At 64.6% G+C, this 99,913-nt stretch carries 89 protein-coding genes and 2 pseudogenes; 21 read left to right on the plus strand and 70 right to left on the minus strand.

Going from position 1 to position 99,913, the window contains the following annotated elements; translation table 11 throughout:
• Window positions 1–113: 113 nt before the first annotated feature.
• From LDO29_RS23635 to LDO29_RS23670, 8 genes and pseudogenes are all read right to left on the minus strand, one after another.
• Window positions 114–683, minus strand: a pseudogene (locus tag LDO29_RS23635) (type VI secretion system baseplate subunit TssF); the annotation flags it as partial.
• Between the two features lie 23 nt (window positions 684–706).
• Window positions 707–2,287 (minus strand): type VI secretion system protein TssA, encoded by a 1,581-nt coding sequence (tssA, locus tag LDO29_RS23640; protein ID WP_224082170.1) that lies wholly within the window; start codon window positions 2,285–2,287, stop codon window positions 707–709.
• Window positions 2,277–5,945 carry an ImcF-related family protein gene (locus LDO29_RS23645; RefSeq protein ID WP_224082171.1) on the minus strand — a complete coding sequence of 1,223 codons (3,669 nt, stop codon included), beginning with the start codon at window positions 5,943–5,945 and terminating at the stop codon, window positions 2,277–2,279. The genes tssA and LDO29_RS23645 overlap by 11 nt, the downstream gene beginning before the upstream one ends.
• A complete protein-coding gene (locus LDO29_RS23650; protein ID WP_224082172.1) occupies window positions 5,926–7,215 on the minus strand; it encodes a hypothetical protein in 1,290 nt (429 codons plus the stop codon). The genes LDO29_RS23645 and LDO29_RS23650 overlap by 20 nt, the downstream gene beginning before the upstream one ends.
• Window positions 7,216–7,217: 2 nt before the next feature.
• Entirely contained in the window at window positions 7,218–7,478 is a 261-nt protein-coding gene (locus tag LDO29_RS23655) for a PAAR domain-containing protein (RefSeq protein ID WP_224082173.1), read from the minus strand.
• Between the two features lie 13 nt (window positions 7,479–7,491).
• On the minus strand, window positions 7,492–7,890 hold the full coding sequence (locus tag LDO29_RS23660) for a hypothetical protein (protein ID WP_224082174.1): 399 nt from the start codon (window positions 7,888–7,890) through the stop codon (window positions 7,492–7,494).
• A gap of 266 nt (window positions 7,891–8,156) precedes the next feature.
• Window positions 8,157–8,447, minus strand: a complete 291-nt coding sequence (locus tag LDO29_RS23665; protein ID WP_224082175.1) for a PAAR domain-containing protein — start codon at window positions 8,445–8,447, stop codon at window positions 8,157–8,159.
• A 2-nt stretch (window positions 8,448–8,449) separates the two neighbouring features.
• Window positions 8,450–8,917, minus strand: coding sequence for an XAC2610-related protein (locus LDO29_RS23670; RefSeq protein WP_224082176.1), 468 nt, complete (start codon window positions 8,915–8,917; stop codon window positions 8,450–8,452).
• 243 nt (window positions 8,918–9,160) lie between these two features.
• Between LDO29_RS23670 and LDO29_RS23675 the strand changes: the two genes are divergently transcribed.
• A protein-coding gene (locus LDO29_RS23675; RefSeq protein ID WP_224082177.1) for an IS630 family transposase occupies window positions 9,161–10,155 on the plus strand; the annotation gives its coding sequence in 2 pieces (ribosomal slippage) (window positions 9,161–9,626 and window positions 9,626–10,155; 996 coding nt in all).
• 20 nt (window positions 10,156–10,175) lie between these two features.
• On the opposite strand, the gene LDO29_RS23680 is transcribed toward LDO29_RS23675, so the two are convergent.
• Genes LDO29_RS23680 through LDO29_RS23695 form a run of 4 tightly spaced genes read right to left on the minus strand, consistent with a single transcriptional unit; the run spans window position 10,176 to window position 15,426 of the window.
• Window positions 10,176–10,283, minus strand: a complete 108-nt coding sequence (locus tag LDO29_RS23680) for a PAAR domain-containing protein (protein WP_224082178.1) — start codon at window positions 10,281–10,283, stop codon at window positions 10,176–10,178.
• A gap of 13 nt (window positions 10,284–10,296) precedes the next feature.
• Complete coding sequence (locus LDO29_RS23685) at window positions 10,297–10,722, minus strand: hypothetical protein (RefSeq protein WP_224082179.1); 426 nt, start codon at window positions 10,720–10,722, stop codon at window positions 10,297–10,299.
• Between the two features lie 6 nt (window positions 10,723–10,728).
• Window positions 10,729–13,095 (minus strand): lysozyme family protein, encoded by a 2,367-nt coding sequence (locus tag LDO29_RS23690; RefSeq protein ID WP_224082180.1) that lies wholly within the window; start codon window positions 13,093–13,095, stop codon window positions 10,729–10,731.
• Between the two features lie 3 nt (window positions 13,096–13,098).
• The gene (locus tag LDO29_RS23695) at window positions 13,099–15,426 is read right to left on the minus strand and encodes a type VI secretion system Vgr family protein (RefSeq protein WP_224082181.1); all 2,328 of its coding nucleotides are present in this window, start codon (window positions 15,424–15,426) and stop codon (window positions 13,099–13,101) included.
• A 280-nt stretch (window positions 15,427–15,706) separates the two neighbouring features.
• On the opposite strand from LDO29_RS23695, the gene tssB reads away from it, so the two are divergent.
• The 8 genes from tssB (at window position 15,707) to tssE (ending at window position 25,377) form a co-directional block, all read left to right on the plus strand.
• Window positions 15,707–16,222 (plus strand): type VI secretion system contractile sheath small subunit, encoded by a 516-nt coding sequence (tssB, locus tag LDO29_RS23700; RefSeq protein WP_224082182.1) that lies wholly within the window; start codon window positions 15,707–15,709, stop codon window positions 16,220–16,222.
• Between the two features lie 22 nt (window positions 16,223–16,244).
• Window positions 16,245–17,792: a type VI secretion system contractile sheath large subunit gene (gene tssC, locus LDO29_RS23705; protein ID WP_224082183.1), complete on the plus strand. Its 1,548-nt coding sequence runs from the start codon at window positions 16,245–16,247 to the stop codon at window positions 17,790–17,792.
• A gap of 119 nt (window positions 17,793–17,911) precedes the next feature.
• Window positions 17,912–19,258, plus strand: coding sequence for a type VI secretion system baseplate subunit TssK (tssK, locus tag LDO29_RS23710; RefSeq protein WP_224082184.1), 1,347 nt, complete (start codon window positions 17,912–17,914; stop codon window positions 19,256–19,258).
• An 11-nt stretch (window positions 19,259–19,269) separates the two neighbouring features.
• Window positions 19,270–19,905 (plus strand): DotU family type IV/VI secretion system protein, encoded by a 636-nt coding sequence (locus LDO29_RS23715; RefSeq protein ID WP_224082185.1) that lies wholly within the window; start codon window positions 19,270–19,272, stop codon window positions 19,903–19,905.
• A gap of 10 nt (window positions 19,906–19,915) precedes the next feature.
• Window positions 19,916–21,649, plus strand: a complete 1,734-nt coding sequence (locus LDO29_RS23720; RefSeq protein WP_224082186.1) for an OmpA family protein — start codon at window positions 19,916–19,918, stop codon at window positions 21,647–21,649.
• A gap of 6 nt (window positions 21,650–21,655) precedes the next feature.
• Window positions 21,656–22,141: an Hcp family type VI secretion system effector gene (locus tag LDO29_RS23725; protein WP_224082187.1), complete on the plus strand. Its 486-nt coding sequence runs from the start codon at window positions 21,656–21,658 to the stop codon at window positions 22,139–22,141.
• A gap of 99 nt (window positions 22,142–22,240) precedes the next feature.
• Window positions 22,241–24,946 carry a type VI secretion system ATPase TssH gene (gene tssH, locus LDO29_RS23730; RefSeq protein WP_224082188.1) on the plus strand — a complete coding sequence of 902 codons (2,706 nt, stop codon included), beginning with the start codon at window positions 22,241–22,243 and terminating at the stop codon, window positions 24,944–24,946.
• Window positions 24,946–25,377, plus strand: coding sequence for a type VI secretion system baseplate subunit TssE (tssE, locus tag LDO29_RS23735; RefSeq protein ID WP_224082189.1), 432 nt, complete (start codon window positions 24,946–24,948; stop codon window positions 25,375–25,377). The genes tssH and tssE overlap by 1 nt, the downstream gene beginning before the upstream one ends.
• 56 nt (window positions 25,378–25,433) lie before the next feature.
• Here the strand turns inward: tssE and LDO29_RS23740 are convergent, their stop codons facing one another.
• The 10 genes from LDO29_RS23740 to LDO29_RS23785 form a co-directional block, all read right to left on the minus strand.
• Window positions 25,434–26,516 carry a M14 family metallopeptidase gene (locus LDO29_RS23740; protein ID WP_224082190.1) on the minus strand — a complete coding sequence of 361 codons (1,083 nt, stop codon included), beginning with the start codon at window positions 26,514–26,516 and terminating at the stop codon, window positions 25,434–25,436.
• A 73-nt stretch (window positions 26,517–26,589) separates the two neighbouring features.
• Complete coding sequence (locus LDO29_RS23745; RefSeq protein ID WP_224082191.1) at window positions 26,590–27,348, minus strand: hypothetical protein; 759 nt, start codon at window positions 27,346–27,348, stop codon at window positions 26,590–26,592.
• A gap of 109 nt (window positions 27,349–27,457) precedes the next feature.
• Entirely contained in the window at window positions 27,458–28,276 is an 819-nt protein-coding gene (locus LDO29_RS23750; protein WP_224082192.1) for a M55 family metallopeptidase, read from the minus strand.
• Window positions 28,273–29,307 (minus strand): DmpA family aminopeptidase, encoded by a 1,035-nt coding sequence (locus LDO29_RS23755; protein ID WP_224082193.1) that lies wholly within the window; start codon window positions 29,305–29,307, stop codon window positions 28,273–28,275. Before LDO29_RS23755 ends, LDO29_RS23750 begins: the two co-directional genes overlap by 4 nt.
• 12 nt (window positions 29,308–29,319) lie before the next feature.
• The gene (gsiD, locus tag LDO29_RS23760; protein ID WP_224082194.1) at window positions 29,320–30,231 is read right to left on the minus strand and encodes a glutathione ABC transporter permease GsiD; all 912 of its coding nucleotides are present in this window, start codon (window positions 30,229–30,231) and stop codon (window positions 29,320–29,322) included.
• Window positions 30,232–30,244: 13 nt separating this feature from the next.
• Window positions 30,245–31,165, minus strand: a complete 921-nt coding sequence (gene gsiC / locus LDO29_RS23765) for a glutathione ABC transporter permease GsiC (protein ID WP_224082195.1) — start codon at window positions 31,163–31,165, stop codon at window positions 30,245–30,247.
• A 231-nt stretch (window positions 31,166–31,396) separates the two neighbouring features.
• Window positions 31,397–32,944, minus strand: coding sequence for a glutathione ABC transporter substrate-binding protein GsiB (gene gsiB, locus LDO29_RS23770; RefSeq protein WP_224082196.1), 1,548 nt, complete (start codon window positions 32,942–32,944; stop codon window positions 31,397–31,399).
• A gap of 27 nt (window positions 32,945–32,971) precedes the next feature.
• Window positions 32,972–34,861: a dipeptide ABC transporter ATP-binding protein gene (locus tag LDO29_RS23775; RefSeq protein ID WP_224082197.1), complete on the minus strand. Its 1,890-nt coding sequence runs from the start codon at window positions 34,859–34,861 to the stop codon at window positions 32,972–32,974.
• Window positions 34,862–34,909: 48 nt separating this feature from the next.
• Complete coding sequence (locus tag LDO29_RS23780) at window positions 34,910–35,884, minus strand: isoaspartyl peptidase/L-asparaginase family protein (protein WP_224082198.1); 975 nt, start codon at window positions 35,882–35,884, stop codon at window positions 34,910–34,912.
• A 4-nt stretch (window positions 35,885–35,888) separates the two neighbouring features.
• On the minus strand, window positions 35,889–36,866 hold the full coding sequence (locus LDO29_RS23785; protein WP_224082199.1) for a MurR/RpiR family transcriptional regulator: 978 nt from the start codon (window positions 36,864–36,866) through the stop codon (window positions 35,889–35,891).
• A gap of 263 nt (window positions 36,867–37,129) precedes the next feature.
• Here LDO29_RS23785 and LDO29_RS23790 point away from each other — a divergent pair, with 263 nt between their 5' ends.
• Window positions 37,130–39,061, plus strand: coding sequence for an ATP-binding cassette domain-containing protein (locus tag LDO29_RS23790; protein WP_224082200.1), 1,932 nt, complete (start codon window positions 37,130–37,132; stop codon window positions 39,059–39,061).
• Between the two features lie 92 nt (window positions 39,062–39,153).
• On the opposite strand, the gene LDO29_RS23795 is transcribed toward LDO29_RS23790, so the two are convergent.
• From LDO29_RS23795 to alr, 3 genes are all read right to left on the minus strand, one after another.
• Window positions 39,154–39,639 carry a disulfide bond formation protein B gene (locus LDO29_RS23795; protein ID WP_224082201.1) on the minus strand — a complete coding sequence of 162 codons (486 nt, stop codon included), beginning with the start codon at window positions 39,637–39,639 and terminating at the stop codon, window positions 39,154–39,156.
• A 302-nt stretch (window positions 39,640–39,941) separates the two neighbouring features.
• Entirely contained in the window at window positions 39,942–41,306 is a 1,365-nt protein-coding gene (gene radA, locus LDO29_RS23800; protein ID WP_224082202.1) for a DNA repair protein RadA, read from the minus strand.
• Window positions 41,307–41,406: 100 nt separating this feature from the next.
• Window positions 41,407–42,528 carry an alanine racemase gene (alr, locus tag LDO29_RS23805; protein ID WP_224082203.1) on the minus strand — a complete coding sequence of 374 codons (1,122 nt, stop codon included), beginning with the start codon at window positions 42,526–42,528 and terminating at the stop codon, window positions 41,407–41,409.
• Window positions 42,529–42,983: 455 nt separating this feature from the next.
• Here alr and lplT point away from each other — a divergent pair, with 455 nt between their 5' ends.
• Window positions 42,984–44,303 (plus strand): lysophospholipid transporter LplT, encoded by a 1,320-nt coding sequence (lplT, locus tag LDO29_RS23810; protein ID WP_224082204.1) that lies wholly within the window; start codon window positions 42,984–42,986, stop codon window positions 44,301–44,303.
• Here the strand turns inward: lplT and LDO29_RS23815 are convergent.
• Genes LDO29_RS23815 through tsaB form a run of 4 tightly spaced genes read right to left on the minus strand, consistent with a single transcriptional unit; the run spans window position 44,300 to window position 47,553 of the window.
• Window positions 44,300–45,418 (minus strand): DUF1853 family protein, encoded by a 1,119-nt coding sequence (locus tag LDO29_RS23815; RefSeq protein ID WP_224082205.1) that lies wholly within the window; start codon window positions 45,416–45,418, stop codon window positions 44,300–44,302. The genes lplT and LDO29_RS23815 overlap by 4 nt on opposite strands.
• Window positions 45,399–46,250, minus strand: coding sequence for a uracil-DNA glycosylase (locus tag LDO29_RS23820; RefSeq protein WP_224082206.1), 852 nt, complete (start codon window positions 46,248–46,250; stop codon window positions 45,399–45,401). Before LDO29_RS23820 ends, LDO29_RS23815 begins: the two co-directional genes overlap by 20 nt.
• The gene (gene rimI, locus LDO29_RS23825; RefSeq protein ID WP_224082207.1) at window positions 46,247–46,792 is read right to left on the minus strand and encodes a ribosomal protein S18-alanine N-acetyltransferase; all 546 of its coding nucleotides are present in this window, start codon (window positions 46,790–46,792) and stop codon (window positions 46,247–46,249) included. Before rimI ends, LDO29_RS23820 begins: the two co-directional genes overlap by 4 nt.
• Complete coding sequence (gene tsaB / locus LDO29_RS23830; protein WP_224082208.1) at window positions 46,789–47,553, minus strand: tRNA (adenosine(37)-N6)-threonylcarbamoyltransferase complex dimerization subunit type 1 TsaB; 765 nt, start codon at window positions 47,551–47,553, stop codon at window positions 46,789–46,791. Before tsaB ends, rimI begins: the two co-directional genes overlap by 4 nt.
• A 122-nt stretch (window positions 47,554–47,675) precedes the next feature.
• Between tsaB and LDO29_RS23835 the strand changes: the two genes are divergently transcribed.
• Window positions 47,676–47,945, plus strand: a complete 270-nt coding sequence (locus tag LDO29_RS23835) for an acyl-CoA-binding protein (protein WP_224082209.1) — start codon at window positions 47,676–47,678, stop codon at window positions 47,943–47,945.
• Window positions 47,946–47,963: 18 nt separating this feature from the next.
• Here LDO29_RS23835 and LDO29_RS23840 read toward each other — a convergent pair whose 3' ends face one another.
• A complete protein-coding gene (locus tag LDO29_RS23840) occupies window positions 47,964–49,445 on the minus strand; it encodes a DHA2 family efflux MFS transporter permease subunit (RefSeq protein ID WP_224082210.1) in 1,482 nt (493 codons plus the stop codon).
• Entirely contained in the window at window positions 49,442–49,912 is a 471-nt protein-coding gene (locus tag LDO29_RS23845) for an SRPBCC family protein (protein WP_224082211.1), read from the minus strand. Before LDO29_RS23845 ends, LDO29_RS23840 begins: the two co-directional genes overlap by 4 nt.
• 301 nt (window positions 49,913–50,213) lie before the next feature.
• Here LDO29_RS23845 and LDO29_RS23850 point away from each other — a divergent pair, with 301 nt between their 5' ends.
• The 5 genes from LDO29_RS23850 to LDO29_RS23870 all read left to right on the plus strand — a co-directional run bounded on the left by LDO29_RS23850 (window position 50,214) and on the right by LDO29_RS23870 (window position 53,817).
• Window positions 50,214–50,621 carry a VOC family protein gene (locus LDO29_RS23850; protein ID WP_224082212.1) on the plus strand — a complete coding sequence of 136 codons (408 nt, stop codon included), beginning with the start codon at window positions 50,214–50,216 and terminating at the stop codon, window positions 50,619–50,621.
• 195 nt (window positions 50,622–50,816) lie between these two features.
• A complete protein-coding gene (locus tag LDO29_RS23855; protein ID WP_224082213.1) occupies window positions 50,817–51,065 on the plus strand; it encodes an AbrB/MazE/SpoVT family DNA-binding domain-containing protein in 249 nt (82 codons plus the stop codon).
• Entirely contained in the window at window positions 51,059–51,379 is a 321-nt protein-coding gene (locus tag LDO29_RS23860) for a type II toxin-antitoxin system PemK/MazF family toxin (protein WP_224082214.1), read from the plus strand. The genes LDO29_RS23855 and LDO29_RS23860 overlap by 7 nt, the downstream gene beginning before the upstream one ends.
• Before the next feature lie 215 nt (window positions 51,380–51,594).
• Window positions 51,595–52,410, plus strand: coding sequence for a MetQ/NlpA family ABC transporter substrate-binding protein (locus LDO29_RS23865; protein ID WP_224082215.1), 816 nt, complete (start codon window positions 51,595–51,597; stop codon window positions 52,408–52,410).
• Between the two features lie 510 nt (window positions 52,411–52,920).
• Window positions 52,921–53,817: a lysophospholipid acyltransferase family protein gene (locus LDO29_RS23870; protein ID WP_224082216.1), complete on the plus strand. Its 897-nt coding sequence runs from the start codon at window positions 52,921–52,923 to the stop codon at window positions 53,815–53,817.
• A gap of 27 nt (window positions 53,818–53,844) precedes the next feature.
• Here LDO29_RS23870 and LDO29_RS23875 read toward each other — a convergent pair whose 3' ends face one another.
• Both LDO29_RS23875 and LDO29_RS23880 read right to left on the minus strand, forming a co-directional pair.
• The gene (locus LDO29_RS23875; RefSeq protein WP_224082217.1) at window positions 53,845–54,291 is read right to left on the minus strand and encodes a PaaI family thioesterase; all 447 of its coding nucleotides are present in this window, start codon (window positions 54,289–54,291) and stop codon (window positions 53,845–53,847) included.
• Window positions 54,292–54,703: 412 nt separating this feature from the next.
• Entirely contained in the window at window positions 54,704–55,354 is a 651-nt protein-coding gene (locus LDO29_RS23880) for a DsbA family oxidoreductase (protein ID WP_224082218.1), read from the minus strand.
• 224 nt (window positions 55,355–55,578) lie between these two features.
• Between LDO29_RS23880 and LDO29_RS23885 the strand changes: the two genes are divergently transcribed.
• Window positions 55,579–56,121 carry a flavin reductase family protein gene (locus tag LDO29_RS23885; protein ID WP_224082219.1) on the plus strand — a complete coding sequence of 181 codons (543 nt, stop codon included), beginning with the start codon at window positions 55,579–55,581 and terminating at the stop codon, window positions 56,119–56,121.
• A gap of 98 nt (window positions 56,122–56,219) precedes the next feature.
• Here LDO29_RS23885 and fabI read toward each other — a convergent pair whose 3' ends face one another.
• The 12 genes and pseudogenes from fabI to LDO29_RS23945 all read right to left on the minus strand — a co-directional run bounded on the left by fabI (window position 56,220) and on the right by LDO29_RS23945 (window position 69,233).
• Window positions 56,220–57,002 carry an enoyl-ACP reductase FabI gene (gene fabI, locus LDO29_RS23890; protein WP_224082220.1) on the minus strand — a complete coding sequence of 261 codons (783 nt, stop codon included), beginning with the start codon at window positions 57,000–57,002 and terminating at the stop codon, window positions 56,220–56,222.
• A 115-nt stretch (window positions 57,003–57,117) separates the two neighbouring features.
• A complete protein-coding gene (locus LDO29_RS23895; RefSeq protein WP_224082221.1) occupies window positions 57,118–58,308 on the minus strand; it encodes an acetate/propionate family kinase in 1,191 nt (396 codons plus the stop codon).
• Window positions 58,309–58,312: 4 nt separating this feature from the next.
• Window positions 58,313–59,251, minus strand: coding sequence for a phosphate acetyltransferase (locus LDO29_RS23900; RefSeq protein ID WP_224082222.1), 939 nt, complete (start codon window positions 59,249–59,251; stop codon window positions 58,313–58,315).
• A gap of 59 nt (window positions 59,252–59,310) precedes the next feature.
• A complete protein-coding gene (locus LDO29_RS23905) occupies window positions 59,311–61,629 on the minus strand; it encodes a DUF3141 domain-containing protein (protein WP_224082223.1) in 2,319 nt (772 codons plus the stop codon).
• A 148-nt stretch (window positions 61,630–61,777) separates the two neighbouring features.
• Window positions 61,778–62,032: an RNA-binding protein gene (locus LDO29_RS23910; protein ID WP_224082224.1), complete on the minus strand. Its 255-nt coding sequence runs from the start codon at window positions 62,030–62,032 to the stop codon at window positions 61,778–61,780.
• 547 nt (window positions 62,033–62,579) lie between these two features.
• A complete protein-coding gene (locus LDO29_RS28240) occupies window positions 62,580–62,819 on the minus strand; it encodes a DUF1254 domain-containing protein (protein ID WP_318035529.1) in 240 nt (79 codons plus the stop codon).
• A 112-nt stretch (window positions 62,820–62,931) separates the two neighbouring features.
• Window positions 62,932–63,024, minus strand: a pseudogene (locus LDO29_RS28245) (hypothetical protein); the annotation flags it as partial.
• 23 nt (window positions 63,025–63,047) lie between these two features.
• Window positions 63,048–63,809, minus strand: coding sequence for a glucose 1-dehydrogenase (locus LDO29_RS23925; protein ID WP_224082226.1), 762 nt, complete (start codon window positions 63,807–63,809; stop codon window positions 63,048–63,050).
• 136 nt (window positions 63,810–63,945) lie between these two features.
• Window positions 63,946–65,052: a saccharopine dehydrogenase family protein gene (locus LDO29_RS23930; protein ID WP_224082227.1), complete on the minus strand. Its 1,107-nt coding sequence runs from the start codon at window positions 65,050–65,052 to the stop codon at window positions 63,946–63,948.
• Between the two features lie 63 nt (window positions 65,053–65,115).
• A complete protein-coding gene (locus tag LDO29_RS23935; protein ID WP_224082228.1) occupies window positions 65,116–66,729 on the minus strand; it encodes an AMP-binding protein in 1,614 nt (537 codons plus the stop codon).
• Between the two features lie 4 nt (window positions 66,730–66,733).
• A complete protein-coding gene (locus tag LDO29_RS23940) occupies window positions 66,734–67,972 on the minus strand; it encodes a thiolase family protein (RefSeq protein WP_224082229.1) in 1,239 nt (412 codons plus the stop codon).
• Window positions 67,973–67,985: 13 nt separating this feature from the next.
• Entirely contained in the window at window positions 67,986–69,233 is a 1,248-nt protein-coding gene (locus LDO29_RS23945) for an acyl-CoA dehydrogenase family protein (RefSeq protein WP_224082230.1), read from the minus strand.
• Window positions 69,234–69,525: 292 nt separating this feature from the next.
• Between LDO29_RS23945 and LDO29_RS23950 the strand changes: the two genes are divergently transcribed.
• Window positions 69,526–72,180 (plus strand): helix-turn-helix transcriptional regulator, encoded by a 2,655-nt coding sequence (locus LDO29_RS23950; protein WP_224082231.1) that lies wholly within the window; start codon window positions 69,526–69,528, stop codon window positions 72,178–72,180.
• Window positions 72,181–72,324: 144 nt separating this feature from the next.
• Here LDO29_RS23950 and aceB read toward each other — a convergent pair whose 3' ends face one another.
• Window positions 72,325–73,911 (minus strand): malate synthase A, encoded by a 1,587-nt coding sequence (gene aceB, locus LDO29_RS23955; RefSeq protein ID WP_224082232.1) that lies wholly within the window; start codon window positions 73,909–73,911, stop codon window positions 72,325–72,327.
• A gap of 54 nt (window positions 73,912–73,965) precedes the next feature.
• Entirely contained in the window at window positions 73,966–74,667 is a 702-nt protein-coding gene (locus tag LDO29_RS23960) for a haloacid dehalogenase type II (protein ID WP_224082233.1), read from the minus strand.
• A gap of 252 nt (window positions 74,668–74,919) precedes the next feature.
• Between LDO29_RS23960 and LDO29_RS23965 the strand changes: the two genes are divergently transcribed.
• Together LDO29_RS23965 and LDO29_RS23970 are read left to right on the plus strand one after the other, a co-directional pair.
• Complete coding sequence (locus LDO29_RS23965) at window positions 74,920–75,870, plus strand: LysR family transcriptional regulator (RefSeq protein ID WP_224082234.1); 951 nt, start codon at window positions 74,920–74,922, stop codon at window positions 75,868–75,870.
• Window positions 75,871–76,056: 186 nt separating this feature from the next.
• Window positions 76,057–76,491: a universal stress protein gene (locus LDO29_RS23970; protein WP_224082235.1), complete on the plus strand. Its 435-nt coding sequence runs from the start codon at window positions 76,057–76,059 to the stop codon at window positions 76,489–76,491.
• 75 nt (window positions 76,492–76,566) lie between these two features.
• On the opposite strand, the gene loiP is transcribed toward LDO29_RS23970, so the two are convergent.
• The 23 genes from loiP to LDO29_RS24085 form a co-directional block, all read right to left on the minus strand.
• Window positions 76,567–77,319, minus strand: coding sequence for a metalloprotease LoiP (gene loiP, locus LDO29_RS23975; RefSeq protein WP_224082236.1), 753 nt, complete (start codon window positions 77,317–77,319; stop codon window positions 76,567–76,569).
• Between the two features lie 343 nt (window positions 77,320–77,662).
• Window positions 77,663–78,955 (minus strand): isocitrate lyase, encoded by a 1,293-nt coding sequence (gene aceA, locus LDO29_RS23980; protein ID WP_224082237.1) that lies wholly within the window; start codon window positions 78,953–78,955, stop codon window positions 77,663–77,665.
• A gap of 468 nt (window positions 78,956–79,423) precedes the next feature.
• Window positions 79,424–80,044, minus strand: a complete 621-nt coding sequence (locus LDO29_RS23985; RefSeq protein ID WP_224082238.1) for an RES domain-containing protein — start codon at window positions 80,042–80,044, stop codon at window positions 79,424–79,426.
• 89 nt (window positions 80,045–80,133) lie between these two features.
• Window positions 80,134–80,754, minus strand: a complete 621-nt coding sequence (locus LDO29_RS23990) for a hypothetical protein (protein WP_224082239.1) — start codon at window positions 80,752–80,754, stop codon at window positions 80,134–80,136.
• Window positions 80,755–81,163: 409 nt separating this feature from the next.
• A complete protein-coding gene (locus LDO29_RS23995; protein WP_224082240.1) occupies window positions 81,164–81,583 on the minus strand; it encodes a gamma-glutamylcyclotransferase family protein in 420 nt (139 codons plus the stop codon).
• A gap of 1 nt (window position 81,584) precedes the next feature.
• On the minus strand, window positions 81,585–82,082 hold the full coding sequence (rraA, locus tag LDO29_RS24000; protein WP_224082241.1) for a ribonuclease E activity regulator RraA: 498 nt from the start codon (window positions 82,080–82,082) through the stop codon (window positions 81,585–81,587).
• Between the two features lie 52 nt (window positions 82,083–82,134).
• A complete protein-coding gene (locus LDO29_RS24005) occupies window positions 82,135–83,865 on the minus strand; it encodes a thiamine pyrophosphate-binding protein (protein ID WP_224082242.1) in 1,731 nt (576 codons plus the stop codon).
• Window positions 83,866–83,933: 68 nt separating this feature from the next.
• The gene (locus tag LDO29_RS24010; RefSeq protein ID WP_224082243.1) at window positions 83,934–85,196 is read right to left on the minus strand and encodes an MFS transporter; all 1,263 of its coding nucleotides are present in this window, start codon (window positions 85,194–85,196) and stop codon (window positions 83,934–83,936) included.
• Between the two features lie 156 nt (window positions 85,197–85,352).
• Window positions 85,353–86,174, minus strand: a complete 822-nt coding sequence (locus LDO29_RS24015) for a LytR/AlgR family response regulator transcription factor (protein WP_224082244.1) — start codon at window positions 86,172–86,174, stop codon at window positions 85,353–85,355.
• 67 nt (window positions 86,175–86,241) lie between these two features.
• On the minus strand, window positions 86,242–87,414 hold the full coding sequence (locus LDO29_RS24020) for a sensor histidine kinase (protein WP_224082245.1): 1,173 nt from the start codon (window positions 87,412–87,414) through the stop codon (window positions 86,242–86,244).
• Window positions 87,415–87,736: 322 nt separating this feature from the next.
• On the minus strand, window positions 87,737–88,684 hold the full coding sequence (locus LDO29_RS24025) for a CysB family HTH-type transcriptional regulator (protein ID WP_224082246.1): 948 nt from the start codon (window positions 88,682–88,684) through the stop codon (window positions 87,737–87,739).
• The gene (locus tag LDO29_RS24030) at window positions 88,681–89,820 is read right to left on the minus strand and encodes a sulfate/molybdate ABC transporter ATP-binding protein (RefSeq protein WP_224082247.1); all 1,140 of its coding nucleotides are present in this window, start codon (window positions 89,818–89,820) and stop codon (window positions 88,681–88,683) included. The genes LDO29_RS24025 and LDO29_RS24030 overlap by 4 nt, the downstream gene beginning before the upstream one ends.
• Window positions 89,817–90,740, minus strand: coding sequence for a sulfate ABC transporter permease subunit CysW (gene cysW / locus LDO29_RS24035; RefSeq protein ID WP_224082248.1), 924 nt, complete (start codon window positions 90,738–90,740; stop codon window positions 89,817–89,819). The genes LDO29_RS24030 and cysW overlap by 4 nt, the downstream gene beginning before the upstream one ends.
• Window position 90,741: 1 nt before the next feature.
• Window positions 90,742–91,707, minus strand: a complete 966-nt coding sequence (cysT, locus tag LDO29_RS24040; protein WP_224082249.1) for a sulfate ABC transporter permease subunit CysT — start codon at window positions 91,705–91,707, stop codon at window positions 90,742–90,744.
• Window positions 91,708–91,842: 135 nt separating this feature from the next.
• Window positions 91,843–92,502, minus strand: a complete 660-nt coding sequence (locus LDO29_RS24045) for an RBBP9/YdeN family alpha/beta hydrolase (protein WP_224082250.1) — start codon at window positions 92,500–92,502, stop codon at window positions 91,843–91,845.
• Window positions 92,499–93,341, minus strand: coding sequence for an EAL domain-containing protein (locus LDO29_RS24050; RefSeq protein ID WP_224082251.1), 843 nt, complete (start codon window positions 93,339–93,341; stop codon window positions 92,499–92,501). The genes LDO29_RS24045 and LDO29_RS24050 overlap by 4 nt, the downstream gene beginning before the upstream one ends.
• An 86-nt stretch (window positions 93,342–93,427) precedes the next feature.
• Window positions 93,428–93,643, minus strand: a complete 216-nt coding sequence (locus LDO29_RS24055) for a TOBE domain-containing protein (RefSeq protein ID WP_011298135.1) — start codon at window positions 93,641–93,643, stop codon at window positions 93,428–93,430.
• A gap of 66 nt (window positions 93,644–93,709) precedes the next feature.
• The gene (locus LDO29_RS24060; RefSeq protein WP_224082252.1) at window positions 93,710–94,609 is read right to left on the minus strand and encodes an ATP-binding cassette domain-containing protein; all 900 of its coding nucleotides are present in this window, start codon (window positions 94,607–94,609) and stop codon (window positions 93,710–93,712) included.
• 12 nt (window positions 94,610–94,621) lie between these two features.
• The gene (gene ssuC / locus LDO29_RS24065; RefSeq protein ID WP_224082253.1) at window positions 94,622–95,422 is read right to left on the minus strand and encodes an aliphatic sulfonate ABC transporter permease SsuC; all 801 of its coding nucleotides are present in this window, start codon (window positions 95,420–95,422) and stop codon (window positions 94,622–94,624) included.
• Between the two features lie 10 nt (window positions 95,423–95,432).
• A complete protein-coding gene (ssuD, locus tag LDO29_RS24070; RefSeq protein WP_224082254.1) occupies window positions 95,433–96,596 on the minus strand; it encodes an FMNH2-dependent alkanesulfonate monooxygenase in 1,164 nt (387 codons plus the stop codon).
• A 34-nt stretch (window positions 96,597–96,630) separates the two neighbouring features.
• Window positions 96,631–97,701 carry a sulfonate ABC transporter substrate-binding protein gene (locus tag LDO29_RS24075; RefSeq protein WP_224082255.1) on the minus strand — a complete coding sequence of 357 codons (1,071 nt, stop codon included), beginning with the start codon at window positions 97,699–97,701 and terminating at the stop codon, window positions 96,631–96,633.
• Window positions 97,702–97,894: 193 nt separating this feature from the next.
• Complete coding sequence (gene ssuE / locus LDO29_RS24080; protein WP_224082256.1) at window positions 97,895–98,506, minus strand: NADPH-dependent FMN reductase; 612 nt, start codon at window positions 98,504–98,506, stop codon at window positions 97,895–97,897.
• 83 nt (window positions 98,507–98,589) lie between these two features.
• Window positions 98,590–99,594: a sulfate ABC transporter substrate-binding protein gene (locus tag LDO29_RS24085; protein ID WP_224082257.1), complete on the minus strand. Its 1,005-nt coding sequence runs from the start codon at window positions 99,592–99,594 to the stop codon at window positions 98,590–98,592.
• Window positions 99,595–99,913 lie beyond the last annotated feature (319 nt).

The following is a 99,913-nucleotide window of genomic DNA, read 5'->3' on the forward strand; positions in this document are numbered from 1 at the left end:
GCATGATCTGCGCGTCTGCAATTTCGAGCTTGCGCATGGCTGCCTCTCCGAAAGAGTAACCACGCAATCATACATTGATACATGCTGCAATACTTATGTCGCTATGTTTAGAAGCGCAGACGTGGCACCGCCAACCGCTCTCGGCGCCCCTGTATTTGAAACGCGAGCCGCAGCCGGATCACCGAGCGTCCGTCCTCGCGGGCGTAGGCATTGGCCTCGGTCAGCCGCAGCGGGTACAGGTCAACCGGTTGCGTGGTCCGGTAGATGCACTCCACACTATCGCCACCGCCGGCCGGCTGGGTACCCAACGCAATGGGATCGGAAGTGACTTCCAGCCCGGCCGGCAGCGTCTCGTGCCGCTGTAGCGAACCGATGTTCGGAGTCAATTCCAGGATCGACAGCGACGGAATCATGCGCAGGTAGTGCGGCCATAGCATGCTGACCAACCCTTCGGTCAGTTCCGGCAGTTCGTCGTCGAGCTTATGGCGCAGCCGCCCCATCAGAAAGGCGAAGCCCTCGAACAGTCGTTCAACGTGGGGATCGCGCTCACCGATGCGGTCGATGTTGAGCATCCGGGCGCGGTCCGGAAAGGCCTGGGCGAACTCCTTGCCGGCCTCGCGCAGGTAGCGCATTTCTGCCTCGTAGTAGCGCAGGATCTCGTTGTCTTGGGTGGGATGGTTCATGAGACAGATAGTTGGCTCGCCATCTAGACGAGCGCCACGGCGCGGGCCGGGTCGATGGCGGTCAGCTCGCCCAATAGCGCCTCGATGCGATGGGCCAGTGCTGCCTTGTCCGCATCCTTGCGGGTCATGCGGGCCTTCAGCAATCGCAGCAGTTGCTGCTTGGCTTCGAACGCGAGCGAGGGCTCCCAGGCGGCCAGATGAAAACGCTGGGCGGATTGATCGAGGGCGGACAGCAGGTGCAGGGCCGTATCGGCCCGGTCAGACCGCTCGGCGACACGCGCCATCACCAGTTGCCGCACGAAGCGGTCGCGCTCGCCATCCTGAACCGGCAAGACTTGCAGCCACGCGAAGGCAGCATCGAGGCTCTGCTGAGCGACGAGATCCGTTGCCTGGGCTTCGGTTTCCGCCCAGTCCGTGCTGGCGGACGCAACCGACACCGGCGCTACTGCCTCGCCGCGTTCAATATCGCGCACGGTGGCATAACGCGCGATCCACTCCAGCGTGGTGTCGTCCGCGAACGGTGTTCCGTCCGTGAACGCCAATTGTTCAAGGCCGGGCAGGCGCTCGAGCATCAGCGCACAGTCGGTCGCCAGCAGGTCACGCACGCGGGTGTACTCGCCGCCTGCCTGGTCCTGGCCGGTGAAGGCGTAGTACTGCAAGTCCAGCCAGAAGTGGTTAGCCCCTTCGGCGAAGGCCTGTTCGACGCGGTCGAGCAGTTCCGGCCATTGCCTTTGCAGCAGGCGCTTTAGCTGTGCGCGCAACTCGGTGCGCGGCGCCACCAGGCGCGTCTTGCCGCTCGCCTCATGCGGCGGCACATCGGTCAGGGTATCCCAGCGCACGCAGCGCATCAGGCGGTAGGCAGACAGATAGCCCTGAGGCTGCTCGCGCAGGAAAAGCGCCATCTGGCGCGCCCGGTCGAGCAGGTCACGCGTAGAGGCCACCTCGCTGGCAGCCGGCAGTGCCGAACTGGCCGAGGATTGAGAGGGCCTTGATAGTTCGACCATGCCCGTACTCACCGTGGCCGATGGGGACTCGACCCGGGCCTCGAAGCGGCGGAAGAGCCCATCCAGTGCCGGGCGTGCCGCCTCCGGCCACTGCGCGGTGCGCTCCAGGATCAGCGCTAGCGCCGACAAGGTGCGTTCGAGCGACGCATCGGAGAGGCCTTGCACCCGATCAAGCCGTTCGGTGAAGGTCGCCCCGGCCAGCCACTCGAGGGCGGCCTTGCGGCTCTCGGCACGAGCGGGCAGCAACTGCGCGCCAAAGCGGTCGATCAGTGCCGACAGCAGTTCGAAACCGTCGCCGATCCCTTCTGCACCGTCGCACCGCATGCGGCCATAGACATAGTAGACGGCCAGCCGCATGTCCTTCGCGGTCGCCTTGAGCAGCCGCTCGGCGGACTCCACGATCAAGGTGTCGTTGACATCCGAGAGCCTGGCGACTTCCTCCTTGATGGCGAGGAAGTCGTCGTCGTAGCCGGGATCGTCGCCGACCGGAGCATCGGGGCGGATCGGTTGCAGCCACGCCTCCCAGCGGGCTTGCGTGGAGCGGGCCAGATCCGCGGGCGCGCGGGACCCAAAGAGCGCATTGAGGAGGTTATTGAACATGCTGCTCCTGCCCGTACTTGCGAGCGGTCGCCGCGGCACGCGCCAAGGCCTGCGGCTCCCGGCCCACGAAGATGCGCGACGGCAGCACGAAGCCCCGCAGCGCCAACATCTCCAGCGGCCCCTGGCCGACTTCGGTGCGCATCAGGTAACTCAGTGGATAGACCACGTCCGCCGGTGGCGGCAGCTTTGGAGCCCGGACGGTCAGGTTGTCGGGATCGATGCGGTCCTGCTCATGCCCCTCGGCCGGGCCATCGTTGCTGCCGGCCGTCGGCCCCCTGGTGTCCGCACGCGTGTCCGGCATCGCCTGCCAGGTCAACTGGTAGGTGGCGCTGTCCAGCGGCTCGACCCGCGCTCGCTCCAGCATGCGCACCATTCCCCAGCGGCCGCCGAACTCGTAGCTCTTGTTCGTGCCGGCCTTCTCGGTCTGCCATTGCAGGCGGGTGCCCAAGTCCTGGGTATTGCTGGCTGGCCACGTCATCATCTGCCAGGTCTCGCGCTGGTTGTAGTAGTGCAGCTTCTGGCCATCGAGGGTCAGCAGCGTGTCCGTCAGGCCCGGCGTGGGAATTGGCTTGAGCTCGAAGCGGTACTGCGGCTCGCCTTGCGCCAGCATGTGGGCGGCGATGCGCTGCAGGGCGTTGACCGCCTTCAGGAAGGCCGGATCAAAGGCCAGTGCCTGGCCGCCGGTAGCCGCCGGCACCCATTGATCGCCCTGCAACTCCAGCACGCCGGCCAGTTGCGTGCCAAGGAACGCGCCGATCAGGCCGGTCTGCGGCCGCAGGAAGCGCGCCAACTCCGGCAGCGAGGCATCATTGGCCGTGTCGGCAAACGGATAGCGCCCGGCGAACGCACGGCCCCACGCCATCACGATACCCTGCCGCCAGGCGTCGTTCAGGCTCGCCTCTGCGGGTTGCAACACGGTCTGCGTAGCCTGGGCGATCGGTCGCACGAACAGCGTCTCGCCCATGCCCGCCCATTGGCTGCCGAGGCTCGCGGCCATCAGCTGGGCATAAGATTGGGAATCGGCCAACTCCGAGCCCTTGCCCTGGAACAGCGCCTGCGCCATCTGCCGCGCCTGCGCGTCGGCATCGGCGCTGTTGCTGACCTGCTGCAAGCGCAGGCGCAGCGCCGTGGCACGGTCGAGGAAGCGTTGCAGGCTAAGGTCCCCATTGGCGCCCGGATGGATGCTGGCGCTCTGGCCGTGCCCCACCAGCCGCATCACCGGGCCGAAGGCGGCGCCGAGCGGCCCCGCCATATCCGGCTTGATCGCCTCGGGACCCGCCGCCTTCCTGCCAAGCAGATCCTGCGCCTTGGCCACCAGGGTGTCGGACAGGGAGTCCTTGCGGGCACCGGCGCCGCCCTGGTATTCGAGCGATTTCATCAGCGCGATCACCGGCGACTGGCGCGTGTCGGCCATCAGCTTGAGCTGGTCGATCGCGGCCGGCAGCGTCGGCGCCGGCTCCCATTGCAGGCTGTTCATGAAGGCCTGCCAGCGATCTGCGTAGTCGGCAAAGTACTGTTCGGTGAGCGCGGCCTGGAGGACTTCGGCCGAGCGGTTGGCCGTCTGCTGAGCGCCCTGCGGCTTGCCGTCGGTCAGCACCCAGTCATTGGCGATTTCCGTCCGCTTTGCCGCCGCCTCGATCGCGGGCGCGACATAGCCCTCGTAGGCCTGGCGGGTGAAGACGCCGGGCACGGTCGCCGCAGTACGCACTAGCCCACGGGGATCGGTGCCGGCCGTGAGCGATACTAGGTTCTGGTCCGGGTACTTGTTGCTGCCTGTGTCGCCGAAGGCGTTGAGGACGCCCTGATAGATCGTATCCTCGGCGTTGCGCTCCCCGATCACCGCCAGCAAGGTCTGGCGCGCGCCGGCCACTAGTTCGGGCCGGGGCTCGATGCGCCAGTCCGGACTAGTCTTCAAGTGCTGCGCGTAGAACTTGAGCAAGCGTTCGGCCAGATCCTGCTGCTCGCCCGGCGTGATCCGCGCGTCGGTGGACCAGTGCTGTACCAACTGCGGGGTCAGGAAGGCGGAGTCGGCGCGCTCGGGGTGGGCCAGCATCAAATACGTCTTGAGTTTCTGGTGACCGCCCAGCGCCCAGCGGCTGGCTTGCTCGTCCAGCGAGTCGGTCCGCATTTGTGCGAGATCCACGAGGGATGCTTCCAGGTCCTGCTGCACGGGCGTGATGAGCAGTTGGCGGCTGGCCTGGGCGTATGGCTTCCACAAGGCGTCGAGGATGGCAGGATCTTGATTCAGCCCGAAGCGAGTCGTCAGCGGTGCGTGGTGCTCGGTGCGGTACGCGAAGCGCTCGAGCTGCTGCTGGAGGGCGAGCAGAGCGCGCAGGCGGGCGGCCGCATTGTGGGCTGACTGGATGTCGGTCACGGCCTGTTGCGCGGCGTGCACGTCCCGGCCATTCAGGATTCCGGATACCAGCATTCCGGCACTCCACAGGCCTATAACCGTCAGCGCCACAACGGAGAACACCGTGACCGGGTGCCAGCCGATACGGCGGCCGCAATAGCCTTTGGCGCGCTTGCCAATCTCGCGCCAGGTAGGCAGCAGCGTGGCCGGATGATGCCGATGCGCTGCTGGCACGCCGATGGCGGCGGTCAGCCAGGCCACTTCATCGGCGGCGTCCTTGACGGGGACCGGAACCGGCATCGCGGATGTGGCGAACACGGGGGCGAACATGACGCCGGCCAGCGGGGCACGCCGCCAGGCCGATGCCTGCCACGCCGCCCACCGTTTCAAGATGCTCGCGCGATGCTCGCCGATGTAGGCGGAAATTTTTCCGACGAAGGGCATCGGCTCGGGCTCTGTACAGTGTTCCACACCCAAGACGGCAGTGCGGGCCTCAAGCGATACCAGCCCGTCCTGCAAGGCGTCAGCCGTGGCGCCCCATTTCCGATTGGAGTCTGCCAGGAAAGCGCCAATGACCGCAAATTCGTCCGGGTGAGCGCCGCTCAGTCTGACGGGGTGGAGAAATGTCACCGGCGCAGCCCAGCCCAGTTCGGCCTGGATCGCTGCCAGTTCACGCAACCGCTCGGTATCCGGCGCAGCCGCCAGGCCTGCCGGGACGACTTGCACCATGGCATCGACCGGACGGCTGCGCAGCTTCCGGAGTTGCTTGCGCCAAGTGGCCGCCTCGATGCCATCGGGCGAGGCATGGACGAGGACGGCTGCGTCCGAGCGCCATACGCCAGCCTGCTTTAGGCCGGGAGCCACCTCGTTGATCCAGGCCTCATCGCCGCACAGCAGCAGCCACGGCATGCGATAGCGCCAGCGCCAGCCCAGCAGGCGACGCAGCTCACAGCATAAATCTTCCAACCGTGCGTCGCGCTTGCGCTTCGTGGCCGAGGGGGCGCGTGTCTCGCCGGTCTCGCGGGCAAATAGCCGGGCAATGGCTTTGCCGGCGCCGAGCAGTATGGCGACCAGGTACACGAGGATGGCAAGGACGACCACAAGGGGAATCCAGAGCAGGACGGAAAACTTGACATCGGGCGATATCAACCCAAAGGTCTCCCCATCGAACCAAACCACGAGGGCGGTCGTCGCACCCACGATAGTCAGGGCCAAGGGGCCGCCCCACAGTGCTAATGCGCCAGGAGGCTTCGACAGGGAGGCCTCTGACGCCAGTGCCTTCAGGTTATTGCTCGGATTCGTCATGCGGTGGTGGGAAGACGTGAAGGACCGCAACCTGGTCACGGTCAAGGATGAGATGGGAACCGGTTTCGCGGGATGTGATGGCCGCCGCAACTGACAGCCACGGGTTGATCACACCGGCATCGCCAATGATGCGATCTGGACGGCATTGCTTGTCCATTTCGCCGAGGTGCGGGAGCGAGGCTGCTTTGAGCGCGGCGAGCAGCCCCATGTCCTGCCCGCTATCGAGGCCGGTGATCCATGCTCGCTGCACGGCTGCGGGCTCGGTCTTTCCCCATTGGATCGCGTTGGCGAGCAGCGCGCTCAATGCGCCGGTGTCGCCGGCAAGCGGGCGATGAAGGACGCCCAGGGCCTGTACCGATTCGGGCAACTGAAAGCAGCCGGGGTTGAGCAGCACGGCGACGCACCCCTCGGCGCTGTTGACCGGAGGGGTTGCCTCGTGCCATTCGGCGGCCAGCACCAGTAGCGGTCGCCATTCGCGCAAGTCCAGCCAGGTATCGGCGAGCGTCAGCGCCTCGGACGCGGGGAGGGCCTGGCAATCGAGGAAGGGCAATCCGACGCGGCGCAGTGCCTCCTGAGCCTGGGCCAGACGGACAGTCGTCAGCTCGGGCCGGGCCAGCACGCGCACGGCCGGGGCATGAGTCTGCTCATACTGCGACAGCGCTCGCAGGCTGGGGGCCAACGGATGCAGTGCCTCGACCATTTTCAGGACCAGCGTGGACACTGTCTCCGTTTCCTGCTCTGGCTGCACCGGTGCATCCGGGGCTTCCTCGGCCGGTGCTGTGCCTGCCAGCGGGACGACCGATAGCGACTCGTCATCGAACCGGCTATGCACGACCAGTCCTGCGCCATTCCTCGGCGCTCGCTCCTCAACCAGCGGCTTGAGTGTTTGCAGGGCGCTGGCCAGATCTCCGTGTCCTTGAAGGGGCAGGCAATAGCCAATCCCCAGCACCTGCAGTGGGCGCTGCGCTTCGCGCACGCGTGTGTCGATCCACTGCTGCCGGTGCGTATTCCGGTGATGGGCGTGATACCACTGCACTTCATAGCCGACACGCGCGATGCCAAGCAGAATCAGGAAGAAGCCATTCGGAATGCCGACCGCGCGCCACCAGAACAGGCCTCCGCCTGCCGGCACGCCTTTTGGCCACAGCAGCACAGCGAGGGCGGCGCCCACGACGGTGCACACGATCCAGATGCCGAGCCAAGGCAGAAAGCGCGGGCCGTGCGCCGGATATGGGCTCGCCTCGCCAGCCGGGGACAAATCAATCGGCATGCTCAGGCGATATGGACGTTCTGGAGCGATGAAATCAAACGGCAGCCGCACGCGCAGCGGTGGTGGTGCATCGCAACGGGGCTTCCGCCCTGATCACGAAATCCTTCGTTGCCTTCGGCAATCGTGGTTGGGCCATGGCGGGCGCACAGGGCGGCGTCTCCCTTACGGGCGAGCGGGCGGCCCATGAAGGTCATGGTCGGTGAGGCAGTGGTGACTTGCCCGCCGTTTTCCAGGGCATCACCGAGGCGGATGGGTGATTTCATGGTTCGTCCTTATTTATTTCCGCACGCACTCTTGCTTTTCAAAATCTGGCTCCGATAACAAATTAAATGATTTCACCATTTTTGTTTTATTGTTTATAAGATCCAAATCAAACCGTCCATTGACTAATACAAAATCGTGATTTTGACTGATCGAAACCTCAAACACTCCACCTCCGTACGTCCTGCTCATTATTTTCCTTGGAGAGCGGTTCAAGGCGTATATTGACAGGCGCATCGCCTGTGGATTCGCCAGATCTACTGCATCGGGCAGACCGTATATAACAAATAACGAATTATTAAGATCAAATACTCCGCCAATGATGTTGTGGTTGATTTTTGTTTTCCACATCCCCCTATTGTTCTTTTTTACACTTAATATCCATTGCTTGATAATTTCGGCTGCAAAAACCACGTCGCAGGAGTTAATCGATTCGGCTTTTGTGACAACTGACCAAAAAAGAAATCCTATAAAAATTAGATAGCACTTCAAATCGTGCCCCCCTAAGGTTTTGTATGCGCATTGGGTTTCCCGCCAACGACCAGAACAGGCTCCCGCGTGCCGGCACGCCTTTGGGCCACAGCAGCACAGCGCGGGCAGCGCCCAAGACAGCGCACACGATCCAGATGCCGAGCCAAGGCAGAAAGCGCGGGCCGTGCGCCGGATATGGGCCCGCCTTCTCAGCCGGGGGACAAATCGATCGGCATGCTCAGGCGATATGGACGTTCTAGAGTGATGAAATTAAACGACAGCAGCACGCGCAGCGGTGGGGGTGTATCGCAACGGGGGCGTCTGCCCTGATCACGAGATCCTTCGGCGCCCTCAGCGAGGGTGGTGGGGCCATGCTTCTCGCAGAGGGCAGCATCGTCCTTGCGAGCGAGGGGGCGGCACATGAAGGTCATGGTCGGTGAGGCAGTGGTGACTTGCCCACCTTCTTCCAATGCCTCACCGAGGCGGATGGGAGATTTCATGCTTACGGATTTTTCGGTAAGTGTGAAACACATTGTTTCGCCACATTTTCATCGAAATATGTGCTTATCAAGGACCTCCTGTTTTTATCGATTTTCAGGTTAATAAATTCACTACCACACCTAGGGAAATACTCTTTAAATCTCATGGTTTTTGTAGAATACAGGAATACTCGGTGAATTGTGTAAGTACCCTTCCCCTCATCCAAATACTCCACTGAAAAATCGGCCGCACCATCAAAATTATAATCTTCGATCGCCACACTCACAGAGTCGGTGTTATCCACATCAAGCTCCATGGCATCGTGATTGCACATTTTTGCACTACACGCACCAATTAAAATGGATTTATCGTGAATTCTGATGGCTGCACTGACCCCCTTGATCGGGACAAACCCAATTGATCCGCTTACTTGTGCGTTGCAGGAGCAAATTACCAGAGCCAGTGCCAAGAACGAGAGTATTTTTTGCATACTTCAGCTCGCTTTTTCCATGTTAGGCGCGACCCCACCCTAGGTGCGGGTGATTCAATTGTCTTAGAATATTTTCCGCTCGCGTCATGAGTTAATCGCTACAATACAAGCGCACTGTATTACCTGATTTCGCAATACCCCCATCCTGACCAATCGATTGACTATTGAGATTTACAAAAAACATGACAACGGATTCAAGGCTGACGCGTTTTATCTCTAACGGGTTGAATGGAGATGCGCGCCGTGCCGAAGAAGCCGTTAGACGAAGCAACGAAGAAGCGCTTGCGAGCTGGTCGGATGCTGTTAGCTGGCAAGCGACCAGCCGAGGTAGCATTGGCCATGGGGGTAGCTCGACAAACGGTGTACACGTGGAAGGCTCTGCTCGATGAAGGCGGAATTGATGCGCTACGGGCTGTGCCAGGTCGAGGCCGCCCAGCCAAGCTTGAGCCGGAGCAATTGGCCGAATTGCGCGGGGCGTTGCTGCAAAGCCTGACTGCACATGGCTTTGGTACCGAGCTATGGACACTCAAGCGCGTCGGTTCGCTCATCAAGCGCACGTATGGCGTCGAGTTCAGCCAAACGCAGATCTGGCGCATTCTTGGGGCGTTGGGTTTCAGCGCGCAGAAGCCAGATCGTCGCGCGATCGAGCGAGACGAAGACGCGGTACGCCACTGGAAGCGCCACACCTGGCCTGCGCTTAAAAAAAAGCCCAACGTGACGGCCGATTGATTGTCTTTATCGACGAGACCGGCATCAGCGAGCGCCCCACACGTGTGCGTACCTGGGCGCCCAAGGGGCAAACACCGATCATCCAGTTTCATTTCAACTGGAACCATGTGTCGGCAATTGCCGGCCTCAGTCGCACGAACTACCTGTTTCGGCTGTACGAAGGCAGCGTCAAGAAAGAACAGGTGGTCGAGTTTCTCAAGGCGCTCAAAGCGCATCTGAAGCAGCCGTTGCTGATCATCTGGGATGGTGCCAGGCCCCATCGCGCGACGATGGTCCGCGAATATCTGGATTCTCTCGATGGACATATTCATATGACCTTCCTGCCACCGTACTGCCCCGATCTCAATCCCGTCGAGTACCTGTGGGCATGGCTCAAGCGTCATGCGATTGCGAACTTCTGCCCCGACAACCTCAATGAGTTGCATACCGTCACCCGCAACAAGCTCAAAAGCGCTCAACACCGGCCTTCGATCATCGCCGCGTGCTGGGTTCAGGCAACGTTGTGGTGATGTCATGATTTACGGAAAGATCAATAATCCGATGCGGAAGAGTGGCCCATGAAGTTCATGGTCGGTGAGCCAGCGGTGATCTTCCCGCCATTTTTTGGAGTGTCACCGAGGAAGATGAGCCATTTCATGAAATTTACGTTTTTACCATTGACAACCAGATTCTGGCGATGAGCTGATATTTGGATCAAAAATAAATCCAGTTTTTTTGTGATTCTTACTGCTTGTGTAAGTCATTGAATATATATTTGCACCTTGACTCATCATTTCATATTCCCCAGCAATTTTTCCCCCATAAACCTCAAGCCAAGTCCGCGTTTGTTGGTATGGTGCATAATCACTTAGTTTCTCGATCTCATTTTCCTTCAAGACTAGCGTTATCGGAATTTTTGAGCCCCGATATTTAACCACCCCACCCTCCCATTTTACGCCATAATCATAATACATACGGAGCTCAAAATCCCTTGAGATGCTAGCAGTAGATCTAAAGCAATAAATATCAGTTTTGACTTGACAAAAAACTGGCGACGACAGCGAAAGAATAATAATTGAAATAGAAATTTTCTTCATATTTACTCACGGCCTCTGCCTATCAAGCGACACATTAATATGGTGTGTCGCGATATAGAATTTCTTCTTTTGACGTGGTGGATTCCCAGTCAGCACAGGATGACCCTGAGCATCCAGTACTGGCTCCTTTTGACTATTTCTACGCCAATCAAAGGTTATTGAGACACTCCCTCCATCAAAAATCTCATCAAGAAGTATGCTTCTCAGGTAGATCACTGACTGCAGTCGAAGGTCAAGACCATTGAGATTTTCTATAGAAACATATCCATTCACATCTTTGCTCACCGTTATGGCATCCTGCTGACTGGTTCCGGAATCGAGGTGGGAAAGCATATTATTTTTCTTTGCAACATAGAATCCAGCACTGTCTACGCAATTGACATAGCTGTGATGCCCATCATTATCCTTCGCAATAATTTCGTTAGGGTCCCAACCAAGCTCTTGGAAAGCAGCAGCGGGATTGCTGCTCGATAATCGCCTAAAATCTCCATATTTCTTGTAATTTTCAAGGTGAGTGAGTTGAATGAGGCCTCTCCCATAGTAGGGGCTGTAGCTTCTATCTTCACCGCCAACTTCCTTAACGAGGCTGAGATTTCCGGTTTCCGGAATTACGTGTGAGAAGAAATGAAGTAAGCGTTGTTTTTGGTTTGATAGACCATATTTTCTTGCTCCTTCATTGAAGGATCTTGCCCAATTTTTAGAGCGTGAGGCTGCAATAGCCCACGACGTTCCGGATGGCTGGAATTGTGTGAGCTTTAAATGAAGAAGTTTCCTCGGAAAACATTGTGCCATTTCATCTGAGTGGAGCCATCCGCACTTTCTGAAATGCCGAATAAACGCGAGTGGATGAAAAAACCAGAACTTCTTGCCGCCGCCGAGCGTGGTCTGTTCCAGAAACTGGAGTTGCGTGTGGAACTTGAGGAAATTGTCATACCCATTTGGATCGGTTTCCTTGCGTTTGCCGAAGAATCCATCCGGGTCATTCAGACGCTTGAAGCGCGCCTCGTTGCCGCTTGCATCCCATTCGCTCGGGGCATGGCAGATGAAGCCCTTTAGCCTCTCCCGCACCTCGGCGTGGGTCTGGATATAGTCAGCGAGCTTGTCTTCCTGCTCCCATTCCGAACGCAGGCGCTCGGCTGGCGTTTCCAGGTCCTCGACGACCTTGACAAGGTTGCGCAGCGCATCGTAGTCGCACAGGCCGTCCTGGCTGAGCGGCGTGTTGCCTTCCTCGATTTTTTGCCAGCCGCAAAAATGCGGAAAGTCTGCGTCGGACAGCTTCTGGATCGTGCTTTGGCTGATGTCGATGTACCCCTGCTTGCCCGCCTCGAAGGTCACCGCCACCCACGTCTTTTGGGCTGCCGCTGACAGCGTAGGGGTGTCATTCAGGATGCGGCCAAACCGGAGCATCTCGTAACCGTCGCTGGGGCATTGCGGGTACAGCGCAGTGGCGCGTGCGTACAAGTCGTACTCGTAATCCTTGCAGATGTCCCGCTCAGGCTTGGAGTTCAAGGGTGTCGCGGCTCCGCTTTTTTCGATCCAGGAATGCGTATAGCGTTGGCCCTTATGAAAATACGCTTCCACGTATAGCTTGCTGTCCTTATCAAGCGTGCCGGCCTGGAGCGCGGGGAAGTAATTGGCTGTGGGACCGATGGCCTCGGGCGGCGCGCTAACAAATGCCTGACCGCCGGGGATCACGAAATAGCTGTGCCCCCAGTAGTCCTTGGACGCCGGTGTGGTGGGAGTCTTGTTGCCAAGCTGGACCGCGTGACCGGCCTGCTCGAACCAGGCCGCGAAGTCACCCTCGGTCATGAAAATCTCGAAATGCAGATGCTGCTGGCCGTGGCATTTCCCAGGATAGCCGAGGATGTCCTTACGATAGACCTTCAGGTTCTTGGGTGCTTGCACGCCGTCAGTCGGATAGGCGAGCCATTTTGGCAGCGCGGTCGATGATCCGACCTCCGGCGGATTGCTCGGCAACGGACCGATCCTCTCTCGAATGCTGTTGAGATCCAACAGGTGCATATACAGCGAGTAGAAGGTGATGGTACGGCCATCTCCCGTGTCAGTCATGTGCTTGAGCAGCACAAAGCCGGTATTCGAGTTCAGGGCATCGGTGCCATTGTGTCCATCGGTGATGGCCTTCTGAGCCACGCGATAGGCCACGACTTCACCATCCGCGATGGCGCGCACGGCATCGTTCTGGTGCTTGGGTTGCAGATGCGCGCCGCAATGCCAGCGGCGATCAAACGCGATGGGATAGACACCGTGGTGGGGCAGTTCGAACTTGTCAACGGCATCCATCATTGGATCGATGCAGGCCGGATCGCTGGAGGTCAAGCCGTTGGAAGGCAGGAAAGGCGGACTGATGATCATGATTCAGTGGGAAGATGGGTATTGCTCGCTGAATTGCAGGCGGCTTGTCGGCAGGGTTGGCAAGGCATAGGTCTGCCCATCCGGCCCTTCGAAGGTAAAGGACGCGGCCTTGACCTTGAAAGCCCCTGGGCAATGGAAGGTGGCGCCGTGATTGTCGAAGACGAGATAGGCGCCGCTGCCGCCGATGACGGCCTTCTTGGCGGCATTGATCAGCACGTCCTCGCTGGCGCTGGCGATCTGTACCTGCTTGTCGGCAAACATATCCAGCGCGTCGCTTTGCGCCTGGATTTCGACCTTGCCTTTGGCCGCGAACAGCTTGATGCCAAGTCTTGAGGCGAACAGCGATAGTGCGTCGCCGGCGGCGATGGCGATTTTCGCCAGGGCGCTGACGTTGCACCCTGCCTTCGTGGCAACATTGACATCCCGCCCGGCTGCGACCGACACGCGATCCGGCGTGGTGATGGCGATGCCATGGGGAGCGACCAGCGCGATGACCGCCTGCTTGAGTTCATTCAGATTACTGCGCAGCCATTCATTCTCGGCCTTGAGGTCCGCGATTTCCGCCTTCGATTGACCGGCCGCGTTCGTCAATCCCTGTGCCTGGGCCAGGATCGAGCGCATTTCATTCATGGCCGCAGTCATGTCAAGCTGCTGGCCGTTAGCCTGGGCTTGCGTCCATGCCGTGAGCAGCAGGCCCGCGCCGCCACGCATGGTGCCCTTGAGATCGGTGCGCAGCTCGAACCCTTCGCCGCGTGGCTTCTTCTGGTGGTCAACCAAATAGCCCAGGTTGAGTTGGGTCTTGCCCCCATACTCCGTGGACAGCTTGATCCCCTCCTGCCCCTCCCAATCCTCAAACCGCAGCTTGTTATTGCTCTGTGTGCGAATGACATTGCGCGACAGCCACCGGTCCTGATTCGTGATCAGGTCCGAGTGCTGGCTGTTGTGCTGCACGCTTGCGATATACGGCTTGTTGGGATTGCCATCGCGAAAGGCCACATCCACGTAAGTACCGTCGATCAGCGGGAAGTGGAAGCCCGTCTGCAACGCCCCCGCAAACGGCTTGGCCAGCGCCAGCGGCACGCTCTCGCCGCCGTTGGGCCATTCGTCGAAATCCACATCGAAGCGGACCGTGTAGTGCCCGTGCTGCGTCAGGTAGGCGTACTTGTACTGGCCCGGTGAGGTGACCCGGGCACTCAGCGTGCCGTGGATCCTCGGCCAGTTGTCTTCGTCCATCGGCAGCCGGTAGCGCCGGTCCGAGGGAATGGCCTTGAAGGTATTCCGGTAGGCCGCATCGCGCGCGCCGCTGTGAGTGACCTCGGTAATCACCTGCCCGTTTGGCGCGTCGGGCAGCGCCATGTCCACGCGCAGGATGCGTGCCGGGCGCAGTTCCAGCACATTGCTCTCGCCAGCAAAGATCAACTGGTCAGCAAACTTGGCCTCATGGCGCAGTTGCGCCTCCCACCTGGCTCCATCGAAGTCCAGGTGATGCGTGCCGTAGACATAGGACTGCCCGTAGGTGGTCTTCTCCTTGCGCGCGACATTTGCCTCGCCGGTGGGACGCTCCCAGGCCAGGTCAGGATTGAAGTCCGCGACCCGGAACGATTCCGGCACGGTCCTGGCGTGAGTCTCGAGCGAGAACACGGCTTCCTGGCCGGATTCCAGCCCGGCTGTCTCCCGGTATGGCACCCGCAGTTCCGGCTGGTAGACGTAGTGGTCGATGTCGTCGCCGAACACCACCATCTCGCCGAATTTTCCGGGCATGAAATAGCAGTACAAGCCCTCCTGCTCCATCAGCAAGCGGATATATGACCAATCAGACAACTGATGCTGAAGCCGGAACTTGTGCTGTGGATATGTTCGGCGAAGTCTGAAGGCGAACTGGTGTCCCTGCAGGCCATGACGGCGCAGGATTGCTTCAATGATCTGCGGGCCGGTCTGCTGCTGGTAGACGCGGCTGGCACGCGTGAGCTGCAGCCGCGCCACGAGCGGCTGCACCACGATCTCATAGCCGCAAAAATCGTGAGTCCGCCTGGTTTTGCTGAAGCGCGTGATGCAGCCAGCGAACTTGCGCGGCTCCGTGCCGTCGGAGGTGTCAATCAGGAAGGTGGCTGCCTTGCCCAGAAAGTCGGCACGATCCAGCTCGAACGGATCCGTCAGCTGGATGGTAACGGTGTAGGGCTCACCCATGCGCTCCACGGCTTCGAACGAAACCACCGACAGCGCCGCCGCACTCGCGGTGCCAGGCACCTCCAGGAAATATGCCTGCTGACCGGTCAGTCCCTTGAGCAGCGTGCCGCCGTAAGTCTTCAACCCCTCCACCAGATCCACCATCCTAAGGACTCCGTCTTCAGCGCAATCAAACCTGCGGCAGTGAAAATGCATGGCTCGATGTATCGCCATGCGCGTCGCACGGTAAGCAATTTCGCTTACGGCGGGAACCCCTTGGGATCCGCATTCATACAATTTAACGATCTATGACAACACTCGGTGCGAATTCGAAATCGTCCTATTTTTTCTCCATGGACGCCGTGTTACTAATCAAGAACAAGCACCGCACCGATCGTTGTTGAAGAATTAACAATCGTTAGATTCACGAATAAAGGATTCGAGAATGGCTGAGAGTTTCCAGAACGAAGTGCCCAAGACACGCGTCAATATCAAGCTTGACCTGCATACCGGCGGCGCCCAGAAGAAGGTCGAGCTGCCGCTCAAGTTGCTGGTGATGGGCGACTACAGCAATGGTCAGGAGACGCGGGCTCTCGCCGAGCGCGAGAAGGTGTCGATCAACAAGAACAACTTCAATTCCGTGCTCGCCGACTTCAACCCGAAGGCGAAGATCGCAGTGGAGAACACCCTCGTTGGTAATGGCACAGAACTGCCGGTCGATCTCGACTTCAAGTCGATGGACGACTTCAAGCCCGAAGTCGTGGCCGGCAAGGTGCCCGAACTGCGCGCACTGATGGCGGCGCGCAATCTGCTGCGCGACCTGAAGTCGAACCTGCTCGACAACGCGATGTTCCGCCGCGAACTCGAAAAGATCCTCAAGGACCCGGGCCTGTCAGAACAGCTTCGCGCTGATCTGCAGAAGATCGGCGAGGCCGCCCCGGCATCTCCGTCCGCCCAGTAATCCCCCTTGAGGAGAGAACTCCATGTCCAAACATGAAATCGCCGCTCGCACGCTTAGCGAAACCGACACCGTTGCCCTGGACGCGCCAGGCAAGAGTGTCTATGAATCTCTGTGCGAAAAAATCAACCTGACGCCGGTCAGGACGACTCGACCAGTCGAGTCGTTCCAGAGCGCCGACGCGCTGTCCGAATCGTCGCTGGATGAGCGAGTCGCCCAGGCGATGAACGTCTTCCTGAAAATGATCCAGGATTCATCGCAGCAGGTGGACCGCCTCGACAAGAGCTTGCTCGACTTTCATATCGAACACCTCGATCAGCAGATCAGTCGCCAGTTGGATGCGATCATGCACAACGAGACGTTCCAGCAGATCGAATCGGCCTGGCGCGGCCTCAAGTTCCTCGTCGATCGCACCGATTTCCGCAAGAACGTCAAGATCGAAGTGTTGGATGTGTCGAAGGATGCCCTGCGCCAGGACTTCGAGGACACACCCGAGGTCATCCAGAGCGGCCTCTACCTGCATACCTATATCCAGGAATACGACACGCCGGGTGGCGAGCCGATCGGCTCGATCATCTCGAATTACGCCTTTGACCGCAGCCCCCAGGACATTGCCCTGCTGCGCAACATTTCCAAGGTGTCAGCGGCCGCGCACATGCCGTTTATTGGCTCCGTCTCGCCAGCATTCTTTGGCAAGGACTCGATGGAGGAAGTCGCCAGCATTCGCGACATCGGCAATTACTTCGATCGCGCCGAGTACCTGAAGTGGAAGAGCTTCCGCGATTCGGACGACGCGCGATATATTGGCCTGACGCTGCCCAGCTTCCTGGCGCGCCTGCCTTATGGCCCGGATACCGTTCCGGTGCGCGCTTTCAACTACACCGAAGCCGTCAAGGGCCCGGATCACAACCGCTATCTGTGGGCCAATGCCTCGTTCGCGTTCGCCGCGAACATGGTGCGAAGCTTTATCAAGAACGGCTGGTGCGTACAGATTCGCGGCCCGCAGGCAGGCGGTCTGGTCGAGGACCTGCCGATCCACCTGTACGACCTCGGCACTGGCAACCAGGCCAAGATTCCGACCGAGGTGTTGATCCCGGAAACGCGTGAATTCGAATTCGCCAATCTCGGCTTCATCCCGTTGTCGTACTACAAGAACCACGACTTCGCGTGCTTCTTCTCCGCGCATTCGGCCCAGAAGCCGGCACTGTATGACACTAGGGAAGCCACCGCCAACAGCCGCGTCAATGCGCGCCTGCCGTACATCTTCCTGCTGTCGCGGATTGCTCACTACCTGAAGCTCATTCAGCGCGAGAACATTGGCACCACCAAGGATCGTCGCTTGCTGGAACTGGAGCTCAATACGTGGATCAAGACACTCGTCACCGAGATGACTGATCCGGGCGACGAACTGCAGTCCTCCCATCCGTTGCGCGAGGCCAAGGTGCTTGTTGAAGATATCGAGGACAACCCCGGCTTCTTCCGCATCAAGCTTTTTATCGTGCCGCACTTCCAGATCGAAGGCATGGACATCAATCTGTCGCTTGTGTCGCAGATGCCCAAGGCGAAGAATTGAACGACTATGGCCGTTCCTGACACGTTGACCCGAGACTATTCCGCCGCATGCTGGCATGCACAGCCATCGTGCGGCGTCTCCCATGCGGAAACACGTTTTCCGCGTATTAGCCGAGCACGATGAAGATAAAAAGACCGCTGTGGGCGCAGGGTATTTTCATGACCCCGCAGCATTTTCAGCAACAGACGTTGTGGGATCGGTATGCCGACGAGCATGTCGCGCGCATGGCAAGTCCCGCCCCGTGGGGAGTGGTGCGCGTCGGGCTCGACCAGCAAGCCCTGTCCATCTCCCGGCTGGCTGTGAACGCGCTGGCCGTGCGGCTGCCTGATGGCACCGTCGTTGATACTGAAACGGCTGACTTGACGCCGCCCGCCCGCGATCTGCGCGACGTGCCGGCCCAGCAAGAGACTGTCGTCGTGCTGATCGGTCTGGCCCTCGTTGACGCTCAGGGCGGCAATTGCGTCGAGGCCGGCGAGCGGCCAGCGCGGCCGCGGCGGTTCGTGCGGGAATACCTGGAGGTCGCCGACCTGCATGGGGAAGGCAAGGAAGAGATCAGCGTCGAGCGGCACGCACTGGCGCTCCTGTTCGACTTCGAGGCACATGGCGACTACGTGACCTGCCCCATTGCCCGGCTGGTACGCAGCCCCCAGGGACGGTTCGAGCTTGACCCTGCCTTTGTGCCGCCCTGCCTCTTCCTGTCGGCGAACGTGCGGCTCACCGAGCGTATGAACCGGCTGTCGGAGATCCTCGCCGCCAAGAGCGCGAGTCTGGCTGTGCGTCGGCGAGAGCGCTCCGACCAGATCGCCGACTACGCGGTGGCCGATGTGGCGCTGTTCTGGCTGCTGCACAGCGTGAACAGCAGCTGGCCGGAACTGGCGCGTCTGTGCGCCGCACCGCAGCAGCATCCCGAACGGCTCTATGCCGTGCTGGCCCGGCTGGCCGGCTCGCTCCTGACCTTCTCCACCACGGATACGCTGCAGGCCATTCCAGCCTATGACCACCTTGCACCCGAACCCGTGTTCGCGGAGCTGGAGTCGCTGATCCGCACCCTGCTCGACACGGTGATCCCTTCGCGCGTGGTCCCGGTGGCGCTGGAGCGCACCCGGCCTACGGCATGGGTCGGCAAAATTCTCGACGAGCGCCTGGTCGAAGGGGCCGATTACTACTTGTCGGTGCAGGCAGGACTGCCCGCCCATGTACTGCTCGAGCAGTTGCCACGCCTGTGCAAGGCGGGGGCGCCGGATGAGGTGGAACAGATTGTCAACTCCGCCCTGCCCGGTATTCCGCTGCGCACCATGTCGCGCCTGCCTGCCGCCATCCCTGTGCGGATCGAGAATCAATATTTTGCGCTCGACAGCGCCCACCCGGCCTTTCAGCGCATGCTGAAGGCGCGGGCCTGTCAGTTCTACGTCCCGGCCTCGCTGCCGGACGTGTCGCTCGAACTTTTCGCGGTATTGCCAGCATGAGACGCTCCGCCATGATGCTCCCACTGGCCCTGCGCGATACGGCCCTGACTGTCACGGAACTCGCCGACGCTGCCAGGCCAGCCCTTGGCTTCGAGGCATTCCGAGCCAGGTGCCTCAAACAAGTGGCTCGCCTGCGTGAAGAACTCACGGCGCTCGGCCAGCCGGCCGATGTGGTCGAGGATGCCGCCTATGCCCAATGCGCCTTGCTCGATGAAGTTGCACTGGGTCAGCTGCAGGGAGCTGATCGCAATGCCTGGGAACGCGAGCCCCTGCAGGTGGCACAGTTCCAGAGCCATAACGCCGGGGACGCGCTGATCGCACGCATCGAGCGCCGCCTGGCTGAGCCGCAACCGGTGCTGCCGCTGCTTGCCGTCTTCCACGCCATCCTCGGGCTGGGCTTTCAGGGCCGTTATGCCCTCGCGGGCGCTGCAGCGCGCACGGCGCTCATGCAAGCGATTGATGAACGCCTGGATCGCGCCGGCTGGCGCGAGTCCTCCGGCCCAGTGCTGGTGACAGGAGGCAAGATGCCCCGCTGGCGCGATCTGTCGCCGCTTGCCTGGGTGGCAATCGCCTGCATTGGCGCAGGCCTCTTCTACTTCGCGCTGGATCGATGGCTGTCGGCTTCGATCGCCAAGCTCGCGGGCTGAGAGGCGTTTCGTGACCGACTACCCCTACCGCATGCTCGTTGGTTGGATCGCGGCACTCACCTTGGCCTGGCTGGCATTCAGCTCGCCCTGGCAGGCAACGTGGAACCTGCTGCTTGCCGCCTTCTCGATCGCATTGACGCTGATAGCGATCCTTATGATCACCCGATTGCTGCGCACACGTCGGCGTGCCGCGCAACCGGTACTGCAGGCCATCAAGGCAACGCTCGATGCGCTGCCGGGCGATATCCGACGCAATACGCCATTGGTGCTAGCTGTGGGCGATGCGGTCGGCGCCCCGGCGAAGGCATTCGGCGAAGCGCTGGTCCGGATCACCGACACCGCGATTTGGGTCCGGGTCGACGACCCGACCCGGCTGGCAAACGTGGCAGACGCGCTCAAGCGCTGGCGCGAGGGTCAGGGCCCTGATGCCGTCGCCTGTCTGGTCGGCGCCGATGAGGTCAACGATGCCGGTATGCTGAATGCCGGTCTCCGGCGCTGGCGCTCGGCCATCGGCGAGGCCAGCCGCGCGCTGGGTTACGCCTTGCCGGTTTGCATCGCCGTGTATGCGGAGGAAGCCAACGGAGCACCGGACGACTGCCCATGGTTTGGCGCCTCTGGCACCGATAGCCTGCTCGGCGATGCACAGGCCTCGCTGGTCGCCTCACGTGCCCTGCAATACGCCCACGCTGCCGTGCCCGCCGACCGCCAGCTCCGAGCGCACCGTGCCGCCCGCCTCGACGCGCTGGCGCAGTGGGCAACTGGCGCGGTGCTGCCTCCCCTCCTCGATGACCACCGCGATGGCTTCCGGTATAGCCGTCCGGTGCATATGGCGGCCTTCGGTGTCACCCTTATCGCGGGTATGCCCGCTGCGGATTCGCTGCTCGCGCGCTTCACTGAGCAGGCCACCGCGCTGACCCGAATCGCCAGGGGTAGCCGTCGTGCTCTTGCCCTCTACCCACTGCCAGATCCGCTGGTCCGGGGCGTCGCACTGCAGCCCGTGCGGCGCGTATTCCCGCGTGCATTGGCACACGCCTTTGCCTGGCTGGCGCTGGCATTTTGTGCAGCCTGCGCGGCATCCGCCTGGCAGAACCGCGCGCTCGTGACCCGCATCCTCCACGACATGGCGCGCTATCGCGCCATCGGTCCGGAGCATGACGCCGCCCGGATCGATGCGCTGCAGGCCATCAAGCGCGATCGCGACGAACTCAATCGATATGCCAGCGCCGGCGTACCGCCGCGTCTCGGGCTGGGCCTCTATCGCGGAGCCCCGTTGCTCGCTCCGCTCAATGCGCTGATCGCAGCGTATCAGCCCCCGGCACCGCCGCCCTCGACCATCGAGCTCGATAGCCTGTCTCTCTTCCGAAGCGGCAGCGCCGCCCTGAATCCCGGCTCGAATCGGGTCTTGATCGGCGCGCTTGACATGATCAAGGCGCATCCGGACAAGCGCGTGCTGGTGGCCGGCCACACCGACACCACTGGCGACCCGGGTGGCAACCTCAGACTCTCCGAGGCCCGAGCGGCGTCGGTCCGTGACTGGCTGGCCGATGCCGCAGGTCTGCCGCTGACTCACTTTGCCATTCAAGGCTACGGCGACACCCGTCCCAAGGCTGCCAACGACACGGAAGTGGGACGCGCCGCGAACCGCCGTGTCGAGATCACGCTCGTCCCCGATTGTCGCGATGATCATCGTGAAGATCGGAAAACCTCGGGCTATTCGGCCTGTTCATTCCAGCAGAAGGAGTAAGAAGAAATGGCAATTCCCGCATACATGTGGATCAAGGACGATGGCGGTGCCGATATCAAGGGCTCGGTCACCGTATCCGGCCGCGAAGGCAGCGTCGAGGTAGTCGCCTTCGATCATGCCGTCAACATCCCGACCGACTCCAACACCGGCAAGCTGACCGGTACGCGCGTGCACAAGCCGATCGTGTTTTGCAAGGAAACCGACGCCTCCACCCCATACCTGTATAAGGCGGTTACCAGCGGCCAGACCCTGAAGTCGGTCGAGATCAAGTGGTACAAGATCGATGACGCCGGCAAGGAGAAGGAGTACTTCAACACCAAGCTCGAGAACGTGAAGGTGGTTGGCGTCACGCCCAAGATGCTGGACATCAAGAACCCGGCCTACGAGAAGCACAACCACCTCGAGGACATCGAGCTGCGCTACGAGAAAATCACCTGGTCGTACAAGGACGGCAACATCATCCACGCCGACAGCTGGAACGAGCGCTCGTAATACGCGCCCGGCCGGTCCCTGGTGCCGGCCTGTCAACCGCACGGACGTTTGTGATGGTCCGCGCGCTTCTTTTTTCCGCGTACCACTTGCCTCTTTGCCATGACAGCCCGTGATCTCTCCCCATTCCTGCGTCGTCTGAACGACCACTGCGCCCAGGCCCTCGCCGACGCCGCCAGCCTCTGCGAGACGCGCGCCCATCGGGACATCGAGGTCGAGCACTGGCTGATCAAGCTGCTGGAACTCGGCGACGGCGACCTGCTGGCGATTCTGCGTCGCTATGCGCTGGACGTGGATGGCATCTGGAACGGGCTGCTGGCCGCGATCGACCGGCTCCCGCACGACCTGCGTGGCAAACCTGGGCTGTCGCAGCGCGTCGGCCAGTGGCTCGAAGCCGCGTGGATGCAGGCGTCCCTCGAAGCCACGGCGCCCGGAGAGTCCAAGTCGATCCGCTCCGCACACCTGCTGGCAGCCCTGGCCGAATCGCCGCACTTGCTGCGGGCGCCCGATGCCTGGCCGCTCCTCTCCATGTCGGCCACGCAGATCGAGCGCCTGATGCACGAACTGGACAAGATTTCGGTCGAAGCGGCCACCCCCATTGCGGGCGATGTCAATGCACCGACTCCTGTTCCGCAATCGTCGCCGCCCACATCTCCCGCCGCAAGGCCTGTGCCGGGCCAAGCGGACGCGTCCGCGCTGGCACGCTTTACTACGGACATCACCCAAAAGGCGCGCGATGGCAAAATCGATCCCGTCTTTGGCCGCGACATCGAGATTCGGCAGATGGTCGACATCCTGGCGCGCCGCCGCAAGAACAATCCGATCCTAGTCGGCGAGCCCGGGGTAGGGAAGACCGCACTGGTCGAGGGACTGGCGCTCAAGATCGCCGAAGGAGATGTCCCCGCGATCATCCGGGATGTCAGCGTGCTGACGCTGGACCTGGGCCTCTTGCAGGCCGGTGCCGGCGTCAAGGGAGAATTCGAGCAGCGCCTTAAGCATGTCATCGAGGCTGTGCAGTTGTCCCCGACGCCGATTCTGCTCTTCATCGATGAGGCCCATACCCTGATCGGTGCGGGCAACACTGCCGGCGGCACCGACGCGGCCAACCTGCTCAAGCCAGCACTGGCGCGAGGCGAGCTACGCACGATCGCGGCAACAACCTGGTCTGAATACAAGCAGTACTTCGAGCGCGACGCCGCGCTGGAGCGCCGCTTTCAGATGGTGAAGGTCGACGAGCCCGATGATGACAACGCCTGCCTGATGCTGCGGGGCTTGAAGGAGCGCTACGCGCAGCACCACGGCGTGCACATTACCGATGTTGCCGTGGGCGCCGCCGTGCGGCTGTCACGGCGATATCTGACCGGGCGCCAGCTGCCGGACAAGGCGGTCGACCTGCTCGATACCGCCGCCGCCCGCGTGCGCATGAGTCTGGAGGCCACGCCCGTCGCTATCGCCGTTCGTGCGGCGGAACGTGCGGCGCTGGAGGTCGAACGCACGGCCTTGCTGCAGGACCAGGGGGCCACGGGCGCCAACGCCGGCGAACGGCTGGAGGCCATCGATACCCGGCTGGCCGCGCTCGCCAGCGAACTCGAACAGTTCGAGCATGCTTTCACCGAACAGAAGGATGCCGCCGAGAAGCTGATCGCGCTGCGCGCGCAATGGCACGCTGCGGCCGAAAAATCGGTGCGCCGCGATTTGCAACTGTCAATCCAGGCGACCCACGAGGCATTGATGAGGCGTGGCCAGGCCGCGCTGCTCCACGTGGAGGTGGACGAAGCAACCATTGCCCAGGTCATCGCTGATTGGACGGGTGTGCCGGTCGACAGCCTGCTTTCCAGCGAACTGGCCAATTTGCTGGAGCTGGAGGCCCGTCTGGGTAAGATCGTGGTCGGCCAGGACGAAGCGCTGGCTGCGCTCGGCAAGAGCTTGCGAGCCGCCAAGGCAGGCCTCAAATCCGAGGATGCGCCGCTGGGGGTATTCCTCCTCGTCGGGCCTTCCGGGGTTGGCAAGACGGAAACGGCACGCGCGCTGGCCAACCTGATGTTCGGCGGCGAACGCTCGCTCATCACCATCAACCTGTCGGAATACCAGGAAGCCCACACCGTCTCGCAACTGAAGGGATCGCCACCGGGGTATGTCGGTTACGGGGAAGGTGGCGTGCTGACCGAAGCCGTGCGCCAGCGCCCTTACAGCATTGTCCTCCTCGATGAAGTCGAGAAGGCCCATCGCGACGTGCTGAACCTGTTCTACCAGGTGTTCGATCGCGGCATCATGCGGGATGGCGAAGGCCGGGTAATCGACTTCCGCAATACCGTGATCCTGATGACTTCGAATCTCGGAAGCGAGCAACTTCTCGCGGCAACCGACGCCGCGGCGGAGGCCGGCATCGAACTTGCGAGCGGCTCCCTGATGGAAGCGATCCGTCCGCTGCTGGTCGATCATTTCCAGCCGGCACTGCTGGCGCGCTTCCAGACCGTCGTGTACCGCCCGCTGTCGGGCGAAGCCATGGCCATGATTGTGCGAATCAAGTTGGCCAAGGTGGCCGACCGGATCGCGCGCCGCTTCGGTGTGCCACTGCGGTGCGACGATACATTGGTGGGCGAGCTGGTGCGCGCCTGCCTGCTGCCTGATTCCGGTGCCCGCAATATCGACAGCCTGCTCGACCAGCAGATCCTGCCCGTGCTGTCACGCGAGTTGTTGGTGCGCATGACCGACAAGCAGACGCCGAAGTCGATCCATCTGTCATTCTCCGAGGCCGACGGCATCGGGCTGGGCTTCGAAGAGTCAGCGGCAACCGAGGGCGCGTGATGCGTGGCGGGCCGGGACTCTTTGAGGCGGTGACGGGATTCTTTGCGAATGGCGTCGCAATCGACGAATTCGACACGGCGACGCAGACCTTCCTGTCGGTACAGGACAATATCCAGCGCATTCTCAACAGCCGCCGCGGCAGCCACGCGCATCTGCCGGACTATGGACTCGGCGATCTATCCCGGATCTACCGGCATTTGCCCGCCTCTGCGCATACCCTTCAGCGAGAGATAGAAGCCACGCTGCTGCGCTATGAGCCGAGGCTGAAGGCGATCGACCTGACGATCGAAGAGACCGAGCCCGGCATGCTTCTCAGTTTCACCATGGCCTGTCACCTGCATCAGGCCGGGCTGGTGCGGTTCGGCACACACTTCACGCCCGACGGACAGACGCGCCTCAAGCTGCTGAGGGCAACGCATGACCTCGACTGAGGCAGCCCCTGCCAAGGCGACAATCCAGTCACCACCACTCCGCGCCCGACGCCACCCTACCGCCCGCGCATAGCCTTCCGGACAGCCGCCGTCACCTGCTCGACCACGCCATCACGCCAGTCGTCGGCATCGCCATAGAAAGCCTGCCGCATGGCCTGCCTGACCAAAGTGCGCTGGTTCTCGTCGGCCTCCGGATGCAGGTAAAGCCAGTGGTCGCCGCGCAGCGCATCAAGGACTTCCGCAACTGGCAGCGTGCCGAACTCCAGAGCGATCCCCGCATAGTCGACATCGGGCAGCGTGCCCGGCACCGCCTGCCAGGCGAGCCCGGTCAGCCGGGCGGAACAGGACGAACCGTCATAAATCGACGTCACCTCGTTGCCCCAGATGGCGCGGGTCCGCCTGAGCTGCGCGTCGTCGTCGGGTCCCATGCAGATCGGCTCGCCATAGCCCCATGGCCCCAGACCGGTGTGGATATCGATCCAGCGCAGACTGCTGCGTCCGCTGCCAAAGCGCGCCAGCACGCGCCGCAGCGTGTAGTTGCTCCAAGTTTCCTTGTTGCCGCCATAGAACAGCCCGCACGGATCCTGGTATTGGCCACCGCTGACCGCGGTCTGATACCAGTCCATGCCTTTTTCCGCCACAGCCTTCATGAACTGTGCCTGCTCCGCGCCGGATGGCGGCCAGTGCGCCGGCATCAGCATCGGCGCGATCTCCGCGTACGGGACGTTGTCCGGCAGCGATTGCGCAAAATCCATGAAATTGCGGTTCAGGTCGACGTTGTCCTCATTGACCCGGCGCAGATGGGAAAATCCATAGGGATTGACGGCGTGCACGAGCAGCAGGCCCACGCGCGCCTCGGCGCAGTCGGCCAGCAGTACCGCATCGGCCAGCAGGGCCACCTGCGCGCCGGAGCCGCAGAAGCCTTCCACGCCATGCACCCCGGAACTCACCATCAGCACGCGGCGAGCGTCGGCGGGTCCGACCCACGCGACATCCATGGCAAGGTCCTCGCCGGCGCTGCCGCGCCGGGTCGGATGCGGAAACTCGGCTAGTGTTGCGCCGGCGGCACGCGCGGCGGCCAGGAACTTCTGCCGCGCCTCGGCATAACTGGTGGCAAAGCAACCCGAAACCTGACCCATGGCGACTGCCCCTCGCGGACGGAGATGCTGGCATTAGACGCCAAATCGTCCAGCCTTGCCAACGTGCAATGCGTCAGAAAAGCTGCCCGCTCTCGCCGGGGCGCGTGTCGTCCGCCCCCCAGATCCCGGGTGAACTGAACGCCTGCGGATGCATTTCAATGCCCGCGGCGGCAATCTGCGCGGCCGACAGCACGAGCTGCCGCGCCAGCCAGTCGTGCAGGCCGCGCAGGAAGCGGATGTTGTCGAGCCGGTTGGAAGCCGCGATCAGCCGTTCCAGCTTGACGTGCGCGGTATAGACATCCAGCAGGTTGATTGCCTTGAGGCGGGGCGGCGTGGTCGGGCTTTTCTCGATGGCGAGAATGCGGGTCACCTGCGCCCGGCTCAGGTCTCCGGTGCGCTGGAAGTGCTCATAGACGTCCTGCAGTGGCGCAAAGCGCACTGTGGGCTGGACGCGCGGCACGGCCGCGACCTTTTCCATGCGCAGCACCAGGTAGCGAATGGCGGCCGCGCATTGTTCGGCCTCGCGCTGCGCCGCGCTCGGCCGGCGGCGCGAAGCCATGGCGATGGCCGCATCGAACGCCTCGGCCTGGCGCACCACGTCGCGCTCGGTGTAGTCCGGCACCTGTGCGAGGTGGTCGGGATGGAGCACGGCGGTCCGGGCGCAGGCTTCACCGAATGGGTACTCATGGCCCTGCGCATCACGCAGGATGTACGCCCTGCCATCGGGAAAGCCATGGTGCCGCCCGGTGGCGCCGCGCGCGTGGCAGCGCGTGTCGAGGTCAACGAAGTCCTTGCGTACGGGAATCCAGCCCCCGTGCTGTGCCTGGGTCATGAGTCTGCGGAGTTGCGGTACTGCGGGTGAAGACAGCCGGGCCGGCCACCAGACCGGGCCGCGCCGAACCCGGCATTGTCGCCGATCGCGCCGCGGCCGGCCAATTCCCCTATTTCAGCATGAACGACATTGCCGACAGGCAGTTCAGCATGCGCACCGCCGATTCCACCGAGTCAGCCCCAAATGTCAGCGTGACGCCATCCACGCGCTCCAGCGCTGGCCACTGGCAGAACAGGTCCGCATGCGCGGGCGTCTGGGTCTGGAGCCGGCAGTTCAGGGGAGCATCAATCCGGAACGCCCGGGCATTGGCCCGTTCGCGCACGGCCAGCGCGGCGGCCTCGCGGATGGCATCGCACGCCGCCGCCGGCGCAAGCGTGCTGCCGCTGCCGAAGCCGCCGGCCGACTTGGTCTGTACGTAGCGCACCCACGGCATCAGCGGCCGGGTCTCGCTGATGAAGACATCATCGCCGCTCGCCATCAGCACCGGCACGCCACGCTCGCCGGCCAGCGCGGCGTAAAGCCCGGCCTCGCCAAGCTCCTGCCCGTTCAGCCAGACCCGGGCAAAGGCGCTGCTGTTGATTGTGTGCGCCAGGATGCCCCGGCTTTGCGCGCGGCCGTGGTAGCCAATCATGAAGACGCCGTCGCAACCGGCTTCGACCCCGGCCATCATGCCGAGGTAGCGCGGCTTGCCCAGCACCAGCTGCGCGCGCGGATCGATCTGGTCTGGCAACAGGTTGCGGAAGCCGCCGTGCGAGTCGTTGACCAGCACCTCGATGGCGCCGCCGTCAAAGGCAGCCTGCACGGCGGCATTGGCCTCGCCGGTCATCCAGGCGCGGGCGCGCTCGTACTCGCCATTGCCGGGGCGCGTCTGCTCGGCACGGAAGACGCCCGCAATGCCTTCGATATCGGTGGAAATCAGCAGCTTCATGTTGGATTGCGCAGTTCGGGCATGACGTCCAGCAGCGCCTGCCGGCGGTGGCCGCTGCGGCCCCGGACAGTCACGGCGTGCCAGAGAGCGTGAAGGATGGCCTGCTCGATGCTGTCGGCGGCCGCGCGGAACAGCGGGTCCAGGCGGCTTTCGTGCAGCAGCGGCACGGCTGGCATTGGCTCGGCGGCATGGTGCGGCACGGTGTACGCCGTGGAAAAGGCCAGCGCGATATCCCCCGAACCGTGCCCATACACCGAACCCGTGCGCGCCAGGCCCGTCCCGGCACGCAGCGCCAGCCGGCGCAGCTGGCGCGCGTCCAACGGCGCGTCGGTGGCCAGGATCATGATGATCGAACCCTTCTCGGGCTCCGGAACTGGCGCTGCCAGCCGCGCTGCCAGTCCTTCGCCCACGCGCCGACCCGCGACCACGAGCGATTCCGGCGTACCGAAGTTCGCCAGCACCAGCGCGCCCACGCAATAGCCGCCGGCCAGCCGTGAAGCGGTGCCGATGCCGCCCTTGACGCCAAACGCCGACATGCCTCGCCCGACGCCGACCGAGCCGGCCAGAACGTCCACACTAGCCGCAGTACTGGCTGCCTCGTAGTGATGGCCGTTGACGGCCATGGCCTGGATATCGTTCAGGTAGCCGTCATTGCATTCAAACACCAGCGGATTGACCGTCGGCAGCGACCGGCCGATCTCCGGATTGGCCCCAATGGCTTCACGGATCTGTGCCTGCGCCACGGCGCCGACGGCAAACGTGTTGGTCAACGCGACAGGCGTCTCCAGCAAGCCCAGCTCCTCCACCTGCACGAGCCCGACGCTCTTGCCGAAGCCATTGATCACGGCGCAGGCGGCCGGCACCTTTTGCAGGTAAGGATTGCCGGCATGCGGGTGCACCACCGTCACGCCCGTCTGCAGATCGCCCTCGTCCAGCGTGCAATGCCCGACTGTCACGCCGGCCGCGTCCGTGATGCTGTTGCGCGCGCCAGCGGGCAGCGTGCCGATGACCGGCGGTGTCACCTGTTCCATTTGCGCTTCGCCTCAGCGCCGGTCGATCTTCGGATCTAGCGCATCGCGCAGTCCGTCGCCGAGCAGGTTGAAGGCCAGCACCGTCAGGAAGATGGCCAGGCTCGGGAAGATCGCGACGTGCGGGGCCGTCACCATGTCGGCGCGCGCCTCGTTGAGCATGGCGCCCCACTCGGGCGTGGGCGGTTGCGCGCCGAGTCCGAGGAACGACAGGCTTGCCGCCGTGATGATCGACGTGCCGATCCGCATCGAGAAATACACCACGATCGACGACACCGTACCCGGCAGGATATGCCGCATCAGGATGGTCCAGTCCGACGCGCCGATGCTGCGCGCGGCCTCGACATAGGTCAGCCGCTTGAGCATCAGCGTATTGCCGCGCACAAGACGTGCGAAGGCGGGGATACTGAAGATGGCCACCGCGAAGATCACGTTGACCATGCCGTTGCCGAGGATCGCCACGATGCCGATCGCCAGCAGGATGCCCGGGAACGCGAACAGCACGTCGGAAATGCGCATCACGATGCGGTCCCACCAGCCTTCGTAATAGCCCGCCAGCAGGCCCAGCACGGTGCCGATCACCGCCCCGATGATGACGGACAGGAAGCCCGCCGCCAGCGAGATGCGCGTGCCGGCCAGGATGCGGCTGAAGATGTCGCGTCCGAGCGAGTCCACGCCCATCCAGTGGGCCGCGGACGGCCCGGCATTGAGCGCGTCATAGTCGAAGAAATTCTCGGGGTCATATGGCACAAGATGCGGCGACAGGATCGCCACCACGACCAGCAGCAGCACGAACACGCCGGCGCCGAGCGCCAGGTGCTGCTTGCGGAATTTGCGCCAAAACTCGCTCCAGGGCGTGCGCACGGCCTGCGGGGCCGCGGCCGTGGCGGTTGCCTGGCTGGCGGCGGGCGTGGAAATCTGGGTCATGCCGGCCTCCCTCTTACTTGTAGCGGATGGTTGGGTTGATCACGGTGTAGAGCAGGTCCACTACCAGGTTGATCAGGATGAATTCGAGCGAGAACAGCAGCACCTCGGCCTGGATCACCGGGTAGTCGCGCATCTCTACGGCATCGACCAGCAGGCGCCCGAGGCCCGGCCAGTTGAAAACTTTCTCCACCACGATCGAGCCGCCCAGCAGGAAGCCGAACTGCAGGCCCATCATGGTCACGACCGGGATCATGGCGTTGCGCAGTGTGTGCTTGACCACGACCACGGTCTCGCGCACACCCTTGGCGCGGGCAGTACGCACGAAATCTTCCTGCAGTACCTCGACGAACGAGGCGCGTGTGAAGCGCGCCATCACCGCCGCCACGGCCGCGCCCAGCGTCAGCGACGGCAGCACGTAGTGCTTCCAGCTATCGGCACCGATCGACGGCAACCAGCCCAACTGCACGGAAAACACTTCCATTAGCAGCATGCCCAGCGCAAACGCCGGGAACGAGATGCCGGACACAGCCAGCGTCATGCCCAGCCGGTCGGGCCAGCGGTTGCGCCAGACCGCTGAGCAGATGCCGATCACCATCCCGAACGCGACGGCCCAGGCCATGGACGCAATGGTCAGCCACAGCGTCGGCATGAAGCGGTCGCCGATTTCTTCGCTGACCGGCCGCTTGGTGCGCAACGAATGCCCGAACTCGCCGCGCACGGCGTTCGAGAAGAAGTTCACGAATTGCTCGGGCAGGGACTTGTCCAGGCCCAGGTCCTTGCGCACCAGCTCGACGGTGGCAGCGTCGGCCTCCGGGCCCGCCGCCAGCCGCGCGGGGTCACCTGGCAGCAGGTGGACGAACAGGAACACCAGCACCGCCACGATCAGCAGTGTGGGAATGACGCCCACGCATCGTTTGAGGAAGTAGTTCAGCATGACGCACAAGAATGAATGGCAACAACGTAGGCCGCGGGCCGCTCGCCAGCGAACCCCGCGTCGCGGGCAAGCGGCCGTTTGTCGGCTTGCTGCTTGACTGCTTACTGCCCGTTGGATTGGGATGGCCTGGATCGGGCGTCGTGAGTACTGGATGCGCCTGCCCTCTCCCCTCTCCCGCACGCGGGAGAGGGCCGGCACTTCCACGAAGTGCCCAACCCTCACATCACCCCATCACTGCTTGATATCGATCTCGTCGAAATTGAACGACCCATCCGGCATCACATACGCGCCGGCCAGCCGCTTGTTGCGCGCGAACAGCACCTTCTCGGTCACCAGGAATGCCCACGGCGCATCCTTCCAGATGCGTTCCTGCGCGTCCTTGTAGAGCTTTGCCTTCTCTGCGCGATCCGTGGTGCGCAGCGCGCCCGCGATGTCGGCATCGACCTGGTCGTTCTTGTAGTACGCGGTGTTCAGCAGCTTCGGCGGCATCGATTCCGAGGCCAGCAGCGGACGCAGCGCCCAGTCCGACTCACCGGTCGACGACGACCAGCCCACGTAATAGATGCGCACTCCAGCGTCTTCCGGCTTCTGCACGCTTTCCACCTTCTCCACGCGCTGGCCGGCTTCCAGCGCCTGCACGCTGGCCTTGATGCCGACCTGCTGTAGCTGCTGCTGCACGAACTGGATCACCTTCTGCGCGGTGGTGTGGTTGTAGGCCGACCACAGCGTGGTCTCGAAGCCGTTCGGGTAGCCGGCTTCCTTCAGCAGTGCGCGTGCCTTGGCCGGGTCATACGGCCACGGGCCCAGCTTCTCGGCAAAGTCCACGCCCGGCGGCACCACGCCTTCCGCAGGCACCGCGTAGCCGGCAAAGGCCACCTTGGCCAGCGCGTCCTTGTTGATCGCGTAGTTGATGGCCTGGCGCACTTTCGGGTCGTTGAACGGCTTGACCGTGGTGTTCAGGCTCAGGTAGCGCTGGATGATCGACGGCGCCGCGACCAGGTCCACCTTCGGGCTGTTCTTCAGCACCGCGGCCTGCTCGAACGGGATGCTGAAGGCAAAGTCCGCCTCGCCGGTCTGCATGATGGCCGCGCGCGTGTTGTTGTCGACCACCGGCTTCCAGGTGATGGTGTCGATCTTCGGATAGCCGGTCTTCCAGTAGCCGGCGAACTTCCTGCCCTTCAGGTGATCGGGCTGCTTCCACTCGACAAACTCGAACGGGCCGGTGCCGACCGGATGGAAGGCAATTTCCTTGCCGTACTTCTGCAGCGCCGCGGGCGAGATCATCACGGCCGACGGATGGGCCAGCACGTTGATGAACGGCGAGAACGGCTCCTTCAGCGTGACCTTCACCGTGCTGCTGTCGACCACATCGGTCTTCGCCACGCGGTTGAACAGCGTGTAGCGCTTGAGCTTGTTGGCCGGGTTGGTTACACGGTCCAGGTTGGCCTTTACCGCGGCAGCGTCGAAGGTGGTGCCGTCGTGGAACTTGATGCCCTTCTTGAGCTTGATGGTGTAGGTCAGGCCGTCCTTGCTGACGTCATAGCTTTCGGCCAGCACATTGACCAGCTTCATGTCCTTGTCCATGCCGAACAGGCCCTGGTAGAAGGACTTGGCCGCCGCCTGCGACAGCGTGTCGTTGGCATCATACGGATCCAGCGTGGTGAAGGTCGAGTACACCGCCATGACCGCGTCCTTGGCGGCAAAAGCGGGAGCCGACGCCAGCGCGCCGGCCACAAACAGCCCGGCCATCAGCCTGGGCGAAACCATCCGTGCAGACATCTTGATTCTCCTTGGATAAACCAGCTTTCAGTAGGCACCGCCAACGGCGTGCCGGGCAACAAAGTGGCCAACGCCACCGCTGCCGGCGACCGGCACCAGCGGCTGCACCACCGGTTCGTCGCCGACCGCGCGGATCGGGCTGGGGATCTCGTCCGGCAACGGTTCGCGCCGCAGATGCCGGCGCGCCGGATCGGCAATCGGCACGGCGGCCATCAGCTTCTTCGTGTACGGGTGCTGCGGGTTCTCGAAGATCGCGCGGCGCGGGCCGATCTCCACGATCTGGCCGAGGTACATCACCGCCACACGATGGCTCACGCGCTCCACCACCGCCATGTCGTGCGAGATGAACAGGAAAGCGATGCCCAGCTCGCGCTGCAGGTCCAGCATCAGGTTGACGATCTGGGCCTGGATCGAGACGTCGAGCGCCGACACCGACTCATCCGCCACCACCACCTTCGGGTTCAGCGCCAGCGCGCGCGCAATGCAGATGCGCTGGCGCTGGCCGCCGGAAAATTCGTGCGGGTAGCGTGCCGCATGCGCCGGGTCCAGCCCCACCTTTTCCAGCAACCAGGCGACGCGCTGCTCGGCTTCCTTGCCGCTCTCCACCTTATGCACCAGCAGCGGCTCCATGATCGAATAGCCGACCGGCACGCGCGGATCGAGCGAGGCGAACGGATCCTGGAAGATGAACTGGATATTGCGCCGCAGGGTCTGCAACGCGGCGCCTTCCATGCGGCTGATGTCCTGCCCGGCGAATTCGATCGAGCCGCTCTGGCTTTCCACCAGCCGCAGCAGCGACCTTCCGGTGGTCGACTTGCCGCAGCCCGATTCGCCGACCAGCGCCAGCGTCTCGCCCGGATAGAGGTCGAAACTCACTTTCTCCACCGCGTGCACGCGCCGCGTGACGCGGCCGAACAGGCCACCCGGCACGTCGAAGCGCGTCACCAGGTCGCGCACGCGCAGGATCGGCCTGGCTTCGGGCGACACGGTGTCCTGCGGCGCCGCGGACACCGGCGCCGAATCGCCAAGCTGCAACAGCGGGAACTTGGCGGGCAAATCGGTACCCTGCATGGCACCCAGCTGCGGCACGGCCGACAGCAGCGCGCGCGTGTACGGATGAGCCGGGGCGCGGAACACTTCATCCGAATCGCCCTCTTCCACCTTCTCGCCGCGATACATCACCAGCACGCGGTCGGCCACTTCGGCCACCACGCCCATGTCGTGCGTGATAAAGACCACGCCCATGTGCATTTCCGCCTGCAGGCCGCGGATGAGCTGCAGGATCTCGGCCTGGATGGTCACATCCAGCGCGGTAGTGGGCTCATCGGCGATCAGCAGCGCCGGCTTGCACGACAGCGCCATCGCGATCATCACGCGCTGGCGCATGCCGCCAGATAGCTGGTGCGGAAAGCGGTCCAGCACGCGCTTCGCTTCCGGAATGCGCACCAGCTCCAGCATGCGCAGTGCCTCGGCACGCGCGGCGGCGCGGCTCTTGCCTTGGTGCAAGCGGATCGATTCCGCGATCTGCTCGCCCACCGGGAACACCGGGTTGAGCGAGGTCATCGGCTCCTGGAAAATCATCGCCACGTCGGCGCCGCGCACGCTGCGCAGCGTCGCATTGTCGGCGCGCGCCAGGTTGATGACCTCGTCGCCGCGTCGGCGCAGCGCCATGCTGCCCGACACGATCTTGCCGCCGCCATGCTCAACCAGCCGCATCAGCGCCAGCGACGTCACCGACTTGCCGGAGCCGGATTCCCCCACGACTGCCAGCGTCTCGCCGCGGTCCACATGGAAAGACAGGTTGCGCACGGCCTCGACGGTGCGCTCGGACGAGGCAAAGCGCACGGTCAGCCCGTCCACAGACACCACACGCTGCGACGGCAGCACGATGCTTGCTTGAGAAGAGAGTTCAGCCACTGGCTCCCCCTTGGATTCCTGCGGAAATTGCTGAAAGAAAACGGCGCGTCAGCCGTAGATCGCCACAGTCACCGGGCCGTCCGCTCGGGCAAAGCCGCGGTACATGCCTTCGGTGTTGAACGGCACCGTGACATTGCCCGCGCGGTCCACCGCGATCAGGCCACCGCGGCCGCCGATGGCGGGCAGCTTTTCCATGACCACGCGGCGCGCGGATTCCTCGAGCGACAGGCCGGCATAGCGCATCTGCGCCGAGACATCGTGCGCGGCCACAGTGCGGATGAACATTTCGCCGGTACCCGTGGCCGAGACTGCTGCCACGTCATCGGCGTAGCAGCCGGCGCCGATCAGCGGTGAATCGCCGACGCGGCCGACCTGCTTGTTAGTCACCCCGCCCGTGGAGGTCGCGGCCGCCAGGTTGCCGAAGCCGTCGCACGCCACGGCGCCGACGGTGCCGAACTTGCTGTCCGGATCGATCGGATCGGCCTTGCCAGCCAGCGCGCGCGCGGCCAGCGTGGCCGCATCGTGATCGAGCAGCGCCATGCCCTCCACGGCGCGGGCACGCTCCCATTGCTCGTAGCGGGCCTTGGTGTAGTAGTAGTCGCGCGACACGAGTTCCAGCCCGTGCGCCTGCGCAAAGGCTTCCGCACCCTCGCCAGCAAACAGCACGTGCTCGCTGTAGTCCATCACTGCGCGCGCGGCCAGCACCGGGTTGCGCAGGCGTGTCACGCACGCCACAGCGCCAGCGTTGAGCGTCGCGCCATCCATCACGGCGGCATCGAGTTCGTAGGTGCCGGCGTGCGTCAGCACCGCACCCTTGCCGGCATTGAACAGCGGGCACTCTTCCAACAGGCGCACGGCTTCCGTGACGGCGTCGATGGCCTTGCCGCCGCCGGCCAGCACACGCTGGCCAGCCAGCAGCACCTGTTCCAGCGCCTCGGTGTATTCGCGTTCGCGGGCAGAATCCATGGCGGTACGGGTGATGGTGCCAGCGCCGCCGTGGATGGCAATGACTGCTTGGTTCATGGGACTACGCTTTCGGATGCTTGGAGGAGTTGCGGCGCGCGGCGCCGGGCTTGCCTTCGCCATCGGCTGGCGCCGCAGGTTGTCCGGGCTGCGTGGCCGCCGCGTTGCCGGCGCTCGCTGCGTTGGCGCCATACAGCCACGGCAGCACGAATTCGGTCATTTCTGCGGCGGCCTTGACCGGGCGCTCGGCCCGGTGCGCCACGGCGCCGCACAGCGCCTCGATCAGCGCCAGCACTGTGGCATCGGAATTGGCTGAGAGCCGGTTCGCGGCCTGCGCGTAAAGCGCGATATCGGCGATCGGTGCCAGCGGCGAGGTCGGGCCATCGGTCAGCGCCAGCACGCGCGCGCCGCGTGCCTTGGCGCGCTGGGCCAGCACCAAGGTGTCGGACACATAGCGCGGAAACGCAATGGCAATCACCAGGTCGGTAGGGCGCAGCTTGAACAGCTGGCGCGCCGCGTGCGAAGCGCCACCGGCGCCCGCCACCGAAGTCACCATGCGGCAGTGCATTTCCAGCCCGTGCTGCAGCAGCCCCGCCAGGAAACCGCTGGCGCCGAAGCCGGCCACATAGACACGCTCCGCGGCAAGGATGGCGGACACCGCCCGCTCGCACGCATTCGCGTCCAGCGCGCGGCGGGTGGCTTCCAGGTTCGCGGCGGCATCTTCCAGCGATGCGGCGAACACCTCGGCCGCCGTGGCCGGGCGCTCCAGCTCCGAGCGCAGCCGCTCCACCGGCGCCAGCGTGGCTTCGAAGCCGCGCACCAGTTCGGCGCGGAACTGCGGATAGCCGTCAAACCCGAGCGCCCGTGCAAAGCGGTTGGCCGTGGCGACCGATACCTGCACCGCCGCGGCGAACTCATCGATACGCATCGTGGCCGCACGGAACGGATTGGCAAGCACGTACTCGGCCATGCGCTGGTGCGCGGGCGTCAGCGCAGGCAGGCTGCGCGCAATGCGTTCGGAGATCGAGGTGCCGTCCGGCATGGGTGTCAGGAGAGCTGGCCGATGTGAAAACAAAGCACCGGCCGTGATGTCTGCAATGAAAATTAATTTACACGGAGACCGGGAGGAAGAAAACATAGTTTTCATCATGCAAGGGTAATCCCTAGTGCCCACCGCCAAACGAGCGGGTCAGCGCCCACGGGAAACGCTACAATGCCGCCCAGCGCCGCATTCCCGGCTGCTGCCCGCGCTTTCGCGTGCTTTTCCGCTGTTTACCCCCGCTTACCGACGCTCCTGCCTTCCCCGTGATCCGAATCGACCAGCTTGTCCTCCAGCGCGGCACCAAGGTGCTGTTCGACCACACCAGCGTGACGCTCAACCCGGGCGAGCGCGTGGGCCTCGTCGGCGCCAACGGCAGTGGCAAGTCCACGCTGTTCGCAATGCTGCGCGGCGAGCTGCACCCGGACGGCGGCGACGTGGCGGTGCCCGCCCAGTGGCGCATCGCCCACGTGGCGCAGGAAACGCCGGCGGTAGCACGTAGTGCTGTGGACTACGTGATCGACGGCGACACGCGCCTGCGCGAGATCGAAGCCGCCATTGCCGAAGCCCAGGCTGTCGGCGACGGCAGCGCGGAGGCCGAGGCCCACGCCGCCTTTGCCGATGCCGACGGCTACACCGCCCCGGCCCGTGCCGAGGCCCTGCTGCTCGGCCTGGGCTTCACGCTGACGCAGGTATCGCAGCCGGTGTCGTCGTTCTCAGGCGGCTGGCGCATGCGCCTGAACCTCGCGCAGGCGCTGATGTGCCCGTCCGACCTGCTGCTGCTCGACGAACCGACCAACCACCTGGACCTTGACGCCATTGTCTGGCTGGAAGACTGGCTCGCCCGCTACCCCGGCACGCTGGTCATGATTTCGCACGACCGCGAATTCCTGGACGCGATCTGCAACGTCACTGTCCACATCGAGAACCAGCAGCTGCGCCGCTACGGCGGCAACTACACGCTGTTCGAGACCCTCCGCCTGCAGCAGATGGCGCAGCAGCAGTCGGCATACGTCCGCCAGCAGAAGGAAATCGCGCACCTGGAATCGTTCATCACGCGCTTCAAGGCCAAGGCGACCAAGGCGCGCCAGGCACAAAGCCGGGTCAAGGCGCTCGAGAAGATGGAGCGGCTGGCGCCGGTCCACGTCGCGGCCGGCTTCGCGTTCGAGTTCCGCGAACCCGATGCCGCCCCGAATCCCATGATGGTGCTGGATGGCGTCGACTGTGGCTATGCCGAGGCCGATCCGCCGGTGACCATCCTGCACAAGCTGGCGCTGTCGATCCAGAACGGCCAGCGCATCGGCCTGCTCGGCGCCAACGGCCAAGGCAAGTCGACGCTGGTCAAGACGCTGGCGGGCACGCAGGATCCGCTCACAGGCACGCTGCGCCTGGGCAAAGGCCTGCAGATCGGCTACTTCGCCCAGCACCAGTTGGAAACGCTGCGCGACCACGACTCGCCGCTGCAGCACCTGGCCCGGCTGGCGCCGGACACGCGCGAGCAGGAGTTGCGCGATTTCCTCGGCAGCTTCAATTTCCGCGGCGACATGGCAACTTCGCCGATCGAGCCGTTCTCGGGCGGCGAAAAGGCACGGCTCGCGCTCTCCCTGATCGTCTGGCAGAAACCCAACCTGCTGCTGCTCGACGAACCGACCAACCATCTGGACCTAGACACGCGCGAGGCGCTGACCATGGCGCTCGCGCAGTTCGAAGGCACGCTGATCCTGGTCTCGCACGACCGCCACCTGCTGCGCGCCACCGCCGACCAGTTCATGCTGGTCGCCGATGGCACCATCAAGCCGTTCGACGGCGACTTGGACGACTACCGCGACTGGCTGCTGCAGCAGGCCGCGGCCAAGCGCAATGCTGCCGCGGCCGCGCACCAGGCGGAATCAGGCGGTGCTGCGACCGCGGTCAACCGCAAGGACCAGCGCCGCGCCGAAGCGGACGAGCGCCAGCGCCTCGCGCAACTGCGCAAGCCGTTGACGAAGGAACTCGATAAGGTGGAAAAGCGCATGACGGTGCTGCAGGCCGCCAAGACGGAGATCGACCAGTTCATGGCCGACGAGACCAGCTATGCCGATGCCAACAAGGCGAAGCTGATGGAAATGCTCAAGCGCCAGGGCGAGGTCAACGGCGAGCTGGAAACGCTGGAAGAGAAGTGGCTGGAACTGCAGGAGCAGATCGAGCAGATTGCGTAGGGGTTCGAGTCCCCTCCCTGCACCACCATGCAGAAGATCGTGGTGATAAAGAAGAACCGGCGCATTTTGCGCCGGTTTCTTTTTATTTTCCCTCAACGGAAATTCTTCTCCCGCCGGATCAACCCCACCGCCAGCGTCAGCGTCAGGATGAACAGCCAGATCAGCGACCACGCCGGCACCGACAGCCCCAGCACCGGCGGCAGCGGTGCCGTGCACAGCCCGTCCGAATAGAAAAGCAGTGGCAGCACCTTGGCCGTCGGCAAGGCATTGACCCAGTTCTCAAGCGGATCGATGCCGCAGCTCGCCTTGGGGTTCAGCAGCAGCGACACGTGATACACGGCCACGGCAATGCCACCGACGCCGGACAGCATGCCCAGCCCCTGCCACAGCGAACGCGTGTTCTGCGCAACGGCGGCCAGCAGCGAGAACAGGCCGATGCCAATAAACGCGAACCGCTGCATGATGCACAGCGGACAAGGCTGGTAGCCCTTTTCAATCTGCAGGTAGAGCGCAAAGCCGACCAGCCCGAATGAGATGATGGCGATCAGCAGGAAATAGGCGCGGGAATTGGCTTGCATAAGCGGGCTTGCATCAACGATAAAACGGATCGGGATCACGGTTGCAGGCACGGGTCCGTGCCGGCTGTTGGTCGGCATTATTACCGATTTTGCGAAATGTGCTCTGCCGCACATGAGGAAACGCCGGGCCCGGCCCTGTGGCGGATTGCCGCAGGGTCGCCGCAAGCTCAGCGGGGACGGCGGGCAACGGCCTCCCAGCCGGCGAGTATCGATCTTCTGGCGGCAACCGGCGCATAGTCGTCATCGCGCCATTGGCGCAAGCGCAGGCGCGTGGTCTCGATTTCGATCGGACCGGCCATCGGTCAGTCGAGATGGCGCACGCGATCGATGGCCTGTTCGATGCGCTCGACCGCGATCACCTCCAGTCCGTCGATCCTTTGCTTGGGCGCGTTGGCCTTGGGGATCACAGCCAGCGTGAAACCGAGCTTCGCCGCTTCCTTCAGGCGTTCCTGCCCGCGCGGGCTGGGACGGATTTCCCCGGCCAGGCCCACCTCGCCGAACACGACCAGGCCACGCGGCAGCGGCTTGTTGCGCATCGACGAGTGGATCGACAGCAGCACGGCCAGGTCGGCCGCGGGCTCGGTAATCTTCACGCCGCCAACTGCATTCAGGAACACGTCCTGGTCAAAGCAGGCAATGCCCGCATGCCGGTGCAGCACCGCCAGCAGCATGGCCAGCCGGTTCTGTTCGAGGCCCACGGCGAGGCGCCGCGGGTTGGGCACGTTGGCGGTATCGACCAACGCCTGCACTTCCACAAGCAGCGGGCGCGTGCCTTCCTGCGTCACCAGCACGCAGGAGCCCGGCACCGTCTCTTCATGCTGCGACAGGAACAGTGCCGACGGATTGCTGATGCCGCGCAAGCCGCGCTCCGTCATGGCGAACACGCCCAGTTCGTTGACGGCGCCGAAACGATTCTTGAAGGCGCGGATCAACCGGTGCGAGGAATGCGTATCGCCTTCGAAATACAGCACGGTATCGACGATGTGCTCCAGCACGCGCGGGCCGGCCAGGCTGCCTTCCTTGGTGACGTGACCCACCAGGATGATGGTGGTGCCGCTGCTCTTGGCAATGCGCGTGAGCTGGGCCGCGCATTCACGCACCTGTGCGACCGAGCCCGGCGCCGAGGTCAGCGCCTCGGAGTACAGCGTCTGGATGGAGTCGATCACCGCTACCTCGGGCTTTTCGACCTCCAGGGTGGCCTGGATCTTCTCCAGCTGAATCTCGGCCAGCAGCCCGAGTGTCGGGCTTTCCACGCCCAGGCGCTGCGCACGCAGCGCAATCTGGGCGCCGGATTCTTCGCCGCTCACATAGAGCACCCGCCGCTGCCCGGCCAGGTTGGCGAGCGCCTGCAGCAGCAGCGTCGACTTGCCGATGCCCGGATCGCCACCGATCAGCACCACCCCGCCCGCCACCAGCCCGCCGCCGAGCACGCGGTCGAACTCGTCGATGCCGCTGGAGAAGCGCGGCACGTCCGCGGCTTCGATCTCGGAAAGCTTGCGCACCATGGCCGATGCCGCCAGCGGCTGGAAGCGCTTGCCCGCGCTGCTGCTTTCCGCCACGGTCTCGACCAGCGTGTTCCACTGCTGGCAGTGCGGGCACTGGCCGGCCCAGCGCGGCAAGGTGCCGCCGCATTCGGTACAGGTGTAGACGGTCTTGGTCTTGGCCAACGGGAGATCCTTGAAGGTAAGTGCCAGGCAAGTGCCGGAAACGCTACGGCCGGCCACCACAGGGCGGCCGGCCGTCAGGACAGATCGCTGAGAGCAGCGCTCAGGCCAGCAGCGGCGAGGCGCTGTCCGACGCGGTGATGGTGGCCACGGTAGTCGGCACCCGCGGCGCCAGCGCGCACATCAGCTCGTAGCCGACCGTACCGCTGGCCTGGGCGATATCGTCGATCGGCAGGCCCTGGCCCCACAGCGTGACCGGGCTGCCGGCCCTGGCCTTGGGGCACGGCCCCAGGTCCACGCACAGCATGTCCATGGAAACGCGGCCCAGCAGTTCGGTGCGCACGCCGTCGACCAGCACCGGGGCTCGGTTCTCGCCCCAGCCGGTGGCGTGGCGCGGGTAGCCGTCCGCATAGCCACAGGCCACCACGCCGATGCGCATCGGCCGCTCGGCAGTGAACATGGAGCCGTAGCCGACCGTATCGCCGGGCTGCAGGTCCTGCACGGCAATCAGTTCACTGTGCAGCGACATGGCAGGCTGCAGGCCGACACCAGCGATGTCGGCCTCGCAGCCAGTGGGCGATGCGCCATACAGGATGACGCCGGGCCGCACCCACGCCCGGTGTGCCTCCGGATGCCACAGCACCGCGGCCGAGTTCGACAAGCTGGCCTCGCCCGGCAGGTTCGCCGTGGCGGCGTCGAAGGTCTCGACCTGGTGGGCGATGCCGCGCGGGCTGTCGGCATCCGAGAAATGGGTCATGTGGACGATACTGCCCACACACGGCATGGCGCGCGCGCGTTCCCACGCCGCGCGGTATTGCGACGGATGGAAACCCAGGCGGTTCATGCCCGTGTTGAGCTTGAGCTGGATTGCCAGCGGGCCTTTCGGGCGTGCGGTCTCCAGCATCCGGAGCTGCTCTTCACAATGCACCGCGGTAGTGAGGCGGTATTGTTCCAGCAGCGGCACGTCCTGCGGCTGGAAAAAGCCCTCCAGCAGCAGGATGGGGCCCTGCCAGCCAAGGTCGCGCAGCTGTACGGCCTCATTCAGGTCAAGCAGGCCGAAACCGTCGGCCGCGCGCAGGCCGGCAAAGACACGGCGGATGCCATGGCCGTAGGCATTGGCCTTGACCACGGCCCACACGCGGGAACCAGGCGCGTGGCGGCGGGCGACCTCCAGGTTGTTGGCAATGGCGGGTTGGTGGATGACGGCGTGGATCGGTCTTGGCATGAAGTGACATCTCGCAAGGCTTGCATCGCTGTCCCTGGCAGAATCCTTCAGACGCCACGGTGTGAGTCGAACGTCATGTCCTGCAGTATATGCACCAGATCAGGGAAGACCCGGTCTGCGGCCAGCGATGCGCAGTCGTTATTTGAACACATCTGTGGCCGCCCACCGGGAAATCCCGGGGAATCGCAGCGTGCCCCCGCTGTCAAACTGGCGCCTTTGCGGATTCGGGATTGTCGTGTTTTCGTGATATAAAGCCGGACGCTAAGGCCATGTTCTAAACGCGAAGCAATATGTCAATGACGGTCAGGCAAGCCGCGCGACGCCACGACGCCACGCATCCGACACAGTTCGACACGGCCGCAGCCCAGGGTCCCCTGCAACAAACCATGGCCGCGCCGCTGGGCGTAGCCCTTCCCATAGCGCACGCAGAACGCGATGGAGACAAAGTCGAAAGCATGAAGAAGGGTTTTTATACCATCATGGCCGCGCAGTTTTTTTCGTCGCTGGCCGATAACGCGCTGCTGATCGCCGCCATTGCCCTTCTCACCGAGTTGCATTCCCCGCAGTGGATGACGCCGCTGCTCAAGCTGTTCTTCGTTCTCTCCTACGTCGTCCTGGCCGCCTTCGTCGGCGCGTTCGCCGACTCCATGCCCAAGGGCCGGGTGATGCTCATCACCAACGCCATCAAGATCACGGGCTGCGCCATCATGATGTTCGGGCTGCACCCGTTGCTGGCCTACGGCATCGTCGGTTTTGGCGCGGCCGCGTACTCGCCGGCCAAGTACGGCATCCTGACCGAGCTGCTGCCCCCGGAAAAGCTGGTGATGGCCAACGGCTGGATCGAAGGGCTGACCGTGGGATCGATCATCCTGGGCACTGTGGTGGGCGGCGCGCTGATCTCCGTACACATTTCGCAGATCCTGCTGCACTTTGACATCCCTTACGTCGACACTGGCATCAATACCCCGGCTGAAGCCGCAATGGTGGTGATCATGCTGTTCTACGTGATCGCCGCCGTCTTCAACCTGTTCATCCCCGATACGGGCGCCCGCTACCCCCAACAGGAAAAGAACCCGATCAAGCTGATCGCGGAGTTCGGCGACTGCTTTGTCGCACTGTGGCGCGACAAGCTCGGCCAGATCTCGCTGGCCGTGACCACGCTGTTCTGGGGCGTGGGCGCCACATTGCAGTTCATCGTGCTGAAGTGGGCGGAGAAATCGCTGGGGCTGAACCTGTCTCAGGGCGCCCTGCTGCAGGCCGTGGTCGCGGTGGGCGTGGCCGTCGGCGCCATCATGGCAGCGGCACGCATTCCGTTGCGCAAGTCGCTGTCCGTGCTGCCCTTCGGCGTGGCCATGGGCGCCACCGTGATGCTGATGGCTTTCTACACCAAGGACGCCATGCCGCACGTAACGGTGGACGTAGCGGGCCTGCACATGCCGCTGTACATGGCCATCGCCTACATCTTCCTGATGCTGGTGGGTGCCATGTCCGGCTATTTTGTCGTGCCGATGAACGCACTGCTGCAGCACCGCGGCCACGTCCTGCTCTCGGCCGGCCATTCCATCGCCGTGCAGAACTTCAATGAGAATGTCTCAGTGCTGCTGATGCTGTGCCTGTATGCATTGCTGATCAAGCTGAACGTGCCGATCGGCATAGTGATCGTCGCGCTGGGCTTGTTCATCTGCATCACCATGCTGCTGGTCATGAAGGTGCACCGGTACAACATGCGCACCTTCAACTCGCTCGCCATGATTGGCGAGGACAAGCATCACTAGCCCACTGTGTCAGAGGGCTCGATAGCACGCCCCCGAGCCCGGTCCTCCCAGCCCGGCGGCACCACAAACCCACGCGATCGTTCGCGCCACCAGCCCGGCGCTTGCGCGCCGGCGGGTTCCAGCTCGCACAGCATGACCGGCGACTCGCGGCGCCAGCCGTGATCGCGGTGAGGATCGGCAAAACGCTCGGCCAGCGCCTCGCGAAGGGACTCCGCCGCTTCCGTGTCGCCCTCTTCCAGCAGCGCGCCGGACAACCAGCCCGTACGCGGCAGCCGGCACCAGCGCGTGCCTGACGCCTGGCGGGCGCGTGCGAACCAGTCATCGAGCGTGGACCACCAGCCGTGCAGATGGTTGCCGGCAATGCCCAGCCTGTCCAGCCCTTGCGGCACCTGACCGTCGCGATAGAACAGCCACCCCAGCAGATAGACTTCGCTGCGATCGACCGAGCGGTTCAGCAATACCCGCGCCTCTGCCGTGCGGGCCAGCGGCAGCTGCCGGCGCACGATGTGGTCGAGCTTGTCGCCGAGCCGGTCCACGAGGTTCGGCCCGACAAACCCGCGCAGCCCCAGCGGTTGTCTAGCACCGGCATCGACCATCAGGTAGAACTTGGCGGCCATTTCCCAATGCACCACCTCGCCGCTGCCCTGGTCCCGCCAGACGAAGTCGAGTTCGCCGAGCGTCTGGATGCCATGCCCGTGTGCACGCCTGACCGGTACGTTCGCCGCCAGCAGTTCCAGCCCCTGCGCATGGCGCAGCGCGAAATGCAGCAGGCGTTCGGCGTGGCGCCCCAGTCGCAGGCTGCGGGCGCGGCCGGGCTCTTCGGGCAAGGCATCGGTAATGCCGTCGGCAAGTTCGGCAATGGTGGCGGGCAAGACGGCGGGATCTGCCTGGTCAAGCCAGTGCTCCCAGGCGGACAGGGTGCCCGCGGGCCAGCGGGCCAGGCCCGCGCCGCCATTGCCGGCGTCGGACAGGCTCTCGAGCAAGGGCGGGGACAACGTGCACCAGGCCAGGTCGCGCGTGCGTGGCGACTGCGCCTGTCGCCACAGCGGCAGCGCCGGCGCATGCACGCCGTTGCCGCCGTGGTTCAGCGAAAGGTCAGGCCTGAGCTCCCGCACGGTCGTGTACCTCGCGGGCCAGGCACAGGTCTTCCCAGGCGCGTGCCTTGTCAGTCAGGGTGCGCAGCAGGTAGGCGGGATGATAGGTGACCACCACGGGAATCCCCTCGTAGCTGTGCACGGTGCCGCGCAGCTTGCCGATTGGCGTAGTGGTGCGCAACAGCGACTGGGCAGCAAAGCGGCCCAGCACGACAATGACCCTGGGCCGCACCAGCGCGATCTGCCGCTTCAGGAACGGCTCGCACTGCTCCACCTCTGCCGGTTCCGGGTTGCGGTTGCCGGGCGGACGGCACTTGAGCACATTTGCGATAAACACATTGCGTCCGCGCTTGAGTCCCAGCGAGCCCAGCATGTTGTCGAGCAGCTTGCCGGCCTGGCCGACGAACGGCTCGCCTTGCCGGTCTTCATTCTCGCCCGGCGCCTCGCCGACCAGCATCCATTCCGCCCCCCGGTCGCCAACGCCGAACACGGTATTGGTGCGCGTCTTGCACAGTCCGCAGGCCGTGCAAGACGCCACAGCGGCATCAAGCGCCGGCCAGTCCATGGCCCCGATGACAGCCCCGCGGTCCTGAACGGGTGCCATGCGCTCAGGTTCGGCGATGGCAGGCAGCCCAGGCTCTGCAAGGTCCGGCACCAGGGCCATGGCAACGGGAGCCTGCGCTTCGGCGGGCTCCGGCAGCAGCACAGGTTCGGCCGGAGCCTCGGGCTCGGCCAGCATGGAGGCTGGGAGGTCCCCTCCCGCTGCGGCATCCTGCGGGGCGCCCATGGGCTTGCGCGGCACCCACTCCGTCGGAATGCCAAGCACTTCCAGGAACTGCGCGCGGCGGCTCATGCTGCGCCCTCCCCGCCGGGCCAGGCACGGCGCAGCACCAGCGCGTCTTCGCGAGCCTTGCCGAACGCCGGATAGTAGCCCTTGCGCCGGCCGATCTCGACAAAGCCCGCCTCAAGATAGAGCGCCAGCGCTCCCGTGTTGGAGGGCCGCACCTCCAGCAACACGGTATGCAGGTGGTGCGTGTGCGATGTGGCCAGCACCACTGCCAGCATCAGGCGGCCCAGCCCCTGCCGTTGCCGGCGCGGCTCCACGGTGATGTTGAGCAGGTGCATCTCGTCGACCACCGGCATCAGCACGGCATACGCCACCAGCGTGCCGGATGGATCGCGCAGCGTCAGGCCCATATGGCCGGCCTTGATGGAGTTCTCGAAATTGCCGCGCGTCCACGGATGGCTGTAGGCGCGCGCCTCGATCTCGGCCACCGCCTGCAGATCCAGCGCGCTCATGCGCTCGATCGCCCAACCGTCGGCCAGCGCAGGCATGACCGGAATGTCCGGCCAGGCCGGCGCCTCGGCCGCATCCGAACGGTAGGACACGCTCATGATGCGCTCCCCGCAGCCGCCTGCGCGGCGGCCTTGGCGGCAGCAGCCGCTTCGCGCTCCTCGATGGTCTGGGCGACCTTGTCGCGCAGATAGATCGGCATGGCGCGGGCGGCATCGATGGCCTCGCCGCGCGCCAGTGCACGCAGGGCGATGGCCACCATCGGCAGCGCCTGCGGCATGGCCTCGGGCAGCACGCGCGCGGCGCGCGCCAGGCCGGCCAGCCGTTCGCCGAACACCGTGGCAGCGTTGCCGGCCACCCAGAACTCCCCAGCGGGCAATGCCACGGTTTCGGGCGGACCAACCAGCATCGGCGTTTCGGCCACCCATTCGTGCGCGGCGGCATCCCAGCGGAAGGCGCCCGAATAGGCCTCATCCATGCGCGCATCCAATGCGACCAGCACAGACACATCCGGCGGCAAGGCAGGCGTGGCGCCGCGTGCGCTTTCCGCGCAGGCCATCAGCGTATTGACCGGAATGACCGGCAGCCCGGCCCCGAAGGCCAGGCCCTGGGCCACGCCGCAGGCGGTGCGCAGGCCCGTGAACGAACCCGGGCCGGCCCCAAAGGCTATGGCCGCGCAATCGGCCAGCGCAATGCCGGCCTCGGCCAGCAGTTCGCCCGTGGCGGGCAGCACGCGCGCGGAAGAGCGCGCGCCGGTATGTTCATGGCGAGACCATGACTCGACCGCGCCATCTGCCGTGGCACGGCCCAGTGCGACAGAACACCACTCGGTGGAAGTTTCGACAGCAAGAATCCAGGACATGGCGCGATTGTAGCCGGTGACGCCCCAAACCGAGTCCTTCCTCGGTTTTTTGACAGGTGTGCGTGCCGGGTTGGGGGCTATCATCGGGCCACTCTTTTCTCTCGAACCCTCCAGGAGACCCCATGAGTGACCTGCAAGCCCGCTTCGACCAGGCCCAGATCGATGTCAAGCAGCTCAGCGAGCGCCCCAGCAACATGACACTGCTGCGCCTGTATGCGCTGTTCAAGCAAGGCAGCGAGGGCGACGCCCACGGCGACAAGCCCGGCATGACCGATTTTGTCGGCCGCTACAAGTTCGAAGCGTGGGAAGCCCTCAAGGGCACCACCAGGGATGCAGCGATGGAAAGCTACATCGCTCTGGTGGAAGAATTGCGCAGCGGCGCCACGAACTGATATCCGCAGGCGCCGGCGTCAACCGCCTGGCACCGGCTTCGGCCGGATGCGCCAGGACGCCAGGATGGCCGTGGCAATCACCACGCCCACGGCCAGGAAGGTTTCATCGAAGGCGCGGATGCGCGCGGCCTGCGCCAGCACATCGCCGCCCTGCCCCAACACCGCGCCATGCTGGTTCAGCCGCCATTGCAGGCCAACGCCCGCCAGGCTGACGCCGATCGCCCCGCCGAGCTGGCGTACGAAATTGATGCAGCTCGACCCCTGCGCAATCAGCGAGAAATCCACGCCGCGCATCGACCCGAGCGTCAGCGACGGCAGGATGCAACCCAGGCCAATACGCCCGAGCACCGCCAGCGCCACCAGCACCAGGTACGGCGTGGACGGCGAGCCCGTCGCCATCAAAAGGAACGACAACGCCAGCAGCACAAGGCCGAACGACACCTGATGATGCGGCGACACCCGGTGCGTGACGCGCCCCGCCACCGCAATCGTCAGCGCCAGTGCGACGCCGGCCGGCAGCAGCACCAGGCCCGCGCGCGACGGCGTGTAGCTCAGCGCCATCTGCATGTACACCGGCAGCAGGTAGGTCGAGCCGAACAGGCCGGCGCCGTAGATGAAAGCCACCACCGCGCCCGCAGAGAACTGCCGGTAGCTGTACAGCCGCATGTCCATCAGCGGATCGGCCGCACGCAGCTGCCACATCACGAACACCACAATCAGCACCACGCCCAGGCCGGCCAGCATCAGCCCGGCGGTCACGCTTTCGCGCATTTCCACCAGGCCGTTCAGCAGGCAGACCGTCGCGATGCCGGCCAGCGCCAGCCCGCGCCAGTCCAGTGGCTTGCGCTCGCCCATCATGATCGAATCGACGGCCATGAAGCGCCGCGCCATAACCGCGCCAAGCAGGGTCAGCGGCACCACCACGAAGAAAATGGAACGCCAGCCAAATGCCTCCACGAGGAAACCGCCCAGGCTTGGCCCGAGCGCCGGCGCCAGCACCACGCCGAATCCGAACAGGCTCATGGCCTTGCCCTGCTCGCGCTCCTCGAACACGCGCAGCACCAGGATGTTGGGCAGCGGCTGCATGATGCCCGCCGCGGCGCCCTCGGCCACGCGCATCGCGATCATCACGCCATAGGTCGGCGACAGCCCGCCCACCAGTCCGCCCACGCCCAGCAGCGCCAGCGCGCCCAAAAAGGTACGCCGCAGGCCATAGCGGTTGAGCAGCCATGGCGTGAGCAGCATCGCCAGCGTCATCGCGATCATGAAGCTGGCCGCCACCCACTGGGCACGTTCCTGCCCCAGCACGAAATGCCGGCTCAGGTCCGGAATGGCAACGTTGATGATGGTGGAGGAAACGATGGACGACATCGTCCCCAACATGAGCGTGAGCAGCACCAGCCAGCGCAGCCGGTCGCCATAGCGCTCGCGCAGCACAGCGCGGGTCGGCCCGCCCGACCCGCCGCCGGAGCCCTCCGGCGCAAGCGGGGCGCGGCTCACCCCAGGCGCCCCGTGGCGGCGATCTCGCGGATCTTGCGGACGGTGTCGATGTCGGCCTCGTGGTAGGCGGACTTGACGATCTCGGCGTAGCGGTCGTCGCCGCTGGCGTCCACGGCCGGCATGGTCGTGTCGTAGACAAAGCGCAGCAGCAGTGCACCCGGCGCAGGGGTCTCGATCACCATCGTCAACGTGCCACCGGCGTGTTCGGCCGTGGCGGCGGTCTCATAGCGAACCTGGCGGCGGGGTTCGAACACCACGCGGTCACGGATAGCCGCCGCGCCGAAATGCAGCACGCGGCCGATCCAACCTTCGCCGCGGCCGACGACTTCCGCCCGGTCCAGGCCCAGCACGAATAGTTCGGGCGACTCGGCGCGCAGGACCAGCCCTTGCCAGAGCTGGTCAGGCGTGAGCGGATCCAGTTGAGGATTGCCTGGATCGTTGATCTCTACCAAGTGCTCGAAACGCAACTTTCCTCTCCATGTTTTGATGTAATCGATATTATGAAGTGTCTTGCCTGTTCGTCAGCACCATTTCACTGCGCAGCGCAGCATCGGCGCCACGCTTGCCCGGAGTCACCGCATGGCTCCGAACGCCAGGCCTGAAGCCCAAGGTCCCCAGGATGCCGATGCCCGCTTGGCCCTCGGCGATGCGCTGCAGCCCGCGGTGCGCGAGCTCCTGGCGCGGTGATATCGCTCCTGACAGGAGTTGTCAGGAGTAGAAGCGCACAATGCGCGGGCATTCCGCCCCCGAAGCTGTCAGGAGACCGTAATGGAGTTACTGATCAACATTGATGTCGATGACCTGCCGCGCGGCATTGGCTTCTACCAGGAAGGACTGGGCCTGCGCCTGAGCCGCAAGTTGTTCGACGAGACCGTAGCCGAAATGACGGGCGGCGCCACGCCCATCTACCTGCTCGCCAAGCCGCCCGGCTCACGCCCGACCACACGCGCCGATACCCGGCGCGACTACCGCCGGCACTGGACGCCGGTGCACCTCGATTTTGTCGTGGATAACCTCGAAGCCGCCATCGAACGCGCGCTGGAGGCCGGCGCCGAGATCGAGGACTGGCCGCAGGAGTTCGACTGGGGTCGGCAGGCCACGCTGTCGGACCCGTTCGGGCATGGGCTTTGTTTTATTGAGTGGAAGGGTGAGGGGTATGGGTCGGGTAGGCAATAGCCATGGATGAACAGTTGAAGAGAAGAAGAGCCTCAATCCGCATTCAGAGGAATCTGCTGGTGCAGCCGGGATGGCGCTGGCACAGTGCTGCGCCTGCACAACAGCATCCACCATGTGCCGCGACTCGCGGTCAAACGTTATAACATTGTGCTACTGCACTGATTTCAGCGCGACTAGCGAACCCGAGGTGGCGCAATGAAAGCAACAATTCGCAAGATGGGAAACTCCCAGGGCGTGCTGATCCCAAAACCGATCCTCGCCCAATTGGGCCTGGAAGATGAGGTTGAAATGGAAGTCGAAAACGATGCGCTGGTCATCCGGCGTCCGAGGAACAAACCGCGCCATGGCTGGGCAGAAGCCAGCAAGGCGATCGCCGAAGCCGGCGACGATACGCTTGTCCTGGGTGACTTTCCCAACGCTGGCGACGAAGACCTCAAATGGTAAGTCGTGGCGAGGTCTGGCTGGTTGCACTTGACCCGATGGTTGGCAGCGAAATCCGCAAGACACGTCCCTGCGTCATCCTTTCACCACCTGAACTCCATAACCATCTGCGCACTGTCATTGTCGCGCCCATGATGACCGGCAGTCGCCCCGCGCCATTCCGTACCCCCGTCACATTCCAGGGAAAGACTGGACTCATGCTGCTTGACCAGATCCGCACGGTCGATAAAGACAGGCTGGTCAAAAAGGCCGGGGAGGTCGTCGACGAGACCTTGCTGGCCGCATTGGCTGCCTTGCGCGAGATATTCGCAGACTAGTCCCAGCCAACGGCTCCGCGCCCGGCATTAAATGCCAGATTTTTCATTCCGCTTGAATTCATAAGCATATGAAAAAGAAATAGACGCAAAAATCCCCTGCGCCACCCCGCTTGGACGCAATTGCGTTAATCTGTGGCCCTCGCCTGCCGACCTCACCCGGACTACGGCGAGGCGCCTTTCAAGCCACAAGCTTCCAATAACATCCAAACTCTCCTATGCGCAGCATCTCCCTTTACAAGCGTCTGGCGGTTGTCGTGTCTGCCGTTGGTTTCATCGCCGCCGCGGGCAGCGTGTCGGCCCAGGAACAGACCATCCGCGTGGGCACCGTCAGCGGTCCGGACGCCGAAGTCTGGCAAGTCGTGCAGAAAGTGGCCAAGAAGAACGGCCTGAACGTGAAGGTCGTGGAATTCAACGACTACGTGCAGCCCAACGCCGCGCTCGACGCCGGCGACCTGGATGCCAACAGCTTCCAGCACCAGCCCTACCTGGACAGCCAGATCAAGCAGCGCGGCTACAAGATGGTGAGCGTGGGCTACACCTATATCTCGCCGCTGGGGATTTACTCGAAGAACCTGAAGTCGCCCAAGGACCTGCCGCAGGGCGCCAAGGTCGCCGTGCCCAACGATCCGTCGAACGAGAACCGCGCGCTGCTGCTGCTCCAGTCTCAGGGCGTGATCAAGCTTAAGGCTGGCGCGGGCTCCAACGGTGCCAATGCCACTCCGCTGGACGTGGCCGAGAACCCCAGGAAGCTGAAGATCGTGGAACTGGACGCCGCCCAGCTGGCCCGCGCCATGCCCGACGTCAGCGCCGCGGTCATCAACACCAACTACGCGCTGGCCGCCGGCCTGCAGCCGACCAAGGACGCGATCGGCCTGGAAGACATCCACAGCCCATATGCCAACATCATCGTGGTCCGCACCCAGGACAAGGACAAGCCGTGGGTGAAGAAGCTCGTGGCGGCTTACCAGTCGGAAGACGTGAAGCAGTTCATGAAGGCCCAGTTCAAGGGCGCAATGGTCCCGTCGTTCTGACGGACTGATCCGGATGCGGGGCTGGCCCCGCATCCGCTTGCCCTTCCAACGGGCAGGCACCCTCCCCAACCCTCGTTCCGCAAGCAGCAACCCACATGCAATGGTGGCTCCGCACCACCGTTGTATGCGCACCGCGCCTTGCCGGAAAACAGGGGCCGCAAACGGATGCATGCTACAGTGAGCGTCCTTCAACGCGAGAGCCCCCTGCATGCCGCGCTGCGCCAATGATTCCACGCTGACACGTGACGGGCTCCCTGGCCGTCACACATGGTGCATCGTGGATCCCCGACCGCGCCGGCAACCCCAGGCGATCCCCCCGCGTAGCACAATCTGCCGGCGCCACTGCGACGCATAGGACAGCGGCCCCAAGACAGGCCGCACCCGGCAACTGAAGCGGCCAGCAAGTGCCGTGGAATCAACTGGCACGCCAGTCCCATCAACCACCCCTGCTGTGCCTGCCATCAAGGTCCTGCGGGACCGCGCCAGTTACTCACCTTTTTACATGTGACCATGCCTCGACGTCTGCCCTTCCCAAGTAGCACGCTCTCCACGGTGGTACGGCTTGTTGCCGCGCTGCCGTTGCCTGTCGCGCATGCGGCCGGGCGCATGCTGGGGCGGCTCGTGTACGCGCTGCCGGGCCGATACCGGCGGCACCTGCAGCAGAACGCCATCCAGGCCGGCTTCGCTGCGCCAGCCTTTGCTCGACAGGCCGCCGGCGAGACCGGTGCCATGATGACCGAACTGGCCCATGTCTGGTTTCGCAGCCAGGACTGCCTCGACAAGGTCATTTGCGACGACTGGGAGGTGATCGAACGCACCCTGGCGGAAGGCCGCGGGCTCGTCATGCTGACGCCGCACCTGGGATGCTTCGAGTTGGCCGCCCGCTACGCCGCGGAACGGATCTCGCTGACGATCATGTTCCGGCCCCATCGCAAGGCGTTGTTCCGGGACCTGCTCGATACCGTGCGCGGCGCGTCGAAACTGAAGGCAGTTCCCGCAACCGCGCAAGGCGTGCGCGCCTTCGTACGCGCATTGCGGCAAGGCGAGGCGGTCGGCCTGTTGCCTGATCAGGCGCCCAAGGGCGATGGCGTCTGGGTACCGTTCTTCGGCCGCAAGGCCTATACGATCACGTTGCCATGCAAGCTCGCCGCGCAAACCGGCGCGCCGCTCATCATTGCGGCTGGCGAGCGCCTGCCTGGCGGGCGGGGCTGGAGAATGCACGTAAAGCGCCTGACAGGTCCACTACCGCCGACGGCTGAAGAGCAGGCGGCATGGATCAATGCCGAGGTGGAAGAAATGGTCCGGCGCTTCCCCGAGCAGTATCTTTGGGGCTACAACCGCTACAAGGTCCCGTCCGGCACGCAGGCGCCCGATGAAAGTGGCGCCAAGGCTGCCAGTGCATCGTGACTGCCCGCAGCCCGGCGCATACCCTGCCTATTTGAGGTACTTCATCGTCGCAACGCCTGTTGCGACCAGCAGTTCTTCATCCAGCCAGACTTCGGCGCGCGAAAAGAAGATCGAACGCCCGCGCCGGTCGACCATCCCTTTCGCGGTCAGCAGCCTGCCCGTGCCGTTGCTCAGGAAGTTCGAAGTCAGCGACAACGTGACGGCATGCAGCGGCGCCTCGCCCGCCGGCGAGTAAAGGCCGGAATAACCGGTCGCAGCATCGAGCAAGGTACAGATGGTGCCGCCGTGGATCACACGGCTTCGGTTAAGCATGTGCGGGGCGACGTCCAGCTCCAGCTCCACGTAATCGCGGCGCCACTGGGTGATCCTGACACCGGCGCTTTCCAGTGCCGGGTTATCAAGGCAGAATCCGCGGCTCTCTTCACCGATAACAACGTCCGCGGCGCGGGCGGTCTCTAGGGATTGGTCTTTCATTTCACAAATCGGCGCCGCTCCTGACGGAGGCAAGCGCTTGACAGGCAACAAGGGGGGGTACACCGGGCTGGCCTTCCTGCCACTTTTGGTTGATCGCCAGACACCATGTGCGGCAGTCATCAGGAAGCGCTGACCCGTTTGCTATCGCACGACAGCAAGGGCGTAACTTGCTGCGATTTGCCCCTCTACGTAAATCTCGATTTCGCGAACGGTCCCTTTTGTCCGCATGAATGCTGGTGCAAGAATCCGGCTATCGGCGCCGGCATCAATGTGCCGACGCCCCCTGATAACCGTCCGTCAGCGCCTTCAGGCACGCCATCACATCGCGCATTTCCACCTCGATCATCAGGGGCTTGTCGCCTGGTTTGCCGCCGAACGGGCTTCCATGCTGATGTTGAACAGAGAACGCCCTTTACGCTTTGGACGTTTCAGCGAGTATGTCGCGGATCGCCTGTTCGAAGGCTTCCACCGGTTGTCCACCGGTCACGAGGTAGCGGCGGTTGAAGATGATCGCGGGCACGGAATGGATGCCCATTGCCTGGTTCTCCCGCTCTGCCTCACGGACCTCATCGGCATAGTCGTCGCCTTGCAGCACCTGACGCGCCCGCGCCGCGTCAAGTCCCACGGATTCCGCGACCTCGGCCAGCACGTCATGGCTGCTCGGATCCCTGCCCTCGGCATGGTAAGCCTCCAGCAGTGCCAGCTTGAGCGGCAGCTGGCGGCCCTCAAGCCCGGCCCAATGCAGCAGCCGATGCGCATCGAAGGTGTTGTAGACGCGCGTACGCGGGCCAAACTTAAAGCCAATGCTGGCACCACGCTCGCGGATCATCGCCTGGGTCTCGGCAATCTGTTCCGGCGTGCGCCCGTATTTCGTGCCGAGGTACTCGACAATGGCCTCGCCACCCGGCCCCATGTCGGGATTCAGCTCGAAAGGATGCACGGCAATCTCGGCCTCGACAGCATCGCCGAGGCGCGACAGCGCAAGCCGGAGCGAGGACAGGCCAATGGCGCACCAGGGGCACGATATATCGGAGACGAAGTCGATGCGGAGCGGTTGGGTCATGGTGTTAGTGGCGAACTGTGGAGGAAACGGCCTGATCCGGGATAGCGGCGACGAACAGGGTAACGCGAATTGCCAGGGCTTGCAGAAGCCAGGTCTCGTCAGAGCCTGCCGGCACGGATTCGTTCATTGCGAGCCCCCGATGGGACGAAGCCGTATGCTTGCATATTGCGTTTCGCGAGTAACATCGAACTCGCAAGCGTGGCATGGTTATCGGAGGTGCCCCCATGCGCCAGTTGAAACTGAGCAAGGCTTTTACCCTGATCGAACCGGGGCCTGTGGTCCTTGTGACAACCCATGACGGGAAGAAGGACAACATCATGACCATCTCCTGGACCATGGTGATGGATTTCACCCCGGTGTTTGCCATCACCACAGGCGAATGGAATTACTCCTTCGCAGCGTTGCGCGAAAACAGAGAGTGCGTCATTGCCATTCCCACCGTCGAGTTGCTGGACAAGGTGGTTGGCATCGGGACGTGCACCGGGGCAGACACAGACAAGTTTTCCACGTTCGGGCTCACACCCGTGCAGGCCGGGCTCGTCAGGGCACCCTTGATCAAGGAGTGCCTCGCCAACATCGAATGCAAGGTCATCGACATCGTCGAGAATCACGACATTGTTGTGCTGGAGGGGGTCGCCGCATACATCGATACCGCACGCAAGGAAAGGCGCACGGTTCACGCGGTTGGTGACGGAACGTTCATTGTCGACGGCCGCAAGATTGACCGGAGGAAGATGATGGCCTCCAAGCTTCCATCCGGTGTCTAGCGATGTCCAGCGTTCGTTGGCCGGCTCTCCCAGGTTGGAATGGCTTCCGGACTGCGAAACCGGGGTATGGCGTCATGGGTTCCGCGCGGGTTGAGGCGCTACGCCATGATATTGACGCCGCCATCTACGTACAGCGTCTCGCCTGACAGCCGACGGGCATAGGGTGTGGCCAGGAATGCGCACGTAAATCCGACATCCATGACGTCGACCAACTCGCCCAGCGGTGCACGCTGCGCTGCGTCCGCGAGCATCAGGTCAAAATCCTTCAGCCCAGAGGCGGCCCTGGTCTTGAGCGGCCCCGGCGATATCGCATGCACGCGAATTCCACGAGGCCCAAGCTCATACGCGAGGTAGCGCGACACGGCTTCGAGCGCAGCTTTTACCGGGCCCATGACGTTATAGTTGGGCACGACCTTGTTGGCACCGTAGTAGCTCATCGTGAACATCGTGCCGCCGTCCCGCATCAGCGGAGCAGCCAGGCGTGCCATCCGGACGAAGGAATGGCAGGAAACGTCCATCGCTTTGGCGAACCCTTCGGCAGAACAGTTCAGCAGTCCGCCCTGCAGGTCGTCCTTCGGTGCCCAGGCGACCGAGTGCAGCAGGATATCGAGCTTGCCCCATTTGTCCTGGATCTCCTTGAACAGTGCCTCCATCTCGGCCTGGCTGGATACGTCGAGTGGGAGGAAGATCGGTGCCTCAAGCTCCTGCGCCACCGGCTCGACATACTGCCTGGCCTTGTCGTTGGCATAGGTGATCGCTACCTCCGCACCCAGCTCGCGAAAGGCCTTGGCGCAGCCATAGGCGATTGAATGCTCATTCGCGATGCCGCAGACCAGTGCCTTGACATTGGCCAGGATCGGCTGTTGTACCTGAACTGTCATCTCACCTCTCCTTGGAGATTCGTCTCGCTCCGCGTGCTGACGCCCATGAAACCACCCACCATCACCGTGGCGCCATCGGGAATCATGCGTGCCGCATCCTCGCTCGAGATGGTCTTCATCGCGCCCCCGCGTCGATCAATGCCTTGGTATGCCTGGCGATCATCAGTTCTTCATCCGTCGGGATCACCCATACCGCAACCTGCCCGGATGCCTGGCTGATGCGCGCCGCGCCACTGGCATTGGCCGCGGCATCGACCGTTACCCCCAACCAGGCCGCCTGGCGGCACACGCGGTCCCGGATCACGGCCGCATGCTCGCCAATGCCTGCGGTGAAGACCAGCGCGTCGAGGCCCTGGGCCGCCGCGGCGAGCGAGCCGAGCTCCCGCCCGATACGGTAGGTGTACAACTCCACCGCCAGGCGGGCGCGCGCTTCGTCGCTGGCGAGCAGCACCCGCATATCGCTCGAGATGCCGGAAACGCCGAGCAGTCCGGACTTGCGGTAGATCAGGTCCTCGATGTCGCGAGCGTCCATGCCCAGCTCGCTGATCAGGTACAGGATCACCCCCGGATCGAGGCTGCCGCAGCGCGTACCCATCGGCAAGCCGTCGACCGCGGTGAACCCCATGGTGCTGGCCACGCTGCGTCCGGCCACAAGTGCACACATGCTGCTGCCGTTGCCAAGGTGGGCCACCACGGTGCGGCCGGCCGCGGCCCCGGCGTCGACACCGGGCAGGACGCTGGCGATGTACTCGTAGGAAAGCCCGTGAAAGCCGTAGCGCCGGATGCCGCGCTCGGTCATCGAAGCCGGCAGCGCAAAGGCCTGGGCGATCTCCGGCTGCGCCCGGTGGAAGGCGGTGTCGAAGCAGGCTACCTGTGGCAGCTCCGGCCGCCGTTCGGCGAGTATCCGGATCGGCTTGAGGTTGTGCGGTTGATGCAAGGGCGCCAGCGGGCAAAGCGTATCCAGCTCTGAAAGAAGTTCTTCGCTTACCAACGCGGGCTGCGTGAAGCGTACACCGCCATGCACTACGCGGTGCCCCACTCCGACAAGCGTATGGCCTTCGCCATGACCTCGCAGGAAGTCCGCAAGAAAAGCAACGGCACCGCCATGTCCCAGCTCGGTCCCTTCCCCCCACTGCCTGGCCTCGACTTCCGTGCCGGAGGCATCCGACGCGCGGAAGCTCGGCGACGTGTAGAGGCCGTCGATGCTGCCCCGCAGGACCAGTTTGAGTGCGTCGCCGTGGGCATCGTAAGCGCAGTACTTCAGGCTCGACGAACCCGCGTTCAGAACAAGGATCACGTCAGCCATATCATCACCCCCGTATCTGGCCGGATTCCCGGCGAGCCTTGGCCACCAGCGCTGCCACCGCACATGATGCCAGGCGGGTCATGACAGCGTCGGCGCGGCTGGTGAGGATGATGGGCACTCGCGCGCCCAGCACGATGCCCGCAGCATCGGCGCCGGCCAGGAATGTCAGGCTCTTGGCGAGCATATTGCCGGCGTCCAGGTCTGGCACCAGCAGCACGTTGGCCCGCCCGGCCACTGGCGACTCGATCTTCTTGATGCGTGCGGCATCCAGGTTGATGGCATTGTCCAGTGCAAGCGGGCCGTCGACCACCGCACCGGTTATCTGGTGCCGGTCGACCATCTTGCATAGCGCGGCCGCTTCCACAGTGGACGGCACCTTTGGATTGACCGTTTCCATCGCCGAGAGGATCGCAACCCGTACTTCCTTGACCTGAAGCGCGTGCGCGAGATCGATGGCGTTCTGCAGGATATCTGCCTTTTCCTCCAGCGTCGGCGCGATGTTGACGGCGGCGTCGGTAATGATCAGTGCGTCCTCGTGGCCGGGCACATCCATCACGAAGCAGTGGCTGATCCGCCTGGCCGTGCGCAAGCCGCTATCTCCCCTGACCACCGCCCCCATCAGCTCATCGGTGTGCAAGCTGCCCTTCATCAGGGCCTCGGCCTTGCCTTCGCGAACCAGCCGCACTGCGGCAGCAGCGGCGGCATGGCTGTGCTCGGCATCGACGAGCGGATACTGGCTGATATCGATCTCATTGGCACGGGCAACCTCTTCGATGCGATCGCGCGGCCCAACCAGGATCGGTGCAATCAGGCCCAGCCGCGCTGCCTCTACCGCCCCCTCCAGCGAACTCCGGTCGCAAGGATGGGCGACCGCGGTGGGCGTGGGTGGGATGGACTTGCAGTAGTCGATCAAACGCTGATACTTCTCGTGTATGGCATTCACGGGCTTTCTCCTGCGTCACCAGGTTGCTGGTGGTTTCCGGCGGCCGCCGGCACATGGCACTAAGAGGCGCGCACAAGCGGTACCGCGGCGCGACGCGGCCGGTCAGCCTTGACCGACAGGACCGCTCGGATACGCTCCAGCATCGCGGCCTGCTCGGCCGTCGGCGCACTACCAAGCAGCCGCTCGTCGACCCTGAGCTTCTCGGCGAGTGCCTGCAGGCGGTCGCGATCGGTCTTGTCACGTAGAAGGGCTGGCAGCGTCTCAAGCGCCTGCTCCGGCGCGTACAGCGTGATGAGTTCCTGCTGGCCACGAATCCGGCGCCACGCCTCCGGCAGCAGTTCCGGCAGCAGTTCTGCGTAGTCCGTCACCAGTTCCTTGCGCAGTTCGAGCCTCGACAGCGGCAACGGCTCGCCCTCTCGCTTGAGCAGGCATGCCAGCCGGGCGATAGCCTCCGCGTAGCCGCCCTGCTCGATCGATGCCAGCGCTGCCTTGACCTCCGGCAGTTCCCGTGGCTCGGTAACCGCCGGCGGACCGGCATGTGACATCTTGTCCGGCGGAATGAAGGAGAGCAGATTCGCGTACAGGTTAAAGAAGGTGGCTTCCGTCATCGCATCGCGCACGGCACGGTAGGCGTCAAGACCTGCGCTGAGCATTTCCGCGCCGGCCTGCTCACGCTGCCGCAGGGGATGGTCGGCGTCCAGCGCCTGCCGGTTCGCCCTGACCGCATCGGCAGCGGGGCCCAGCCACGCCATCCACGGATTCAGGTCCGAGAACGCCCAGTTCTGCATCCGTAGTGGATGGAACTCGCGCAGCATTCGCGCCGTCGCCTCGTTCGACATAGCCTGCACGTACGGCTGGGCGAAGAGTTCATAGGCGCGCTGGTTGAATTCCGACACGGCAGCCACGGCCTCGAACGGCTTCTCGTCTGCACGCTCGAAGCGGTTGAGCCTTTTCGCTATCTCTTCGAGCGAATGTTCGTGGAACTCGACCTCGTACTCGACGCCGCTACCAGACTTGCGTTCGTGGATCACCATGCCATAGAGCCCCGGAGGCAACAGCTCGATGCTCTGCAGCACGGAAACAATCTGCGCGTGCTCCTTCTGCGCGACCTTGCCCGAGACGAAGATGCCGAGGTGGCCGACGTCCTGGTGCATCATCCCGACGATGACCTGACCTCGGGCCTTGATCTCCTCGGTGCTCCCATAGACATCCACCACCCAGTTGAATGCCTGTTGTGGCGGCGTGATGTTGTCCCCCATCGAGGCAAACAGCACGATGGGCGCCTTGATGTCGCGTAAATCGAAAGCCTTTCCGCCGGCATCCTTGACATCGCCGCTCCAGAGCTTGTTGCCCACGAAGAGGTTGCGCGTGATCCATTCGATCTCTTCGCGGTTCATCAGGTAATAGCCGCCCCACCAGTGTTCGAACTCCAGGAAACGCGGCGGCTCGGTATCGGCCTTGCGGTACAGGTTGTAGTACTTGTCCCACAAGCTGTTGGCGGGGTTCAGGTTCTCGAAATTCTGGACCAGCCAGGCGCCATCGAACTTGCCATTGCCCAGGTCAGCCGTCAGGGAAGCCAGCCAGGTCCCTCCGAGCAGGCCACCTGAGTAGCGCATCGGGTTATCCCCTTCGCCCTCGCTCCAGGCACCGCCCCAGTAAGACATCGGCGCGCCGTTGATGACAATGGGGCCGGTGTCGTCCGGATCCGACGCGGCGAGCATCATGGCGGCCCAGCCTCCCTGGCAATTGCCGATGATGGCCGGCTTCTGGCTGTCAGGATGCAGCGCACGCACCTTCCTGATGAACTGCTGCTCCGCTTCGCACACGTCCAGCAGCGTTTGCCCGGGCTCCGGATCGCGGAAAAAGATGACGAAATAGACTGGGTGGCCCGCGCGCAGTGCCACGCCAACCTGGGAGTCGTCCTTGAAGCCGCCGATTCCAGGGCCGTGGCCGGCACGCGGGTCGATGATGACGTAGGGGCGACGACGGTTGTCGACGGTAACGCCCGCTGGCGGTGTAATCCTCAGCAGCGCATAGTTGACCGGCCGGGCGAAGCTGCGGCCGTCCAGCACGGTTTCGTACTCGAAGTGCAGAACAGGCTTGAGGCCTTGGGCCGCATTCTCAACAAAGTTGTTGCCACGCTGCCTGATTGTGTCCCAGAACAGGATGGCACGCTGCATGCCGTCGACCGCGTAGGCATAGTAGTTCATCGGATCCACAGCGGACATCCAGCTTGCGGGCGTCGCTGCCTCGCCGGCCATGGCTTCCTGCGCGCGATGACTGAATGCCTCCTGCGCATTCTTCAGCCGCTTTTGCAGCACCACGCTCGTCTTGACGCCCACTTCACGCGCGTGAGCCAACTTCTTTCCTGCATCCATGCTGCCCTCCGCTAAAGAAGAATTGCTGCAAACCTCCGGGTCAGGAAAGCCCGATCAGGAGCACTGCGGCGACACCGTGGCTTCGTGGCCTCCGCTGCAGACACGTCTGGCCCCGACAGCGCTTTACTCAGAATTTGTCGACCGCGCTTCAGCTAAAACGCTCCCTCAGAACCTGCGCGCTGATCTGTAGCCCCTTCCAGTACATGCCGTGGATACGCCCTTTCAATTTGTCCAGGGCATCACTATCGAGCGCATCGAAGGTCACCCTGGCGGCAGGCCTGGTGCCATCGCCTTCGAGGTACTCGATGTCGTTGAACTGTGGCAACCCATACTTGACCAGGAAGGCGCCGATTTCCTCGTCCGTGGCGTCAGGACCGATATTCGCAAGCAACAAGACAGACATACACGCCTCCACAGCGGATCAGCACGATCGGGATCAAGAGAAGTACCACCACGTAGAGCGACCATGCGGCGTGAGCGGCACCGTACGCTTCCGCCTGATAACACCACGACGTAGCGTTGTTCAGTTCGAGGGCACCACTCTATCCGGAACCGCAGCGTTGCCCGACATGAAATCTTTCCCACGTCGAGATAAAAAAAGCTTTCACCGCAGGGAATGAGAATGGTTAAGCATATCAAGCGAACATGTACTTGATGGACCGCTGGCGCGGTCGACTTAGACGGTTGCACAAGGGAGACTTGCCACCGGCGATGTCACATGAATGCCTTTGGGGGCCGCATTTTGAGCAAGCTGCACCTGTCACGGTGGGCCCAAGTCCGCGCGTTCTTCCGAACAGGTTCGTCGCCGGTTTGCGGGAGAGATCTGTGGTAGTGAGGATTGGGTTGTTGTGCTTGGCAGGCGTCGAGATCGAGATAGCGCCCGGCGGTACGGTTTCAGCCCAGGTCCATCGCACCGCCCGGGTTCGACGGCGTGCCGTCGGCGACGGGGTTCACCCAGTGGCCGTCCGGAAAGATCCGGAAGTCGCGTCCAATCCGGCGGGCGCCTCGAACACCATCGGGCCATCCTTGCCGAGATCAAGGTAGCACATAGCATGGATCACGTCCGAGTTCGGCGTGGTGACCAGCGTCTTCGCGTCGAGCCGCTTCTTCCGTACCTGCAGCACGTTGTAGCCCGCACCAAACGCTTTCTCCGAACCTGACTTCATGCCGAGCGTGTTGATCAGCGGCATCGCCCGCAGGTAGGTCTGCGTGGCGCGCTGGAAGAACAGTTCGTCCCGCAGCGCCCACGCCGATCTCGCACGCCAGCCGCGCCAGTCCCTCGGCGTCGATATCGGCCAGGCCGACAAGCCAGCCGCGCGAGGCGAATAGCAGCGCCGTCTGGCGGCCGATGCCGGAGGCGGCGCCGGTAATGAAGATGGATTTCCGTTGCGTCATGGCGATCCTGTACGGGTATGGCTTCAGCGCGCCGTGTAGCCGCCGTCGATGACGAGCTCCGAGCCTGTCATGTAGCGCGACTCATCCGACGCCATGAACACCAGCGCCGGCGCGATCTCCTCAGCCAGAGCGAGGCGGCCGAGCGGAATGCGGCTGACGATGTCGGCCTGCAGCGCCTGCCCCACGTCGGCTGGCATGGCGGCCAGCGCGCCGGAAACCATCGGCGTGGCGATGTAGCCGGGGTGCAGCGAGTTCACGCGGATGTTGTAGCCGTGCGCGGCGCAATGCAGCGCGGCAGACTTGGTCAGCAGGCGCACGCCGCCCTTGCTGGCGTTGTAGGCCGCCAGGTTGGGCTCGCCGACGATGCCCTCGATCGAGGACACATTGATGATCGAGCCGCCCCGCCCCTTCATGGCGACGATGGCCTTTTGCGTGCCGAGGAAAACGCCGTCGAGGTTGATCTCCAGCACGGCACGCCAGTCCTTCAGGCTGATCTGCTCGATGCTTCCCAGCCGGCCTACGCCGGCGTTGTTGACCAGCACGTCCAGCATGCCGGCCACAGCGATCGCGCGGTCCCAGTCGGCTTCCTGCGTCACGTCATGCGCCAGCGCTGTCACCGCATGACCCGCCGCCGACAGGCGCTCCGTCTCGGCTTCCACGCGGGAACGGTCGATATCGGTCAGCACAACCCGGGCGCCCTCGCGCGCAAAGCGCTGCGCGGTGGCGAGGCCCAGGCCACTGCCCGCGCCGGTGATCAGGGCAGTCTTGCCTTGTAGTCGGTTCATCTCTGTCTCCCGTCTTATTTCGAATGAATGGCCTGCGCGCGGCTTGCGTCATGGGCAGCCGGCGTGCGTGTCCTCGGTCGGAAAGGCAGCCCATCTCGCGAGACGACGGGCAGCCAGATCAATCAGAGCGGTCCGATCAGCGAACCTGCTCGCTCCAGCAGTGCAGGCCGTCTTCCGCCAGGCCCGCCATCAGCTGGCGATGGCCGAAGGCGCGCGTGGCCGGCTGGAAGCCCGTGGCCAGCAGCTCGCCCTTGAGCAGCCGCTCTGCGGCGATGGCCGACAGCGCACCGGTGGTCAGGTACGGCGACGTCACGTGCAGCAGGATCTGCTTGCCGCCGGTGGTGCCGCGCGCCCAGACCGAGATCATGGTCTGGTTGATCTTCGGCACCTCGCGCGGCGGCGTGGTGGCCATGGCCATGCCCCAGGCGTTGGTGACGTCTTCCAGTTCCTGTTGCGATTTGGTCCTGGCGAGCTCCGCGTACTCCTTCATGCGGCCGACCACGAAATCGACCAGCGGGCCCTTCGGGAAGGCCACCAGCACCGAGCAGTTCAGCACGCGCGGATCCTTCTCCAGCCAGATCGGCTCGAAGCCGCCGCCCCACGGCAGGCCGGCATGGATGGTGTGGCTGCCCGGCACGGCCACGTCGAGCACGGTGTTGGCCGGCCAGGTGGCCATGGCGCCGTTCTGCTTGAGCGGGTTGGGCAGGCACAGCATGCGCAGGAACGACAGTGTCGACGCCACGGTCGGCGCGCTCTTCGGCGCATACAGGATGTCGAGCGAATCGATGGCCGGGTCTTCCAGCGCGATCTCGGCGGCGATCATGCCGGCCGTCCACATGAACGAGCAGCCCGGCGACAGCAGCAGGCCCTTCTCGGCGAAGGCCTCGTGGTACTTGTCGCGCAGCAGCATCGTCCAGTCCTGCTCGCCGGTGGTGTCGAGGTAATGGCAGCCGTTTTCCAGCGCGGCCTTCACCACCGGCTCGCCAAGCTGGCCGAACGGGCCGACCACGTTGATCACGACCTTCGCGCCGGCCAGCAACTGTTTCAGGCTGGCTTCGTCGTGGCTCACGGCCTCGATCTGCACCTGGTGGTCACCCGGCACCCTGGCCAGTTCGGTGGCGATCTTGTCGCGGCTGCGGCCGGCGGCGACGAAAGGCAGGCCGCGCTTCGTGAGGTATTCGGCAATCAGCCTGCCGGTGTAGCCCGTGATGCCGTAAACGACGATGGGATGCTTGGTGGTCATCAGTTGTCTCCTGTTGGGATCTGCGCGGTGCCCGGTCAGGCACCGGTGATTGTGTAAAGGGACTCAGGCAGCGGCGCCGCAGCGCTGCTCGGCAAACACGGCTTCGGGCACGGCTTCGAACTGCTCCAGCAGGAAGCGGTTTTGCGGCTTTTCGGATGCGGTCTTCGGGATAGCGTCGACGACCTGCACGTAGCTCGGCACGAAGTTGGCCTCGAGCACGGCGCGGCAGGCACGGAAGACCGCCTGGGCGTCAAACCCGGCGGCGTGCTTCGGCACCACGCTGGCGACCACGTCCTTCTCGCCGGGCGCGCCGCTGGCAGCCTTCACGCCCCAGACGTAGACGTCATCGACCAGCCCGCTGTCGGCAATCGCCTTCTCGATGAAGCCCGGGTTGACGAAGTCGCCGTTGTGGCGCAGCCCGCCGCCCTTGCGGTAGTGGAAGAACAGCCAGCCAGCTTCGTCCTCGTGGACGATGTCTCCCATCCACAGCCAGCCGTCCTTGCCTTTGGCAGCCGAGGCGGCAGGGTTCTCGAAGTAGGCGACGTGAAACGGCGAGCCGTCCTTCGGGCGGAACAGCAGTTCGCCCGGCTCGCCCTTCCCGACGTCGTTGCCCTGCTCGTCGACGATGCGGTACTGCAGGTTCGGCGCCGGCTTGCCGATGCTGCCGACCGGGCCCACGCCCACCGGCTTGAACGTCAGGCCGCCCTCGGCCGCGCCGTAGAACTCCAGCACGTGCAGGCCGAAGCGCTGCTCGAACTGCGCCCAGATCGCCGCCGGCATGCCGGCGGAGACGACGAAGCGCACCGGGTTGTCGGCGTCGTCGGCGCGCGGCGGCTCGGCATACACGGCGGTGGTCATGCCGCCCAGCAGCGTGAAGCTGGTGCAGCCGTAGCGGCGCGTGATGTCCCACAGGCGGCGCTTGGTGAAACGGCGCGACAGCACGCAGGGGATATGCGCACTCAGCGCAGCGCCGAGCGTGATGCCCTGCGCGTTGGCGTGCGTCAGCGAGAGGCCCGAGTAGAGCCGGTCGCCCGGCTGATAGCCGACCGCGCGCGGCACGATGGCCGCCGACTCGCAGAAGCGCCGGTGCGTCATGACGATGCCCTTGGGGTCGCCCGTGGTGCCGGACGTGAAGATGATCTCCATCGCGCAGCCGGGGTCGGTCGTGCGCAAGCCCAGCGATGGCATCGTATCGGGCAATGCAGTAGCGTAGTCGATCACGCCGGGGAAGGTTGCCGGAGCCGGCGCGCCTTCGTCGGTCGCCAGGCCGATCACCCACTCCAGGCCGGGCACCTGCGCACGGATTTCAGCGACTTGCGCCAGCGCATAGTCGGCAGCGATCACGCCCTTGCAGCGCGCGCTGTTGAGCATGAAGGCGAGCTTGTCGCCGCGCGTGCGGGGGTCGATCGGCACGAATACCGTGCCGGCCACCGAGGATCCCACCATGCAGTCGACGAACTCGGCATGGTTCGCCATCAGCAGCGCGAAGTGCTCGCCCGGCGCCATGCCGCGGTCGATCAGGCATTGCGCCGCGCGCTGGCCGGTCTCCCACAGTTGACGGTAGGTCCGCACGACATCGCGCCCCTCGCCGTTCTCGAAGGTGACGATGGCCAGGTCGGGGTCGGTCTGCGCCCGGTTGGCCACGATGTGGCCGAAGATGTTTTCTTCCAGACTCATGGTGTTACTCGCGTTCGAGGATGGTGGCGACCGTGGCCGCGGCGTCCGTGCCGATGGCGCCGCCGCCGTTGTGGGCCAGCGCGAGACGCGCGCCGGCCACTTGCCGGGCACCGGATTGCCCGCGCAGCTGCTCGGTCAGTTCGACGATCTGCGCGCAGCCGGTGGCGCCGATCGGATGCCCCTTGCGCAGCAGGCCGCCCGACACGTTGACCGGAATGCGGCCGCCCAGCCGCGTATGGCCACCGGCCAGCAGCGCAGCGCCTTCGCCGGGCGCGCACAGGCCGAGGTATTCGTAGGCGAGGATTTCGGACGGCGCCGAGGCGTCATGCAGTTCCACGCACGACAGGTCGTCCGGGCCCACGCCGGCCGCCGCGTAGGCCCGCCGCGCGGCCAGTCCGCCCACGCTGTCGTGCTCCTCATCGCTGCCGTCCCAGCCTGTCGCCAGCACACTCGCGGCGATACGCACGCGGTGGCGCAGGCCCATCTCGCGCGCCTTGCGTGGACTGACCAGCACCACGGCCGCCGCGCCGTCGCCGATCGGCGAGCACATCGGCAGCGTCAGCGGATCGACGATGGCGCGCGACTGCAGCACCTGCTCGACCGTCAGCCGCTCGCGGAACTGCGCGCGCGGGTTCAGGCTGCCGTGGAAGGCGTTCTTCTCGACCACGCGGGCAAAGTCCTCGGCGGTCGTGCCATATGCCTTCATGTGGCCGCGCGCCATCATGGCGTAGATGTCCATGAAGACCGAGCGGGCGGCCGAGGGGCCGGCATCCTCATATGGCAGCCCGGCGGCGCGCGCCATGCGCTTGACGACATTGAGCGCGCCCTCTGGATCTTCCACGTCCACCGCGCTCAGGAAGGCGCCGAGGCTGCGCGACTTGTCTTCGTGAAACAGCTTCTCGTAGCCACATGCCAGCACTATGTCGTAGTAGCCCGCTGTCACCATCGCCGCGGCCTGCTGCAGCGCCGTCGACGATGACGCGCATGCGTTCTCCACGTTGACCACCGGGATTGCCCCGATGCCCATGCCGCGCAGCACCACCTCGCCGCGGATCATCTCCTGCCCGGTCACCACGCCGGCGGCGGCGTTGCCCATCCAGGCGGCCTGCACGTCGGCGGCATCGAGACCGGCGTCATCGAGCGCGGCGCGGATCGCGCCGGCAGCCAGTGCCTTGAGTGTCTTGTCGGCGTGCTTGCCGAAGGTCGTCATGCCGACCCCGGCCACGTAGGCGTTCATCTTCATGGATGGCTCCCGTTCACAGGCGCTCGCGGTCGATCAGCAGCGTGCCGCCCTTGATGGCGAGCATCTCGTTGCAGCCGTCCTCGATCATCGACGAGCGCGCATCGCGCATCAGCTTCTCGACCGGGTACTCGCGCGTCACGCCGTTACCACCGAACATCTGGATGGCGTCGCTGGCCACCTCGAAGGCGGTCTGGGTCGAGGTGATCTTGCTGGCGATGGAGCCCTGCAGCGCCGGCACCGGCGCGGTCGCGTTGAACAGATGGACGCGATGATTCAACGCGCGGGCCGCTTCCACGCGGCGCATCATATGGAACAGGCGCGAACGCACGTTCTGGTGGCGAATGATCGGCACCCCGCCCTGCTTGCGCTCGTGGGCGTAACCATGCGCATGCTCGTAGGCACGTCGTGCAGCGCCTACCCAGATGCTGCCCATCAGCGCATTGGCTTCGGTGAGGATGGCGTAGATGGCCTGCTCGTACTCGGCGCCGGGCCCGGCCAGCAGGTGGTCGGCAGGAATCTGCACACCGTCGAAGAACAGCTCGCCCTGTGGCAGTGCGCGCTGGCCCATCTTCTCCAGCGGCTTGCCACGCTTGACGCCCTCCACATCCAGCGGCACCAGCACCACGCACTGCTTGTGCTCGCCGCTGCCATCGTCATAGGCGGCGAACAGCACGCACAGCTGCGCCACGGTGCCGTTCGAGACCCAGGCGGCCTTCTGGCCGTCGACGACGAAACCGTCGCCCTGCGGACGCACGACGCAGTTGGAGCGGCCGTACTCGCTGCCCGGCTGCGCGCACATGCGGCCGAAGTCGAGCGTATCGCTGCCGTGGTCGGGCTCGGTGATGCCCCAGCAGCCGATCGCCGAGCCTTCGGGATAGCGGGACAGCAGCGCCGTCTTGCCGGTGGCGTAGATCATCAGCCACGGAAGCAGTGACGCGCCCAGCGACACGGCCAGACCGCCGTCGCCGGCGCCGAGTTCCTCGAAGATGATGGGCATCAGCCGGCCACGCTCGCCGGCGGGCAGTTGCAGCAGTTCGCCGAGGGTCAGGCCCAGCTTCTTGAACTCTGAAAAGAGCTGCCAGTACGGGGAATCGGGCTCGATCACCTCGGCCGCGCTGAGCTTGTCCAGGCGTGCCGCAAGGGGTTCCATCACGATCTGGGCGAACTTCCGGGTGCTGGCCTGGATGGCCTGCTCCACCTCGCTCAGGGGAGCCTCGAATCCGGTCGGGCAAAGGGTTACCTGCAGGGCATGCGCAGTCATGGGTGTCTCCGGCGATCTGGGTCTGGTGGAGGGGCCGCGTGCACGGCCTTCGTTGATGGAATGCATTCTCGGCAATCCGCCAGCCTTCCCCCATCCCCTCGCGTAGGCACAAAATGGGGGATGGCAAACGGGGGATGGGACTATCCCTAAGGGTCCCCTATCCCCTACCCGTCACCGGCATACTGGCGACCAGGCCACCCACGATTCGTGCACCACGCACCACTTTTCATCTGTGAGAACCGACCGGAAAAGCTCCCCGAGACTGGACGACCTCTCCTTTCTCAAGCCCAAGGTGACGCCGCCCAAGCCGCCGCTCGGCGTGATTCCCCGCGCGCGGCTGGCCGGGTTGGCGGATCGGGTCGAATCGAGCCTGCTGACCGTGGTGCGCGCGCCCGCCGGCTATGGCAAGACAACCCTGGCGCTGGCCTGGGCCGATGCGCTGCGCCAGCGCGGCGGGCTGGTGGCCTGGCTGTCGCTCGACCCCGAGGACGACGAGCCGCTGCGATTCATGCATTACGTGCTGCGCGCCCTGCAGCAGCCCATGCCGGGGCACGACGACGAAGATGGCGGCACGGGCCTGGGTCAGATCGGCGTGAATGCAAACGAACTGCTGGCCATCGTGCTGAACGAGGCGGCCGAGCATGGCGAAGAGATCTATCTGTTTATCGACGACTTCCATCACATCGCCAGCGAGCCCACGCAGGAACTCGTGACGGCGCTGCTGCGGCACGCCCCGTCCAACTTCCACCTTGTGCTGATGTCGCGCGTGGCGTCGACGCTGCCGCTGAGCCGCCTGCAGGCACAGGGGCAGGTGGTCGAGGTGGACGCCCGCGACCTGCGCTTCACGCCCGAAGAAACCGGCAGCCTGCTGCGCGCCAACGACATGCCCGCGACCCACGCCGCGCCATTGCTGGCGCTGACAGACGGCTGGGCCGCCGCGCTGAAGCTCGCCGTGCTGGCACGTTCGGGGCGCGAGGAGATGGTCTCCGCATCGAACCTGGGCGGCCTCGCACGGCTGGGGGAACTGGCGCGCGAACTGCTGCACCAGTTGCCGCCTGACGAGGTTGCCTTCCTTGAACAGACAGCGGTGGCCGAACGCCTGTGTGCGCCGCTCTGCGAAGCGATGACGGGCGTCGCCGCGAGCCAGGCCATGCTGGAGCGGCTGGAGCGCCGACTGCTGCTGACCCGGCTGACCGAAGATGGCGCCTGGTTCTCCTGCCACCAGTTGCTGCGCGATGTCCTGACGGCTCGCCTTGCCGCCAGCTGCCGCGACACGGTCGCCGCGCGCCACCGCGATGCCAGCCGCTGGTACGCCATGCAGGAAAGCTGGACCGACGCTGTGCGGCACGCCTTGCTGGCAGGCGACCCGAAGCAGGCGGTCGAATGGATCGAACGATGCGCGATGGGTCTGGTCAAGCGCGGCGACCTGCTGACGCTGCTGAACTGGGAAACCCAGCTGCGCACCGCGTTGATCGGCTGTCCGCTTCCGTTACGGCTTGCCATCGCATGGGCGCATGTGCTCGGCGCCTACAGGCCCGACAACGACCGCCTGCTCGATGCCATCGAGGAAGAGGCGCAACTCGCCGAACCGGAGCAGGCTGCCCGCATCCACTGGGAATGCCAGGTGGCGCGCGCCATCGCACTCGCCCTGGGCGAGCGGCCCGGCAAGGCCGGCGAGCTCGCTACGGCCTGCCTGCAGTCGCCACAGGGCGACGCCTGGATGGTCAATTCGGCTTACAACGTGCAGGTCTACGACCACCTGAAGGCGCGCCGCTGGGCGGATTTCTACGCATCGCCGGTACTGCCCTATCGCGAGGACGAGCACGAGAGCAACGTCTTCAGTTCCATCTACCGCTTCACGCTGCGCGGGCTCGGCCATCTGCTGCAACTGCAGGCCGGCGCCGCCGAGCGGAGCCTGAAAGAGGCGCTGCGGCTCGGCATCCGCCATACGGGCACACAGTCTCTGCCGACGACATTGCCGGCTGTCGTGCTGGCGTGGCTGCACTACGAGCGCATGGAGTTCGACGAAGCCGCGCAACTGCTGGAAGGACGGCTCTCCATCATCCCGGCATCGGGGTTCGGCGATGGCATCCGCATGGCCTATGCGATTGCCGCGCGGCTGGAATACCGGCAGGGCAACGCCGAACGTGCCAACGAACTGCTCGAACAGGCCGCTTCCATCGCCCACGGGCTGGGGCTTGTGCATCTCGAAGTCGGCGTGCTGCTCGAACGGCAACGCCTCATGCTGCAGGCGAACCGGCTCTGGGAAGCGCAGGCCTGCGCCAAGCGCATCGAGCAACTCGCCGACCCCGGGCATCCCGATGCCGACTTCGCCGACGACCTGGCCGTCATGGCATCGCTGGCACGCAGCCACCTCGATCTTGCCGAAGGCCGCCCCTCCGAGGCGGCTGCCACGTTCCGCCACTGGCACGACCGCGCCACGGCACGCGGCGACTACCATCTGGCCATGCAGTGCGTCGCCATGCTGGCCATGGCGAGCCAGGCTGCCGGCGATACCCATGCGGCCCACGACGCCCTCTCGCAATACCTGGAACTCGCCGGGCCGAATGGCTTCAAGGCGACCTTGCTGGACTTGGGCTCCGCATCGGACCTGCTTCTGAAGTCCTACTCGACCGGGTCCTCCGCCGGCCAGCTTTCCCTCCCTGCCGCGACGCTATTCCAGGCGATGATCACGCCCGCCGGTCAACAGGGCGGCACTACCATCGCCACGGCCGGTACGCTTCTCAGTCCGCGCGAGCGCGCCATTCTTGCGCTAATCGCACAGGACAAGTCCAACAAGGAAATCTCGCGTGTGCTGAGTATCGCGCCCGAGACAGTCAAGACCCACGTCAAGCACATCTTCGGCAAGCTGGAGGTCAACAAGCGCACACATGCCGTGAAACGAGCGATGTCGCTGCGCCTGTTGCCGCCAGGCGGACAGGCGTGACGCGCCGGCCAAGCCGGCGAAATAGCCACGCCGGCCAAGCACGCCAACCCAATCCTCCCCACAGACCCACAATTCAGCGAAGAACCATAAAAAAACCCGCGGCCAAAACCGCGGGTTTTTTTATTTCATCAAGCCTTAACCGGCTCAGACTTCCTCATACAGCGGCAGCGTCAGGAACTCGGCAAAATCTTCCGACGTCGACATCTGCTCGAAGATCTCGGCAGCGCGGTCATACGTCTTGGTTTCGCCGCCAACCTCGGCCTTCACCTTGGCCAGCTCTTCCGGGATCAGCTTGCGCACCAGCTCGGCCGTGACCTTGGTGCCGTCTTCCAGCTTGCCTTTCGGCGAGCGGATCCACTGCCAAACCTGCGAACGCGAGATTTCGGCGGTGGCCGCATCTTCCATCAGGTTGTGGATCGGCACGCAGCCGTTGCCAGCCAGCCAGGCGCCCAGGTAGTGGATGCCGACGTTGATGTTCATGCGCAGGCCGGCTTCGGTGATCGGGGTTTCCGGCTGGAAGTCCAGCAGGTCCGAGCCCTTCACGTGCACGTCCGGGCGCTGCTTCTCGAACTGGTTGGGCTTGTCGCCCAGCACGGCCACGAATTCCTTCATGGCGGGCTCGACCAGGCCCGGGTGGGCCACCCAGCCGCCGTCGTAGCCGTCGGTGGCGTCGCGCTTCTTGTCGTTGATGATGCCTTGCATGGCGATGGCGTTCTTCTCCGGATCGTTCTTGATCGGGATCAGTGCGCTCATGCCGCCCATGGCGGGCGCGCCACGGTGGTGGCAGGTCTTCAGCAGCAGCAGCGCGTAGGCGCGCATGAACGGCGCGGTCATGGTGACCTTGGCGCGGTCGGCCAGGCAGAAGTCCTTGTCGTTCTTGAACTTCTTGATGCACGAGAAGATGTAGTCCCAGCGGCCGGCGTTCAGGCCAGCGCTGTGCTCGCGCAGTTCGTACAGGATTTCATCCATTTCGAACGCGGCGAGGATGGTCTCGATCAGCACGGTGGCCTTGATCGTGCCTTGCGGCAGGCCAATCTCGTTCTGCGCCATCACGAAGACGTCGTTCCACAGGCGTGCTTCCAGATGGCTTTCCATCTTCGGCAGGTAGAAGAACGGGCCGGCACCGCGTGCGATCTGCTCCTTGGCGTTGTGGAACAGGAACAGCGCGAAGTCGAAGATGCCGCCCGAGATGCGCTTGCCGTCGATGGTGACGTGCTTTTCATCCAGGTGCCAGCCGCGCGGACGCACCTGCAGCGTGGCGATCTTGTCGTTGAGCTTGTACAGCTTGCCCTTCGATTCCAGCGTCAGCGTGCGGCGCACGGCGGCCTTGAGGTTCACCTGGCCCTGCATCTGGTTGTGCCAGTTCGGGGTGTTGGAATCCTCGAAGTCGGTCATGTAGCTGTCAGCGCCCGAGTTGAAGGCATTGATGACCATCTTGGCCTCGACCGGGCCGGTGATTTCCACGCGGCGGCATTCCAGGGCCTTGGGAATCGGGGCAACCTTCCAGTCGCCTTCGCGGATGTGCTTCGTTTCGGGCAGGAAGTCGGGCACTTCGCCGGCGTCCAGGCGCTTGGCGCGCTCCACGCGGGCGGCCAGCAGTTCCTGGCGGCGCGATTCGAAGGCGCGGTGGAGTTTGTCTACCAGCGCCAGGGCTTCCGGTGTGAGGATATCTTCGTAGGCCGGCAGGATCTCGCCGGTAATCTTCATGCCCGCGGGCAGCGTGATAGCCATCAGTCTTCTCCTGTTAGTCGATAGCTGGTTAGAGGGTCGACCGCTCGTTGCCGTTCAGACGTCCACGCCTTGGGCGCGGACGAATTCGAGCAGGTCATTCATGTCGTGTCCGGTGCCGGAGGGCGCTACGTCGAGCCGCTCCGCCGGGTGGCCGGCACGGTTGATCCAGAACGTGGTGTAGCCGAACCAGGTGGCCCCGCACGCATCCCAGCCGTTGGAAGAGACAAAGAGGATCTCCTCGGCCGGCAGCTTGAATGCCTTGGGCCCAAGCGCATAAGCCTCCGGCGCCGTCTTGTACTGGCGCACGGCGTCGACGGACAGCACGTGGTCGAACAAGCCGTGCATGCCCGCGCTCTTGACGGAGATGTCCAGCATCTCGGCATTGCCATTGGACAGGATGCCCAGCGGCAGGCCCGCGCGGCGCAGGCGCTTGAGGGCGCCCAGATTCTCCGGAAAAGCCGACAGGCACGCGTATTCCTTGAGCAGCTGCGCCTCGGTCACGTCGTCCAGCTTCACCTGCAGGCGTTCCGCCGCATAGCGCAGCGAATCGATCGTCAGGGCCCAGAACGGCTTGTAGTACTTGCCATCGGGCGCGGCCATGGTGCGGATGCGCGTGTAGTCGATCTGGCGTTCGCGCCACAGCAACGCCAGCGCCTCGCCCTTGCCGGGGAACAGCTGCTCCGCGCGCGCCGTGACGGAATACACGTCGAACAGCGTGCCGTAGGCGTCGAAGACGACTGCGCGGATCTTGGTCATGAGGCGCTCTGGTTCCCTTGGTCAGGTCTTGCCGCAGGCGTTTGCGTGGGGCTGTACACCATTGAATGCATGGCATTGTAGGCAGTCGCTGCAGTGCGGCAAAGCCAGCCCGGGTCACTTGATCTTTTACTTTTCGGCATCTAATCTTGGCTGACTCATTCGACAATAAACACCAATCCCCCTCTTATTTGCGCAAAATCCCCGTCCGCCAGCTCACGCGGGGGATCGCGCTGGCATCGCAGGCAAACATTCGTGGACCATTTCAAACAACTGGAGACTTTTGTATCCGTTGCTTCGCGCGGCAGCCTGTCCGCCGCGGCGGCGGCCGAAGGCGTAGCCCCCGCCATCATCGGGCGGCGTATCGATGCCCTGGAAGAGCGGCTGGGCGTCAAGCTGCTGATCCGCACCACGCGCAAGATCAGCCTGACCTTCGAAGGCTCGGCCTTCCTGGAAGACTGCCAGCGCATCCTGAACGACCTGCACAACGCGGAAGCCAGCGTCTCCGCGGGCGGCGTGAAGGCCAGCGGGCACCTGCGTGTCACGGCCCCTGCGGGCTATGGACGCAAGCACGTGGCGCCGCTGGTGCCACTGTTCATCGAGTCGCACCCCGATGTGACGATTACGCTGGACCTGTCCGACCGCGTGGTGGATCTCGTCAACGAAGGCTTTGACTGCGCCATCCGCCTGGGTGACCTGCCCGACTCCAGCCTGGTTTCCATCCGCCTGGCCGAAACCCATCGTGTGGTGGTGGCATCACCAGACTACCTGGCGCGCACGGGCACGCCGGCTGCGCCTGAGGATCTGCAGCGCCACAATTGCCTGGCTTTCGGGGCAAGCGCCAATGTGCAGCGTGGCTGGGTATTCCAGCAGGAAGGCCGCGCTGTCACGGTCAAGGTGGGCGGAGACATGGAATGCACGGACGGCGCCGTGCTGCACGAATGGTGCCTGCAGGGCCATGGGCTGGCCTGGCGCTCCTGGTGGGAGGTCGGCAGCGAAATTGCGAGTGGCAGGCTGGTGACGGTGCTCGATGCGTTCCAGGCACCGCCGATCGGCATCCATGCCGTGTTTCCGCAGCGCAAGCACCTGCCGCTGCGTGTGCGGCTGTTCATCGACCACCTGAAGAACACTTACGGCAACCCGGCCTACTGGCGCCGCACCGAGCAGGCGCCGATGCGGCCTGCCATCGCGGCCGTAGCGGGCTGAGGCGGTCCGTAGATCGCAGGATGTGCGCTGTGGCACACTATTGCAATTGATATAGCGCAATGCCCTACTCGGCACACTGTCTACAATGGTTTTCAGACAGGCGCTTTCCGGTCGCATGAAATGGTCGTGAGAAGGTCGCAACCGGGCCTGCTTTCCCCATCATCCCCCGCATGAAAGGAGCCCCGCATGTTCCAACACATCCTGCTACCCACTGACGGTTCCGAACTCTCCAAGAAGGCAATCAACGGCGGACTAGAGCTGGCCAAGGCCATCGGCGCGCGCGTGACCGCCTATGTCTGCCTCGAGGAGTATCCGTACACCCCGTTCAGCGAGATCGTGGTCGAGGCGCCGCAGGCCTTCAAGGACCGTATCGAGAACCAGGCCAAGCTGTACCTCAAGGAAGTGGAGAACCTCGCCGCCGCTGCGGGCGTGACCTTCGATACTGATATGTCGACGTTTGCGGTGCCTTACCTCGGCATCATCGACGCGGCGGAGCGCCACGGTTGCGACGTGATCTTCATGGCTTCGCACGGCCGGCGCGGCTTGTCCGGGCTGCTGCTGGGCTCGGAAACCCAGAAGGTGCTGACACACACCGACATTCCCGTGATCGTCTATCGTTGACGCCTTCCATCGCCAATGAAAACTGCCCGCACCGGCGACGCTGGTGCGGGCAGTCCTGTTTCTGCCGGGCGCGGCTCAGGCACCCTTGCGGATCCGCTCCTCGATATGCCTGGCGCGGTCATCCGACCCCGGGTGCGACGAGAACATGCTCGACTTGCCGCCATCGAGCTTGGCCAGTTTCTGGAACGCGGTCACCAGGCCGCCGGTGCGGGCCTTGTTCTTCATCAGCAGGTCGAACGAGTAATCGTCGGCCGCCGATTCCTGCGACTGCGAGAACTGTGCGTTGACCAGCTTCTCGCCCAGCTCGCCGAGTTGCGATGACGACAGCGCAGCCACCGCGCCATTGCCTGCCGATGCCGCTGCGCCGCGCGCGGCAGTGGCGGTGTAGGCCACCTGCATCGCCTTCTTGGTGTGGCCCAGCGCCACGTGACCAAGCTCATGGCCCAGCACGCCACGCACCTCGTCGTCGTTCATCATGTCCATCAGGCCGCTGTAGACGCGCACGCAGCCGTTGGCCATGGCCCAGGCGTTGACGTCCTTGGTCATGTAGACCTTGGCGTTAATGTTCGGCACGTCCGAATTCTTCAGGCCGGCCATGACCCTGGCCAGGCGCTTCGCATAGGTGCTGTTGGCCGTGGCAATCTTGTTGGTCTTGTCCGACTCGGCACAGGCCTGGTCGGACAGGCTCCTGACATCGGCATCGCTCAGCGTGGCCGCCTTGGTCAGGCTGGTGCCGGCGGCCATCATGCCGTCGAGATTGGTGCCGGCGCAGCCGGCGAGCGTGGCGGCGGTTGCCGCTGCCAGCGCAAGGAAGAGAGGTGCTTTCATATTGTCGTGGGCTCAATGCACGCCAGGCGTGCCTGGGATGGGTCTTGGTGTGTCCTGGATGTGCACTGAATGTGTCATCCAAGGCACCTGGACTTTATTCCACTTTCACGCGAAAGCCGACCCGTTGATGCGAGATACCCACTAAATATGACAATTAATTACATTTGCCCTGTCGTCCGATGCGCGCGCCAGACGCAAAAAAACCGCGCCGTCCCTGAGAGAGAAACGGCGCGGTGCCTGAAAAAGAAGCGCGTGATGGTCGCACGCGCTTCCTTGGTCTGCTGAACCTAGAGACTGCTCGGTTCCCCCCGATCTATGTTTCAGCAAACGGTGGCCAGGAGAGTCAGGCCACTTTCTTGTCGAAGAACTGCTCGTCTTCAGTCGACCCCTTCAGGGCGGTCGTCGATGACTGGCCGCCTTCGATGGTCTGGGTCACGGCGTCGAAGTAGCCGGTGCCGACTTCGCGCTGGTGCTTCACGGCGGTGAAGCCCTTCTCGGCCGCCTTGAACTCGGCTTCCTGCAGTTCCACGAACGCGCTCATCTGGTTGCGGGCGTAGCCGTAGGCCAGGTTGAACATCGAGTAGTTCAGCGAGTGGAAGCCGGCCAGCGTGATGAACTGGAACTTGTAGCCCATCGCGCCCAGTTCCTTCTGGAACTTGGCAATGGTGACGTCGTCGAGGTTCTTCTTCCAGTTGAACGACGGCGAGCAGTTGTAGGCCAGCATCTTGCCCGGGAATTTGGCGTGCACGGCTTCGGCAAACTTCTTGGCGAACTCGAGATCCGGCTTGCCGGTTTCGCACCACACCAGGTCAGCCACTTCAGCGTAGGCCAGGGCACGCGAGATCGACTGCTCCAGGCCGTTGCGAACGCGGTAGAAGCCTTCCACGGTGCGCTCGCCGGTGCAGAACGGCTTGTCGTTGTCGTCCACGTCCGAGGTCAGCAGGTCAGCGGCTTCGGCATCGGTACGGGCGATCACCAGGGTCGGCACGCCCGACACGTCGGCAGCCAGGCGGGCAGCGGTCAGCTTGGCAACGGCCTCGCGGGTCGGGACCAGCACCTTGCCACCCATGTGGCCGCACTTCTTCACCGAAGCCAGCTGGTCTTCGAAGTGAACCCCGGCGGCGCCCGCTTCGATCATCGCCTTCATCAGTTCGAAGGCGTTCAGCACGCCGCCGAAACCGGCTTCCGCGTCAGCCACGATCGGGGCGAAGAAGTCGGTGTCGCCCGTGCCTTCGCTCCACTGGATCTGGTCGGCGCGCTGGAAGGTGTTGTTGATCCGCTTGACCACTTGCGGCACCGAGTTGGCCGGGTACAGCGACTGGTCAGGGTACATTTCGCCAGCCAGGTTGGCATCGCCGGCGACTTGCCAGCCCGACAGGTAGATAGCCTTCAGGCCGGCCTTCACTTGCTGCATGGCCTGGTTGCCGGTCAGCGCGCCCAGCGAGTTGACGAACGGCTCGGTCTGCAGCAGGTTCCACAGCTTTTCGGAACCGCGGCGGGCCAGCGTGTGCTCAACCTGGACGGAACCGCGCAGGCGCACCACGTCTTCGGCGGTGTAGTTGCGCTTGATGCCCTTCCAGCGGGGGTTGGTGTCCCAATCTTTTTGCAGGGCCTGGATCTGCTGTTCGCGGTTCATTTTCACTCTCCTAGTGACAAATTGGGGAATGGCGAAGAAAACTGGTGACTTCCGACCTGTCCCGGTGACGCGTTTTTTGCGTCTCATGTCATAAGTCTTATATAAGAGTGTAGGGAATCGTCCCGCGTCGCAACAAGTCTTGAATGCAGTTGGTGCTTAGTTTTTTTAATGATATAAATCAATAAGTTACAATATTTATTTCATGATACGGGACACAATTTTTCATCATGAGAAATCACGTTGTGCTCTGCAAACCATGTGATTTTGCGGTTCAAAACATCTTTCCGCATCGTGAAATTTGTGATTGAGCGGCTGGATGGGACCGAGGTGTGTTCGCTGGGCGCTTACCTGCTTGGCGCCATGCAGCGCCTTGATCAGGAGAGCGCGCCAAAACGGGAGGCAGGAAATTCGCCCCCGTTTTGGCACGGTCTCCTTCCCCCGGTGCCGTGGTTCCAGTAACGGATCCCCTCAGTCCAGCGAGAACCCGCCCTCGAGCGGGTCGGCGTAGTTGGGGTCGCCCACTAGCATCTCGAACTCAGGCATCTCAGCAAATCGCAGCACTTCCACTTTCACCTGACGGCGCCATTGCTCGAGCGAGGCGGATTGAATGGCCAGCGCCAAATGACTCTTGTGCTTGCGCGACGGATACCGGAATCCGATCGGTGCGCCTTCGTCGGCAAAGCTCGCCAGCACGTCGAACATTCGCAGGCCAAACCACTGGCACCATTCGTACTCTCCCTCGTGGATCCGGTCATAGATGCCCAGCTTGCTGAGCACAGTGCCGTCGAGATCGAGGAGCGGGATATCTGCTTGCGCGGTAAAGGTTGCATTCAGGCCCGTGTTCGCAATGGCTCGCGGGATATAGAACGTTCCCGGTTGCGTGATGTCGTTCGTGCAGAAGCCAGACTCCCACAACGCGGTCGTCAGATCCAGGCCGGCATACATCCAGTAGATCGGGTAACGCCCTCCCTCACCGGCCAATGCGTCGGGCGGTCCGAACCGGTAGGTGCGCTCCACGTATGCCGGGATGACTGCGGCCGGATGCCGAACGGCGCGGACAATCCGGGTGCCGGCCGGCAGGAACTCCACGGCGCCGTCCAGCGCCCGATGCAAGCGGTCAAGGGTGGGAAGCGTTGCGGCAATCGAAGGCGGAATGGCAAATTCTTTTGGTATCGACATCAGCTGATCAGATCCGAACTGCGCGAGGGCAGCGCGGTCAACTGCGCGATCACTCGACCCTGCCGCTCGCTGGCGGATTGAGCAAGGTGACCACGCTGCGCGGCAGAAAGCGTCGCGCGCGTTTCGAACGCCCGACCCGCCAGCATCTCAGCCGGTGTCAGGTCGTCGAACGCGTCGACCGGGGTAACCCAGAACGCATGGATTTCGCTACTCGGCAGGTCTTTCATCCGGCGCAGAACAGGAGCCAGCAGCTCCGGTGCCGGTGGCGCGAATTGCCAAGCGGGGAAGGCGCGGCCGATCGCCTTGCCGCGCGGGGTCACGCAGTAAAAGCGTGCATCCTCCACCGCGCGGTACAGCGTCGCCTGCGACATGGCCACCAGCCCCTTGGCAATGACCTCCGAGGGCTTCAGATATGACACGGCGAGACGGTCCTCGATTGCCGCTGGCGCGGCGGGACTGGCGAGCGTTGCCGTCAGGCACTGGCGCACAATTGCCATCACGCGGGCGCGCTCGCCCACATCGATGGTCTGCTCCAGTTGCTCGTCAATGTCGTGAACCAATTTCTCAACCAGTTGGGAACCGGCCGCGCCAGCGGTCGATACGTAGGTATGCAGTGTCATATCAAACTCCATCAAATGGCGGCACGCGGCGGGGCGAAGGCCGGGTGGATGGTCGCCTCTCGATCAGCGTGGCGGCAGGCCACCGCCTTCCCCGTCAAAACGGACCTGGCGCGCGCAACCAAGGCGGTGCGCACGGCGGGCTTCCTCAATCGACGCATAGAGATGCCCCCGCAACAGCCTGCGATACATGCGCGGCAATTTGGCCGGGACGCGCCCTTGCAGTAACTCCAGGAACAGATGACTGCCGCGGTCGCCGGAGACATGCCCCTCGTAGGGACGGGTTATGTAGACAGCCTCATCTTACTCAACTCTCTCAATTTTCTCACGTTTCTCAAAATGAGGAGCGTGAAGACATGCTCTTGAAGCAATGCTGCACGGTCTAGACGACCATGGGCTGTCCGGACGAATGTCAGGCCGCCGCGGCAGTATCGCGCGACTTGCGGTAGGCCACCCAGTCGCCGCCGTCGATGCGCGGGAGCCCCGCAACGGCGGCTTCGGCCACGGGATACAGCAGGCAGGCCACGGCCTGTCCGTGCAGTAGCACCGTGTGTTCCTCGCTGACAAATAGCGTGGCCTGGCCGGGATAGACTTCCTCGATCTCGTCGAGCACCGGCACCAGCGCATCGGGCACATCATAGATATCGCCCACCGCCGGACCGGCTGCCGGGTCGAGCACCAGGCCCGGATAAGTGCCGAAGTCATAGAGGCGACCGGCAATCGTTGCCGTGCCCAGCAACGTGGGGGCGACAATGCCGTGCTTGCGCGCAGCGGCATTCAGGTCGTTGACCTCGCCGGCGCGCAGCGTGCCATAGACAAAGACCTTGGGCATGTCAGGCACCGAGCTTTTCTTCGGACACCAGCACGCCGTCCGCGTCCACATAGATCCAGTTGCCGGGGCGCACCACCGCGCCTGGCATCTGCACCGCCACGTCGCGCTCGCCGGCGCCGCGCTTCTGGCTCTTCTGCGGATGCGTGGCCAGCGCGCGGATGCCGATGTCGCAGACGTCCAGCTCGGCGGTATCGCGCACGCAGCCATTGACGATGATGCCGACCCAGCCGTTCTTCTCCGCCAGCAGCCCCAGGTTGCCGCCGACCAGCGCGCAGCGCATCGAGCCGCCGCCATCCACCACGAGCACACGGCCCTGCCCCGGCGATTCCAGAGCTTCGCGCACGAGCGAGTTGTCTTCAAAGATCTTCAGCGTGGCAGCCTGGCCGGCAAAGGCCAGTTGCTTGCCAAAGGCGCGGAACCCCGGCGTCATGACGCGCAGCGTGCCGTCGGCCAGGCGCGGTTCGTTGGCATCGCACAGATCGGTGGTGGCGTGGTTCATCGAAAACTCCTGCAAGGAAGAAAATCGGTCCTGTCGGCCCGCTGCGGCTCACTCAGTGCTTGCCGCTGGCCTGCGCCTGCGCGCGAATGGCGCTAAGCGTGGTGCGCGGGGTGATCACATCCGGGTCCACGCGGATCTCGATCAGCGTGGAGACCGGCGCGGCCAGCGCTTCGCGCAGCGCGGGCTCGAACGCTTCGGTCGTGGTCACGGTGGCACCGCGCGCGCCATAGGCGCGCGCCAGCGCGGCAAAGTCCGGGTTGTGCAGCTCGGTGCCCGACACGTGAGCCGGGTATTCGCGCTCCTGGTGCATGCGGATGGTGCCATACATGCCGTTGTTGACGACAATGAACACCACCGGGGCCCCGTATTGCATGGCGGTGGCCAGCTCCTGCCCGTCCATCAGAAAGCAGCCGTCGCCCGCCAGGGCCACGACCGTGCGTTGCGGGAAAGCAATCTTTGCGCCCACGGCGGCCGGCACGCCATAACCCATGGCGCCGCTGGTCGGCGCAAGCTGTCCGCGCCCGCCTCCCGCGAACGGGCGATAGCGGAAATAGCGGTGCAGCCAGCCCGCATAGTTGCCGGCGCCATTGGTCACGACGGCATCGGCAGGCAGCAGGCGGTCGAGGGTGCGCACCACTTCGGCCATGTCGACGCCCTGCCCCGTGTACGCGGGCGGTGTCAGGTAGCGCTCGTAGTCGGCATGTGCGTCCTGCGACCAGCCCTGCCAGCGCGGCGGCGTGGCCGGCGACGGCAATGCCGCCAGCCGTGCGGCGATGGCCGGCATCGATGCGTGGATCATCAGGTCCGCCTGGTAGACGCTACCCAGTTCCTCCGCACCCGCATGGATATGGATCAGTTGCTGCGACGGGCGCGGCGCGCTGATCAGCGCGTAGCCGCCAGTGGTCATTTCGCCGAGGCGCGGGCCGATCGCCAGCACAAGATCCGCGCTGCGGATACGCTCGGCCAGTGCCGGGTTGATGCCGATGCCGACGTCGCCGGCATAGTTCGGATGCCGGTTGTCGAACAAATCCTGGCCGCGGAATGCACAGCCAACCGGCAGCGCGAAGCGCTCGGCAAACTGCTGGACCTGCGTACACGCCTCCGGCGTCCAGCCGCTGCCGCCGACCAGCACGAACGGACGCTCGGCCGCCGCGAGCATGCCGGACAGGCGCTGCATGTCGTCATCGCCGGGCCAGCTCAGGACGCGTTGATGGGCCGCGAGCTGCGGCACAGCTGCCTCCTGCGTGAGCATGTCTTCGGGCAAGGCCAGCACCACCGGCCCTGGCCGCCCCGACGTGGCGGTCTGGTAGGCGCGTGCGATGTATTCCGGAATCCGTTCCACGCGGTCGATCTGCGCGACCCACTTGGCCATCTGGCCGAACATGCGGCGGTAGTCGATTTCCTGGAAGGCCTCGCGGTCCGCGAAGTCGGTGCCGACCTGGCCGATGAACAAGATCATCGGCGTCGAATCCTGGAATGCCGTGTGCACGCCGATGCTGGCATTGGTGGCGCCAGGCCCGCGCGTGCAGAACGCCAGGCCGGGGCGCCCCGTGAGCTTGCCGTAGGCTTCGGCCATGACCGCGGCGCCGCCTTCCTGGCGGCAGATGACGAAGCGCAACTGGTCGCGCCGGCGGTGAAAGCCGTCGAGCACGGCAAGGTAGCTCTCGCCCGGCACGCCGAAGGCCAGTTCGGCACCGTGCGCAAGCAGCGCATCGACCAGGATATGGCCGCCGCACAGCGGTTCTGGCTGCGCGGCGCCGGCGGAAACAGGCTTGGAAGACATGAAGGATCCTCGGAAAAACTCGGGGCACCGGCGTAGCCGGCGCACGGGAATGCGATCCGGCTGCGGGCCTATGCGGCCGGCACCTGCGAGGTGGCGCCGCGGCGCAAACGGTTGCCGTTGCCGACCGTCACCGCGGTGAAGATCGACACCAGCTGGAAGCCGCCGATCATGAAGAACACCCAGTTGGGCAAGTGCGCGTCCATCAGCGCGCCGAAGAACAGCGGCCCGCTGGCCAGGCCGATGTCCAGGCCGGAATAGACCACGCCGTACACGCGGCCCGTGGCGCCTGCCGGGGCCGCGGCGCGCACGAGCAGGTCGCGCGAGGGGCCGGCCGTGCCGGCGCCGAAGCCGATCACACCGAGCAGCACCGGCACCAGCAGGCCCGGCGCGATGTTCAGGCCCACCAGCATGGCCACCAGGCCCGACACGGTGAAACTCAGCGCGATCAGCCGGTCATGGTTGCTGGTGCGGCTGGCGGCAAACCCGCCGACCACCATGCCCCCCGCGCTGCAAAGCATGTAGATGGTGTAGGACGCGGTAGCCAGCGTGAACGGGATGCCGTAGAGCTGCGTGAGCGCGGTCGGCGCAAAGCTCTGGATGCCGGCCGCCGAAAACGTGGTCAGCAGGAAGAACGCCCAGCACACCCAGACCTGCGGCAGCCTCAGGAAGCCAAGCAGGCTACCACCGGCCCCGGCCTGCGCAGCCTTCGGGCGGCCCACCGCACTACCGAGCTCGCGCGGGTCGAGCACGTGGCGCAGTACCAGCAGCACAGCCAGCACGCCGAACGCCACCAACGAAGCGGAGGCCAGCGCCACGCGCCATGTCGCCAGGTTCGCAATGGTCACCAGGAACACCGGCGCGGCTGCCCAGCCCAGGTTGCCCGAGATCCCATGGACCGAGAACGCATGCCCGAGCCGGGGCTGAGACACGTGCTTGTTCAGCAGCGTGAAGTCGGCCGGATGGAACACCCCGTTGCCCAGCCCTGCCACGCCGGCGCCAAACAGCAGCGCGACGTAGCCGGTGCTTGCCGACAGCAGCAAGGCGGCTGTGCCCAGGAAGGCCAGCCCGGCAAATAGCACCGGCCGGGGGCCAAAGCGGTCCACTACGAAGCCCGAAGCCGTCTGCACCACCGCCGAGACCGCAAAGAAGACCGTCATCAGCAGTCCCAGCTCCGCATAGCTCAGGCCGAACTCCGCCTTGATCCACGGAAACAGCGGCGCCAGCAGCAGATGGTAGAAGTGGGAAACCCCGTGTGCCAGGCCAACCAGGCCGATCACCTGTGCGTCATGGCGGAGCGAATTGCGGCTGGGATCGAGAGCGGCGGTAGTCATGGCGGCGGATTCGCGGGATGGAGCCAGCTGGGATGGCAAGCGCGCCGCATGCCTGCGCACAAGGGCATGCAAAAGCGCGTACCGAAGCTCGCATCATAGAGGAAAACCGCAACCGGCTGCATCCAGGTGCAGCCGGCACCGCAATGTCTGAGACAACTACATCTGCTTGAACAGGTATGCGTACTGCCTTGCCACGGGCAACGATTCCGGCCGGTCGCGCAAGCGCAGCGATACGCGTCCGAGCGATTGGGTGACCGCAGCGGCCACGCACGCGATATTGACCACCGTACCGCGGTGGATCTGCCAGAAACGCTCCGGATCAAGCTGCTGCGTCAGTTCGCGCAAGCTGGTTCGGATCAGCGCCTCGCCCCCTGTGGATACCACGTTGACGTACTTGTCGGTGGCTTCGAGGTAGATCACCTCATCGACCGGGATGATGCGCACCTCCTGGCCAACCAGCGCCTTGATGAAGCGCAGGTAGCTGCCCTGCTGCCCCGGCGCGCCGCGTGCCGCTGCCGGGTGCTCCAGCGCTTCCAGGCGATTGAGCAGTTGTGCCAGCTGGCCGTTGTCGATCTGGGCAGCGCTCGGCTCCGCCCCGGCCTGGACCTCCGCCAGACGTGCCTTGAGGCGCGAGACGGTCGCCTCCAGCCGCTCGTGCTGCACGGGCTTGAGCACGTAGTCCACGGCGGCCTTCTCGAAGGCCTCCAGCGCGAACTGGTCGTAGGCGGTCACGAATACCACCAGCGGCGGCACGTCGAAGTCGACGAGTTCCCGCGCCACGTCCATGCCGCTCATGCCGGGCATGCGGATGTCCAGGAACACGACCGTCGGCTCGTGTTGTCGCGCCGCATCGAGCGCAGCGACGCCGTCGTGGACAACGCCGACGATCCTGGCTTCCGGCCACAACGCCGCCAGTTCGGATTCCAGCACGCGGGCCAGCAAGGGTTCATCATCGGCAATCAGCAGGGTCGGTGTCATGGCGGGATCAGGGGGCGTGACCGTCATTGGCAGGCGGGTGCGGGCAGGCGCGGGCCTGGCGGGATCATCAGGGGCGCGGCATGGCCGGCGTGGCGCCTGCGGGAGTGGCCGGCACCGGTGTGGCGGCAGGTGCCGCGGCGGGCACCGGCACCTCGGTATGGCGGGTCAGCGGCAGCGTCAGGCGCACTACCACGCCGCGCGGGCTGTTTTCTTCCATCTGCATATTGGCCGCGGCGCCGAAAATGCGCGCCAGCCGTTCGCGCACGTGGGTCAGGCCCAGGCCCGAGCCCTTGCCCGATCCATGGCCAAAGCCCACGCCCGTATCGGCAATGATCACCTGCACCGCGTCGTCGCCGGCCGCGCGTGCCGACAGCGTGATGTGGCCGCCGCGCATGCAAGGCTCGATGCCGTGCGTGACGGCGTTCTCCACCAGCGGCTGGATCAGCATGGGCGGAATCTCCACGCCAGCCAGTTCGGGCGGCAGGTCGATGTGGTAGCCGAGCCGAGTGCCGAAACGCATGCCCTGGATGTCCAGGTAGCTGCGCAGCAGCTCGAACTCCTGGCGCAGCGTGCATTGCTCGGCCCGCGTATGCGACAGCGAGGTGCGCAGGAACCCGATCAGCCGCTGCAGCAGCTTGCGCGCGGCGCGCGGGTCGGTGGCGATCAGCCCGTCGAGGTTGGCCAGCGAGTTGAACAGGAAGTGCGGCTCGATCTGCGCCTGCAGCGCCATCAGTTGGGCGCGCACGAGCTGCTTCTCGGCCTCCTCGCGCTGCAGGGCGTCCAGCGCGGCCTGGCGCTCCAGGTGGGCAAGCTTTTCGCGCGACCAGTAGAAATAGATCATGCTGGCCGACGCCAGCATGCCCACCACCAGGCACATGCGCAGCATGTCGCCGGTCTCGGCTACGGACTTGGGCGGCAGGTTCAGCACCTCGCGCGTGGCCCAGCTTCCGAGGATCACGCCGAGCGGCACCGCGGCAGCGGCCAGGCACAGGAATGGCCAGCGGCGCGGCCGGTCATTCCACCAGATCAGCACGCGCGGGATGTCGATCAGCAGCCAGATCGACAAGCCGATCAGGTGGCTGTAGACGAAGTTGTGCCAGAACGTACCACCGGTCTGGAAGCCGTAGTTCAGGCTGACGGCGATCACCGTGTTCATGCACAGCACGAACAGCAGGTCGCGCCCGAGAATCGTCAGCCGGGACGGAATGGCGGAGGAAAGGCAGCGGTCCATGGCGTTCATGTTAGCGTGGCCTGTACCTGGTGCAATGCGTGGAGGTCCGGATGCATACGGTTCCCGCACGCCTCCTCGTCGATGGCATCGCGCGCAATGTCTGTTGCGCTGCGACATGGACCGGAGAGTCAGAATCCCCGGCACGTGCAGGCACTTTACGCCGCCTGGGGCCGGGAAGAAAAGTGTCTTGCGACGAACGGCGGGCGCATGGCGCGAACCGCGTGGTGGCAGGATGGGCAGCGGCGTGTGCCGCTGCCTGCACAGCGTGGACGCCGCAACAGGGTGCCGTGTGGCGGATGCTGCAGGGCTGGCCGGGCGCCAGCCGTGCTGGTCAGGCCGCGAGCGCCTGCCGCGTGTCGCTTTCGCTCAGTGCGCTGGTGACCGTGTCGCGCGACAGGTGCGGCGCGAACATGTTGATGAAATCGTGCGCATAGCCACGCAGGTAGGCGCCGCGGCGCACCGCCACGCTGGTGGTGTTGGGCGCGAACAGATGGCCGGCCGAAATCCGCACCAGGCCCGAGTCCTTGCGCTCGTCATAGGCCATCGACGCGATGATGCCCACGCCCAGTTCCAGCTCCGCGTAGGTCTTGATCACGTCGGCGTCAAGCGCCGTCAGCACGATTTCCGGCTGCAGGCCGGCCTCGGCAAAGGCGCCGTCGATCCTGCGGCGCCCGGTGAAGCCGGCGTCATACGTGATCAGCGGGAAGCCGGCTACGTCTTCCAGCGTCGGCTCCGGCACGAGCGCCAGCGGATGATTGGGCGCGACCACCAGCACGTGCTGCCAGGTGTAGGCCTCGAACGAGGTCAGCCCCGCCTCGGCGGCGACCGCCTCGGTCGCAATGCCGATGTCGGCCTGCCCGGTCAGCAGCAGCTCGACGATATGCGTCGGCGATGCCTCCTGCAGCGCCAGCGTCACGTGCGGATACGCGCGGCGGAACGACTGCACCACCTTGGGCAGCGCGTAGCGCGCCTGCGTGTGCGTCGTGGCGATCGTCAAGCGGCCGGTGTGGCGGCCGGCAAACTCGTCGCCTGCCTGGCGCAGGTTCTCGGCCTCGAGCAGCAGCCGCTCGACGATGCGCACGATCTCGCGCCCCGGCTCGGTCAGCCCGGTCAGGCGTTTGCCGTAGCGCTCGAAGATCTCCACGCCGAGCTCTTCTTCCAGTTCTCGGATCTGGCGCGACACGCCCGGCTGCGAGGTGTAGAGCGCGTTGGCCACCTCGGTCAGGTTGAACTGGCGGCGCACCGCCTCACGGATCGATCGGAGTTGCTGGAAGTTCATCGCACTGCCCCTTGTTGTCCGCTCGTTGCCACGCCGTTGGCGCGCCCGTTCGTTTGTTGTTGTGTGTGCTGGGTAAAGACGCGAAGCTGGCGCGGACGCACCGCGAGCAGTTCGCCTTCACGGAAGCCCGCGTGGCGGAAGCGCTCCAGCGGCAGCGCCACTTCGATCACGTCCTGGTTGTCCTCGCGCTCCAGTTCGAGCTGGGCCACCGGGCCCAGCGTCAACGCGCGGCGCAGCGTGACGGCGATGCCGTCGGTGCCCGGCGCATAGCGCTCCAGGTCCAGGTCGTGCGGACGCACATAGGCCACGGCATCGCCGGCGGTCTCGTGGCCGCTGCCCACCACCGGCAGCACCGCTTCGCCGGTGTGCAGCAGGCCGCCGCTCTCGCCCACCTCCAGCCGGCCGTGGAACAGGTTGACATTGCCGAGGAAGCCGAACACGAACGGTGTGGCCGGATGGTTGTAGACGGCCTCCGGCGAGCCGAACTGCTCGACGCGGCCGCGGTTCATCAGCACCACCTGGTCGGCCACTTCCAGCGCTTCTTCCTGGTCATGCGTGACGAACACGCTGGTCACGTGCAGTTCGTCATGCAGGCGGCGCAGCCAGCGGCGCAGTTCCTTGCGTACCTTGGCATCGAGCGCGCCGAACGGTTCGTCGAGCAGCAGCACGCGCGGTTCCACCGCCAGTGCACGGGCCAGCGCGATACGCTGGCGCTGGCCGCCGGAAAGCTGTGCGGGATAGCGGTCGGCCAGCCAGTCGAGCTGCACCAGCTCCAGCAAGGACTTCACCTTCTCGCGGATCTTCGCTTCGCTCGGGCGCTCGCCGCGCGGCTTCACGCGCAGGCCGAAGGCCACGTTCTCGAACACGCTCATGTGCTTGAACAGCGCATAGTGCTGGAACACGAAGCCGACCTGGCGCTGGCGCACATGTTGCTCCGAGGCATCGCGCCCGGCCAACACGATCTGGCCCGCGTCGGCACGCTCCAGGCCCGCGATGATGCGCAACAGCGTGGTCTTGCCACAGCCCGACGGCCCGAGCAGCGCAGTCAGCTCGCCCTCTTCGAAGTCCAGCGAGACGTTGTCCAGCGCGACGAAATCGCCAAAACGCTTCTCTACGCTCTTGACCTGAATGCTCATGATGCCTGTCCTTGCAGTGCGGCCAGCGGACGTTCCGTGGCAGCGTCTTCGTTTTCCTTGCGGGCGCGGAATTCCACCAGCGTCTTGATGCCCAGCGTCACCAGGGCCAGCAGCGTCAGCAGCGATGCCACCGCAAACGCCGCCGCGAAGTTGTACTCGTTGTAGAGGATCTCCACGTGCAGCGGCATGGTGTTGGTCAGACCGCGGATATGGCCCGACACGACCGACACCGCGCCGAACTCGCCCATCGCCCGCGCATTGCACAGGATCACGCCATATAGCAGGCCCCAGCGGATGTTCGGCAGGGTGATATGCCGGAACGTCTGCCAGCCCGACGCACCCAGCACGATGGCGGCCTCTTCCTCTTCGCTACCCTGCGCCTGCATCAGCGGAATCAGCTCGCGCGCCACGAACGGGAAAGTCACGAAGATCGTGGCCAGCACGATGCCTGGCACCGCGAACATGATCTTGATGTCATGCGCCTCCAGCCACGGGCCGAACCAGCCCTGCGCGCCGAACAGCAGCACATAGACCAGGCCCGAGATCACCGGCGATACCGAGAACGGCAGGTCGATCAGCGTGATCAGCAGGTTCTTGCCCGGGAACTCGAACTTGGCGATGGCCCACGCCGCGGCCACGCCGAACACCAGGTTCAGCGGCACCGCGATGGCGGCCACAGTCAGCGTGAGCTGGATGGCCGACAGCGCATCCGGCTCCACCAGCGCTTCCCAGTAGGTCTGCACGCCCTTGCGCAGCGCCTCATAGAAGACCGAAGACAGCGGCACGAACAGGAACAGCGTGAGGAACAGTACCGCCACGGTGATGAGCGTGTAGCGCACCCACGCGGCTTCGCCAGTGGCGTCGTACTTGTGGTGGGCCGTGCCCTGCCGCCCAATGCGGCCCGAAACTGCGCCGGCCATGTCAGTGTTCCTTGCCCGTGGCGGGCGCTTCCAGTGCGAGGCCAGCGTGCACGCCAGATTGGTGGCGGCGGGTCCAGGCTTGCAGCAGGTTGATCAGGAGCAGCAGCGCGAAGGAGATCACCAGCATCACCACGGCGACCGCGGTGGCGCCCGCGTACTCGTATTGCTCCAGCTTGGAATAGATCATCAGTGGCGCGATCTCCGAGACCATCGGCATGTTGCCGGAGATGAACACCACCGAGCCATATTCACCAGTGGCACGCGCAAACGAGAGTGCAAAGCCCGTCAGCAGCGCCGGCAGGATGGCCGGCAGGATCACGCGCACAAAGGTCTGCAGGCGCGTGGCGCCGAGGCTGGCCGCGGCTTCTTCCAGCTCCTGCTCCACGTCTTCCAGCACCGGCTGCACCGTACGCACGACGAACGGCAGGCCGATGAAGGTCAGTGCCACCACCACGCCCAGCGGGGTGAAGGCCACCTTGATGCCGAGCGGCTCGAGGTAGCGGCCGATCCAGCCGTTGCCCGCGAACAGCGCCGTCAGTGCAATACCCGCCACGGCAGTGGGCAGCGCAAACGGCAGGTCGACCAGCGCATCGATCAGGCGCTTGCCGGGAAAGCGGTAGCGCACCAGCACCCAGGCCACCACCAGCCCGAAGACCGTGTTGATGATCGCCGCGACCAGCGACGCGCCAAAGCTCAGTTGGTAGGAAGCCACCACGCGCGGTGCCGTCACCGTCGTCCAGAAGGCATCCCACGTCATCGTGAAGGTCTTCAGGAACGTGGCCGACAGCGGGATCAGGACGATCAGCGTCAGGTAGAAGATCGTGAAGCCCAGCGACAGGCCGAACCCCGGCAGCACCGTGAAACGTTGGCGGCTGTTGCGGCCCGGCGCGCGGCGGGAGGCGCGCGCATCGGGTGAATCGGGCGCGGCCGGTGGCGGCGTGTCCGCCAGGGAGATGGTGGATGGCATGTCGTCTCGTCTGTGGTGGGCCCGTCGCACGGGCCTCACTTATGAAACCAGCGCATATCGCGCCGGCCTACGAGACAAATTCTGCAGAGACGTCCTTATAAACAGAACGAATCTTTACGAATTTTCTTAGACGATTTAGATATAAGGCACAGTAGAAGCCACTTCCACGCCCGCTTCCCAGGGTCCAGCCTGGTCGCCAGTGGCTTCGGCGCTACCTTCGAAGGCCATGCGCTGAACCAGTGTGCCGAGCAAGGCCAGCCCTTCGCCCCAGTCGCCAAGGCCGGAATCCGCATTGATGTGACCGAGGCTGCCCGCGTCGATGAGTTCGCTGCCCCACAGCGTGCCCCAGCTGAATGCGGTGCGCTGGGGCATCCACGGATCATTGCGGCTCGCGACCAGGAGGGTAGGAAAAGGCAGCTTGTAGCCGGGCAACAGGTGGGCGACACCAAATTTGTCCGGATCCGCCGGCGCCACCAGCAATGCGCCGGCAATGCCGATCGGGTCGAGCGCCGCCTGCCGAAGCGATGCCAGACAGCCAAAGCTGTGCGCGACCAATATGGCGCCGCGTGCCGCCACGCGCTGCGCGCGCATCACGCCCTCGGACACGCGCTCGGCCCACAGCGTCAGGCTCGGGCGCGACCAGTCATGCTGCTCGACCCGTTGCCAGTCCGGGAAGCGCTGTTCCCAGCGGCTTTGCCAGTGGCCCGGGCCGCTGCCATGCAGGCCCGGCACGGTGAGCACCTGCAGATGCCTGGGAATCTCCAGGCGCGGAACCGGCTTGCTGCTGTCCGTCATGCCACCTCCTCGCTCAATACCTGTGTATCACGCAGGCCTGCGGGCGTCACCAGTCCGCCCGCAAACGCGCCCTGCCCCAGCGCGATGCCAGCCGCCTGCAGGCGCTCCACGCTGAGCGCATCCTGCAGCCGCCGGCCGATCAGCGTGACGCCGGCATTGGCCGCACTCGCGCGCAGCCCGGCGAGCTGGCGGTCCGTCCATGTGCGGCGCATATCGAGCTTGAGCCAGTCCGGCAAGGCATGCGCCATCAGCGCGCCGGCCTCGGCCGGATCGGATGCCTGCAGGCTGACGGCAAAGCCGTTGCGGCGGTAGTTGCCCACCACGTGCAGCAACAGTGGCAGGTCGTCGTTGGCGCTGGCCGGCACCTGGATCACGAAGCGCTCCAGCGGCAGCCCCAGCGACTGCAGTGCGCGCCGGAAGGCGGAGCCGTGGTCATCGGCCACCGCAGCCAGCAGGCGGTTGTGCACGTTGAGCACCAGCTTGTGCGCACCGTCGGCGGCAAAGTAATTGATCGCGTGCACCAGGCGCGACAGCCGGTCCAGCGACACCAGCGTGGCATCATCGGCCGCCATCGCGAACAGCTTCCACGCGGCCAGGCCGACACCGTCCTGTGCGTACGTGTGGACGGCGCCTTCGTGCGCCACCACCTCGCGGTCGGCCAGCATCACCAGTGGCTCGAACGCGCTGGTCAGCGAACAGTTGAAGAACTGGCCCTGCACCTGGCCACGCGCATCGCGCCACAGCTGGCGGTCGGCCAGCGGCTCCCGCGGCAATGTTTCAAGATAGCGTTCCAGGGCGCTCAACCTGGCTTCGGGTGCATTCGCGCCTGCGGTGGCCATGCCTCTGTTTCCTTTGGCGCCTCCCGGCGCCGGTATTCCCGTTTGACAATCAAGCTGCGGGCCGTGCACAGACGGCCCGCGGCACCTTACAGCTTGGCAATGGACACCTCGGTCGCCTTGACCAGCGCAACGACTTCGCTGCCCAGCGTGAGGCCGAGGTCGCGGATGGAGCGTGTGGTGATGACCGAGGTGACGATGCCGGCCGGCGTTTCCACATCCACTTCGGAAACCACCGGGCCTTCGATGATGGCGGCAACCTTGCCGCGGAACTGGTTGCGTACGTTGATCGCCTGAATGCTCATGATAGAAGCTCCTTTCGTGAAGGCGTATGAAGATTATGTAATGACGATGTGCGGGTTCCGGATGCGTTACACCGCAAAGCGTACCGACTCCACCGTGCGCACCAGCGACCGGTCCGCAGTGGGTTCCTGCTCTGTCTGCGATATGGTGTCCGCAGGCGGCGTGTGCTGCATGACCCGCTGCAGCACCCGTTCTTCCAGTTGCGCAAACGCCGATGAACCACGCTGCCGCGGCCTGGCGAGCGCAACGGGTTCATCCATCGCAATGCGCCCGTCCTCGATCAGCACGATGCGATCGGCCAGCGCCACGGCCTCGGACACATCGTGCGTCACCAGCAGCGCGGTGAAGCCCAGACGGCTCCACAGTGATTCGATCAAGCCCTGCATCTCGATGCGCGTGAGCGCATCCAGCGCGCCCAGCGGTTCATCGAGCAGCAGCAGGCGCGGGTGATGCACCAGCGCGCGCGCCAGTGCCACGCGCTGGCGCTGCCCGCCGGAGAGCCGCGCCGGCCACGCGTCCGCGCGGTCCGCAAGGCCAACCTGCCCGAGCACGGCAGCGGCCTCGTCCCTGCGCTCGCGCGGCAGGCCCAATGCCACGTTCTCCTGCACACGCTTCCACGGCAGCAGGCGCGAGTCCTGGAACATCACGCGGATGTCCTGCTGCAGCGTGCGGGCCGGCTGCGCATCGAGCGTGATGGCACCTTCGTCCGATGCCTCCAGCCCCGCCACCAGCCGCAGCAAGGTGCTCTTGCCGCAGCCGCTGCGCCCGACGATGGCGACGAATTCGCCGGGAGCCGCGCTGAGTTCGATACGGTGCAGCACTTCGCGGCCGTCATAGCGCTTGACGACCTGCTGCACGCGCAGCGCGACGCCCCCGGGCTGCACTTCGGCCTGGCGCGGCGCGCCCGCCGGATTCAGGCGTGTATCGGCATACGCGAGCGCGGCCTGTTCCACCGGATTGCTTTGCATGTCAGTTCTCCTTCAGGCAGTCTGGTAACCCGGATGCCAGCGCAGCCAGAAGCGCTCCAGCCCGCGTGACAGCACATCGGCCAGCTTGCCGAGCAGCGCATAGAGCAGGATGCCCACCAGCACCACGTCGGTCTGCAGGAACTCGCGCGCGTTCATGGTCATGTAGCCGATGCCCGACTGCGCCGAGATGGTCTCCGCCACGATCAGGATCACCCACATCAGCCCCAGCGAGAAACGCACGCCAACGAGAATGCTCGGCAGCGCGCCGGGCAGGATCACCTCGCGGTACAGGCGCCAGCCCGACAGCCCGTAGCTGCGCGCCATCTCGATCAGGGGCGGGTCGACCGCGCGGATGCCGTGGAACGTGTTCAGGTACACCGGGAAGAACACGCCCAGCGCAACCAGGAACAGCTTGGCGGTCTCGTCGATGCCGAACCACAGGATCACCAGCGGGATCAACGCCAGCGTCGGGATGTTGCGGACCATCTGCAGCGTGCTGTCCAGCAGCGTGGCGGCGCTGCGGAACGTGCCGGTCAGCAGCCCGAGCAGCAGGCCCAGGCCGCCGCCCACGGCAAGGCCCACCGCGGCGCGCCAAGTGCTGATCCAGACATGCGTCCACAGTTCGCCGGAGCGGGCCAGTTCCCACGCAGCCTGCACCACGGCCAGCGGCGCGGGCAGCACGCGCGTGGACAGCCAGCCGAACTGCGATGCGGCCTGCCAGGCGACGATCAGCAGCGCCGGCATCACCCACGGCGCCAGCGTGCGCGCCACGATGCGCCAGTCACGGCGCGGCGGAATCAGGGGAGCGGACATGGCGGCCTCCTCAGCTTTGCGAGGCACGCGGCACGATGCCGGTTGCCATGACTTCACCGAACGGCCCGGACAGCACCTGCCCCGGCAGCTGCTTGCGCAAGGATAGCGGCAGCAGCGGGAACACCAGTTCCGCGAAGCGGTAGGCCTCTTCGAGATGCGGATAGCCCGACAGCACGAAGGTATCGATACCCAGCTCCGCGTATTCGCGGATGCGCTCGGCCACCTGATGCGGATCGCCGACCAGCGCCGTGCCCGCGCCGCCGCGCACCAGGCCCACGCCGGCCCACAGGTTCGGGCTGATTTCCAGCGCCTCGCGCGTGCGATTGCTGCCGCCGGCATGCAATGCGGCCATGCGGCGCTGGCCCTCCGAATCCATCTTCGCGAACACGGCCTGCGCACGTGCCACGGTGTCGTCGTCCAGGCGGCTGATCAGGTCATCGGCCGCGGCCCACGCAGCGGCCTCGGTCTCGCGCACGATCACGTGCAGGCGGATGCCGAACTTCACCGTGCGGCCATGGCACTCGGCATGCCGGCGCACGTCAGCAAGCTTCAGCGCCACATCGGCCGGCGGCTCGCCCCAGGTCAGGTAGGTGTCGACCTGCTCGCCCGCCAGTTCGTGCGCGGCGGCCGACGAGCCGCCGAAGTAGACCGGCGGGTGGGGCCGCTGCAACGGCGGATACAGCACGCGTGCGCCCTTCACCTTCAGGTGGCGCCCTTCGAAACTGATCTCGCCGCTGTCATGGCTGGCCGCGAGCACGTCGCGCCAGATGCGGATAAATTCGGCCGAGGCTTCGTAGCGCGCGGCGTGGTCGAGGAACAGGCCGTCTCCTTCCAGTTCGGCCACATCGCCCCCCGTCACCAGGTTGACCAGCAGCCGGCCGCCCGAGATGCGGTCGAAGGTCGCGGCCATGCGCGCGGCCAGCGTCGGCGTCATCAGGCCCGGGCGCACGGCCACGAGGAAACGCAGGCGTTGTGTGACCGCGGCCAGCGCCGACGCGACCACCCACGGATCTTCGCAAGAGCGGCCAGTGGGGATCAGCACGCCTTCGTAGCCAAGCGTGTCGGTCGCGACGGCCACCTGCTTCAGGTAGTCGATGCCCACCTCGCGCGCGCCTTCGGACGTGCCCAGGTAGCGGCTGTCGCCATGGGTCGGGATAAACCAGAAAACTTGCATATCGGTACCTCGTTATTGTTTTGGTCGGTGCGCCTCAGCGCTGCGCCTGCTGCCAGCCTGCGTCCGAGACCTTGATCGGCTTCGGGATGAGCTTGAGCGAATGGAAGACGTCGGCAATGCGTTGCTGTTCGGCCAGCACCTCGGCGCTCACGGGCTGCGCGCCATACGAGAAGCGCGATACGGCCAGGTCGAGCACGGCGGGCTCCAGACCGAGTTCGCGGGTCAGCACGGCCGACGCCTCTTTCGGGTTCTTTTCCGCCCACGCACCGAGCGATGCCAGCTCATCGAGCAGCAGCTTGACGATCTCCGGCTTTGCCTCTGCGTAGGGGCGCGACGCCAGGTAGAACTGGTGGTTGCTGACCACGTTCTTGCCATCGGCGCCGCGGCCATCGGCCAGTACGCGCGCTCCGAGCTGCTTCTCGGCGGCGGCCAGGAACGGGTCCCAGATCACCCACGCATCCACCGCGCCGCGCTCAAAGGCGGCGCGTGCGTCGGCCGGCGGCAGATAGACCGGCTGGATCTCGTTGTAGGGAATGCCCGCTTTCTCGAGCTGGCGCACCAGCAGGTAATGGACGTTGGAGCCCTTGTTCAGCGCCACGCGCTTGCCGCGCAGGTCCGCCACGCTCTTGATGGCCGAGCCCTTGGGCACCACGATGGCTTCGGCGGTCGGTGCCGGCGGTTCGTTGCCGATGTACGCAAGCTGCGCGCCGGCAGCCTGCGCAAAGATCGGCGGGGCTTCGCCGACGGTGCCGAAATCGATGGCGCCGACGTTGAGGCCTTCGAGCAGTTGCGGGCCGGCCGGGAACTCCGTCCACTTGACGGTGATGCCCTGCGGCGCGAGGCGCTTTTCCAGCGTGCCGCGCACCTTCAGCAGCGTCAGCGTGCCGTACTTCTGGTAGCCGATGCGAAGCACCTTGGGATCGACGGTCTTCGACTGGGCTTCGGCGCGGCCCGGCAGCAGGCCATAGGCAAGGCCGGTCGCCAGCACGAGCGCAGCGATCAGGATACGGCGGCGGCGCTGTCCGGCGACTTGCGGACGGGACGAGCGGGTTGCGTGGCGGGTTGCGGATTCGCCGGCAACCGGCGACAAGGTGGACGATGTCATGGATTCCTTCCTGGGCCGGCACGCGTCCGGCAATCTGTCTGCATGGATGGTCTTGGCCGGAACCGCGGCCGATGCTGGCAACAACCCGCCCTGCCGGCCTGGTACGCAGGCGGCATGACAACGCGATTGCCGTGGAGGCCGGCCAGCGACGAGCGAGCTAGTGGACTAATGGCCGGCGGGACTACGAATCAGTTCAGGCAGGACATCGCCGCACCACCGCGCGGGCGGCGCGCTGGGCAGGCGGTATGGATATGACCTCAAGCGGGACGTCGATGCGCGCGCGGGCCAGCGCCTCGCGCACGCGCAGCACGCCTTCTTCCAGGCGGAGCGCCAGCGTGGCATCGAAGCGCGCGGGCTGCGTTCCGTCGATTTCGATCTGCTGGTCCACAGCAAAGATGCCGGGCAGGATCTGGCGCGAGCCGAGCGCCGACAGCACCGGCCGCAAGGCATAGTCGATTGCCAGCGCGTGCGCCAGGCTGCCGCCGGTGGCAATCGGCAGCACGACCTTGTCGCGCAGGCCGGTCTGCGGCAGCACGTCCAGGAAAGCCTTGAGCAGGCCGCTGTAGGCGGCCTTGTAGACCGGTGTGGCCAGCACCACCACCTGTGCCTCCGCCACCGCGCGCGCGGCGCCGGCAATCGCGGGGTCGTCCACACGCGCCGCCAGCAGCGGTCCGGCGGGCAGCTCGCGCAGGTCGATGTGGCTGGTGCGCTCGCCGGCGGCTTCCAGCTCGCTGCGCAGGTGAGCCAGCAGGTGACCGGAGCGCGATTGCACCGAGGGACTGCCGGACAGGGTGAGGATGGACATCGGGGCTTCCTTCTTCGGGTTGGCGGGACGGTGCCGGTCGCCCAGGACGCTGGCGCCGACCCGTCCGTCTCGTGGATTACTTCCTACTTCTTGCCGGGCTGGTAAATCTGGTCGAACGAACCGCCATCGGCAAAGTGGGTCTTCTGCGCTTTCTGCCAGCCGCCGAATACTTCATCGATCGTGAACAGCTTCACCTTCGGGAAGTTCGCCGCGTACTTGGCGGCGATCTTCTGAGAAATCGGCCGGTAGTAGTTCTTGGCTGCAATCTCCTGGCCTTCGTCGGTGTACAGGAACTGCAGGTACGCTTCGGCCGCCTTGCGGGTGCCCTTCTTGTCGACCACCTTGTCGACCACGGCAACGGGCGGCTCGGCCAGGATGGAGACCGACGGCGCGACGATGTCGAACTTGTCCGGGCCCAGCTCCTTGATGGCGAGGATCGCTTCGTTCTCCCACGCGATCAGCACGTCGCCGAGGCCGCGCTCCACGAAGGTCGTGGTGGCGCCGCGCGCGCCCGAATCCAGTACCGGCACATGCTTGAGCAGCTCGCCGACGAACTCGCGTGCCTTGGCGTCATTGCCACCCGGCTGGCGCAGCGCATAGCCCCATGCCGCCAGGTAGTTCCAGCGTGCGCCGCCGGAAGTCTTGGGATTAGGGGTAATGACCTGCACGCCCGGCTTGACCAGGTCGTTCCAGTCCTTGATGCCCTTGGGGTTGCCCTTGCGCACCAGGAACACGATGGTCGAGGTGTAAGGCGAAGCGTTGTGCGGCAGGCGCTTCTGCCAGTCCGGCTTGATCAGGCCCCTCTCGGCAATCGCGTCGATGTCATAGCCCAGCGCCAGCGTGACCACGTCGGCGTCCAGCCCGTCGATCACGGAGCGGGCCTGCTTGCCCGAGCCGCCGTGCGACTGGCGCACGGTCACGGTGTCGCCACCCTGGGCCTTCCAGGCCTTGGCAAACGCGGCGTTCACGTCCACGTACAGCTCGCGCGTGGGATCGTAGGAAACGTTCAGCAGATTGGTTGCCGTCGCCGTCTGCGCGGCGCCGATGGCGGCCACTGCGGCCAGGCCGATGGCCAGCTTGCGAATCATCTTGTTGCTCCCGTCAGGTGTCGTGAATGGCGCCGGGGCGCCTCATTGGCTGCCCGCCTTGCGTGGCCGGGCTTGTGTCAGGAGCAAGACTACCGAGGGGCCTATCTGAACGGAACGAATGCTTTCGCCGAACCTTGCGTGTTTTCCGCATAAGATCGGGCGGAAATATGCACATGCCGACGCGCGGTGCTGATGAGGTGGTTTACCGCATTGCATTACACACAAGTCGTGACGATGGGGTTGTAAACCGGGCTAAGAAGGCGTTTACTCGCGATTTCGAATCGACGGGTGAGGCAAGCAAGTGGTGGCAGCGAGTTGG

Origin of the sequence: Cupriavidus laharis, assembly GCF_914271435.1 — a bacterium.
GTDB lineage: Bacteria > Pseudomonadota > Gammaproteobacteria > Burkholderiales > Burkholderiaceae > Cupriavidus > Cupriavidus laharis.

Excerpts from the sequence above, each read along its gene's own strand:
- LDO29_RS24075 (WP_224082255.1), bottom strand. The coding sequence starts at position 97,701 with ATGACATCGTCCACCTTGTCGCCGGTTGCCGGCGAATCCGCAACCCGC.
- LDO29_RS23820 (WP_224082206.1), bottom strand. The coding sequence starts at position 46,250 with ATGAGCCGCCGCGCGCAGTTCCTGGAAGTGCTTGGCATTCCGACGGAG.
- LDO29_RS23895 (WP_224082221.1), bottom strand. The coding sequence starts at position 58,308 with ATGGCTGACGTGATCCTTGTTCTGAACGCGGGTTCGTCGAGCCTGAAG.
- rraA (WP_224082241.1), bottom strand. The coding sequence starts at position 82,082 with ATGAACCACGCCACCACCGATCTGTGCGATGCCAACGAACCGCGCCTG.
- LDO29_RS24020 (WP_224082245.1), bottom strand. The coding sequence starts at position 87,414 with ATGAACGCCATGGACCGCTGCCTTTCCTCCGCCATTCCGTCCCGGCTG.
- LDO29_RS28240 (WP_318035529.1), bottom strand. The coding sequence starts at position 62,819 with ATGCCGCTGATCAACACGCTCGGCATGAAGTCAGGTTCGGAGAAAGCG.
- gsiB (WP_224082196.1), bottom strand. The coding sequence starts at position 32,944 with ATGTCTGCACGGATGGTTTCGCCCAGGCTGATGGCCGGGCTGTTTGTG.
- tsaB (WP_224082208.1), bottom strand. The coding sequence starts at position 47,553 with ATGTCCTGGATTCTTGCTGTCGAAACTTCCACCGAGTGGTGTTCTGTC.
- LDO29_RS23910 (WP_224082224.1), bottom strand. The coding sequence starts at position 62,032 with ATGTCTGTCTTGTTGCTTGCGAATATCGGTCCTGACGCCACGGACGAG.
- LDO29_RS23755 (WP_224082193.1), bottom strand. The coding sequence starts at position 29,307 with ATGGAACAGGTGACACCGCCGGTCATCGGCACGCTGCCCGCTGGCGCG.
- tssA (WP_224082170.1), bottom strand. The coding sequence starts at position 2,287 with ATGTTCAATAACCTCCTCAATGCGCTCTTTGGGTCCCGCGCGCCCGCG.
- LDO29_RS24025 (WP_224082246.1), bottom strand. The coding sequence starts at position 88,684 with ATGAACTTCCAGCAACTCCGATCGATCCGTGAGGCGGTGCGCCGCCAG.
- LDO29_RS23750 (WP_224082192.1), bottom strand. The coding sequence starts at position 28,276 with ATGAAGCTGCTGATTTCCACCGATATCGAAGGCATTGCGGGCGTCTTC.
- tssK (WP_224082184.1), top strand. The coding sequence starts at position 17,912 with ATGAAGATAAAAAGACCGCTGTGGGCGCAGGGTATTTTCATGACCCCG.
- LDO29_RS23860 (WP_224082214.1), top strand. The coding sequence starts at position 51,059 with ATGGTAAGTCGTGGCGAGGTCTGGCTGGTTGCACTTGACCCGATGGTT.
- cysT (WP_224082249.1), bottom strand. The coding sequence starts at position 91,707 with ATGCCATCCACCATCTCCCTGGCGGACACGCCGCCACCGGCCGCGCCC.
- LDO29_RS24010 (WP_224082243.1), bottom strand. The coding sequence starts at position 85,196 with ATGACTACCGCCGCTCTCGATCCCAGCCGCAATTCGCTCCGCCATGAC.
- LDO29_RS23935 (WP_224082228.1), bottom strand. The coding sequence starts at position 66,729 with ATGAGTCTGGAAGAAAACATCTTCGGCCACATCGTGGCCAACCGGGCG.
- lplT (WP_224082204.1), top strand. The coding sequence starts at position 42,984 with ATGAAGAAGGGTTTTTATACCATCATGGCCGCGCAGTTTTTTTCGTCG.
- tssB (WP_224082182.1), top strand. The coding sequence starts at position 15,707 with ATGGCTGAGAGTTTCCAGAACGAAGTGCCCAAGACACGCGTCAATATC.
- LDO29_RS23795 (WP_224082201.1), bottom strand. The coding sequence starts at position 39,639 with ATGCAAGCCAATTCCCGCGCCTATTTCCTGCTGATCGCCATCATCTCA.
- LDO29_RS23680 (WP_224082178.1), bottom strand. The coding sequence starts at position 10,283 with ATGAAATGGCTCATCTTCCTCGGTGACACTCCAAAAAATGGCGGGAAG.
- gsiD (WP_224082194.1), bottom strand. The coding sequence starts at position 30,231 with ATGACCCAGATTTCCACGCCCGCCGCCAGCCAGGCAACCGCCACGGCC.
- LDO29_RS23645 (WP_224082171.1), bottom strand. The coding sequence starts at position 5,945 with ATGACGAATCCGAGCAATAACCTGAAGGCACTGGCGTCAGAGGCCTCC.
- LDO29_RS23650 (WP_224082172.1), bottom strand. The coding sequence starts at position 7,215 with ATGCCGATTGATTTGTCCCCGGCTGGCGAGGCGAGCCCATATCCGGCG.
- ssuE (WP_224082256.1), bottom strand. The coding sequence starts at position 98,506 with ATGTCCATCCTCACCCTGTCCGGCAGTCCCTCGGTGCAATCGCGCTCC.
- LDO29_RS24050 (WP_224082251.1), bottom strand. The coding sequence starts at position 93,341 with ATGGCCACCGCAGGCGCGAATGCACCCGAAGCCAGGTTGAGCGCCCTG.
- LDO29_RS24030 (WP_224082247.1), bottom strand. The coding sequence starts at position 89,820 with ATGAGCATTCAGGTCAAGAGCGTAGAGAAGCGTTTTGGCGATTTCGTC.
- LDO29_RS23670 (WP_224082176.1), bottom strand. The coding sequence starts at position 8,917 with ATGCAAAAAATACTCTCGTTCTTGGCACTGGCTCTGGTAATTTGCTCC.
- LDO29_RS23835 (WP_224082209.1), top strand. The coding sequence starts at position 47,676 with ATGAGTGACCTGCAAGCCCGCTTCGACCAGGCCCAGATCGATGTCAAG.
- LDO29_RS23850 (WP_224082212.1), top strand. The coding sequence starts at position 50,214 with ATGGAGTTACTGATCAACATTGATGTCGATGACCTGCCGCGCGGCATT.
- fabI (WP_224082220.1), bottom strand. The coding sequence starts at position 57,002 with ATGACAGTTCAGGTACAACAGCCGATCCTGGCCAATGTCAAGGCACTG.
- LDO29_RS23875 (WP_224082217.1), bottom strand. The coding sequence starts at position 54,291 with ATGAAAGACCAATCCCTAGAGACCGCCCGCGCCGCGGACGTTGTTATC.
- LDO29_RS23785 (WP_224082199.1), bottom strand. The coding sequence starts at position 36,866 with ATGCCGGACGGCACCTCGATCTCCGAACGCATTGCGCGCAGCCTGCCT.
- LDO29_RS23940 (WP_224082229.1), bottom strand. The coding sequence starts at position 67,972 with ATGAAGATGAACGCCTACGTGGCCGGGGTCGGCATGACGACCTTCGGC.
- gsiC (WP_224082195.1), bottom strand. The coding sequence starts at position 31,165 with ATGCTGAACTACTTCCTCAAACGATGCGTGGGCGTCATTCCCACACTG.
- LDO29_RS23870 (WP_224082216.1), top strand. The coding sequence starts at position 52,921 with ATGCCTCGACGTCTGCCCTTCCCAAGTAGCACGCTCTCCACGGTGGTA.
- LDO29_RS23855 (WP_224082213.1), top strand. The coding sequence starts at position 50,817 with ATGAAAGCAACAATTCGCAAGATGGGAAACTCCCAGGGCGTGCTGATC.
- LDO29_RS23945 (WP_224082230.1), bottom strand. The coding sequence starts at position 69,233 with ATGACTGCGCATGCCCTGCAGGTAACCCTTTGCCCGACCGGATTCGAG.
- LDO29_RS23885 (WP_224082219.1), top strand. The coding sequence starts at position 55,579 with ATGCGCCAGTTGAAACTGAGCAAGGCTTTTACCCTGATCGAACCGGGG.
- alr (WP_224082203.1), bottom strand. The coding sequence starts at position 42,528 with ATGCCAAGACCGATCCACGCCGTCATCCACCAACCCGCCATTGCCAAC.
- rimI (WP_224082207.1), bottom strand. The coding sequence starts at position 46,792 with ATGAGCGTGTCCTACCGTTCGGATGCGGCCGAGGCGCCGGCCTGGCCG.
- LDO29_RS23685 (WP_224082179.1), bottom strand. The coding sequence starts at position 10,722 with ATGAAGAAAATTTCTATTTCAATTATTATTCTTTCGCTGTCGTCGCCA.
- LDO29_RS23960 (WP_224082233.1), bottom strand. The coding sequence starts at position 74,667 with ATGACCAAGATCCGCGCAGTCGTCTTCGACGCCTACGGCACGCTGTTC.
- LDO29_RS23905 (WP_224082223.1), bottom strand. The coding sequence starts at position 61,629 with ATGGATGCAGGAAAGAAGTTGGCTCACGCGCGTGAAGTGGGCGTCAAG.
- LDO29_RS23665 (WP_224082175.1), bottom strand. The coding sequence starts at position 8,447 with ATGAAATCTCCCATCCGCCTCGGTGAGGCATTGGAAGAAGGTGGGCAA.
- LDO29_RS24085 (WP_224082257.1), bottom strand. The coding sequence starts at position 99,594 with ATGATTCGCAAGCTGGCCATCGGCCTGGCCGCAGTGGCCGCCATCGGC.
- LDO29_RS24060 (WP_224082252.1), bottom strand. The coding sequence starts at position 94,609 with ATGCAAAGCAATCCGGTGGAACAGGCCGCGCTCGCGTATGCCGATACA.
- ssuC (WP_224082253.1), bottom strand. The coding sequence starts at position 95,422 with ATGTCCGCTCCCCTGATTCCGCCGCGCCGTGACTGGCGCATCGTGGCG.
- LDO29_RS24005 (WP_224082242.1), bottom strand. The coding sequence starts at position 83,865 with ATGTCTTCCAAGCCTGTTTCCGCCGGCGCCGCGCAGCCAGAACCGCTG.
- LDO29_RS23740 (WP_224082190.1), bottom strand. The coding sequence starts at position 26,516 with ATGGGTCAGGTTTCGGGTTGCTTTGCCACCAGTTATGCCGAGGCGCGG.
- LDO29_RS23865 (WP_224082215.1), top strand. The coding sequence starts at position 51,595 with ATGCGCAGCATCTCCCTTTACAAGCGTCTGGCGGTTGTCGTGTCTGCC.
- tssE (WP_224082189.1), top strand. The coding sequence starts at position 24,946 with ATGCGTGGCGGGCCGGGACTCTTTGAGGCGGTGACGGGATTCTTTGCG.
- LDO29_RS23745 (WP_224082191.1), bottom strand. The coding sequence starts at position 27,348 with ATGACCCAGGCACAGCACGGGGGCTGGATTCCCGTACGCAAGGACTTC.
- aceB (WP_224082232.1), bottom strand. The coding sequence starts at position 73,911 with ATGGCTATCACGCTGCCCGCGGGCATGAAGATTACCGGCGAGATCCTG.
- tssC (WP_224082183.1), top strand. The coding sequence starts at position 16,245 with ATGTCCAAACATGAAATCGCCGCTCGCACGCTTAGCGAAACCGACACC.
- LDO29_RS23655 (WP_224082173.1), bottom strand. The coding sequence starts at position 7,478 with ATGAAATCACCCATCCGCCTCGGTGATGCCCTGGAAAACGGCGGGCAA.
- LDO29_RS23990 (WP_224082239.1), bottom strand. The coding sequence starts at position 80,754 with ATGACACTGCATACCTACGTATCGACCGCTGGCGCGGCCGGTTCCCAA.
- LDO29_RS23780 (WP_224082198.1), bottom strand. The coding sequence starts at position 35,884 with ATGAACCAAGCAGTCATTGCCATCCACGGCGGCGCTGGCACCATCACC.
- LDO29_RS23925 (WP_224082226.1), bottom strand. The coding sequence starts at position 63,809 with ATGAACCGACTACAAGGCAAGACTGCCCTGATCACCGGCGCGGGCAGT.
- LDO29_RS23690 (WP_224082180.1), bottom strand. The coding sequence starts at position 13,095 with ATGATCATCAGTCCGCCTTTCCTGCCTTCCAACGGCTTGACCTCCAGC.
- LDO29_RS23880 (WP_224082218.1), bottom strand. The coding sequence starts at position 55,354 with ATGACCCAACCGCTCCGCATCGACTTCGTCTCCGATATATCGTGCCCC.
- aceA (WP_224082237.1), bottom strand. The coding sequence starts at position 78,955 with ATGAACCGCGAACAGCAGATCCAGGCCCTGCAAAAAGATTGGGACACC.
- LDO29_RS24045 (WP_224082250.1), bottom strand. The coding sequence starts at position 92,502 with ATGACGGACAGCAGCAAGCCGGTTCCGCGCCTGGAGATTCCCAGGCAT.
- ssuD (WP_224082254.1), bottom strand. The coding sequence starts at position 96,596 with ATGCAAGTTTTCTGGTTTATCCCGACCCATGGCGACAGCCGCTACCTG.
- tssH (WP_224082188.1), top strand. The coding sequence starts at position 22,241 with ATGACAGCCCGTGATCTCTCCCCATTCCTGCGTCGTCTGAACGACCAC.
- LDO29_RS23970 (WP_224082235.1), top strand. The coding sequence starts at position 76,057 with ATGTTCCAACACATCCTGCTACCCACTGACGGTTCCGAACTCTCCAAG.
- LDO29_RS24015 (WP_224082244.1), bottom strand. The coding sequence starts at position 86,174 with ATGACACCGACCCTGCTGATTGCCGATGATGAACCCTTGCTGGCCCGC.
- LDO29_RS23695 (WP_224082181.1), bottom strand. The coding sequence starts at position 15,426 with ATGGTGGATCTGGTGGAGGGGTTGAAGACTTACGGCGGCACGCTGCTC.
- LDO29_RS23725 (WP_224082187.1), top strand. The coding sequence starts at position 21,656 with ATGGCAATTCCCGCATACATGTGGATCAAGGACGATGGCGGTGCCGAT.
- LDO29_RS23995 (WP_224082240.1), bottom strand. The coding sequence starts at position 81,583 with ATGCCCAAGGTCTTTGTCTATGGCACGCTGCGCGCCGGCGAGGTCAAC.
- LDO29_RS24055 (WP_011298135.1), bottom strand. The coding sequence starts at position 93,643 with ATGAGCATTCAGGCGATCAACGTACGCAACCAGTTCCGCGGCAAGGTT.
- LDO29_RS23715 (WP_224082185.1), top strand. The coding sequence starts at position 19,270 with ATGATGCTCCCACTGGCCCTGCGCGATACGGCCCTGACTGTCACGGAA.
- LDO29_RS23930 (WP_224082227.1), bottom strand. The coding sequence starts at position 65,052 with ATGACCACCAAGCATCCCATCGTCGTTTACGGCATCACGGGCTACACC.
- loiP (WP_224082236.1), bottom strand. The coding sequence starts at position 77,319 with ATGAAAGCACCTCTCTTCCTTGCGCTGGCAGCGGCAACCGCCGCCACG.
- cysW (WP_224082248.1), bottom strand. The coding sequence starts at position 90,740 with ATGGCCGGCGCAGTTTCGGGCCGCATTGGGCGGCAGGGCACGGCCCAC.